The following is a 109,499-nucleotide window of genomic DNA, read 5'->3' as shown; positions in this document are numbered from 1 at the left end:
CCACCCGAGAGCGTGGCCACGCCGGCAACAGCGCTCCCTGCGACCATCTGACCGATGATCAGCACGCGCCGCGTGGTGGCTGCAGTGTTCGCCTTGGAATTGTCCAGGGCGAAGTAGAGACCTGGAACCCGGTTCGTGTCCGAGTAATTCGGTACCGTGATGGATCCGCTCATGCCGCGGGTTCCTTTTCGGGCTCAGGGATTTCAGGAGATGCAGCCGGCTCCGGCGCGGCGGGCGAGGCCTGCTCTTTGACCCCTTCGATATCGCCATGCTTCAGGGCGAGAAGCCAGAAAGGGGTTTCAGGCACGTTCTCACCACCCGACTTGAGCAGCCGCATGGATCCGGGCCAGCGTACCGCTCGCCCGTCAGCAGGTTTTACAAACATGGATTTCCCTATTCGGACGGGAACTTAACCGTCATGCCCGCGAATACGGGCTGGTCTGCCGTCTTGAGAGTTGCGTCAATTTCGGTGAGCGGTACGCCATCAGGCGGGTAGGTCTCGATATACTTGAAGCCCAGAATCATCTTGAACTCGCCAATGTGGCGACTTCCCTCACTGGTCACTTCCGTCACCGTGGAAAATTCTGCCGTCTCACAGAGCGCTGCCTGAAGAGGCACATCCCTCATCAGGGCCAGCTCGATTTCTTCCGCGAACCTGTCGAGCAATGCTTCAACCGCTGTCGGAGTGCCAGCTGCGACATATCCCCTCATCCCCAACGTGGCTACGCGGTTGAATTGGACCTGCGCTGGACCAGGGCTTTCTCCGCGGTCCTCATAGATCTGCAGGTATAGTGCCGGTAGGTTGCTCTCCCCGATCGGCAAAGACCGGCCTACGAAGACATTTTCACCAGCCATTGTGCCAGCACTTTTAAGTGCCGCGACTGCGAGATCACGGATAATCACCCTGTAGAGCATCACTTTCTCCGGTCGCATCATTGAGCTCGAGATGAAGCCCTCCGTGGCTGTCCGTTCTCACTTCCTGAATGCGATAGACCTTCCCACGAACCCTGATTAGATCGCCCTGCTCTGGGGGCGTCGTAAAAGCACCTTCCCGTACACCGAGGATGGGCCGCGTCGTGGTAATATGAACAGGAGACATCCCGTCACCGCCACCAAGGACGTCGATTGGACGATAGGCATCATCGAAGATACCGCTGATGGGCTGCCAGTTTCCCACCCTCCCCGATAGCCATTCAACCGCCTCACCAAAGACGTCCTGGCATGGCCCGAGCACCAGGCCATCCCAGTCGAACGGCCCGGTGCTTCCGCTCACGATGGCTGTGCCGGCGGAGGCACCATTTCAGGTGCAGGCGGCAGCGGAGCAGACTTGGTGGTACCAGCATCTGCCACAAAGGAAGGCTGGGCCTGCTGATCTGCAGGCAGCCGGACAATACCCGCACGGATCCAGAATTTTGCCGTGACAGGACAGCAATTCAGCAAGGTTCCCGGCTCGATCGGGTCCTCGCCAGGCTGGTCATAGATAGGACGGATCGTCACAACCTTGACGGTTTTTTCCTTCGCGGGGGCTGACGAAGCCTTCCCGTTCGAAAACTCGCCTTCAGGCTTCAGATTATCGGCCATCGCTTATACTCCTGTCGGTCCGGGAACACCTGCACCAGGCGCCATGACGGTCGCCGCGAACGATGCGTTCACTCGGGACGGAATCATGATCGGTGCCGACTGCATCAGCATGTTGATGAGGGCGGGATTCTTCTCGGTCCAGATCTTTGGAGCATAGGCAAGCGGGCCATATGCGAAGTCAGGATCCATGATCATGCCGAAGGCGCGGGTTCCCTCGACACCAGCCCCGCCCATAAGGATCGTTCCGTCGATCAGCATCGGATTTTCCTCATCGGTATCCGGATCGACGTACCAGTCATTGTACAGATAAAGGTCAAACTGACCCCAGCGCCCCATATAGACACCGCCCTGTTCGATACGACCGCCCAGCTCGATCGTGGAACCGCCGACCTTTCCGGGCCAGATGATGCTGTTCAGCACCTTCACGTCATTCTTGAACGCGTTCCAGGCAGACGTCGTAAAGGTGATTTCGGTCGGGAAAGAACCGGACTTCTGCAGTACAGTCTGCGCCCACTGGAGGATGTAATCGGACGGATAAATTCCGGCCTGTCCCCACTGCGCCGCGCCCGTGAGCGCAACCGTCAGCGCGGGATCCCGGTTGAAGTCGATCTCGATCGGGTCCGGATATCCGTCGCCCGTGACGGTGATCTTGCCCGTCGACAAGGCCTGAGCCGCCATCCATTCGCAACGGCGATCGATCATGTCGATCTGGTCTTCAATCTCCCACTGGAGATTGGCCTCGAGGCGCTGCATCGGTGTCAGTGCGCCGCCAATCCGCTCGCCAATCTGGCGACGAACCGGCTTCAGCAGGTCAGGATTGCGAAGATCCTTGATGTAGGGCGGCCGGAACAGATTGGTGGTGAACTTACGGCTTGCGACCGGCTTACCTTCAACCAGGGGGCTGCAGAACGGAGCCATACGGCGCTTACCGACGTCAACGTCAATGGCAACTTCCGGAGCGGTGCTTTCGATCATGTTCGGGAAATTATGATCGAGCAGGAATGTACTGGCCGTCTTCAGGTTGCGGACGGAATAGACAAGCTCGGCAATGCTGTAGACGCCGAGCATTTCGGTCAGGGACGCCTGTACGCCGGCCTCGCCCTGGTATGTATCGGACATGGACTATTTCTCCTGCGCGATCAGACGATCGCGTTCGAAAGAGAGGTTTTGATGAAGAGATTGTTCGGCCGGCAGGCAGCAGTCAGCGCATCGAGCGTCCAGGTCGAGTCATAGGTCATGTAGTTCGAGTTGAACTCTCCCATGACGTAGATCGCTCCGGCAGTGGCAGCTGACGTCGCGTCAACGCTATCAACCGTGATGCCAACAGGCGTCTGGCTTCCATCGGTCGCAGCCGGGACGGACTTGATGTACTGCCCGCTTGCCGTGACCCGGCCGACGACGGTTCCACGAACGAGAGCGCCGGCACCGCTGGCAAACGTGACCTGTTCGGTCACGAGCTTCAGGTTGCCAGCGATCAGCTGATCAGGGGTGAAGACAGCCTCCCGGGCACCCGGGAGATACTGATAAGAATTGAGAGACGAAGACATGTTTCGCTTTCCTCAGTTCATGCCGCGATTGCGGCGGCTCGCGGCCACGAGGCGGGCCCCCGGACGGGTTTCACCCGGCTGGCCGTCAGCCCCGATCCGGGGCGGAGGGCTTCCCGCCATGCGTTCGCGCAGGTTGGAACCCGGGCGCGGGCGCCCACCCTTCGAAGTGTCCGGCGTCGCTGCGGCGACGGTGGACAGCATCCGCAAGGCCGCACTGCGCGTCAGGTTGGTGTTGAAGGCAATTTCTGCTGCGGCAGCGGGATTGCGCGCGGCCAAGGGGCTTGAGAAAATTGCTGCACAACGTCCGCGTTCACGTGCGCGGGCAGACGCCTTTTCTTCATCCTTCTCGTCTTCAGCGTCAGTGTCGTCGTCTCCGCAGCAGTCATCATCATCCCCGCCACCGTCGTCAGAGCCACGTTTGCCCTTCTTGCCCTTCTTGGCTGTGTCGTCGTCCCCATCGGGCTCGCCATCCCCACCGTCGCCATCGTCGTTACCTTCGGCAGGCGTGTTATTCTTGTCGTCGTCATCCTCTGCGCGCATGCGGTTCAGATGCGCGAAAGGGCTCGCAGGCGCTGTTGCACGAGCGGTCATAGCGTTCTCCAGTGTCTGAAATATCAGGTCAGGTTTGCGCGGAGATCTTCCAGCGCTGCGTCCGGGCTCATGACGGCATCGGCCAAGCCGAGCTTCACGCCATCCTCACCCAGAAAGGTTTCGGCTTTCATGTCCCGGATTGCGTCCGGGGCAAGGCCACGGTTGCGGGCGACTAGATCGATGAACATTTCCCCAATTCGATCAATGTCGGCCTGCGCGCGTTCTCGAGCCCCGTCAGTGAGGGGCTCAACCGAGTTCAGCTCTGCCTTGTGCTCGCCGTAGCGAAACACCGTGACCGCAATACCTGCGTCACTGAGAGCCTTCGTCAGATCAGTATGCATCATGATCACGCCGATCGATCCAGATCCGCCCGTTCGGGGAACCGTGATCGTCTGCGCCGAAGACGCCAGCGCATATCCCGCCGAATATGCTTCGTCAGCCAGGATCGCTACGATCGGCTTTTTCGAGCGAGACGCGTAGATATGGTCCGCAAGATCGAAGAGCTCTGAAACCATGCCGCCCGGGCTGTTGATTGCAAGAACAATCGCCTGGACCGTGTCATCTGCCAGCGCCTCATCGAAGCTTTCGCGTATGTCGCCATAACACGTCACATACGGGTAAAAGCTTCCCTTCCCCGCCAGCAGCACTCCGCCGATGCCAATGGCCGCGACATTACCGCTGCGCCAGACTGGCGCTCCGGAAAACCAGCCATCGTTGTCATCGAAAAACGCCAGCACACCTGAAGCCTCGATCTCCCGCTTCAGGATTCCGGCTCGCCCCAGCGAAAGCGCGAGCGGGCGGTTCAGTATGGCGTCTGCCTGTACCCGCTTCATGTTTCCTCCGGTTTTCTGACGGTTGCCGATGCCTCCTGCTGACCGGTCCATTCCGGCAGCGCGAGACCACGCTCTGTGAAAGCATCAACTTCGATCTTTCGCTGATCGATGACCTCCTCCCAGTCCGCACCTTCATTCGTGGCGCACTCCTGCTCGAGCGTGGAAAGACCAGCATCCATTCCCAGAATGGCGCCCTGCTTTTCAGCAACTGGATCAATCCATCCCCGACCAGGTCCGAGCCATTTCGCACGAGCATAAGCGGCCCTGGCATCCATAAATTCCGGCGCATTGCGAGGCAGCGGAAGATCATCGATCTCCATTGATTCCTCGACAAAAGCCATGCGAATGGGTTGGCAGAAGCCAATCTCGAAATCCTGCCGACGCCGTGTAAGCGTCTTCCAGGCCTCGAGAAGTGCTGCTCGAGCAGAAGAGTAATTCACGTCCGAGAAGTCATTGCTGACCTGCTGAGGCGAGAGACCAGCACCGGCAGCGACATTATTCAGAACTGCTCTCTGGAAGTCCCGATAGCCGTTCGCCGGACGCGCTGCCGCGACTGTGTTGATCTTCTCACCAGGGAACAGCATGGGAATCCGCGAACCCTGCATGGACAGGTCCCGGTGAGAATTCCATACGAGCTGCTGCTGCCACCTGCCGTCCATTCCAGATCCTCCGGGAGACCCTGATCCCAAGGCCTCAGCAGTCATCTGGTGGTCGTACGGACTTTCGATGAAGGCTGCGAAGATCGCATTCACGATCGACGCATCCAGTTCCGCCGTATCGTACCGGATCAGCATTTTCAGGCGTTGGATCACCGGAGCCAGAATACCCGCGCCACCCCGATGCTGCGTTCCACGGTGATGCTCGAACATGTGCACCACCATAGGCCGGCCAAAATCAGTCTCCCGTGGAATACGCTTCCAGGTAACCGTTTTGCCGCCCTGCCAGTAATCGGCCTGATGCGCCTCCCGAATATGGTAGGCGATCGGGGCTTCATGTTCATCGACCTCGACCCCGTTCCGGATATGGGTCCAGTCCGGCCGTCCCTGTGGGTTCGAAAGGCGGTCAGGATCGATGATCTTGACTGCGGTGGCATACTGCGCCGCGCCGCGGCCCATGCGCTCCTCGATCCAAGGGAGAGTCGCAATGGCATCACCATCCGTCAGCAGTTGCCTGAATGCCAGATGCATCTGCTGCCCGAACGTGAGCATTCGCTCGGCATCATTGAAGCGCCGCGGATCATTGGCCCATTGACGCCAGCGGGAATCCAGCTCAGCCCCATATTCTCTGGCCCACTGGGCATCAAAAGCCTTGTTGCCCGACATGTGCGCAAGGGCACGGTAATCCGGCTTTGAGATCGGGCGGATGTTGACGCCGACCGTATTGTCCAGCGTGCGGGTAACTGCACCAGCTGCCCAGCCATCGTTTCTGACTAGGTCCCTGACGCGGGCCACCAGCGTATCCCGCTGGGGACCGATTTCAGTGTCGCCAGACCACAGAACCGGGTTCCAGTTCTGCATGTGCTGCCCGTAGTAATCTGCTCCGTCATAGGGAACGTTCGAGGGCGAATTCAGCGCATCTGGACGCGGTGGCGCATTCGGAGTGGCGGCAGGTGCAAGCCGGGGCTCTACACGTGCTCGCACGGCTGGCGTGCCACGGATGGCACGCGCCAGCCCGTCTATGATCCCCATCAGAAGACCGGGCGAAGTGCGCCGCGACGCACGCCTGGAATGCCAAGCTGGCGCTGCAGTTGCTGGATCATGACAGTGAGACCAGCCATGTTGGCCTGAGTGTAGGAAACCGACCTCGAACCGTCGCCCTGAGCATACGATACCGACGCTACTTTGGCGCCGCTCTGGAGCTGAATCAGGGCAAGCTGACAGTCTGCAAGCGACTTCTGGAGCTGCTCTTTGGGCATGCCCGCGAGAATGCTGGTGTTCAGGTCATAGATCGGGCGCCCGGGATAGAGCGGTGTCGTCATTTCAGTCCCCTCTTCCGGAAAGCCTTGATGATTTCTTCTTGAACGACGCGCTCCTGCCGTCGCGCGACGTTACTGTTCACAATCTGCTCGACAGGAAGTCGCGTTTCATAATGAGGCGCTGATACAAAACGGAAAATTTCACCAACACGCCCAGGACCAAGAAGCTTGTAGATCCCTTTAGGTCTGCCATTTCCCCTTTCACGAGGAATGAAATATTCGCTGTTCCGCCCTCGAGCAGCTTTCCCTCGCCTCATTAATCGACGCGCAGTCTTGTCCCCCATATTTGCTCGCGCATCCAATGCAGCCCCCAGACGACTTAGGACCTGCATGATTACGCTTCGGGGAATGTTACCGTTACCATCCAAGGGACAATCTCGGCCTGGAACAACATATTGCCCCTCAGAAACTCGCGATAAGGCCTTTTCCAATTTGGTCTTGTCGCGGCTACCTCCGTGGATTTGCGGGCCCAAATAGGCAATTGCTGGCGTACCGCCCGCGCCCTTTATCAGATCCTTTGTGACTACGGCTGCCTCCAGATTACCGGGGGTTGCCTTCTGCACCTTGAAGCCGAACAGGGTGAACCTTGTCGGCCGATCAAAGACTTCTGACATTCTATCTTGGACGTTCCGGAAGGCACCAAACGCCAACCTATTAAGAGCAGAGGCTTCCGCCTGCGGTATCTCCCTTTCGGACAAGGCGCTGAGGTCCATCTTGAGAGCCTTTGCGTCCAGGCCAATCTTGAACTCCAGCGCCATTACTACCCTTCAGTTTGATCCGTATTTTCGGGCCATTTCCGCGATCCAGTCCGTACCAGCTGGAAGATTTCGTACTGGCGGCATGGAAACCGGCGTGCCGTCTTCGTCAGAAACCGCAATCTGCGTCACCATCACGTTCTGATCCCAGTCGAGAGCCCAGTTCGGAGGAGCGTCCCAGTTGATACGCTGGAAGCCGAACAGAACTGCCATGACCTCGCTCATGGCCATCAGATCGAGGGCTTCGTTTCGACCGCCTCCGGCCTTTTTCTTCCAGCGACCATCATCAGACCGCTCCTCCGCGCCGAGCTGGTCGAACCACTGGTGCGGAGGAGCAGGACTTTTCAGTGCTGCTGGAAAATGTACATAAAGCGGCCCGGGATTGGCGACCGCGAGCTCGATTGAGACGTTGTCCTTAAAGCGGTTTGGATTGAATGCCCCAAGGGGCACCTCTCCGTTCGCGCCGGCATTACGATCTTTTCTCTGGCTGTCTGGATACCGGACCGCCAGCATCGCTGCATTCGCTGTGGACATGCCTTTAAGGGGCATGACCGTGTATGCGTGGCGGCCGTCGATTTCTCCGGCGAACTTGATGCGCCTTGCACGCCTTGCCCTCTGCCATGCTCCATATGCCTGGAGAGTGACACCATCTTCACCACCAGAGTCATATCCAGCCGCGAGAACTTTCATCCCTCGCCCAGACCCATCGTCAAGCGGATAGACCGTGTCGGTCAGACCCCGAACCATATTGTCCCAGTCTGTGGGGCTCTGAGCCGTATCGGCCGGGATTTTCTGATAGTCGATTACCCAACTTTCTCCGGCCGCTCCCCAGGCGCGCGTCAGACGTTCAAAGCGGTTGCTCTGGACGTCTACCGACATGGTCAGGAACCGCGCCCCTTTCGGCACAACCCCCATCTTCAGATCCGGTTCCGCACGGTTCGCAAGAACCTCACCATCGATGTTCCGGGCTGAGTTTGGTGACTGGTATGGAAAGCCAAACCGCTTGACCGTCACGGCCTTGAGATCGGAGTCGTCGGCCGTCTCTTTGAAATGCCTTTCTGCCTTAGCGTAATCCCTCGCCATCGCGCCGATGCCGCCGATCAGAAAGGGGCTCATCAGGCCGGTGATCCAGAAGCCTGCTGTTTCACTCTGAATTGCGGTTCCCGTAACGTTTCCTTCAAGATCAATCTGCTGCCCCTGAGCAACCCAGAGACCGTCGATATTCATCGAACGACGCCACTTATCCTCAATCAGTGATCCGCAGGAAGGACAGACCAAGGCAGCTGCCTGGGCAATTTCATCCAGCGGCGCATCCTGAGGCCAGTCCAGGATCATCTGCCTCTCAGCGCCCGGTGTTGGGCTTGAGTAGGCGTTGCAGTGAGGGCATGGCCACCACCAGGTCCGCCTATCGCTGTCGCGGTAGATCTTCATGATGCCGTCCGTCCATTTGGACGGATCGCGACCAGCAGCGCGATCAGGATGGCTTTCGACCAGGACCATGGATTCCTGGCCGAAGGTCTCGCGCCGGATCGTTCCGAGGCTGTAGGTGTCGCCCTGCTCATAAACCGGGCACGCATCGAGCTCGGTAATGATGATCCGCGAGGCGGACTTGCCGATCAGGTTATTATAGGTCGAGGCCAGAAATTCGACCCACATGCCCTCGAATTTCTTGAAGTGAAGGCTCCGGTCCTTTGGTTTTAGCCCGAGTCGATCCCTCAGGATTGGATGGAGATCAATCATCGGCTCGATTTCGCGCTTTACATAGCTCTCGAGCGCATCATCGGTCTGGGCGTAAACCAGAAAGTCGGCCGGATCGACGGCGACCGACTGATAGATCCAGTTCTGTCCTATCGTCGTTTTGCCACATCGTGCCGGACCCACGACACACGTCGTCAGGGCCGTACTGGTGAGCGCCTCCATCGGGCCAACGAGAAACGGGGCTTCGTCATGGTCCCACTTGCCGACGAAACCGCCGCCTCTGTTATTCAGATGCCGGTTCGCCAAGGCAAAGGCCGCGACATCAATCTTTTCCGGCGGCAGGTACGCCTTCAGGGCCTCCGCCAGTATTTCCCGTGGGTTGGCGAACAGAACCTCTTCAGGCCGCTCCAGAAGGTCAGGAGAAAGTGAGAGAGCGTTCCCCATCTTCCGGCTCCGCTTGAAGGATTTGAAGCAGCGCCGCCACCGAGGCGCGTTGCGTGTCTTCGAACTGCTGTTCCGCCTCCCGGATCGTACTGTCAGGCCAGCCGTTTTTCCGGCCCAGCTTGCGGATGAAAAGCCGGGTGTCCTGACTAAGCCGGGAGAATGCGTCCCGGAGCTGCTCCTGCAGTTCGGAAGCAATCACCAGCTGCCCGCACCGCTCGGCTTCCTTACGTTTCAGCTCCCGCAGCTTCCAGACGTCGATTTCCTCTTTCGGCGTCAGGCGCTTGTAGGATTTTTCGACTTCAGGAGGAGGCAGAAGATCATCAAACACCAACTGCAAGTTCTGCAGTTGCTCATCCCGGACTGAATTGGCGTCAGCTTCTTCCCGCCGCTTCAGATCCAGAAACTCAAACACCAAGTCCGGCCGAAATCGGTAGCTGGATCCGTTGGTACCGCGTTGCTCGACCGGAAAATCCGGCCATCGATCCATCCAGGCGGTCATAGTTGGCAGTGAAACGCGCAATTTACGCGCCATTTCACGCTTGTTCAGGGTCACGGGGGCTTCAATCACCGGTGACGATGCCTGCTGTTCTCCAATCGACAACGACAAGAACAGAAACCCCTATTTCAGATTGGTCAAAAACTCTCTCTTACCGGGGTGCGAATTACCCCCGGGCGGCTACCCCTCCAGGAGGGACCCATGAAAACCGTGGCTTTCAGGTCACACGAGACCATCCCGGCCGCCCGATCGGGATGGTCTCGAGTCCCAACGACAAAGGGGACGCAGCCCTCACGAGCATACGTCCCCTCATCATGCCAATTACATATGTTCAAAATGGGCAATGTGGGAAGTGAAAAATGCAGGCTGTCTGATTTTTTGCGCCATCGTCGAGCAGGCCATCGCATGCCAGCCCTTGGCCGTATGGTGGCTGATCCCGAGTTTCCGGCCAATTTTCGTCCATGTCCACCGATGCTGACCCGAAATCGGATGGACGATCAGCCTCATGTTGACCACGGCCTTCTGCCCCCGGTCAGTCACCATCGGCACCCACGAGAGCGCGAGGTCCATGCGGCTCACTTCATCCGATGTCGGCATGGGCGGCCGGATGTCGCTCTCCATTGGCCAGTCGAGATCATCGCGATCGGCGACGATGTCAGGCCAGTAGGATCTCATTCCACCAGGCCAGCATCCGCTTGCCGGCATGGCCGCCAGCGTGAAGGCCGCATCATTCAGCCAGTCCGCCACCTGTTCCGGTACGTCGCGCCCGAGATCGATGCGCTTGATGCCCTTCACGCCGCAGCCTTTGCGAGGAAGTCGGACAGTTCCGGACGACGAAGGTCAGCCTCACCACAGGCCAGACGGCTGGTGTAGTCTTCCATCGCCGCTGCCCAGTCACGCTCGGCCTTGCGCTCATCAGCAGTTTTCGGAGCTTCCGGAACATCTCCTTTCGCAATAGCATCTTCGATCGCCCGGGAGAAATAGCCCAGATGACCAGCCGGACTGCCGCGCTCGATCTGACGTTCCGCGACACTCTCGACCACACCGAGGATCAGCCGCTCCGCCTGGTCTTCAGTCAGTCCCTTCTCCAGGGCCATCGCACACCACTGTCGCGTCAGCCCGTAGTTCTGCAAGCCACGAGCAGGATCGAACTTCGCGGCCTCGAGGGTTTTCGGTCCAATGCGCTTAAACATCGCGTCGAGCTTAAGCTTATCTTCTGAAGAAGATTTAGAGCTAAGCTTAGCTTCCGCGCGCGTACGTGTAGGGCGGGTTTCTGCCGGGTTTTCGCGAGCCACGTCTTTGCCTCCAGAAATGGGTAGAGCGATATTGCCTTGGCGCCGATCCGCCACGACGCCTGTTTTCGGCGTTTTTCGCGGTCTGCCGCCCTTCGCGCCATTCGCTCGCGACGCGATCTGCCGCGCCGTGAGCCCAAGACCAGGCGGCAGGCCGATGGTCTGCGCATCTCGATCCCAGGTTATCAGCTGGGTTTTCGCGTAGGTTTCCAGGTAGGTTTCGATCAGGTTTGCATCGCAGAAAACCTGAGTGCGGGCGAGCGCTGCCAGCGCCCCAGGAAACGAGACGTCCAGAACGCCTTCCGCAGTGTTGAGGATCAGGTATCTGACCAGACGCATCCATGAGAGGACCATGACGGCCTCCATGGCGTTCAGCGCCAGGCTCTCGGCTTCCATCATGAGAACCCGGGCAAGTTGGCTGCGATGTGTTGCACTGACCTTCACGTCAGAAACTCCTGCACCCGCCGACGTGGCGGGATTGAAAACCTAGAAAACCTAATAAGATGCGAGCCGGTATCCGGCGCCGACCACCTCGAGGACGCCGCACTGGACGAGTTCGGGCATGGAACCACACACGGCCTCGACATCAGCGCCGAGGTATCGGGCGATCTCGTCCGGCGTGGCCCCCGAACGACCAGGCGCGCGGATCATTGGCACGACATCGCCGACATCCGTCAGGCCGAGCCAGATGGCGCGTGCCGCGAGCGACAGAGGCTGCCAGCGACGATCGGACATCACCGATCGGGCGTGCTTTCCCGGACGTTCGCGGCGCGCCATCAGACGAACTCCAGACCGGCACCCCATGCGGGGCTGCGGGCGTCCTCGCCGACATCGCGGAACCACGTCGTCTCATTATCGAACAGCATGCGACAGCGACCTTCAGGGCCATGCCGGTTCTTCACCAGGAAGACATCGCCCTTGCCGCGCGCGGCATCGAGCCGCTCCTGAAACTCCTGGCAGCGGGCATCGAACGAATCACGGGTTTCCTTGTCGCGCTTGACCAGGCCACCCGCGGACGCCTCCTTCTGGAGGTAGTAATGCTCGCGATGGATCAGGCCGATAACGTCCGCGTCCTGCTCGAGCGCGCCCGTGTCGCGCAGATCGGACATGGCGGGGCGCTTGTTCTCACGCTTTTCCGACTCACGGTTCAGCTGGGCCAGCACGATGATCGGAACGTCCAGTTCCTTGGCGAGGATCTTCAGTTCATTGCTGATTTCCGTCATTTCCTCATACCGCATGCGGCCACGCACACGCGGGGATCCGCGCATCAGCTGGAAGTAATCCAGAACGATCGCATCGAGCCCGCGCTTGGATCTCTTCATGCGCCGCGCCCGCGAGCGCAGCTGCGCCACGGTCAGGCCGCCACGCGTATCAATCTCGAACGGCAGCTTCTGCGCTTCGTCGCACGCTCCCTGCAGGGCATTCCACTGCCATCCCTCGAGCGGTGGTTGCTGACCGGTCGCAGCTTCCTCCGGCACATCCCAGCGACGGCCTGAAAAGACCGATCGCAGGTTCAGGCCGGACTTGGCCGCACCGCCGCGCGCGCCCACCTGCTCGGCCGTCATTTCACCCGACCAGGCCAGGACACGCTTTCCGGCCGAGGCGATCCGCAGGCCGATGCCAAGGCCGATCGAGGTCTTGCCCATGGCTGGACGAGCGCCAAGCACATACATGTTTCCGCCGACCAGCCCGTTCGTCAGGCGATCAAGCGACCGATATCCCCAGGACAGACCTGCAAGCGCCGAACCGCGCTCGACAGCCTCACGGGCCGACAGAACGGCATTGCACAGCGCTTCGTGGAAGGTGACATTCGGCTGACTGTCTGACATGCCCATGGCAATGTGCATGAGCGCTGATTCGTGGCCCTCAACAATCTCTTCCGCACGCTGGTCCTCCGGACGGCAGCAGAGATCCGAGGTTTGCTGACACAGCGCCATTAGTTCGCGCCGCATCGCGGCATCACGGATCTCGCGCGCATAATCCAGCGCGGTCCGCGTGCTGACATAGGCATTGAGCAGCTTGGCGAAATACTCTTTCGGATCGACCTTGCCCCAGACCAGTTCGTCCGGATGCATGAAGTGGCGCATGATCGTCAGCGGATCGACCTTGCGCCCTTCATTGTAGATCAGGAGCGCCTTCTCATAGATCTGGGCGTTGATCGGGTCAGAGAAATGCTCAGGACGCAGGATCTCTTCCACAGCCTCGAGCGTCGTCTTTGAATCGACCAGAACGGATCCAAGCAGGCACTGCTCACAGCCGAGGTTCTGCGGAACGGAGCGCAAAGCGCCGCCGAAAACACCCGGATCGACGGGTTTATGAATACTCATGCCGCGACGGCCTCCCCGGCCGGTTTCGTGGGGCGACGCCGATAGCAGGTCATCCGCCTGTAACCCATGACGCGGAGCAGATCGTCCGTCGCCCGGGCTTCATCATTGAGGAATTTGGAGACGCTCGAGGCATTGAGGCCGTTGACGCGACAGAAGCCGCGCAACGATCCAACCGTGCGGATGCGTGTTTCCACTTGTGTAAAAAACTGGAAGTTATTGATCAGCGGCGCATCTTTGCCGCCACCGATCGTGCGATATCGCGGAAAGCAATCGAAGCCTGCCGCGTCCAGGAACGCCGCAGATGGCAGGCGCCTGCCGTTCAGGATCTGCGAAACCGTCGTATGCGACACACCGATCTGCTCGCCGTACCGAACCTGATTGCCGGCCGCGCTGATGTCTGTTTCCAATTCCGCACAAAATCCGATGAAATCCAGAATGTCAGCCACGGCCTGAACCCCACTGCGCCGGCAGCTTCATGCGGCCACCCTCGACAAGGGTCATTCCCGACGAGAAGCGGCGGACCTGATTGTGCAGGTCGGGCTTGATGCGCGCGCTTTCGCGGACGACTCTGTCGTTGAACGGCTCCGGAAAACGGAGATATTTACCACTCACGTCAGGCGGTGTTGACCTATGCCGGCCCAAGGAGAACTCAAAGAGGGGATCGAGATTGCCCCGTTTTGCGCTTTCAATGGCTCGCTCATATTCCCCACGCGCCGAAGACGTCATCCAATCTTGCTCAAGCATTGACCCCTCCCAGAACCAGCCCCATCCCAACCGGCATCGGCCGGCGAACCGGACGCCGCCGCGCAACAGCCTGCGCGGCCGGACGTGCAAGCCCCAGACGGCAGATCAGACCGTGAGCGCTGCCAACGGAGATCCCCGCTTGGCGCGCGATCCGCTGCACGCCATGGCCGTCCGCATGCAGGCGGCGCACCATGGGCTCGAGGCGGGTATAATCATGGGAAGGTCGGGCCATCATTTCCTCAGAGGGTCTGGATCCAGCCCTCAAGGAGACGCATCACTTTCCGGATGCGCCTGTCCCGACGCTGGATGGATTGAATCTCCCGCCCGATCCACCACTGCACGACGAAAATGACGACGCCGCGTGCTCTGAAGCGCGCGTAAATCAGCCAGTTTTCGGCAACGGGACCAAACAGGAAAACGAGAACTGTCATGCGGCGCCCCTGTCATGGAGACTGTCCAGTTGCTGCTGGAGCCGGAGCTGCCGCGCTTGCAATGTCTGAATGCGGGCCTCGCGAACGGTTTCCCATTCGCCGGCCGTGACCGAACGGATCTCATGGTGCCAGCAGGCCCGGACACGGCGTTCCGTCAGGCCGAACAGGCGCGCAACCTCACGGAATGCGCCCTTCAGCCCGAGACCACGCCGGTCACGGACCTCCTCATTCACCATGTCCTGGAAGCGTTCGGTCAGCGCATCAGACATGGCACTGAACCGGGCCTTGGGTGAAATACCCGCGCGCTTGGGTGAAATACCCAACATCTTGGGCGTCCTTCCTGTCATTGTTCCGGGTGTTGAGGGCCGGAACAGTTGACAGGCAGAAGGAGACCAAATGACGAAAAGCAGCCTTTACGCGGGATATTGCGAAGCCCGGTTCAGGATTGCGAATTTTCCAGTAATGGCCGGGGATTCGACACCCCGGCCATTTCGGATCACCATGGAAGGGACCAACCAAACCCATGGAGATTCTGATGTCTGCCAAGCCAATTGGAAACGAAGCGCTGCTTGCTGCAACACTTGCAAATCGGGCCCTTCTAACCAGGCTTCTGGCTATTGTTGCACAGAGCGAATATCGGGAGGATGCCCCTGCCTTTATCAGTCGGCTTGCAGAGAACGCGGCATCGGCAATCGAAAAATCTTCAGAACGAGACGGGTCATCGTATGTCACGCCTTCCGTAGCGAAGCAGGCTGCAACCACCGTTCGCGCGATCGCAAGGAATGCGGCCGAGACCCTGAACGCGCACTGATTTTGATGCATTTCTTCAGTTCGAGGCATCGCTACTTTCATCCGAATTATTCAAGAGAATGTCGCCCAAATCCAACTGAAGATTCATCAATTGGTCGTCACGCTCTGCTTGAGAAATACTCGCACCTGAACGAGCGAGTATTTCGGAAAGCTCCCCATGGACGCGCCGAACCCACTGAGGAGTTATTACTGTTGGAGAAAGCCCCCCGGATGTCGTGCTCTCGTGAACATTCTTCCGGATGCCTTTGCGGCGCATGATTTTCCGCACCGCAAGCACCATGACGAGGACCGCGAATGACGCAATACCGAGCGGCCTAAGACCTCCGATAAACTTACGCATCATGCTGCGCGCTCTTTTTGCCAATCGGCCGGAAATACGGCCGGTCAGGCCCGCAAAACCACTCTGTCGTCTCGGCGGCTGGTGTGCTGCGGGCTATGCGGGCGAGATCGCTCATCATGTAGTTGATGAGAGTAACAACCCTCTTGCGATCGAGCGCTTCCGCTCCATGCACGTACGGAGCGCAGGCCCGGATTGCGCGGCTGGCGTATTCGACCGCAGCCTCGAATTGCTCTTGCTCCGCTTTTGCCAGCGCGATGCCGTGCTGGATCGCTTGGGCCTTACGGTCTTCATCACCACCATGAGGCGCGGGAGCAAAACCCGTTCGGCCATCCGCCGCCCGCAGTACGGTTTGCTGCTCCAGTGTGCTCAGGCCAGCATCCAGCCCAACGATTGGACCGCGCTTGCGCTCCAATCCGATGGCCCGAAGAAATTTTCGATAGCTTACCTTCATCACGCTGCCTGCTCCCGGTTCTGTTCGGGACCGAAGACATCAGGGCGGATGACGTGAACGGAGACGCCTGCCATCTGGGCGATGGTGAGCGCATGGCATGGCGGGATCTTCCGCCAGCCGCAGACTGTGGAGTGATGACGAACCCGACGCCGTGCGCGTCCTCGCACGCGGCTAAAGATTGCAAGGATCATTTTCATGCCGCTTTCTTCGGATTTTTTAAGAAAATATCTGGCCTGATCTGCTCCGCACATAGGTCTAGGGCATTGCAGAGAGCGGTTATATTTCGCACTGAAACGCGCCGTCTTCCGGTCCGCCAGAGACGTACCGTCTCAGCAGAAACCCCCACTTTCTCAGCCAAGGCTCGGACAGATATTTTTTTTTGTAAAAGGGCGGTATCAATGCAGTTCATAAGAATATGATCCAACAAAACGTTGGATATGTCCAGTGCATAATGTTCCGTGATTCTGCCAAAGCCACCCGTCAAAATAGAGGTATGGCAAAGCAGGTCACAATCTCCGCATCCGATATCAGATCTGCCTTCTCGGCACGCTTAAGCATGCTCCGAGAAGCATTTGGCCGAGAGCTTGGCCGACCCAGCCTTACCCGAAAAGAGTTCGCAGAATTGCTTGGCTTGGAAGCTGAACGATACTCCACGTATGAACGCGGCACTCGGGAGCCACCATTAAGTGTGCTGGCTAAAATCCACGTGGTTACTGGCGTCAATTTAAATGGATTAATTGCCGGCGATATAGATAAGGCTGCATAATGATGCATAAGACGTCAGAATTTGGTGTAGTGTTTGATACGCAAAAGAAAATGTACGAAGTTGGTATTTGGAATAATATCAAAGGGCTACACGAGTACGCTACTTCATTGCACTTTTTCGTCGCGGATGATGATGGTGAAAATGCCGATGAAAATGCTAGTGCAATAAAAATGTTTTCTATCTTTATCGAACTGGTTGCGTATTACGGATTTGATCCCAAAGGGATGCATAACGAATTCTTGTCTATCCCGGCTTATCGGAAAGCATCACGATTTCCAGAAATTCAAGCTATCGGTTTGTTTAAGGCCGAATGAAGAAGGGCACGCCTTTTTACAGAATATCTTTTTCAGGGTGTCACGGAAGAACAAAACAAGAACTGCATCCAACATTATGTTGTTTACAAACCCAACGTAATGTTGGATAACCTCTTCATCGCCACCCGCGATGGAGAGGTTTCATGTCGTTCCAGTCACCCGGCAGGCATCACCTGCGATCCGCCCTGGACACGGTCCAGTGCTTTTTCCCGAAGATCTTCCATAGCTATCACCGCAGTCGCAGCCTCGCCCGCATAGCGGCGCTGCCGACAGAGGCGTTCCTCGCCCAGGCAGACCGGTATGACGAAGCGGCCCGGTTCTGCGACGTGCAGCCCGCAGGCAATCCCCTCGCCGTCCTGTTCCGCGATCTCGCCAACAGATGGCGCTGCCGCGCCCCCTCCTGCCAGATCGCCCACGATCGAGGTGCGGCATGAGCAAGACAGTGGACCGAGGCATGTCTGTCGCGGAATTTCGATCCCGCGTTGGTCATGCCGTGATAGCGCGCCGGAAGGCATTCAAAACATTGGCCCTTGAGGCGTTAAAGCGGTCCAGTGAGCAGGATTTTCTTATGGATTTCCCTGGTCACTGCCACACAGAAACGGCGCTATTTGACGCCTTTCGAGCCATGCGCGCGGAAATTCGCGCGCATGAGATACTCCGGATGGCCATTGCATTGGAAGAGAGCGGCCTGTCAGACCACGACATCTTCCTCCTGCTTGCTCAGGAGAAATGAACATGCCTTCATTTGCTCTGTCCATTCAGGCGCTCGACTTCATTGACGAACATAACGTCGAGAATATCCTGCTTAAGCCAGTCTTCATGCATGCCAGCATTTATAAATTCTTCTCGGGTTATTCCACCGAAACTTTTGCGCGCTTCCTCAATAACAAAACATTCAAGGGCGCTTTCATATTTGCGCACGGCAAGCGTCGCTGCCGCGGCCAGAATGCCCGGATTGATATCCGAAAAGTCTTTGCTCATTTCAGTTTCCTCATTGGTTGTTTGGACGCTCCAATGATGGAAGGCGCGGGAGGGTCGGGCAACCGTCTTTCCCGCAGCGCTTATGCGGTCGGAGCTTCGGCATGATCCGCAAACCTCACCCAGCCGTCGGCGGCCACACGCAGACCAGCTTTGATCTGTTCCTGAACGGCTATCACCCAGACATCCACGAACAGGCCCGCGATCTGCGGACCCGGATGGAATGGTGCCACATGCTGGCCAACGATTACGGATCCAGCGATCAATCAAACGCGGCCAACAAAGTCATGGCAAAGACCTGGCGTGAATCTGCCGATCACCTGGAAGAGCAGCTCGTACTGCTCCTCTACTCCAATCGTCTGCCAGATCCTGTCCCAGGCATCCCGCCGCGCCCCGCTCGACCGGCTCAGCTCAAAAAGTCTGCCGCGCTGCAGACGCCAGCGGAAAAAGCGCAGCTGCGCAGCTGGTGCGACAAGGCCGTCCAGAACCTTCGGGTGCTGACCTACGCCGCACCACGGGAGGGACTGTGATGGCCGGGAAACGTCGCAGTACCAAACTGTTCTCGATCTGTGACGGTCGAGGGCAGATCGCGGCCCGTTACAGCACGCTCTGGCATGCCCAGACGGCCGCAACGACCTGGTGCATGCAAAAACGCGTCTCCGTTCCAGTCCGCAAAGGCTGCAAGACGGTTGCTGTCGCTCGCCCGATCGAAGGCGGCCGCGTCACACTCGACTGGGGCGACGCCCAGGAGCTGGCGCTGTGAGCCCGCTGCCCAAGATCCTCGAAGGGCTTCGGGACCACACGCCCGTCAGCGTCATCGCGGAACGGAACGCCGTGCCCGAAGAGACAGTGATCCTGATTTGGGATCAGCTTTTCACCGCAGGCATCGCGGCAGCCTGTGCATTCGACCAGGATATCGAAAGCGTGCCGCCAGTCTGCGCGTCAGCTGGAAGACCGTCTCTGGATGACCGGATTTCGGAAGAGCGCAAATCCAACATCCTGCGCCTTTTCAAAATGGGTTTGGGGACCGCCGCAATTTCCCGAACCACCGGGCTGAGCACAGCCACCGTCTCCTATCACCGACGTCGTCTGGAAGACGCAGGCGATCTCCCGTTCTCCAAAAGCCGAAGGTCCTGACATGCCCCCAATTCTGATCGAGACGCGCGCCCTCGCCTTCGCGTCTTTCGCCGTAAATCCGGAATGCCCGCGGTTCCATCTGCGCGGCGTGCGGGTCGAGTATCACGACGGACGTGCAGTCTGCATTGCGACAGACGGCATTGTTCTCCTGTTTGCCCGTTCCGAATATCAGACAGAGCCGTTCGAGCCGTTCACGCTTAATTTCCGCAAGTCCAGTCGCCTGTTTGCTTGCGCCAGGAAGATGGGGCCGATGGTCTCAATCACATTCGGACCCGATGGCGAGGCGGTCTGGGCGCTTGTCCGCATGAATGGAACCGTGATTGAGCGTGGATTTGTCGAGCTTCTCGCCGCGGAAGAGAACTATCCGGAATGGCGCACCCTGCTCCCAGGCAATCCGATACCGAAAACGGCAACGCCTGTGGATATCTGGCCCATGTCGATGCGCTGGATCTGCCGAGCCGTCGAAAATTACAGCGGCGATGTGGATTGCACGCTGCGCCTGGTGTCGCCCGGGCCAAGCCGTCCGACTGTCATCCTCGTTCCCGAATCACCAGCTGTCGGCGGCCTGGTCGTGCCGGTTTCGCATAAGACGGACATCGAGGTCGTTTTCCCGAACTGGGCGATGATTGAACCCCAGGAGCCGCCCTCCGCAGACAATCAGCCGGCGGAGAACGCAGCATGAGCACGTCATCCGATTTCCGGAGCTTGCGTCATCAGGCGTCCGGAATGGGCTGGACGCCGTCCAAGACCAATGGTGGACATATCCGCTGGCGTCATGCGTGCGGTTCGATCGTGTTCGCACCATCGACCCCAGGCGACCGCCGCTCCCTGAAGAACACTCTGGCGCAGTTGAAGCGCATGGCGAAGAGGATGCGGAAATGACGCAAGAGAAAGAAACGCGTTTCGCTAGTTTTGGAGCTAAGTATCTTCGATTTCTTGCGCCTGCCGTCTGCTCGGAATTTTCAGCAAGTAAATGGAATGTGTGCGGAGTAACGGTGCTCCCATGCCCAGATGGCGGCGTGACGCTTTTTGCTACCAATGGCCGTATTACGCTAATGGCACGCGATAAAAACGGATCATGTTCGCCTGATGGAATGCGAATAAGCATTCCTGAGGCAGCATTCAATGCTTGCGTTCCGCCTGCTCCACATAAACTCCAGTGGGAAGGTGTCTTCTGCGATATTGAAGGAAGCATTCCTGATTACGCGGTGCCAGACACGGTTCTCGCGCTTGATGTCTGCCTTATCGTGATGCCCAAGGGGCAGCCAGAAGGGACCGAAGAGAATTACGGTGGCGCCTTGTTTTCCTGTCGTCTGGATCGGGAATATTGCTGGAATGACGATACTTACACCATTGCTGACGCGTATCCATGGCATTCCGCTATCTCACACTGGATGAACGCGACCGAGTCAGTGCTTGGCCTCTCTGAAAGCCAGAAGAATATTGGCGTAGGCCCTGGAACTATTCCTACACTTGGGCAGGCAATGGAGTGCTTTCCTGACAGTGTTTGGAGCGTGCAGAGGCTACCGAGCGATGCGCTCATGCTTCTTCCGAACAATCGCGATGATCTGATGATTTTCGTGGCGATGGCTTCAGTCCCTACAGAATCTCCCATCCCAACTTGGCTTGATGGAGCCGCGAAATGACCCAGACACATCCAGACCACGACGATACGGATGCGATGCTGAACGAAATGATGGCCCGAGGACGTGAAGCACAGAACAGCGCAGTGCGGACGCGGGAAGAACAAATTGAAGCCTTAACCTCTCAATTCGGAGAGGAAGGCACCTTCTCATACGTCGATGATCGGGACGCAGCTACACGCCACATCCTCGAAGCCGAAGCCCGAGGCGCAGCGGAACAGCGACGGAAGGATGCGGAGGAGCAGGAGCCGTTCGCGTACGTCTCGCAGATAGATGCGAACACGCCAAAGAGCCCCCAAGGCTTGGAACAATTCGGGGAATATTGCGACAAAAAATGTGACTACTTCCAAGTTCCTCTCTACACCCACCCCGCCAACGTCGCCGCGCTGGAAGCTAGGGTGAAGGAGTTGGAGGAAGCAAAACTGACCTTCCTCAGGCTTGTTTCCCGCGCTCAGATGTGCGTCCCAGAACTGTATGAGGGATGGCACATAGACGCTCGCGCCGCGCTCAAGCGTGAAGGAGGGGTGTGATGCGGAACTGGTATAGATCAGGTCCATTCTTTGCGGCCTGTATGGTCGTCTTGTTCGCTATCGATGCCTTGATTTGGTTCGCACCAATGCCGCTTTCCTTTGAGCGTCGTCAGTTCATGTCCGGATGTCTGGACGCATCTGGGTATTCAGATGAAGCTCAGCGGCGTTGCTACCAGCATTTCCTTCAATACGAAGCGGTTAAGGCCAGAGACTGGAAGCCCGCTGGAGACCCGGCATGAGCGGGCGGACGGATACGGATCGGCTGGAGTGGTTAGGGCGTCAACTGTCGTCGGTGGCTTCGCGCCCGGGAGAGGACAGCATTTGGAAGCTGTTTTTCGTGTCTCCGGTCGAGCCGGAGGATTTCCAGATCATGACAATCGGCAATTTCCGCGCCGCTATCGACGCAGCCATGGACGCGGAGGAGCGGGGATGACCGGCCTTCCACTGACCCAAGTATTCACGGTCAATGATGTGCTTTGCCACTTAAAGGGCCGCATCGGCCGCAGGAAACTTCTGGACCATCTAAAGACCACGCCATCCTTTCATGGCGGCCCCACCCATCTCCGCTGGCCGAACCGCATTGTGTTTCGCCCCGCCGATTATGAACGCCTACTCTTGAGTCTTGAATGTCTCTCAAAATCGTCAACCGTCACGGCACCGATCGCCTCTACATCCGCGGCACCATCGGCGGACAAAGCATTAGCGAAAGCACAGGAACTACTGACCCCATCCGCGCCGAAGAATACCGCGCCAAGAGGGAAGCGGAGCTCTGGAAGGAATCGGTCTACGGCAAGCGTGCAGTTGTAACTTTTGCGCATGCCGTTGGCGCGTATCTCGAAGATGCGCCACGTTCAGAAACGACCAAGTTTCACCTACGCCGGCTTCTGCAGCACTTCGGAACAACGCGGCTCATGGATATCGCCCAGCCTCAGGTTGATGATGCCTACCGGGCGATCCTGCGCGACGGAGTAAACGCTTCCCCAGCGACCAAGATGCGCGGCGTATTGACCCCGCTCCGCGCGATTCTGGAATTCGCTGCCATCCGGCGCTGGTGCGATCGGCCGGCCTTTGCCACACCAAAGATTCCCAAGCGGAAAACAAACTACCTACGGCCGGACGAGGTAGACCGCCTGATCCAGGCCGCCACCCCTCACCTGCGCCCATTGATCATCTTTCTTGTCGGCACCGGCGCGCGCCTTTCCGAAGCTTTGGAACTCGAGTGGCGGGACGTGGATCTGCGCGGTAAGCGTGCAGTTGTCTGGCAGAAGCAGGGCAATGAGCGCCGCGTCGACTTGCCCCCCTCCGTGATCTGTTCTTTGCTCACCTTGGGACACCGCGATGGGCCCGTGTTCCGCCCCCGAATTCGCCGGCCCGATGCGTCTGGCGTGATCAATGACGGATATGCCAGCAAGGGACGTCTGGCAGGAGGCCAGATCAAGAGTGCCTGGAGTGTTGCTTGTCGTAAGGCCGGCCTACCAGGAAGAACGCGGAAATGGCAGCCTAAAGGCAGCGATGTCATTAAGACTGCCTTCGTCCCCGACATCACTCCACACGATCTGCGCCACACCTGGGCAACCTGGCATTACTGCCTCCATCGCGACATCCTCCGACTGAAGGATGATGGCGGATGGGCGACGCTTTCAATCGTTACCAGGTATGCGAAGAAGATGCCTGACGAGTATAAAAAAGATGTGGAAAACTGGCTCAATCGGGACGACTGAATGCCCCGAACAGAGACAGAACAAACTGTACGGATTTTTGCCAGATCAATGCGAGTCGTACATGCCTCGCACCGGCATCACGATGCGCATCGCAAAGACCAACCGACTCGCAGAAGTAAGAAAATAAATCAGTGTTTTCAAGGATTTAGGATGGTGGGCGCGACAGGGATTGAACCTGTGACCCCTGCCGTGTGAAGGCAGTGCTCTACCGCTGAGCTACGCGCCCATCCGCTGGACCGGCTTCTAGCAAGGGGATGTTGGGCTGACAAGACCTTTTCTTGGGAAGCCGCAGGTCTGTTGCGGCTTCCTTGTCGGGGCATTCAGAAACCGAACATGTGGTCCAGCGAGAAAGCGCCTTTTCCGTTTTCCAGCCCGTGATAGCCGAACAGGCGGCAGGTCAGGTCACGGATGAGAATGTACCCGCCCTCCCCTGCACGATCGATCTGGGCAGCTTCGAACAGTTCGTGTGGGCGTACCATGAAGGAGCCGTTTGGGGCGATCCGGATAGTTGTCTGGGCGAGAAGCGCCCCGTTTGCACCGTGCAACAGAAGGACCGTTTCGGATGCTTCGGTTCCTTCGATGGAGGCCGGGTGAATCAGGCAGCAGAAGCTGCGTAGCGTGTCATGATCCGTCTTCTGGCCCAGTTTCAGGAACAAACGCGTGGTCAGGCCCGGCGGAGGGCCGGAATAGGACTGCGGCTCCGAACGCCAGGTCATGAGTGTATTGAAGATATGGGCGCCGAAGCTGGTTTCAGCGGCGTGGTCACTGTCGCGGTTGCGATAACGCATTAGAGCATGGAGCCAGCCATCGGCTTCACCACCATCGCGGAAATCATAAACCAGGTCAGCATGTCCTGGTCGATCCGTCAGGGTATGCAGGGCGACCGCGGTGTCATGGTTGCGCGGAAGATTGCCCAAGAAGTGCGACCCAACTTTACCGCCCGCCTCATCAAACAGATCCAGCCGTATGGGAAGAGACTGGAGCGCTTCGGACATGGGATTGGGCTGAAGGAATGTCTCGAAACGCCTGGGGTCAAGGATCGGGAATGGCAGCAGGAAGCCACGGCCCAGCGACGGCGGAAACTGACGGATAGCGGGTTCTGGACGCAGATTGTCTCGCTCCACGTTCAGATGGGCGATACGGGTGCGACCACGCTGTGTGATTTCATAGCGTGGGCGGACAAGATGCCGACCAGAGCGCATTTCAAGCTGTGCCGGCCAGTGCAGACCGGGGAAAAGAGCACCGACATCAACGGCGATAGTCTCAAACGGTCCAACCGGCCGGTCGAGCGGATGCGGCGCGTCTTCTCCCATGCGGTTGAAGGTAATGCCCTCAGCCGGGATCGTCGTTGCGTGGCTGTTCTGGACCCAGACGGTCAGTGTCTCGTCCTGTTCGGGGGCCGGAAGTGTTGCGTATCGCACGGAAGGCCAGGCATTGGCGTCATGCGTGACGGACAGGCTCGGATCGCCATTCGTGCCCCAGCTGTCGAGGGCATATTTGACGACGTCATGGCCACGCGCACCCAGAACATGGATGAAAAGCTGTCCGGTGAACTCCGGCAGATTAAACCTGCGCCGCACCTCGGTACTGTCAATCGTGATCCCGGCACCAGCTTCCGTGACAGGCTGTTCCCACTGGGCCAGCACCTTGCCTGCCCTATCGTAGAGCCGCATCCAGTAGCGCAGGTTCTCGGCGGCATAGTTTGACCAGTAATTGGCAGTCACGATCCGGCAGGAAAACTGATTCGTCTCGCGAAAGAAGGCAAAGTTGGTCGCGAAGTTCAGCTTGTCCAGGTAAGGCCGCCCCATGACCAGCATCTCATCCGGCAGACGCGCCGGAGCAAGAGTGTAGAGATCGCGGCCATTCAGCAGGTCTTTCAGACGCGTCCGCATCTTCGCATCTTCGAAGGACAGGGCAAGAATGGCGTCGGCTTCCGTTGCAGGAAGATCGACAAGGGCACGCAGCGTTCCGCCAAAGCCGTCCGGCCTGCCGACCTGCTCGATGTCATGCACATAGACGCAGGCGGGTTTTAGTCCTGGGTACAGTGCCGCCAGCGTACGGGCTGCGTCATCAGGATCATAGACGGCGAGCGTCCGCCCGGCGAATTCGGCTTCCATCCGGACAAGGGCTACCGCAGCCAGCGGGTGTGCCAGCGCCTTGTAGAGAACATTGCCACCCTGCGGACCAAAGGTGCGGATATCGAGCATACAGGGGCCCTTTCAGAGCTTCAGACGTCGGTGCATTTCTCTCGCTACGAGGGGGGTATCGTCAAGCGGTGCGGTCTTCCACGGGGTCAGGGCCGCATCGAACCATTTTACGCGCCCGGCGCTTTCCAGCGTCTTGACGAAACGGGAGATGCGGCTGGAGCGCCCCGGCAACGGAAGGATCATCACGGGTGCGGATGTTGCCGCCGCTTCGGAAATCATCGAGACACTGTCCGTGGTGACAGCAATCATGTCCGCGCAGGCTAACATGCCCATATAGGGATTGTCGTCGCCACTTCCTGTGAGGACAGCGATCCCGTGAGGCTCCAGTCGCTCGCGGAAAATGGCGACAACTTCCGGGTCCGTGCGGCGGGACGGCGTAAGGACCGCCTGCATGGCGTTGCGCATCGTAAAGGCGATAAGTCCTTCTGCAATTTTTTCCGCTTCGGCCGGTCCCAGCGTAAAGCGACCATTCGCTCCACCGATCAGAACAGATAGCAGCAGTCGTTCGTCCTGCTTCAGCCGCCCTTCCCACTTGCTATGAGCCAGATCGAGCTTCTGCGGCGTTACGGGATGAAGTGCATTGCGGGAAATCAAAACATTGTCTCCGCTGATGCCATCATGTGTATTGGCGATCACCAGATCGAATTTTCCGACCGGCATCCGGGGGTTCTGGATCTGCACGACCGGCAGGCCCTCGCGCCGGGCCACCGCTCTGCCAATAACGCCACCTGTGCCGCCGATACAGATGATGAGGTCGGTATCTTCGGGAATCCTGATCGGATCGACGCATCGAAGCGGGGATGGCCAGTACCGTGCGGGGAAACGGGACCAGAACGGTTTGATGCGCACGGGGCGGAAATCCCATTCAAGACCGGCCTTTTCCGCCAGTCCTGCCCCCTGGGCGCGCATACCGGCGAAGTCCTCCGCAATGATGGTGGCTTTCATGAAGGAACTCCGCAAAAAGGAAGGTATTTCCCGAACTGCGAGAAATTTGGCAAGAAGCGCCCATGACAACGCCACAGACGCCGACCGAAACGCCGACCACCTCCGCTCCGGGATTTGAGGAGCTTGGGCTGATTGCCCCTCTTCTGGCAACTCTTGCCCAGGCGGGACACAAACGCCCGAGCCTGATTCAGGCGCAGGCCATTCCTCCACTGCTTGAAGGAAGAGATGTCCTGGTCGGCTCCCAGACGGGCAGCGGCAAGACAGCCGCCTTTGTGCTGCCGATCCTTCAGAAGCTTCATGAAGAAGGTGCAGCCCCCGGCCCGCGTGCGCTCATTCTGGAACCCACCCGCGAGCTCGCCGCCCAGACTGCGTCTGTCTGTCGGCAGCTTGGACGCAGGCTTTCGCTCAAGACACGGGTTATCTGTGGCGGCACGTCGCGCGAGCAGCAGGTCCAGTCCGTCAGCGATGGCGTCGATATCGTGGTTGCGACACATGGACGACTGCTGGATCTGGTCACGCAGGCCGATCTCGTTCTGGAACATCTGACCTATCTGGTGCTCGATGAAGCCGATCGTCTGCTGGATGAGGATTTCTCCGCCAGCATGACCGCGCTTATTCCATATTTTCCGGACCAGCCGCCTCAGACCGTCTTCTGTTCGGCCACGCTGCCCGAACCGGTCATGGATCTCGCCAAGCGTGTGACGCGAGATCCCGTTCGCGTGGAAATCGCGGCCGAGTCCTTCACGCCCAAGAACATCCGCCAGCGGGCCATTTTCGTTGAAAAAGACGACAAGCCTGAGACCGTTGTGCGTCTTCTGAAGCATTTCGAGGGACGGAGCATCGTCTTCGCGCGCACTAAAAACACGGTGGATGCGCTTGCCAAGGTTCTGCGTCGGCAGGGTCTGCGGGTTGAAACGCTGCATGGTGATCGCACGCAGGGTGCACGCAACAAAGCGCTCGACCTGTTCCGTCAGGGGCGCATCCCGGTTCTAGTCACGACGGACATTGCCTCACGTGGGCTCGATATCCCGGATGTGGATCTTGTGATCAACATGGACATGCCTGAGACGCCTGAGGCCTATGTCCACCGGATCGGCCGGACGGCGCGTGCGGGGCGCAAGGGCGTTGCTTTCTCGCTCATCAATATCGATGAACGCACCTTCCTGCGTGATGTCGAAAAGCACATCGGCTACCGCGTCCGGATCGCGACGGAAGATTCGCTCGACCGCTAGGACGCGTTGCAGCTGGCGAGGATGTTTCTCGCCAGATTTTCCCATGCCTGCCCGTTATCAATGTGAGGCCGGATGGGGGGCGGGTCCTGGAGAACATGCTCCAGTGCTTTGGCGACTGCTGCCGGATCGGGCTTGCACAGTACGGCCTGCGTATCCTCGGCAAACTGCTCGATCAGGCCGCCGACCCGGGTTGCGACCACATAGCGTCCGCTGGCAATCGCCATGGCGCCCACGCCACTTTGGGATGCCTCACGATAGGGCAGCACCACGATATCGGCCCACGCCACCAGCCGGGGCAGTTCATCTTCCGGCACCCAGCGGTTCTCGACACTAACGTGCGGCAATGCCGAGAGCGCCCGCAGTTCCGGACTGTCCGGTCCCTGCCCCACGATCCGACATTCGATTGCCTGTCCGACCAGCGGAAGGGCTTCGGCCAGCAGATCCAGTCCTTTGTAAGGCAGCAGACGCCCGAACATCAGGATCCGTGGCGCCCCTTCATGGGCAAACGGTGCCGTGGCTGCTCCGCCAATGAATGGGGGATGTGTGAGGGAGATGACGGGGCAACGGGCCGCATCCGGCCCGGATGTCAGGATATTCGCGACGTGGCGGCTGAATGTGACGATCTGATCGGCATGACGGATCAACTGGTGTTGCAAGGCGGCCTGAAAGGGATATCCATCGCCGGGATGGGGATGCGCGTCATGGATGATCACGACAATCCTGACGCCAGCCCGACGCAGCACATGCATCATCAGCAGGTCGAGCGGACCTGGCATGGCGCAGATTGCAACGCCCGGCCGGAAGTTCCGCACAATGCGCGTAAGCTGTTTCCAGAGCCCTGGCGCGCTCAGCAGACGCCCTACCAGTCCCCGGAGTGAACTGTAGGTTGCGATCTTGACCACGGCGTCCGGAGCATTGCGGCTTCGCAGGATTTCCGCGCGATCCGACAGGCATAGCAGGACGTTTGTCTCCGGCAGCCGTTTCAGGCCGTCAGCCAGATCCACCGCAATCCGCGGCCCAGCTCCTCGCCGCCCCCATTGCCAGACCAGAACACGTTCAATGGCTTTCATCACGTCCTGACCCCGATGGCCCGGACCGCATCCCGCAGCGACGCACCGTTCAGACGACTGGCAATCCGCCGGGTAGCGTTCTCGCCAAGCCGCGCCCGCAGATCTGGATCATCTGCCGCGGTTCGCAAAGCATGTACGGCGGACGCCATGTCCGGGAGCGCCCATTTCGTGGCAGGCATATCCCAGATCCCGCGTGGGTCCTGAGCCGGAACCAGCGTGTAGGCGACCGGCAGGCCGCAGGTTTCGTCCAGGAATTCGGTGGTTGCGGACCAGTCCGTCGCAATGACGCATCGCCCGAGCGCCATGGCTTCCGCTACGACCAGTCCAAACCCCTCGCTGCGATGCAGGGACAGGACAATGTCTGCACAAGCCGTTAGGGCGAGCCTGTCAGGCCCGCTGAGCTGTCCGGTTTCGATGCGGATATTGGGCGTCCCTGCAATGACCGCACGGATTGCTGCCAGATCCTCGGGATAATGCTCGGTATGGCCGATTTTCATGACCAAGAGCCGGTCCGGCCTGTCGCCAAAGGCCTCCCGGAAGGCGCGAATAGTTTCGATCGGGCTTTTGCGGACCATGCTGGAGGCAAGGCTGAACGAAACAAGAACAACAACACAGTCTTCCGGTAGTTCGAACGAGGCACGGTTGCGGTCTGACGGTTTCTGCTCCGCCAGTCCAACCGGATGCTCGACAACTCTGACCGGTCGTCCCAGAGGACGCAGGGCATCCGCCGTAAAGCGCGATGGCGCCCAGATCTCATGCACATGGCGGCGGGCATGACGCCACGTTTCTGGCGCGACCGGCAGTTCCCATGCCCAGTAGCCGATAATCCGTCGTCCGGTACGCAGCGTCCGTGGCATGGAGAGCTGGGCATAAGGCAGCATTGGCGCATTCACATGCATGACCAGCGGAGCGCCCGGCCCGGTCGCGTCACCTTCAAGAACCCGACGGTCAATGTCCCAGGTTGCGCAGGGAATATTCATGTCCCGCAACGCCCGGACCATCAGCCGCGCGCCCTCGCCCAGTCCCGAACTGCGACTGAACTCTCCGGCCACAATAATCCCGTGCACGGGTGCGGCTTTCACGGGTCTGACGGGAGGGACAGCCAGAGCGGTGGCCCAGGCAAAAAAACGTCGCCGGGATTCAGTGGGAAGCCGTTGCCACACTTTGTGAAAAATGGAGAGAGACTGTTTCATCGTCCGTTCAGGTGCCCGTTCCCGCTTCAGGTGTTACTGCTGGCATGCGCCGTAACCTGCGAAAAATCCTGCGGATAACGGAACATGGATGCGCCAAACCAACCTCGGCGAAAAGTGACTCGCGTCAGGCGCGGACAAAGAAAAAGGCGTCATTCCCTCTCTGGCGACCTGTCCTTAACGTGCTTACACTACAACCCATGACCGATCCATGTCCTATCCTCAGCGATGCAGGAATGGCTCCGCCGGGTGACTGGATGGGGAATGAAAGGGCCTGTTCCGTAAGACCCGGGTATTTGTCAGTGGATCGTCAGAGCCCATGAGCTGCAAGGCGGGACAGCGGCACCACCCGCTCCGGATCCGTCAGCCCCGCCTGTCGGAAACACTACCCGGGATCGGTCGCCCGCCTCCCGTCTTCAAGGTTGCCCTTACACCTCCGGATCTGTCGGCCTGGCGCGCGCCGACTTCGGATATCCCCGGTGTCTGGATTTTCGACTCGGGCCGTGCGGGACCGGAGACCGTCATTACAGCTCTGGTGCATGGAAACGAATATGCCGGTGGCTGGGCGCTGGAAAAACTGCGCAGGCAGGCGCCGGTTCCGTCTTCGGGACGTCTGACGCTGATCCTGGCCAATCTGGAGGCTTTCGAGCGTTTTGATGCTGCAAATCCGGTGATGGCCCGTCATGTCGACGAGGATCTGAACCGTCTGTGGCACAACATGCGGCTGAACGGACGGGATCACTCCAGCGAACTTGACCGTGCACGTCAGCTTCAGCCCTTCATCGCACGTGCCGATCTTCTGCTGGACCTGCATTCCACGCTCTGGCCGTCCGAGCCACTGTTCATTGCGCCCCCCCGCCAGCGGTCTGCTGAATTTGCCTGTGCCCTGGCGGCGGGCGAAGGCCTTCCCCGGACCGTTCTGACGGATCTTGGTCATCACGGGGGATCACGCCTGATCGAGCATGCACATTTCATGTCGCCGGGCGGCACGGGACGCAGCTGCCTGCTGGAAGCGGGTCCCCACTGGGAGGCAGCCACCGTTACGGTTATGGAAAGCGCCATTGCGCGCCTTCTGGCACAAGCCGAGACCATCCATCTTTGTGGACAGGCGACACAGGACACCTGCGAGCCTGAAATGGCGGTTGTGACGGATAATATCATCGCCCGGAATGCGGATTTCAGTTTCATCAGGCCATGGGAGGGCGGAGTGACGATTCCGGAAGCCGGAACGCCCCTCGCCCGTGACGGACATGATCTGATCTACACACCCTATGACGAGTGTATGCTGATCATGCCCAATCTTCGCCCCCGCCGGGGGCAGCTTGCGGTCCGACTGGCCAGACGGACCGCAGCACCGCTCAGATCTTAGGCAGACGCGCGGTCATAGATCGGGAAGCGACGGCACAGGGCCTTTACTTCCTCATGCACGCGGGCCGTCACGGCCTCGGCATTATGCTCTTCAAGGGCTGCTGTCAGCACTTCATCGATCATGCGCCCGACTTCGCGGAACTCGGCTTCCCCGAAACCACGCGCCGTCGCCGCCGGGCTGCCCAGACGGATACCGGAGGTCACGAATGGCTTTTCCGGATCGAACGGAATGGCGTTCTTGTTCGCCGTAATGCCGGCGCGTTCAAGGATGGCTTCGGCCAGCTTGCCCGTCACCTTCTTCGGACGCAGATCCACGAGGATCAGATGGCTGTCCGTGCCACCCGTGACGATGTCGAAGCCACGGTTCTGAAGCTCGTCCGCCAGAGCGCGGGCATTGGCCAGAACGCGCTTCTGATAGGCCTTGAACTCATCTGAAAGGGCTTCACCGAAAGCTACGGCCTTGCCTGCGATGACGTGCATGAGCGGACCGCCCTGCAGGCCCGGGAACACGGCGGAGTTAATCTTCTTCGCCAGATCCGGATTGTTCGTCAGGATGACGCCACCACGCGGACCACGCAGCGTCTTATGCGTCGTGGACGTCGTGATGTCGGCAACCGGAACCGGGTTCGGATACAGGCCAGCCGCAACCAGACCGGCGAAGTGCGCCATATCCACCATCAGATACGCACCGACTTCATCGGCAATCTTGCGGAAGCGGGCAAAGTCGATGACGCGCGGATAGGCGGAGCTGCCGGCTACGATAATCTTCGGCTTGTGCTCGCGGGCCAGTGCTTCCATCTGGTCGTAATCGATCAGACCGTCCTCGGCGCGCACGCCATACTGCACGGAGTTGAACCACTTGCCCGAATAGTTCGGAGCCGCGCCATGCGTCAGATGTCCACCCGCAGCAAGGCTCAGGCCCAGAACCGTGTCGCCGGGCTTGGCCAGCGCCATGAAGGCGGCCTGGTTGGCATTGGCGCCGGAATGCGGCTGCACGTTTGCAAACTCGGCACCGAAAATCTTTTTCAGACGATCAATGGCAAGGTTCTCGACGCGGTCCACATCCACGCAACCGCCATAATAGCGCTTGCCCGGAAGGCCTTCCGCATACTTGTTCGTCAGCACTGAACCCTGTGCTTCCATGACGGCAAAGGAGGCCATGTTCTCCGAAGCGATGAGCTCGATGCCATCCTGCTGGCGCGTCAGCTCCTCGTTCAGGATGGTGGCAACTTCGGCATCAACCTCCTTGAGGGGGGCATGAAAGAAACGATTCAGCGTGGACTGGCTGGCGTGTTCCGACATCGTGGTCCATTCTCCAGGGTGAGTTCGGCATGTGACTAGCCCAGATTGCCTGCCTCGGCAAAAACAATCCGCCTATCAAACGAGGATCCTCCATGACCACTCCGCTCTGGCGGACCAAACCCGTATCTTCCGCAGCTGACAGCCAGACTGGCCTCAAGCGTGTCCTCGGCCCGTGGCAGCTCGTTGCCCTGGGCGTCGGTGTGACGATCGGTGCTGGCCTTTTTTCCCTTACGGGCGTCGCCGCCGGCCAGAATGCCGGCCCGGCCGTGACCCTCTCTTTCGTCATCGCAGCGGTGGCCTGCGGCTTTGCGGGCCTGTGTTACGGCGAGCTCGCCAGCATGATCCCTTCGGGCGGTTCAGCCTATTCCTACGCCTATGCCTCGATGGGCGAGCTGATCGCCTGGATCATCGGCTGGGATCTTGTGCTGGAATATACCGTGGGCGCCGCGGCCGTTGCGTCCAGCTGGTCAGGCTATCTTGCGTCGCTGCTTGGGGGCTGGGGCATCCATATCGATCCGCGCCTGCTGGCAACGCCAATGACGCCCGTCACGATGCCGGATGGAAGCATGGCTTTGGCCTGGTTCAACCTTCCGGCCGTCTGCGCCCTGTGGGGCGTCACGGCCCTGCTCATGCGCGGTGTGAGTGAATCCACGACCATCAACACGATCGTCGTCTGCATCAAACTCGCCGTCATCGTCGCCGTAATCGCGGCCTGCGCACCCCATATCAGCTTTGAGCACTACCATCCGTTCATCCCGCAGAATACCGGCACATTCGGACAGTTCGGCATGTCCGGCGTCATGCGGGCCGCCGGCATGGCCTTCTTCGCGTATCTGGGCTTCGACATCGTCTCCACTACGGCACAGGACAGCCGCAACCCGGCGCGCGACATCCCCATTGGCATTCTGGGAAGTCTGCTCGTCTGCTCCGTGGTCTATGCCGTGTTCTCGATGGTTCTGACGGGCGTGGTCGATTACCGCGCCATGGCCAATGATCCGAGCCCGGTTGCCACGGCGATTGATGTCGCAGGCATGCCCTGGCTGGCCAGCCTTGTGAAACTCGGCATCACGGCCGGTTACATATCCGTCCTGTTCGGGCTGCTGATGGGGCAGGCCCGCGTCTTCCTTATCATGTCCCATGATGGTCTGCTGCCGCCCGTCTTCTCGAAGCTCAATGCCAGCACCCATACGCCCTGGACATCACATCTGATGTTTGCGGCGCTGACCAGCGGGCTTGCTGCGGTGCTTCCGATCGGTCAGCTCGGCAACATGACGTCCATCGGCACCCTGCTTGCCTTCATCATCGTCTGCATCGGTGTTCCTGTGCTGCGTGCCAGATATCCTGATGCCCCGCGACAGTTCCGGGTTCCGGGAGGTATCCTTGTTCCATTGCTCGGCATCCTGTCCTGCGGTGCGGTGATGGTATCGCTCGACAGGCTGACCTGGATCCGGCTTGTTGTCTGGCTTGCCATTGGACTTGCCGTTTATTTTGCTTACGGCATCCGCAACAGTCGACTTTGCAGACGCGAAAGTTAGGAGCATGATCGGGGGTATGAGCAATGCAGCATACCCCCTTTCCCGTCCGCGGCGTAATCGCCACGATGCTTTCACCCGCCGTCTGGTGCAGGAACATCGCCTGCATGTCGACAATCTGATCTGGCCGATCTTCGTCTGCGAAGGCGAAAACCAGCGCCAGAAAGTCGACTCCATGCCAGGCGCCGAACGCGTCAGCGTGGATAATGTCGTTGAACACGTCCGGCAGGCCGTGGACCTTGGTGTCCCGGCCGTTGCCATTTTCCCGGTGACGCCCATGAGCGTCCGCGATGCCACAGGCAGCGAAGCCCTCAATCCGGACAACCTGATGTGCCGTGCCTCGCGCACCATCAAGGACGCCTTCCCCGATCTGGGCATCATCGGTGACGTGGCGCTCGACCCCTATACCTCTCACGGACATGACGGCGTGATCGAGAACGGCCGTATCCTCAACGATGCATCCGTCGAGATCCTGCGCCAGCAGGCCCTCAATCAGGCCCGTGCCGGCAACGATATCATTGCCCCGTCCGATATGATGGACGGTCGCGTCAAGGCCATTCGTGAAACGCTCGACGGCAACGGCTATGACACGACGCGCATCATGGCCTACACGGCCAAGTATGCCTCCGCATTTTACGGTCCGTTCCGTGATGCGCTGGGGTCCGGCGATCTCCTTAGCGGAGACAAGAAGACCTACCAGATGGACCCTGCCAATTCCGACGAAGCCATGCGCGAAGTCGAGCAGGACCTGCGCGAAGGTGCGGATATGATCATGGTCAAGCCGGGAATGCCGTATCTCGACATCATTCGCCGCGTGCGCGAGCGCTTCGAAGTTCCGACCTTCGCCTATCAGGTGTCGGGCGAGTACGCGATGCTGATGGGAGCCATCCAGAACGGTTGGCTCGATCGGGACCGCACGATCATGGAGAGCCTGATCGCCTTCAAGCGCGCTGGCTGTAACGGCATCCTCACCTATTTCGCTCTGGATGCAGCCCGTCTCCTGCGGGACGAACGCTGAAAAACCGGCAGATACGTGGCGTTCAGTCCTATTACACGGGACTGAATGCTGAAAACATTGCAGCCGGCCTCCTTGAGGAGCGCGGGCTGACAATTCTTGCACAGAGATTACGGACACCCTACGGCGAACTCGATCTTCTGGCGGCAGATTCGGAATGGCTGATTGCCGTTGAGGTCAAGCAGAGACGCAGCCTGCGGGAAAGTGCCTCATGCCTGACAGTCAGACAGTCTCAAAGGCTGATGGAAGCCTTCAACTATATCCTGCTGACAAAACCGGAGTGGAACAGGTCCAGCACCCGGTTTGATCTGATCCTCGTTGACCCGTCAGGTCAGGCGCGACGCATCCAGGACGCGCTACGCCTGTTCTGAAATATCAGGTCCGGCGAACGCGGGCGTGACGGTGCGCAGAAGCGACCGCAACGCGTGCATGAGCGACGGCATGCGGATGATAGGCGACGTTACGGACAACAGCGTGGGAGTTATTCCAGGCCAGAGCCGTATGATGCGTCGTCGTGCGATGTGCAAGAGCGTGATGGAAGACAACACGGTGATAGACCGGCGTTGCGGTCAGTGCGTCGAAGGTCAGCTTGCTGGCTTCGTAATCGGTAATGGCCGGACGGGCATGAGCCTTGCCAGCTCCCATGCAGATACCGACACCCATGATCCCAAGAGCAATTCTGCCGACCCAGTTACGCGCCATTGACGTTCGTCCCATCCCATTCTGATGAAACCAGCCTATGCGCTGAACTCGGGGTTCGACAACCCCTGTTGGGAAAGTTTCCGAAAAAATCAAGGTCCTGCCACTTTTCGCCGCTTCATGGCTGAAATGTGGCAGGAGCAATGCTTAAAAAACGCTGAATTCAGCGCTTTTCATCATGACCGTGCCCGAATCAGGCGTTGGCCGTCGTGATACCCTTATCGGCCAGCAGAGTCTCAAGCTCGCCGCTCTGATACATGTCGGTCACGATATCGCAGCCGCCAACGAACTCGCCCTTGATGTAGAGCTGCGGCACAGTCGGCCACTGGGAGAAATCCTTGATGCCTTGACGCAACTCGGCGCTCTCAAGGATGTTGCAGGCCTCGAACGGAACGCCGAGATGTGTGAGGATCTGCACTACGCGGGCGGAGAAGCCGCACTGCGGGAAGAGCTTGTCACCCTTCATGAACAGCATGACCGGATTGGCGTCGATCAGGTTCTGGATATGCTGGAACACGGTTTCGGACATTGGATTTTCCTTGTTTCGGCAGGGCGGACGAAAGGCCCGCGCCTGCTGTCTCAGTGCTCGTCTGGAAAAAAAGACGTCAGCCCCGGCTCTTAAGGGGTGAGCGTCTTGAGGGCCATCGCATGCAGTTCAGTGCCCATGCGGGTTCCGAAGGCATCATAGACCAGTTTGTGCTGCCGCACACGCGAAAGACCACGGAAGGCCTCACTCGTGACCGTGCAGGCATAGTGATCCCCGTCCCCGGCGAGATCCTCGATCTCGATCCGGGCATCGGGAATGGCGGCAAGGATCGTGCGTTCGATTTCAGAAGCTGTCATCGGCATGAAAATCAGGCCTCCTCACCCATGAACCGCGGGAAGAATGCGGCATTGATCTCCCGGAGACGTTCGGCACTGACGCGGACAGTGCCCGGAAGCTCCAGATCGGTGCCACCCGAACGCCCCAGGCGCATTGCCGAAACGTTGGCCTTCTCCGCCGCTGCGACAAGGGCTGCACCATCGGAAGTTGCAATAACATAGCAGCCCTGGTCCTCACCGAACCAGAAAGCATGCGCGGCAACATCTGTCGGAGCCGCCTCAAGCGTGCAGCCAACACCGCTCGCCATGACCATTTCCGCCACCGTCACCAGCAATCCGCCATCGGCAATGTCGTGACAGGCTGCAACCGCGCCTGCCGTAATCTGGCTGCGCACGAAGTCACCATTGCGACGCTCGACCGCAAGATCGACCACCGGCGGTGCACCATCTTCACGCTGGCAGATTTCGCGCAGCCAGAGCGACTGCCCAAGTTCGCCGCGAATGCCACCAACCAGCACCAGATCATGGGCATCCGGCATGGAAAGCCCGACGGACTTTGATGCATCCGTCAGAACGCCAAGCGCACCGATTGCTGGTGTCGGCAGGATCGCCTGAGCCTCGCCGGACGGAGAGCGCGTCTCGTTGTAAAGCGAGACGTTGCCGCTCACGACCGGGAAGTCGAGCGCACGGCAGGCATCGCCCATGCCTTTGATGGCATCGGCGAACTGCGCCATAATTTCCGGACGTTCCGGATTGCCGAAGTTGAGGTTGTCCGTCACGGCCAGCGGGATAGCGCCCGTTGCCGTGATGTTACGCCATGCTTCGGCCACAGCCTGTGCACCACCCGTTTTCGGATCAGCCTGACAGTAGCGCGGTGTGCAGTCCGTCGTCAGGGCAAGACCCAGACGCGTGCCTTCAACGCGCACAACAGCCGCATCGGCCGCACCCGGACGACGGGCCGTATTGCCACCAACCGAGCCGTCATACTGGTTCCAGACCCAGGCGCGGGATGCCAGATCCGGGCAACCGATCAGCGTCAGAAGCGCTTTCTCGATCCCTTCCGGGTCGGCCGGCGTCTCGATCCGTGCCGGTGCCGTCAGAGGCACAGTCGGGCGGTTATAGACCGGAGCCTCATCCGCCAGCGGGGCCAGCGGAATGTCAGCCTCGACCTCGCCCTTGTGGCGGATCGTGATGCGGCCCGTATCAGTCAGTTCACCGATGACGGCGAAATCCAGCTCCCACTTCGCGAAGATCGCGCGGGCGACTTCGGTCCGCTCGGGCTTGAGGACCATGAGCATGCGCTCCTGGCTCTCGGACAGCATCATCTCGTAAGCCGACATGTTCGGCTCGCGCTGCGGAACGGCATCGAGATTGAGTTCGATACCCACGCCACCCTTGCCTGCCATTTCAACGGCAGAAGATGTCAGACCCGCGGCACCCATGTCCTGAATGGCGACGATCGCATCCGTTGCCATGAGCTCAAGGCAGGCCTCGATCAGCAGCTTCTCGATGAACGGATCGCCAACCTGAACGGTCGGACGCTTGGACGCGGCTTCCTCGTCGAATTCCGCCGAAGACATGGTCGCACCGTGAATGCCGTCACGTCCCGTTTTGGAGCCGACATACACGACCGGATTGCCCACGCCAGCTGCAGCCGACAGGAAGATCTTGTCCTGCTTGGCCACACCCACCGTCATGGCGTTAACAAGTGGATTGCCGTCGTAGGCCTTGTGGAAGTTGACCTCGCCACCCACGGTCGGAACACCGACGCAGTTGCCATACCCGCCTACGCCACGGACAACGCCATCGACAATGCGACGCGTTCCCGCATGTTTCGGATCACCGAAACGCAGGGCATTGAGGTTTGCAACCGGACGTGCGCCCATCGTGAACACGTCACGAAGGATGCCGCCAACGCCTGTCGCAGCGCCCTGATAAGGCTCGATGAAGGATGGGTGGTTGTGGCTTTCCATCTTGAATACGGCGGCCAGACCCTCGCCGATATCCACGACGCCTGCGTTTTCGCCCGGACCATGGATGACCCATGGTGCCTTGGTCGGCAGCGTTTTGAGATGGATGCGGGACGATTTATAGGAGCAGTGCTCGGACCACATGACGGAGAAAATCCCGAGCTCCGTAAAGCTCGGCGTCCGTCCCATGATCGTGACAAGCTTGTCGTATTCCTCGCCGGTCAGTCCGAAAGACTGGGCAAGCTGGGCATCAATCGTCACACTCATCCGACAAGAGCCTCCACAAGGCCTTTGAAAAGCGGCACGCCGTCGGTTGCGCCAATTTCGGGGTCAGTCAGGTTCTCCGGGTGCGGCATCAGGCCACAGACACGGCCATTCTCGCTCAGGATACCGGCGATGGAGCGCGTGCTCCCGTTGGGGTTGGTCGTCCGGTCATCGTCCGAAACCGTGCCGTCCGCACCGCAATAGCGGAACGCCACGCGGCCCTCGCCTTCAAGGCGCTTCAGCGTCTCGGGCGAGGCTGTGTAGTTGCCGTCACCATGGGCGAGTGGCGCACGGAACACGTCGCCGCGCGTCCAGCCCTGCGTATAGGGCGAAGACGCGTTCTCGACCTTCAGGTGGCAGTCCTGCGACAGGAAGCGCAGACCCGCATTACGCAGAAGCGCACCCGGCAGCAGATGGGATTCCGTCAGGATCTGGAAGCCGTTGCAGACGCCCAGAACATGACCGCCCTTGCCTGCGAACGCCTTGACGTCACGCATGATCGGCGAGTGGGCGGCCATGGCACCACTGCGCAGATAATCCCCGAAGCTGAACCCACCCGGCAGCACCACGAGGTCCAGATCCCCCAGAGAGGCCTCCCCGTGCCAGATCAGACGCGGCGCCTGCCCCGTAACCAGCTTCAGGGCATGGACCATGTCGCGCTCCCGGTTCGTGCCGGGAAATACGACGATACCTGCCTTCATTTCTGGCCCTCCGCGGGAGCGGAAACATGACACGGATAGGTGTCATGCAGGGCGCGATAGACGGCCTTGCCTGCCGGTTCCGTCAGGGCATCGTTATGCGCATGCAGCCAGGCGACAACCAGACCACGCACCTGCGGTGCGGTCTGCTGGGCCGGAACGCAGAATGCCACCGGAGCGGACTCATCATGCGCAAAGCTGTCGTACTTCTTGGCCCAGGCCTCACCGTCCATCAGGCCGGACAGATAGGCGTCGCACATGCCGATGGACGACTTGCTGGAGCACATCTGCCCCAGAGCCTTGCCTGAAACCTTCGAGACACGCTGCGCGTGGGCCGGGGCTATAACGAGAGCCGGCGCAGCGACAAGGCCGGCCAGCAGGAGCATTGCGGAAAGACGGGTCATGCTGCCACCTCGACACTGAAATCCTCAATGACTTCATTGGCCAGCAGGGCGCGCGCCATGGCTTCACCCTGCGCCAGCGCATCGGCGGCATTGTCGGCCGGAACGTCAAGCTCGACGACGCGGTTGATGCGGACTTCGCCCAAGCCCTTGAAGCCGAGGGTTTCGAGAGCATGGCCCACGGCCTTGCCCTGCGGATCGAGAACGCCGTCTTTCAGGGAAACAAAAACACGGATTTTCACTGAACTGCCTCCGGACCCTTGAGGTCACCATTCCCGGACTCGGGCAGGATCCCGAGACGCTTTGCCACTTCCTGATATGCTTCCTCGACGCGACCCATGTCACGGCGGAAGCGATCCTTGTCCATTTTCTCGTTCGTCTTGGAATCCCACAGACGACAGTTATCCGGCGAAATCTCGTCCGCCAGAAGGATGCGCATCTCCTCGCCTTCCCAGATCCGCCCGAATTCCAGCTTGAAATCGACGAGCGTGATACCGACGGCCGTAAACATCCCCATCAGGAAATCGTTCGTCCGGAGCGCCAGCTGGTTCATGTCGTCCATGTCCTGCGGCGCGGCCCAGTTGAAGGCGGCGATGTGCTCTTCGGAAACCATCGGATCGCCAAGCGCATCGTTCTTGTAATAGTATTCAATGATCGTGCGCGGCAGGCGTGTCCCCTCGGGGATGCCGAGCCGCTTGGCCAGAGAGCCCGCCGCCACGTTGCGTACCACGACTTCAAGCGGAATGATCTCCACTTCGCGGATGAGCTGCTCACGCATGTTCAGCCGGCGGATGAAGTGGGTCGGGATGTTGATCTCGTGCAGCTTGAGCATCAGGTATTCGCTGATGCGGTTGTTCAGCACGCCCTTCCCGGTGATGATGCCGCTCTTCGCGCCGTTTCCGGCGGTGGCGTCATCCTTGAAGTACTGAACGAGTGTGCCGGGTTCTGGGCCTTCAAAAAGAACCTTGGCTTTGCCCTCATAGAGCTGGCGGCGGCGAGCCATGAGCAATCCTTAGCGTTGCGCCGTCCTGACAGGAAATGCAGACGGCTGGAGCAGCGACGAATTGTGGTTCCATAGCATTGCGGAACCGGAACTGCGAGTGTGCGGGGTGCAGGAAATCCACGCCCCCCAGACCTCTCAGTCAAAGATGCGGGCGAAGATACGATCCACGGCGCGAAGATGCTGTGCCGGATCGAACGCCTGATCGAGAATCTCCTTGCTGACACGACCGGACACTTCCGGATCGGCCTCGAGGTTTTCACGGAAGGTCTTAAAGCCCGGCTTGCCCAGCTTCGTCCATGTTTCCATGGCGTTACGCTGCACGATGCGATAGGCGTCTTCACGCGAAATACCGGCACGGGCCAGCGTCAGCAGCACTTCGCCGGAATGGACGACGCCACCCAGGCTCTCCATGTTCGCGATCATCTGCTCAGGGTAGACGACCAGTTTTTCCATCATCCCGGCCAGACGGATCAGCGCGAAATCCAGACCGATCGTCGCATCGGGGCAGATGTTGCGCTCGACGGCAGAGTGGCTGATGTCCCGCTCATGCCACAGCGCGACATTTTCCAGCGCCGGGATGACATGCGAGCGGATCAGGCGCGCCAGACCCGTCAGGTTCTCCGACAGGACAGGGTTGCGCTTGTGCGGCATTGCCGAGCTGCCCTTCTGCCCCTTGTGGAAGAACTCTTCCGCTTCCCGGACTTCCGAACGCTGCAGATGACGGACCTCGACAGCCAGCCGCTCGATGCCGCTGGCGATCACGCCGAGCGTGCAGAAGAATGCGGCATGACGGTCACGCGGAATGACCTGCGTGGACACGCTCTCGACAGCCAGACCCAGCTTGTCGGCCACATATTCTTCGATTTCCGGGTCGATATGGGCATAGGTGCCGACAGCGCCGGAGATGGCACAGACTGCAATTTCCTTGCGTGCCTGAATCAGACGGGCGCGGTTGCGGGCGAATTCGGCGTAGTGTCCGGCGATCTTCAGGCCAAAGCTGGTCGGCTCGGCATGGATGGCATGGCTGCGGCCGATCGTGACCGTGTTGCGGTGCTCATAGGCGCGGGCCTTCAGGGCGGCGAGAACGCGGTCCAGATCTTCTAGCAGAAGATCGGCGGCCTGCGTCATCTGAACGGACAGGCAGGTATCCAGCACGTCCGAAGACGTCATGCCCAGATGGACGAAACGGCTGTCGGGGCCGACCTTTTCCGCAAGCCAGGTCAGGAACGCGATGACGTCGTGGCGCGTTTCAGCCTCGATCTCGTCAATGCGGGCCAGATCCGCATCGGAGAACGCAGCCATGGCGGCGTCGCCCTTCTCGCGGATGGTCTTGGCTGATTCGGCGGGAATGTCACCCCGTTTCGCCATGGCTTCGCAGGCAAGGGCTTCGATCTCGAACCAGATGCGAAAACGGTTGGCGGGAGACCAGATGGCAGTCATCTGCGGACGGCTGTAACGGGGTACCATGGGAACTCCGGATGCGGGGTGGGTCTTTACGGAGGCTGCTTAGACCAAATACGAAGATATTGCACGGACCCCTTTTCGGAAGAATGACACCTTGGCCCCTGACTCTCTGCTTCATGCCCTGATCGCCCTCGGCCAGATCACCCTGATCGACATCACCCTCGCCGGCGATAATGCCGTCGTGATCGGGATGGCCGTTCGCAATCTCGAAGGGCGGCAGCGCCGTCTGGCCATCCTGTTCGGAACGGGTTTTGCGGCCATCCTCCGTGTTGGCCTGGCCCTGCTGGCAACAACGCTCCTCTCCGTAGTGGGGCTGACCTTGGCTGGTGGTTTTCTGCTTCTCTGGGTCTGCTGGAAAATGTACCGCGAACTTCGTGTCGGCGAGCATCACGAGGACGTTGAACCCGCTCCGCCGCGTCTTGGCCCCGCCGTGCTCCGGATTGTGGTGGCCGATCTGTCCATGAGCCTTGATAATGTGCTGGCTGTTGCCGGTGCCGCCGTCGGACATCCATGGATTCTTGTTTCGGGGCTTGTGCTGTCGGTCCTGCTGATGGGGCTTGCGGCATCTGTCATCGCCAATCTTCTGGCCCGTTACAGCTGGATCGCATGGATCGGCCTGCTGGTGGTTCTGGGGGTTGCAATCGAACTCATCATCCGCGGTGGCGGAGAGGTCTGGCATCATGTTCTTCCGACATAAGAAAGCTCTCCTGACCGGCCTGACGGCGATCCTTGCGGCGTCCTCGGCCCTCGCCGCTACACCGTCAGACCTGCCTACCCCACCAGTGCGGGAGCGGCTGGCGGAATGGCTGGTTCTTGTCGGGCCGGGCGGTACGGGCCTTCCGGCACAGCGCTATGCGGACTTCCTGCGACAGACGCCTCAATGGCCGCAGAGAGCCCGGATGCTGTGGCGCTACCAGAACGCGCTGTCCCGGACATCCGATCCGCAGATCCTGAATACGCTCTGTCCGTTATACCCCCTCACGCTGCCCACAGCGTTCAATACCTGCATGGACCATCTGCCGGACGCCCCCGCCACTGCGCGCCGTCTCTGGCTGTCGGGCATTGCCCTGACCGCTGCGGAAGAACAGACTCTGCTCCAGCGTTTCGGGCAGGTTTTCACGGATGCCGACCAGTGGACCCGCTATGAAGCGCTGGAACTGAGGGGGCAGTTCTCTGCCGCATCCCGCCAGATTGAGCGTCTGTCTGCGGATCAGCAGCCTCTGGCCCAGGCACGCCTGGGCGAACGTCTGGCTTCACCCGATGCAGACTCCCGCTTTGCGTCCCTGCCCGCGGATCTGCAATCCGACCCGACCCTGATTCGCTACCGCCTGCGTGCCCTTCGCCGTGGAGACAGGCTGGATGAAGCACTTGCCCTGTGGTCTGCACAGGGCGCGTCCCTTCAGCAGGCCAATCCTTCGCATGACTGGTCGTCCGAACGCATCAGTCTTGCCCGGGCCCTGCTGTTGGCCGGGCGTCCGAAAGAAGCTGCGGATCTTGCAGACGACACCACACTGTCCCCTGACACGACGGACCGTCAGGAAGCTGCGCTGCTAAGCGGGATAATCGCCCTGCGGGAACTTCAGGCCCCGGCCCGCGCGCAGAAATTCTTTGAGCCTCTCCAGAACGCGACCTCGCTCCAGATGCAGGCCCGCGGTTATTACTGGACAGGCCGCGCCTTGCAGGCTGCCAGCCGACAGCAACAGGCTGAGGCGGCTTTCCGCAAGGCCGCCGCGTTTCCCACAACGTTCCCCGGACAGCTCGCTCTTGCAGCCATGACCGGGGATAACGGGATTCTGACAAGCGGGCAGTCATCCACGGCCTTTGATAATGCGCTGCTACAGGCCCTTCATTCCCTTCCCGCACCGCAGGCCGGAACACTCAATCGCCCGGACCTGCTTGAAGCGGCCACTGATCTTGTTCAGGCGGGCGATCCCGATCATGCCCGGGATTCCCTTATGATGCTGGAAGTGGTCAATCCGTCGCCCGAGGGTCAGAAAGCCGTCGCCGATGCAGCTGCCGGCCTCGGGGTAGCAGCGCCGGAAGTGTTTGCGTCCTACGCCTTGGCCCGCAAAGGAATTGCCCTGTATCCGCAGGGCTTTCCCGATCCTTACCCTTCTGCCTCGACCGTTCCTGATGGCCTCCTGCCCGCCATCATCCGGCAGGAAAGTGGTTTTGATCCGGATGCTCTCAGCGGGGCACATGCGGTCGGGCTGTTACAGCTTCTCCCGGCTGCAGCAAAGGATGTGGTGCGCAAGGCACATATGGGGCCAATCAATGTCTCCGCAGCGGCTCTGACTGACCCTGAGACGAACCTGAAGGTAGGCAATGCCTATGTCTCACAGCTTCTGCAGCGTTTCGGGAACGTGATCCCCTATGCGCTGGCAGCGTATAATGCCGGTCCGCACAGGGTGGACCTCTGGCTGAAAGCTGACCCGCCGTCAGATCCGCTTTCCGAAGACGGTCTACTCGACTGGATTGAGCGTCTGCCTTATCGCGAGACGCGTCTTTATATCGAAAATATCGAGGCAGGCATGATGATCTACCACGTCAGGAATACCCGTGCCGGATAACGGGATCCGCATACTCGCCGAGCAGGTTCTGGATCATCTGCATCAGTCCGGCCGGAGACTGGTGACCGTGGAAAGCTGCACAGGCGGATTGATCAGCGCTGCCCTGAGCGACATTCCGGGTTCATCCGAGGTGCTGGAAGGTGGTTTCGTAACCTATTCAAACGCGCTGAAAATGAGTGCAGTCGGTGTTCCCGAGGCCATTCTGTCTCAATACGGCGCTGTCAGTGTCCAGACTGCCGAGGCGATGGCAGCAGGCGCGCTTGTGCATGCAATGGATGCGGATCTTGCTGTGTCAGTGACAGGTATAGCGGGCCCGGGTGGCGGGACCGATCTCAAACCAGTTGGAACCGTGTGCTTCGGACTGGCGCTCCGCTCAGGCCCAGTCATAACGGCGCAATGCCATTTCAAGGGCGATCGCAGCAGTATCCGCACCCAGTCCGTCCAGCAGGCTCTCCGGATGGTCCTGAACACCTGACACAAAAAAAAACGGCTTCCGAAGAGACGGAAGCCGTTGTCCTGAAAATCAATGAAGACCTGAAGTCTGCCTGATGCTTCAGTTGCCCTGCGTCGGAGCCGGCATCGTGGATGCAGGAGGGGCCGGCGGAGCAGCCTGGAGGCTCGGTGCGGTCGGAACGGCCGTCGGTGCTGCCGGGGGAACGGCGGCGGTTGGTGCCATCGGGGAAACCGGCGTCTGGGCCTGCTGCAGCGAACGAGCGTTCAGGGCGTCCGTTGCGGACTCGCTGTCGGTCTTGTGCTGCTGACCCATCTTGTCGTGATGCTTGCCGTGGTGGTGATGGTGCTCAGCCGCGATGGCGGGAGAAGCAGCAGCAACCAGAGCAGTCAGGGCGAAAGCGCCGAAAGAAATCTTTTTCATGACGTAATCCTTTTCATATCACCATGACGGTGCTTGAGACCTGAAACGGTTCACGCACCGGATGGTTCTTGAAACACTACGAAATTTTACGTCCTTTGGGAAAGGCCCGGTGTCGAAGGGGAACTCTTCGCACCCTGCGTTCCGTAGATGTCCCGTGCCCGCTTGATGAAAGCGGAGACCATCAGGCGCACGCCTTCATTGAACACGACGCCCATCGCGTTCTGCAGAAGCCGTGAGCGGAATTCGAAATCCACGAAGAAATCGACCAGACATCCTCGCGGATCGGGCGTGAACGTCCAGACATTGTTCAGGTAACGGAAAGGCCCCTTCTCATAGCGCACGCGGATGCGCGATGGCCGCTCCAGCGTCACGCGGCTGGTGAAGGTTTCACGAAACGGACCAAATCCGATCGTCAGATCCGCCACCAGTACCTGCTCCGTCTGGGTGCGGATGTTGGCCTTCACGCACCAGGGCAGGAACTGCGGATACTTCTCCACATCCGCCACGAGATCAAAAAGCTGGTCCGGCGTGTAGGCGATCAACCGTTGCTCGGCATGTGTCGGCATCAGAGACTTTCTTTCAGACGGCTGTTCCGCGCAGCCTGAAGCTTCGCGAAGTCGCTGTCCGCATGGTAGGAGGACCTGGTCAGCGGACTGGCACTGACCTGAAGAAATCCTTTTGAACGGGCAGCAGTAGCATAGCCGTCAAACTCTTCGGGCGTAACAAACTTTTCGACAGCGGCGTGCTTCACGGAAGGCTGGAGATACTGCCCCAGAGTCAGGAAATCGACGTCTGCGATCCTGAAATCATCCATGACCTGAGACACCTCCATCCGCTCCTCGCCAAGGCCAAGCATCAGGCCAGACTTGGTGAAAATGGAAGGATCCAGTTTCTTTACCCCGTCTAGAAGACGGACCGACTGGTAGTAACGCGCACCGGGTCGAATGGTGGGGTAAAGGCGGGGCACGGTCTCGATATTGTGATTGAAAACGTCCGGCCGAGCCGCCACCACGACCTCCAGAGCGCCCTCCTTGCGAAGGAAATCAGGCGTCAGGATCTCGATCGTGGTCTGCGGAGAGGTCTCGCGGATCGCATGGATAACCCGTGCGAAATGCTCTGCACCCCCATCTTCCAGATCATCGCGGTCTACGGAGGTGATGACGACATGCCTGAGACCCAGCTTCGCCACGGCCTCTCCGACACGCCGCGGTTCATCCGCATCGAGATGCTTCGGCAGACCGGTCGTGACATTGCAGAATGCGCAGGCCCGTGTGCAGATCTCGCCCATGATCATCATCGTGGCATGACGCTGCGACCAGCATTCCCCGATATTGGGACATGCCGCTTCCTCGCAGACCGTCACCAGCCCCGCATCCCGCATGAGCGCACGGGTCTCGTGATAGACGGGATGGTTCGGCGCCTTGACCCGGATCCAGGATGGTTTGCGCTGGATCGGGTTGTCAGGCCGGTGCGCCTTCTCCGGATGCCGGACAGGCGCCTCGCGATGATCGATGGTGATGCGCTGGGACATGATGCTCAGATATGGAGCGGGCCGTCGAAGGCCGCCAGGGTTGCCTCGTGCATGGTTTCGGAAATGGTCGGGTGCGGGAAGACCGTTTCGATCAGCTCCGCTTCCGTCAGTTCACCCGTGCGGGTGATGACATAGCCCTGGATCATTTCCGTAACCTCGGCACCGATCATGTGAGCGCCCAGAAGCTCTCCGGTCGTTGCATCAAACACGGTCTTGACCATGCCGTCCGTCTCACCCATCGCGACGGCCTTGCCGTTGGCAATGAACGGGAAACGGCCAACCTTCACCTTGTGACCGGCAGCAATGGCCTTCTCTTCGCTGAGCCCCACAGAGGCGATCTGCGGACGCGAATAGGTGCAACCCGGGATATTCAGCGGATGGAGCGGCTGCGGCGAACGACCCGCAATCTTTTCCACGCACAGGATGCCTTCATGGCTCGCCTTGTGGGCCAGCCACGGAGCCCCCGCGACGTCACCGATCGCATAGATCCCCGGCTCGCCGGTGCGGCAGAAGCCGTCCGTCACGATATGGGTCCGCTCGACCTGGACCTTGGTGCTCTCAAGCCCCAGATCCTCGACATTGCCGACGATACCGACCGCGCAGATCACGCGATCCACCGTCAGATCGACCTTCCCGGTCGGGCTCTCGATCGTCGTGGAGACCTCGTTCTCACCCTTGTTCAGCGGCCCGACCTTCGCGCTGGTGATGATCTTCATCCCCTGCTTCTCGAAAGCCTTGCGGGCAGTGGCACTGATTTCCGGATCTTCGGCGATCAGGATCCGGTCCGCGACTTCGGCAATCGTGACCTCACTGCCCATGTTCCGGTAGAACGACGCGAACTCAATGCCGATAGCGCCCGAACCGATGACGAGAAGCCGCTTGGGCAGTTCCTTCGGCGTCATGGCCTCGCGTGCACCCCAGATCAGGGTACCATCCGTTTCCAGACCCGGAAGCTGACGGCCGCGCGCACCCGTTGCAAGGATGACATGCGGCGCCTTGATGGTGGCAACCGCAGCGCCATCCTTGGTGATGGCGACCTGATGCGCCTCGCCAGAACGACCAGCCAGCTTTGCACGACCGTCAAACGTCGTGACCTTGGCCTTCTTCAGCAGATGCGCAATGCCGCCGCCCATCCGGCGCGCGATGCTGCGCGAACGCCCCACGATTTTGGACAGGTCGAACGAGATATTGTCGGCGGAGAGACCGAACGTTCCCAGTTCGTGAAGCAGGTGGTGAATTTCCGAAGACCGCAGAAGCGCCTTGGTCGGAATGCAGCCCCAGTTGAGGCAGACACCGCCGAAATGCGTGCTTTCCACGATCGCCACGCTCATGCCGAGCTGGCTGGCGCGAAGGGCCGCTACATAGCCGCCGGGGCCGCCACCAACAACAATCAGATCGAATGTATCGGACATGGTTCAGACCACCAGAGTGTAAGGGTTCTGCACGATATCGCGCAACGCATTCAGCCATTCGGCCCCAAGGGCACCATCGACCGCACGATGATCGACCGACAGCGTCGCCGTCATTACGGTCGCAACCGCGATTTCCGAACCACGCACAACGGCCCGCTTTTCGCCGGATGCAATCGCCAGGATGCCAGCCTGCGGCGGATTGATGATCGCCGCGAATTCGCGCACGCCGAACATGCCCATATTGGAAATGGAGAACGTCCCGCCCTGGAACTCTTCGGGCTTGAGCTTTCCGGCCCGTGCACGCTTGGCCAGATCCTTGGCTTCGACGCTGATTTCCCGCAGGGACTTGCGATCGGCGTCGCGGATGATCGGCGTGATTAACCCATCCGGAACCGATACGGCCATCGAAATGTCCACGTTCTCGAAATGCAGCGTCTCGGCATCCGTGAACTGGACGTTCACACCCGGCACCTTCTTCAGTGCGAGCGCCACCGCCTTGATCATCATGTCGTTGACGGAGATCTTGAAGCTGTTTTCCTGTGCCGTGGCGTTCAGCTTCGAGCGAAGTTCCAGCAGCGCATCAAGTTCGATATCGACCGAGACATAGAAATGCGGGACCTGCGTCTTGGACTCCGTCAGACGGCGCGCGATGACCTTGCGCATCGTCGAGTTCGGAACACGGCGGACCGTTTCTTCCGAAGTCGTGACAGGAGCGTCCGCAGGAGCCGCTTTCGGGGCTGCCTTGGGGGCGTTCGGACCCTTTTCAACATCACGCTTGAGGATACGGCCATTCGGGCCGCTCCCCGTCAGCGCGCCCAGGGCAATGCCCCGCTCACGCGCCATACGCTTGGCCAGCGGAGAGACAAAAATCCGCTCGCCCTTGTCTTCGGCCGGAGCCTTCGCCGTCGTGGAAGCAGGTTTCGCCTCTGCAGGCGCCGCCTCGGCCTTTGGAGCCGCGGCACTCTGGGCGGAGGAAGCTTCAGGGACAGCTTCACCCTCTTCCACCAGAACAGCAATCGGCGTGTTGACCGGGATGCCCTCGACGCCTTCCTGAATCAGGATGCGCCCAAGAATGCCCTCGTCCACGGCTTCCACTTCCATGGTCGCCTTGTCGGTCTCGATCTCGGCAATCACGTCGCCGGCGGAGACGGTGTCGCCTTCGGCTTTGAGCCAGCGGGCCAGCTTGCCCTCGGTCATGGTCGGCGACAGCGCCGGCATCAGGATATCGGTAGCCATCGTTGTCAGTCCCGCAGCTGCTTGCGAACGGCATCCACAACCCATTCGGGTTTCGGAAGCGCCAGTTTTTCGAGATTGGCCGCATAGGGCATCGGCAGGTCGAGCCCGCAGACACGCGCCGGCGGAGCATCGAGCCAGTCAAAGGCCTGCTCCACGGCCACGGTGCAGATTTCCGCACCAATACCCGCCACCGGCCAGCCTTCCTCAACGGAGACGATCCGGTTCGTCTTCTTCACACTGCGCACGATTGTTTCGGTGTCCAGCGGACGGATCGAGCGCAGGTTGATGACTTCGGCCGAGATGCCTTCATCCGCCAGGATCGCTGCGGCTTCCAGCGCCACGCCAACCATGATGGAGAACGCTACCAGCGTCACATCCGTTCCTTCCCGCTCGATCTTCGCGCGACCGATCGGCAGGATGAAATCTTCATCTACCGGGCACGGGAATTTCTGACCGTAAAGGATCTCGTTTTCCAACACGATGACCGGGTTCGGATCACGGATGGCCGCGCGCAGCAGCCCCTTCGCATCCGCTGCTGACCAGGGAGCCACGACCTTCAGGCCCGGAATATGCGCGTACCAGCTTGCAAAGCACTGGGAATGCTGAGCACCCACACGGGCCTCAGCACCGTTCGGACCACGGAATACAATGGGGCAGCCCATCTGACCGCCGGACATGTACAGCGTCTTGGCAGCGGAGTTGATGATGTGATCGACAGCCTGAAGCGAGAAGTTCATGGTCATGAACTCGACGATAGGCTTCAGCCCCGTCAGTGCTGCACCAACGGCCATGCCCGTAAAGCCGTGCTCGGTAATGGGCGTATCGATGACGCGCTTGTCGCCAAACTCTTCCAGCAGGCCCTGGCTGATCTTGTAGGCGCCCTGATACTGCGCCACTTCCTCACCAATCAGGAACACGTCCTCGTCACGACGAAGCTCGGCCGCCATGGCATCACGCAGCGCCTGACGGACGGTGATCTCGCTGGTTTCGCCCCAGTCGCGATCATCCTCGGCCTGTGCCACTTCAGGCGCTTCGGTGATTGCCGGATCGGACGGCGTCTCAATGGCGACAGGTGCACCGACGGCCGGGTCGGAAGACCGCACGACATCATCGGCAGCAGAAGCATCCTCGCCTTCTGCCAGAAGCACGGCAATCGGCGTATTAACCGCAATGTTCTGCGTGCCTTCGTCTACCAGCGTCTTGCCGATCACGCCCTCATCCACGGCTTCGACTTCCATCGTCGCCTTGTCGGTCTCGATCTCGGCAATCACGTCACCGGCTGAGACAGCATCACCGGCCTTCTTGACCCAGCGGGCCAGCGTACCTTCGGTCATGGTCGGCGAGAGAGCCGGCATCAGAATCAGAGATGCCATGGATCAGGCCTCCACCAGAATATCGGTCCAGAGTTCGGACACGTCCGGCTCCGGGCTTGTCTGCGCAAATTCGGTCGCGTCCGCCACGATGGCTTTCACGTCCGTCTCGATGTCCTTGAAGACACTCTCTTCGATGCCGCTGCGCAGCATTTCGGCCTTCAGCGTCTCGATCGGATCGCGCGTGCGGCGCATTTCCTCGACTTCCGCGCGCTGACGGTATTTTGCCGGATCGGACATGGAGTGCCCGCGATAGCGATAGGTTTCCATCTCCAGCAGGAACGGACCCTTGCCCGAGCGGCAGTATTCCATGGCTTCCTGCGCAGCTTCATGCACGGCAAAAATATCCATGCCGTCCACCTTGCGGCTGGCAATGCCCCAGGGTTCGCCATTGCGGGACAGATCCTTGGACGCCGAGGCGCGCTCGATGGACGTGCCCATGCCGTAGCGGTTGTTTTCGATCACATAGATGCAGGGCAGCTTGTGCAGGGCAGCGAGATTGAAGCTCTCATAGACCTGCCCCTGTGCCGACGCACCCTCGCCGAAATACACGATCGAGACCTCGTCCGTGCCGCGATACTTGTTGGCAAACGCCAGACCCGTACCGAGGGCCACCTGCGCGCCGACGATGCCATGGCCGCCATAGAACTCCTTTTCACGGGAGAACATGTGCATGGAACCGCCCTTGCCGTGCGAATATCCACCGGAGCGGCCCGTCAGTTCCGCCATGACACCACGCGGCGTCATGCCCGCCACGAGCATCTGCCCATGGTCACGATAGGATGTGATGGACTTGTCGCCCTGCTTCATGTTGAGGCCGATCCCGACCACAACGGCTTCCTGCCCGATATACAGATGGCAGAAGCCGCCGATCAGACCCATGCCGTAAAGCTGTCCGGCCTTTTCCTCAAAGCGCCGGACAAGAAGCATGTCCCTGTAAGCGCGCTTCATGGTCTCCGGCGAAAGGGCCGGACCGTTGCTCCGGCCTGAAGCGGACGGTGTCTCGTCCATGACGGTCTCCTGATGGAAATGCACAAAATCCTGCATGCTCTTAACGGCAGAACCCGCCAAAAGCCAGACCATGTCTCTGCGTTTGCGGAGAGCATCAGCCTGCCGGATGTGCCGTGGAAAAACGGCTCAGACCGCCCCGGAAGGCAGCCTGAAATCAAACGAAACCAAGCAGGCGGCGTGCGGCAACGCCCGGATCAGGCTCGCGCAGCAGGCTCTCGCCCACCAGAACCGCGCTCGCTCCGACTGCCCCGACCTTCATCATGTCGTCCTGCGTCCGGATACCGCTTTCGGAGACGACCAGACGATCAGGCGGCACCAGTGGCGCAAGGTCGATCGTTGTCTGGATGTCGGTTTTCAGTGTGCGCAGGTTGCGGTTGTTGATGCCGATCAGGAACGTATCCAGAGCCAGTGCCCGGTTCAGTTCGGCCTCGTCATGGACTTCCAGCAGGACGTCCATGTCCAGCCCGCGCGCAATCGCGATCAGCTCGGCAGCCTGTGTCTCTGTCAGGACCGCCATGATCAGCAGGATGCAGTCTGCCCCGATCAGACGGCTTTCATGCACCTGCCAGGGGTCCAGAATGAAGTCCTTGCGCAGGATCGGCAGACTGCAGGCTTCGCGCACGGCCCGGATGTCATCCGTGCTGCCATGGAAACAGGAACCCTCTGTCAGGACGGACAGGCAGGTTGCCCCGGCAGCCTGATATTCCTGTGCGATCTCGACCGGATTGTAGTCCGGACGCAGGATGCCGGCAGACGGAGACGCCTTCTTGATCTCGGCAATCAGCCCGACCTGGCGATCGGCCGTAAGATGCTGCAGTGCCTGACCGAAGCCCCGCGTTGGTACCGTGACTTCCCGCGCGCGCGCCGTGATTTCCTTGAGCGACATGATCTGCGAGCGCTGCTCGATGTCCACCCGTGTCCGGGCACAGATCCGCGCGAGAACGTCACTGCGGTCAGCCGCGGTTTCCGCTTCGGGGTCCTTGATGGGAGGAGTCGTCGTTTCCGGAACTTCCGGATCCGGGAACTGTTCCGTTCCCTCAGGCGAATAGGTCATCGCCGGTCGATGGTCCATGAATGTCATGATCGTCCTGCGTCTGTGGAAGCTATGGAGGGAGCTGACATGCGCGCACGTTCGAGCGCGGCACGGGCAAGGCCCCGGTCGATGGAGTCTGCCGCCAGTCCTACATTGCGACGGAAAGCCGGCGCGTCAATCGCACCGCCCTTCACGATATCACCGCGCCCTGCCACATGCAGGGCCGCGGCAGCATTGAGAAGCACCGTATCCCGATAGGCACCGCCTGCACCATCAAGCAGGGAAACCAGTGCTGAAGCATTTGTCCGGGCGTCTCCACCCCGGATGGCTGAGATGGGAGTAGCCTGGAGGCCGGCCATTTCCGGCTCGATCCCGAATGAAAAGAGGGCGTCATTCTGCCAGGCCGAGACCTGCGATGGTCCGGCCAGCGTGAGTTCGTCGCTCCCCCCTTCTTCGGTCGAGCCATGCACCACCCAGACCGAAAGACTGCCCAGTGCGCCGAGCGCCCGGGCCACGGGTTCGCACCACCGACCATCGAACACGCCGATCAGCTGGTGGCGCACCTGAGCCGGATTGCACAGCGGGCCAAGCAGGTTGAACAAAGTGCGGAATCCCAGTGCTTTCCGCACCGGAGCAGCATGCCGCATGGCCGGATGATGCTGGGGGGCGGCCAGAAAGACCAGACTGTCTTCCCGCAGCCGCCTGCCCTGCAACTCCAGATCGTCCGTGGGCGGAATACCCAGAACTTCGAGCACGTCCGTGGCCCCTGTTGCCGAGGACAGGGCGCGGTTGCCGTGCTTGGCTACCGGAACACCAAGCCCTGCCAGCACGAAAGCCACGGCGGTCGAGACATTGAGCGTTTTCAGCCGGTCTCCACCCGTCCCGCATACGTCGATCGCGCCTTCAGGAACATTCGGAAGAGCCGTCATGTGGTGACGGACAGCCTGAACGGCTCCGGTCAGTTCAGCGAAAGTCTCGCCCCGGAGTTTCAGCGCTGTCAGGAAAGCGGAGAGATGAACCGGGTCGACTTCTCCCGCCATGATGGCGTGAAAAGCACTTTCCGCCTCATGACCATCGAGCGGCTGTCCCGAGGCCGCCTTATGCAGAAGGGCCGTGAAATCCACACTCACTGTTATGCAGCCTGTGACGTAAGAACCGGAATTCCTGCGATCTTCAGAAAATTGGCCAAAAGATCCCGGCCCGCAACGGATGCGATACTCTCGGGATGGAACTGGACGCCATGCACGGGATAATCACGGTGGCGCACGCCCATGATGACGCCATCTTCCGTGCGGGCATTGACCACAAGCGTTTCCGGAATGCTGTCCGGTGCCAGCGTCAGGCTGTGATAGCGCACCACATCCACCGGATCCGGCAGTCCGGCAAAGACGCCCGTTCCGTCATGGTGCACCGCGTTGATCTTGCCATGCATCGGTACAGGCGCGCGTACGACATCTGCCCCGAAAACCTGCCCAATCGCCTGATGACCAAGGCACACTCCGAATACCGGCACCTTGCCTGCCGCAGCACGGATCAGATCACAGCAGATTCCGGCTTCGGCTGGGGCGCCAGGGCCTGGAGAGATCACGATTGCGGACGGATTGAGCGCCAGGGCCTCGTCGACGCTCAGCGCGTCATTGCGCCGCACATCACATTCAACTCCAAGCGCACCCAGATGGTGGACGATGTTGAAGGTGAAGCTGTCGTAATTGTCGATGAGAAGGATCATGACAACAGAATGACGCCCGTGTCTGTTTTCGTCAAATACATCGCGCTTCGGGGGCTCCGTCAGGCTTTTGCGGCGGTCGCGACGGCGATTTCCGCCGCCCGGAACAGCGCACGAGCCTTCGCCTGCGTCTCGCGGAACTCGGCGTTCGGATCGCTGTCTGCGACCACGCCACATCCGGCCTGCACATACATATTCCCGCTCTTGAGAACGGCCATGCGCAGCCCGATGCAGGTGTCCATTTCCCCGTCCGCCCCGAAATACCCGACGCAGCCGGAATACGGCCCGCGCCGTGTCGGTTCCAGTTCGTCGATGATTTCCATGGCGCGGATCTTGGGTGCGCCCGTCAATGTCCCGGCAGGGAAAGCTGCCACAAGCGCATCCATCGCCGTTTTGTCGTCCTTGATGCGGCCGGTCACGGTCGAGGAAATATGCATGACGTGGCTGTAGCGCTCGACGACGAATTTCTCCGGAACATCGACGGTCCCGAGCTGGGAGACGCGCCCGACATCGTTGCGCCCGAGATCGATCAGCATCAGATGCTCGGCCAGTTCCTTGCGGTCGGCGAGAAGCTCTTTTTCAAGTGCTAGATCCTCGTCGCGGTCCACTCCGCGCGGACGTGTGCCCGCCAGCGGACGTACCGTGACTTCGCCGTCGCGCAACCGCACGAGGATTTCCGGAGAGGAGCCTACGAGGGCGTAATCCTCAAGCTCCATTACGAACAGGAACGGCGCCGGATTGACGCGGCGCAGGCTGCGATAGAGCGAGAGCGGCGACAGCGGGAATGGCGTCGTGAAGCGCTGGCTCGGCACGATCTGAAAGGCATCACCCGCGGCGATATAGTCCTGCGCCTTGCGGACGTGATCCTCAAACTGCTGCTGCGTCATGTTCGAGACCGGTGGCGCCAGTTCCGTACCGGCCGGCAGCGTTTCGCGCGTATCTCCCAGCGGCGCGGCCAGAGCGGCTCGCGCCTGATCCAGAAGCGCGTCGGCCTCCGCATCCGTCGTCTGACCACGCACGGGCACGGCCAGCGTGAGTTCGTCCCGCACGGAATCGAAGACGGCGAACAGGCGCGGACGGATCATGATGCCTTCCGGCAGTCCCAGATCGTTGACCGGCGCGTTCGGCAGGCGCTCCATCTGGCGCACCATGTCGTAACCCAGCACGCCGAACACGCCGCCGATCATCGGCGGCATTCCGGCTGGAAGCTCCATCTGGCTTTCGTCCACGATGGTCTTCAGCGTCTCGAGTGGCACGCCATCGACGGGCCTGCCGTCCAGCGTGACCTTCCCGTCCCGGCATTTCCAGACCAGATCCGGCAGAAGCGCGATTACGGAATAACGCCCACGGGCCGCACCACCCTCGACGCTCTCGAGCAGCAGACGGTACGGATCGTCAGAGAGTTTCGAAAGCCGGAGAAAGGCCGAGACTGGCGTGAGAAGATCGGCGGCCTCGATGCTGTAGACGATACCCATTACTGCGCCCCGTTTCCTGCTGCCGGCGCGGCCGCAGTCACGACCTGATTATAAAGCGCCATGTTGATGTGCGACGGTGGAACCGCCTTTTCCATGGCAGCATTCAGGGCGACCGGAATGTCGGAGCGCATGGACTGGACATATTCGCCCGAAAGCTGCCCGCCGAGAGTCTTCATGTCCTCAGCCGAGGCTGGCTTGTCGGCTGTCACATTGACCAGCCAGAACGCATCCGGCGTCTCGAACATGCCGCTCGTGCCCGGCTTGAGGCCGAAGACGCCGCGCAGGACATTCTGCGGCAGGCTCTGATCCGGATGAACCCGCGACACGGTGACGTCCTGACGCAGGGCTGACGCTTCAGGCTGTCCGTCGAGAGCCTTGCGCAGCGTGCCAGCCTTGGCGGCGTTGAACAGCGCCGTGGCGCGCAGATCGGCGGCATGGTGCTTCTGCTCTGCCGTCCAGGCCTGCACAACCTGATCGCGCACGCTGTCGAACGGCTTGAGCGTGCCCGGATGGACTTCATCGACAAGCAGCGAGAATGCCGTGCCGTTCGGGCCGTTGACGACGGTCGGCTGGGCACCCTTGGCCTGGGTGAAGATCTGATGGACGATCGCCTGACGCAGCGCGGCATCTCCGGGGATCGGCGCAGGCAGGCCGTCCTGCGTCATGCCGTTGGAATCCAACGTGCCAGCGGCCGGGATGGCGCCGAGATCGCTGGGGATCTGCTCGAGTGTGGAGGAGCCAGCAACCGCATCCTGAAACTGCTTCTGGCGGGCCTGAAGCGCTTCCCCGGCTTCCTGGTTCTGGACCTGCGTCTTCAGGTCATTCTTCGCCTGCTCGAACGTGGTCTTGTGAGGCGCGATGACAGCAGAGATGTTGAAGACGACCCAACCCATGCCGGTTTTTTCCGGACCGGAAATCCGGTCAGCCGGAGCGGCAAACGCGACCTTGGCAAGCTCGGGGTTCGGGATGTCGCTCTGACGGACAGATGGCAGTGAGACCGCTGCGGCCTCGGGGAACTTCTTCTGGATGTCATCCCAGGATATTCCGCCCTTCCAGGCGTTTGCGGCGGCCTCGGCTTTCGTCTGATCCGTGAAGGTCAGGACCTGAAGCGTCCGCGTCTCGGGGACGTCATAGGTCCGTGCCTGGAAATCGTAGAGGCGGTGCAGGACGTCGTCGGGAACCTCGATCGTCTTTGCAACGCTTTCCGGCGTCATGACGACCATTTTTGCATGCCGGTATTCCGTCGTGCGGAACATCTGCGGGTGGTTGTCATAGAAACGGTGAAGCTGGTCATCCGTCGGTGCTGTCGGGACAGTGCCGCTCGCGAACGGGATCTGCACCAGATCGAACACGCGCTGGCTCGCATCGAAAGACAGCATCCGCTCCGTCAGGGACGACGGCGCAACCACCGACTGGCCCATACCCTGTAGAAGCCCGCGGGAAGCGATATCTTCGCGGATGGCCTGAAGCAGCTTGCCTTCGGAGAGCCCGATCCGGGCCAGACGGTCATTGAAGACGCTGCGGTCAAACTTTCCGGCGGCATTGTGGAAAGCAGGAATGGCAAAGATTTCCTGCCGGACCAGTTCGTCAGGCACCACCATGCCAGCACGTGCGGCCGCAAGCTGGGTCTCGTTCTGGATCACGAGATTTTGAAGCGTCTGGCGAGCGACCTGTTCGACCTCGCCTTTCGGCAGCTTGGACGGATCGGCGAGGCCGATCTGTTTGGCGACGACCGGGAGCTGGGCCGAAAGCGCGCGGCTGAAATCATCCGGCGTGATGCTGCGCTCACCCACGCGCACCACTTCATTGGAGCTTGCCGTCCCCATGTTGGAATACACGTCCCCGACGCCCCAGCCGATGAAGGCCAGAAAGATCAGCAGCGCGGCGGCACGGCCGGCCCAGGAGTCAACGAAGAGGTGGCGGAGCGTGGTAATCATAGGGTCAGGGCAGATCCGGATGACGGGATGGTGCGGGCATGGAAGGCCCGCTAGAACTTGCGGCACCATAATGTCGTGAGAACGGCTTGACCAGAAGCAGACCGGAACGAGATCTGTCGTTGAGTGTTCTGTTGGTTCGGAGCCTGCGATACCGCAGCCATTTCGCAGTCCGTCCCCGGGACGATGCAAGGAGGAAAAGTGCCCCCATTACCCAGGCTTGTCGTAGGGAACTGGAAGATGCACGGCCTGCGCGAGCAGTCCACAAGACTGGCCCGTGCCGTCGCTGAAGGCGCGCAGTCCTTGCCCGATGATGTCCGGCTCGTCCTGTGCCCTCCCTTTACGCAGCTCTCCAGCGTTCACGGCATCATCAATGCTGCGGGACCGGAAACGCCTGTCTGTCTCGGGGCGCAGGACTGCCACATGACGTCTTCCGGTGCCCATACCGGAGATATCTCGGCTGAAATGCTGGCTGATCTGGGAGTGCGCTATGTCATTCTCGGCCATTCCGAACGGCGTCAGGCCCATGGCGAGACCGATGCACTGATTCGCCAGAAGGTCGAGGCTGCCGAGGCTGCGGGCCTTGTTCCCATCGTATGCATTGGCGAGACAATGCAGGAGCGGCTTGAAGGCCGGACGACCACTGTTCTGGCCACGCAGGTCGAGGGTTCCCTGACGGATGGCTTCAGCGGTGTGCTGGCTTACGAGCCCGTCTGGGCCATCGGAAGTGGCACTGTTCCGCCGATCGACGAGCTTGAGCGGACCCTCTCTTTGCTGCATGGACTGTTGCAGTCCCGTCTCAAGACGGATGACATTCGCGTCCCGATCCTGTATGGCGGCTCCGTAACACCGGCTCAGGCGCCGACCATCTTTTCCATCGGGTCGCTCGGAGGGGTGCTGGTCGGCAGTGCCAGTCTGGAAGCAGAGCGCTTCCTGCGCATCGCCGAAGCAGCGTCTTTCCGCCTGACGTCCCAACCATTGTCCGGACCCTATCGTTCATGACCACTCTTCTGCTTGCTCTCAACCTGCTGGTCACACTGGCGCTGATCGGGGTGATTCTCATCCAGCGCAGCGAAGGCGGCGGCCTCGGTATTGGCAGCGGCCAGGGCATGGGCTCCTTCATGAGCGGCCGTGGAACGGCAACGCTGCTGACGCGTGCCACGTCCGTCCTCGCCGGCATCTTCATGCTGCTGTGCTTGGTGCTGGCCGTCATGAACCGTGGCGCCTCTTCCGGCGTCGGCTCGCATGACATTTTGGCCGAACCGCCTGCCGCAACCCAGACGACCACCACCACAACTCCGGCTGCACCTGCTGCTCCGGCTCCCGCACCCGCTCACTGACCGGGCCTGAAAATCCCCGTTCAAACTTTTTAACGGGGATCTTTTCAACAGACGCGTCTCTTCGCTTCCCCTGCCCCATGTCGGCAGTGTATGAAGACCGCCCATGACGCGTTTCGTATTCATCACCGGCGGTGTGGTATCTTCTCTCGGCAAGGGCATCGCTTCAGCGGCCCTCGCTGCTCTCCTCCAGGCGCGCGGATACAAGGTCCGCATGCGCAAACTGGACCCCTATCTCAACGTGGATCCGGGCACCATGAGCCCGTACCAGCACGGTGAGGTGTTCATTACCGATGACGGGGCGGAAACCGACCTCGATCTCGGTCACTATGAACGCTTCACGGGCGTACACGCGTCACGTGCGGACAACACCACGACGGGACGGATCTATTCGGATGTGATCGCCCGCGAACGCCGCGGCGACTATCTGGGCGGGACCGTACAGGTCATTCCGCACATCACGGACGCCATCAAGGACGTCGTGGTCACGGGTACCGACGACTATGATTTTGTCCTCGTGGAAATCGGCGGCACGGTCGGCGACATCGAGAGCCTGCCCTTCCTCGAAGCCATCCGTCAGCTGCGCAATGATCTCGGCCATGCCCAGACCATGTGCGTGCACCTGACCCTCCTGCCCTATATTCCGGCAGCTGGCGAGCTTAAGACGAAGCCCACACAGCATTCCGTCAAGGAACTGCAGAATGTCGGCATTCAGCCGCAGATGCTGTTGTGCCGCTCGGACCGTCCTATTCCGGACAACGAGCGTCGGAAGATTGCCAATTTCTGCAACGTCCGTCCGGAAGCCGTCATCGCGGCGCTCGACGTGGACACGATCTATGCCTGCCCCATTTCCTATCACAATGAGGGAATGGATCAGGAAGTCCTGCGCTATTTCGGCCTGCCCTATGACAGCAAGCCGGACCTCTCGCGCTGGGAAAAAATCGTCCATGCGATTCGCGAGCCCGAGGGCGAAGTCCGCGTGGCTATCGTCGGCAAGTACACGGCTCTGCTCGACAGCTATAAATCACTGGCCGAGGCCCTGCTGCATGGTGGCATCGCCAACCATGTGAAGGTGAAGCTCGACTGGATCGAATCGGAAGAGTTCGAGAAGAACGGCAACATTTCCGAGCGCCTGAAGGATGCGGACGCCATCCTCGTCCCGGGTGGCTTCGGTGAGCGCGGTGCGGAAGGCAAGATCCAGGCTGTCCGCTACGCCCGTGAGCACAACATCCCGTTCTTGGGTATCTGCTTCGGCATGCAGATGGCCGTGATCGAATGTGCACGTTCGCTGGCGGGTCTGCCCAAAGCCTCGTCCACCGAGTTCGGTCCCACGGATGAGCCTCTGGTCGGTCTGATGACCGAATGGGCCCGTGGCAGTGAGATGCTCCGTCGTCGCGAAGGCGGCGATCTGGGCGGTACGATGCGTCTGGGTGCCTATCCGGCCAAGCTGGTTCCGGGCTCCCGCGTGGCCGAAATCTACGGCCGCACGGAAATTCGCGAACGCCATCGTCATCGCTGGGAAGTCAACGCGCACTACAAGGACCGCCTTGAAAAGACCGGTCTGCGGTTCTCCGGCCTGTCACCTGACGGTGTGCTGCCAGAAGTGATTGAATATCCGGATCACGCCTGGTTCGTGGCCGTGCAGTATCACCCGGAACTGCTTTCCAAGCCTTTCGACCCGCATCCACTGTTCGCAGGCTTCATCGCCGCGGCCGTCAAGGAGGCTCACAGCAAGTGAGCTTCCGGATTGGAGACCTTACGGTCGGTCAGGATCAGCCTTTCACGCTGATTGCTGGTCCCTGCCAGATCGAATCCCGCGAGCACGCAACGGAGATGGCTGACGCCATCTCCGGCATCTGTCGCGAGCTTGGCATCGGGCTGATTTACAAAAGCAGCTTCGACAAGGCGAACCGCAGTTCGGTCAATGCCGCGCGCGGCGTTGGCATGGATGCTGGTCTGGACATCCTCGCTGGTATCCGCGAGCGCTTTGGCGTTCCTGTCCTGACCGATGTCCATACAGCCGAACAGTGCGCACCTGCGGCTCAGGCCGTGGATGTGCTCCAGATCCCGGCCTTCCTGTGCCGCCAGACGGATCTGCTGCTGGCTGCTGGCGAAACGGGCCGTGCCATCAACATTAAGAAGGGCCAGTTCCTCGCCCCGTGGGACATGGCAAATGTCGCAGCGAAGATCGCGTCCACGGGTAATGAGCGCATCATGCTCTGCGACCGTGGCACGAGTTTCGGTTACAACACGCTTGTGAGCGATATGCGTGGTCTGCCGATCATGGCGCAGACGGGCTATCCGGTCGTGTTCGACGCCACGCACTCGGTCCAGCAGCCGGGCGGTCTTGGTGCGTCAACGGGTGGACAGCGCGAATTCGTCGAGCCTCTGGCCCGTGCTGCCCTTTCGATTGGCGTGGCTGCTGTTTTCATCGAGACGCATCGGGACCCGGACCACGCCCCAAGCGATGGCCCGACCATGGTGCCGCTCAGTGAAATGCATGGTCTCCTGACGCGCCTGAAAGCCTTTGACGCTCTGGCGAAATCCTTCCTGTCCTAAGTGCCAGATGGTGCCAGAGCGGCCAGAAACAGGCTCAGCACCACGACAGTCGTAAGGCCAGTCCGAAGCGGCAGATAACCTGGGGGAAGAGCACCTTTCCTCCAGGCTTCCCGCTCCACGAGGAATGTCCCGACAAAGCCGATGATTTCCAGCCCGAAACCGGCACGGACATGTCCCAGCACACCCACACAGAGCGCAAGCCATGCCCAAAGCGCAGGGCAGACGCCCAGTACAAGACGCTGACGGTCCCGCTGTGACGTCCCGCCTACCGTGATGATGTCCGGCCGCTCCATGGCCAGCCCCCAGTGCACGGCTCCCAGAAACGACAGGATGCAGGCCCCGTACGCCAGCAGAATGATCTTCAGATGCGGCAGAGGCGCAAACAGCCCGGCCAGGAAGATCCAGCCGCCGAGCGTCACGAAGGGGATCAGTCCGGCGATGCCGAGCACGAAAACGGGAAAAGGAAGGCGCATGTCGTCGTTGACCTCACGGCGTGATTTTGAGACTTGAAATAGCTGTTCCATTCTGAACGGTCACGAGCCACCCCGGTTCACGCATATCCAGGAGAGCTTCCATTGAGCGCCATCGTTGATATCACCTCCCGCGAAATCCTGGACAGCCGCGGCAATCCTACCGTCGAGGTCGAGGTCGAGCTGTCCTCGGGTGCCCGCGGCCGCGCTGCTGTCCCGTCCGGTGCCTCTACAGGCGCTCACGAAGCCGTGGAGCTGCGTGATGGTGACAAGTCCCGCTACGGCGGCAAGGGCGTCCTGAAGGCCTGCAGCCACGTTGAAAACGACATCCTCGAAGTTCTTCAGGGTGCCGAATCGGAAGACCAGATCGCCATCGACAATGCGATGATCGATCTGGACGGAACGCCGAACAAATCCCGTCTGGGTGCGAACGCCATCCTCGGTGTTTCCCTCGCCGTTGCCAAGGCCACGGCCGAGGAACTGGAACTGCCGCTGTACCGCTACGTCGGCGGTGCCTACGCCCATCTTCTGCCGGTGCCGATGATGAACATCGTCAATGGCGGTGAGCATGCCGACAACCCGATCGACATCCAGGAATTCATGATCCAGCCGGTTGGCGCGCCGACGGTTGCCGACGCGATCCGCATGGGTTCGGAAATCTTCGCACGTCTGAAGAAGGGTCTGTCCGAAGCCGGGTACAACACCAATGTCGGCGATGAAGGTGGCTTCGCACCGAACCTGAAGTCTGCGGATGAAGCTCTTGGTTTTATTGCTAAATCCGTTGAGGCCGCTGGTTACAAGCTCGGTGAGGACGTGACCTTCGCACTCGATTGCGCTGCTACCGAGTTCTATGCGGATGGTCGCTATAACCTAAAGGGGGAAGGCAAGGAATTCGATGCTTCGGGCATGATCTCTTACCTTGAGGATCTGGCCAACCGTTACCCGATCGTCTCCATTGAGGACGGTCTGGCGGAAGACGACTGGGAAGGGTGGGCAGAGCTTACGACCCGTCTGGGCAAGAAACTTCAGCTTGTTGGCGACGACCTGTTCGTTACCAACCCCGAGCGTCTGCGTCGTGGCATCAAGGCCGGCACGGGGAACGCCCTGCTCGTGAAGGTCAACCAGATCGGCACGCTGACCGAGACGCTTGAAGCTGTGGAAACCGCACACAAGGCCGGTTACGCCTGCGTCATGAGCCATCGCTCGGGTGAAACGGAAGATTCTGTGATCGCCGACCTCGCGGTCGCCACGAACTGCGGTCAGATCAAGACGGGCTCCCTCTCCCGCTCCGATCGTACGGCAAAGTACAACCAGCTGATCCGGATCGAGCAGCAGCTCGGCAGCGCAGCCCGTTACGCTGGCCGCAGCATTCTCAAGAACACCTGAGTTCTGCCAGACGGCCCCGTCTGCCTGGTGAGACTGGGCCGTCTTCTTATCCAGGATATGAAAGATATCCGTATCATTCATTGTTTGGTCACAGATGACTGATATAGACTGACGCAGTCATTCAGAACGGAGTTTGCACGACGTGACACTGGTCCGACTTATCAAGCGTGGTGTCCGCGCCGTGGCTCCTCCGGCTTTCTTCTTGTCCCTGACCGTTTATTTCGGTTGGAATGCGCTTCACGGCGCGCATGGCATTCATGCCTATCAGGAACAGGCGCAGCTTGAAAAAGATGCCGTCCAGGCAAAACAGGACGCCGAAGACGAACAGAATGTCTGGCGTCGTCGTGTCGTTGCTCTCAAGGAAAAGGCGCTGGACGCTGATATGCTGGACGAACGGGCCCGCGCCACGATGAACCTGACGCGGAGTGGTGATCTGGTTGTCCCCTACGGCCCGCATGACAAGCTGTTCTGAGCAGTGGTCAGGAAATCTTTTCCATCAGACACAAAAAAAGCGGCCAAAGGCCGCTTTTTTTATGAAGACTGTCTGAACAGTCTTACTTGATCTTGGCTTCGCGGAACACGACGTGCTTGCGTGCAACCGGGTCGTACTTGCGCACTTCCATCTTTCCCGTAGCGGAACGGGCATTCTTCTTCGTGACGTAGAAGTAGCCGGTTTCGGCTGACGAAACGAGCCGGATCTGAATAACGTTGCTCTTTCCCATGATACCCTCGGGCTTTCGCCATACTGATGCCGCTCGAAGGTGTCGATGCAGCATGTTGATCTCTAGATTGGGCGCACCATGCTGATTTGTGCCTCAAAGGTCAAGAGCTTCCCGCACGATTTCGCAGTTTTGCTCTGTTTTCAAAGGCTTTCGCTGCCAGGAAATCTGATCAGTCATCCGTGTACCCCCTGCTCTTTTGCTTGTGAGGCAACAGAGAGGAACCTATAAGGAACAAATGCAGGATGCGTCTCATTCTGCAGTTTTCTCGACCTGCCTCCGCCGAGGCGCATGGGAGCGCCTGTATGCTGACCCGCAAGCAGCACCAGCTTTTGCTATATATCGATGATCATCTTCGCCGGACGGGATATTCCCCCTCATTCGACGAAATGAAGGACGCCCTTGAACTGCGTTCGAAGTCCGGCATTCATCGCCTGATTTCTGCGCTGGAAGAGCGTGGCTTCCTGCGCCGGCACCATCATCGCGCCCGTGCCCTTGAAGTGCTGCGTCTGCCTCACATGGGAACCGAAGCGCCTGTCGCCTCGTCTGCTGGAGCGGGATTTGTCCCGGCTGTCATCAGTCAGCACCAGACGGAACTTGAAGGGGCTTTCTCCGAGGCCAGTGTGGCCAATGACCGTCAGACCGTCACCATTCCTCTTTATGGTCGCATTGCAGCCGGTCTTCCGATTGAGGCCATGCAGGATGACAGTGACTGGATCGAAGTTCCGATTTCCCTGCTCGGGACCGGCGAGCATTATGCCCTGACGGTTGCGGGCGATTCCATGATCGAGGCAGGTATTCTGGATGGGGATATCGCCATCATCCGGCGTCGGGAAACGGCCGAAAACGGACAGATCATCGTTGCCCTGATCGACGGACAGGAAGTGACGCTCAAGAAACTGCGGCGCCGTGGTTCGATGATTGCGCTGGAAGCCGCCAACCGGGATTACGAAACCCGCATTTTCCCGGCGGAACGTGTCCATATCCAGGGACGTCTGGTCGCACTTTTTCGGCAGTATTAAGCGCGGCTCATACAATAATGGCGGCTATGAAAGCCGCCAGTCACCGGTTTATTTCGGAACCGCGGGTACGCCGCGGACGACCTTCACGCTTCCATCCGGAGCGATCAGCGTACTCGTGCCGTCTCCGTTCGGAATGACGATGGTCTTGCTCGGATTCTTGTTCAGGAAATGCCCGGCGCTGTCGGGAACGGAAGATGGAAGCGTTGGAATGACGTGGCTGCGGTCGCTGCTCACGCCCTGGTGCATATCGACACTTTCGCCGACCGACATGCTCTGTCCCTGCTTCAACTGGGGACCGGATGCCCCCAGGGCGCCCTTGCTGCCGATGCCACCCATGAAGTTTTCGTCAAGCGCCGCACCACCGAAATAGGTCGCCGGATCGCCCAGGGCGTGACTGAACGTACTGTTGGGGTTCTCGACGTCCTTGAGGGTCGGAAGTGGCTGTGGAGGGCCTGGCCAGATGTTGCCGCTCTCGGGGAAAATCGGTGTTTCGGCGAACTTCTCACCACGTGCACGGTGAATGTTCTCACTGTCACCATGGGGTCCATTTGGATTATCGAGCGCGGTCCATAACATTGTGTCCTGGATATACTTGCCCATGCCTGAACAGCCGCTCAGAGCGAGAGGTAGTGCCAGCAGAGCGGCCTTCCGCATTTCTTACTCCCACAAGGTCAATAAATGACCTTTAGCGGTCCTTGTAACGGAGCGCCAGATGAAGACAGTCAAACACAGCAACAATTCTTCCTTCGGAAGACATCAGAAGCTGATTTTGGATGATTTACGGGTTTGTCCCGCCATGATGCGGGTCAGCCCCGCAGTCAGATAACCCCAGCCGCTGATGACGGTCGGAATGACCGAGAACCAGAGCAGGATCCCGCCGATCAGGCTGGCGGGCAGGAAGGAGAGACCCAGCATTCCGGCCGCGCCATCTCCACCGATCAGGAATCCGATGGCGACCATCTGGATGCCGGTCTTCCATTTCGCAAGCCGCGTCGATGGCAGCGTTTCCCGCTGGGACGCCATGTATTCCCGCAGACCGCTGACCAGGATTTCCCGGACCATGATGATGATGCCCGCATAAAGCGAGAAGACCGGAAGCTGTGTGAGGCCGGCCAGAGCTAGCAGGAGCGAGCCGACCAGAAGCTTGTCGGCGATGGGGTCCATCATCCGGCCAAGTTCGGAAAGCTGATGCCAGCGACGTGCCAGGGCCCCGTCAAGATAGTCCGTGATGCACGCGGCCGTGTAGACCACGCAGGCAATCACGTTCGCAGTCGGCGAATGCACGGAGAGCAGCACGACCAGTACGGGAATGGACGCGATACGCAGCAGTGTCAGAATGTTTGGCAGATCTGTCAGCATCGTGGCCAGTCTAGAACAGTTTCCGTCTCTCCGGTATGCGCCAATGTGTCCGCCAAAGATGTATTTTTCGTGTAAATCCTGACAGACGTTCTAATGGCTGCGATCGTCAACCGAAGCTTTCTGGACCCATTCCGGGTGAAAATGCCCGTAGATCGCGGTCGCCGTGCCGGAACTGATGCCCGGCGCATTTTCCAGTTCCTCCAGACTGGCCTGCCTGACCGATTTCGCCGAGCCGAAATGATTGAGCAGTGCTTTTTTCCGTGCAGCTCCGATTCCCGGGACGTCGTCCAGCTCCGAGCTTCGTAACCCCTTGGATCGCCCTGCTCTGTGCGTCGTGATTGCGAATCTGTGGGCCTCGTCACGCAGACGCTGCAGATAGTAAAGCACGGGATCACGCGGCGGCAGCTGGAACGGCGGCTTTGTCTCCGTGAAGAACCACTCCCGTCCCGCGTCCCGGTCCGGCCCCTTGGCGATGGCGACAATCGGAATGCCGGTCACGCCCATATCGGCGAGAACGGCCCGCACCGCGTTGAACTGCCCGAGACCACCGTCAATGAGGAGCAGATCCGGCCAGTCCTCGGGGCGCTCTCCGTTTTCGGGGCGTCGTCCGAACCGGCGCTCCATCACTTCCCGCATCATGCCGAAATCGTCTCCAGGCGTGACCGGGCCCTTGATGCTGTATTTGCGATAGGCGCGTTTGTTGAATCCTTCCGGCCCACCCACAACCATGACACCGTAAGGCGCCTGTCCCATGATATGGGAGTTATCGTAGGTCTCGATCCGCTGGGGCGTTTCCGGCAGCCCAAAGACCTCGGCCACACCTTCGAGCAGTTTGCGCTGCCCGGTATTCTCCGCCAGTTTCCGCTCCAGCGCTTCGCGGGCGTTGAGCGCTGCATGCTCGACGACATCTTTCTTCTCGCCGCGCTGGGGTCTCAGGATTTCGACCTTCTGTCCTCGCCGGATGCTGAGCGCCTCTTCGACAAGTTTCAGTTCAGGAATTTCGCAATTTACGAGGACTGTCGGCGGCGGCGGCTTGTTGTCATAGAACTGGATCATGAAGGCTGACAGCACGTCTGCCGCGCTCTCTTCCTCCAGATGTGCCGGATAAAACGCCCGATTGCCGTTATTCCGGCCGCCACGGATGAAGAAGACCTGAATGCAGCTCTGGCCGGCTTCCTGCCAGATCGTCATGATGTCGGCATCATTGATCGTGGACGGATTGATTGTGCTGGAGCCCTGAATGCTGGCAAATCCGCGGATCCTGTCACGGATCGCAGCGGCGCGCTCGTAGTTCATGTCCTGCGAGGCCTGCTCCATTTCTGCCGCCAGACGCTGCTGCAACTCGGTGCTATGGCCCGACAGGAACTGCCGCGCCTCGCTGACCAGTTCGGCATAATCCGTCTTGGAAATCCGATCCACACAGGGCGCGGAGCAGCGCTTGATCTGGTACAGCAGGCATGGCCGCGTCCTGCTGTTCAGGACGGCATCCGAGCAGGATCGCAGCAGAAAGCTGCGCTGCACCAGATTTAGCGTCTGATTGACGGCCCAGGCATTCGCAAACGGTCCCCAGTATGTCGCGCCCTTGACCGGCTTGCCGCGCTGCTTGGTGATCTGCGGAAACTCATGGTTCTCCGTCAGCATCAGCCATGGATAGCTCTTGTCATCGCGCAGCAGGATGTTGAAGCGCGGCTTCATCCGCTTGATGTAATTGGCTTCCAGAAGCAGGGCGTCCGCTTCCGTCCGCGTGATGACGATCTCCATCGAGACGGTCATCGACACCATGCGCCGCAGTCGCTCCGGCAGCTGGTTGAGGCGGGTATAGGACGACACGCGCTTCTTCAGGCTCAGCGCCTTGCCAACATAGAGAACCTCACCCTTGGCACTCAGCATGCGATACACGCCAGGGCTGTAGGGAATGGTCTTCAGCGCTTCCCGGATAGCTTCCACGCCCTGCTTTTTTTGTGCAGGAACAACGGGTTCGGCATGATCGCTCGCAGGGTCGATGTCGTGTGGAGGAAGGTCGGTCATTCGGCTTCTTCAGTCATCCACTGAACCTGTGGAAAAGTCTGTGGGCTGCTCCGTGACAGAATCATGAAACCCCCGGTTTGCCAGACCTGCCATCAGATTGCCCAATTTTTAATCATGTTTTGCAAGTCATTGAAAACGCTTGCATCTTGCTTTCGTTCCCGGAGTGTCAGCTTCACTCTGGAGACAAAGAGCGACCGTAAGGCAGTCCCAGAACATGTCAGCGGATCATGGTGGACGAACCGGCTCCTCTTTCCTCCACCATGATCATGTTCTATTCTTTCGAAAGGCAGAAGGAATACTCCATCCCGCCCTGATCAGGCCTGTGTCGCTGCCTTCTCGGCAGTCTCCAGCAGGCGCAGCATGTTACCACCCCAGATGGCAGCAATGTCCTTGTCACTGAAGCCGGCGGACTGAAGAGCGTGCGTGACATTTGCTGTTTCAGTCGCGTCTCTCCAACCCGGGATCCCGCCGCCGCCGTCGAAATCGGAGGAGATGCCGACATGCTCCACGCCGATCCGGTCTGCAATGTACGAGACATGGCGGACCAGATCTTCGACGGTTCCGCCCCCGCCTTTTTTCAGGAATGAGCCCATGGCCGTCACCTGAATCAGGCCGCCTGTTTCTTTCAGTCGATCAAGCTGTTCGTCATCCAGATTGCGCGGATGATCGCACAGGGCGCGTGCGCAGGAATGACTGGCGAAAACTGGCGTGGTCGAGACTTCGGTGGCCTGCATCATGGTTGACTTGGCCGCGTGGGACACATCAACCAGAACGCCAGAACGGTTCATTTCGGCGATAGCCTCACGCCCCAGCTCCGACAGTCCCTCATGAAGGGTTTCGCTATCGTTCAGATCCTTGCGGGGGATGGCGGCGTCGGCCAGCGCGTTATGCCCGTTATGGGTGAGCGTCATGTACCGCACACCATATTTGCGGGCGAGTTCAGCAATCCGCTTGGGCTGGCCACCAAGAGCATGTCCGTTCTCGATCGCAGGAATGACAGCCAAATCATCTGCCTCATAAGCGGCCCGCACGTCTGCAGCAGTCCGGCACACACGAACGCCCTGCCCGCCTTCGAGACCGGAGATCACGTCCAGCATGGCCTGAACCCGTGACCAGCCCTCATCATGCCCGGCGTCGTCGCGCGAACCCTGCGGGATATAGGCAGCGAGGCAGACTGCCCGCAGACCGCCCTTGCGCGTCTTGGGGACATTTACCTGCCGGGAGGTTTCCTCCGCCCAGGCATCCTGCCGGTCTGGCCAGGGAATATCGATATGCGAATCAAGCGTCAGGAGCGTGTCGTGAAGATCAGTCATGGTTTGTTCTAGATCGGACGGGAACGCCTCATGCGCAAGAGGGCGCTTGTCAAAACGACCGATCCGGTCGATCCCTTTTGTCCATGCGTCTTATTACATGGAACATCAATTCCCTCCGACTCAGGCTGCCTCTGCTGAAGCAGATCGTCGAACAGGAAAACCCGGACATCGTCTGTCTGCAGGAAACGAAAGTCCCGGACCCCCTCTTTCCAGCCCAGACCCTGACGGAAATGGGTCTGCCTCATCAGGTCTATAAAGGCATGAAGGGTTATAATGGCGTGGCGATCCTGTCGCGGCACCCGCTACAGAGTGTCGCCGACATGCCGGACTGGTGCAGCCGTTCCGACTGTCGCCATGTAGCGGCCCGCATCTCCACGCCGGCTGGTCCGATCCTGCTGCATGATTTCTATGTGCCGGCAGGTGGGGATGTTCCCGATCCCGAAGAAAACGAAAAATTTGCCCACAAGCTCGCCTTCGTGGACGAGGCCACCGGCTGGTTCACCGGCACCCCGCCTGCCCGCAGCATTCTGGTTGGCGACCTCAATATCGCGCCACTGGAGCATGATGTGTGGAGTCACAAACAGCTTCTGAAAATCATTAGCCACACGCCACCCGAGATCGAACGTCTCAAGGCCTGGATGGCAACGGGATTTCAGGATGCCATGCGGACAATCACGCCAGAGCCCGAAAAGCTCTATACGTGGTGGTCATACCGCAACAGGGACTGGAAGAAGTCCAACCGCGGACGGCGGCTGGATCATGTCTGGATGACGCCCGACCTTATGCCGGGTCTGCGTAATGTCCGGATCCTGCGGGACGTGCGCGACTGGGAAAGCCCGTCCGATCACGTCCCGGTCGTGCTGGATTTTGATCCAGCCTGAACTGGAACCTGTCCTGTCAGCTTTCAGGCTGACAGGCTGTCGGAGCCGATGACACCACGTCCTTCCGGATCGAGACGATAACCGCCCCCTTCCGTAATCAGCAGTGACGTGCGGGCCGGATCGGGCTCGATCTTCTGGCGCAGACGGTAGATATGCGTCTCAAGTGTGTGGGTGGTCACTGCGGCGTTGTAGCCCCAGACCTCGTTCAGGAGAACCTGACGTGCCACCGGCCGCTGACCTGCACGGTAAAGATACTTCAGGATCGCCGCTTCCTTCTCCGTCAGACGGATCCGGCGGTTACGGGCGGTTTCGACCAGAAGCTTGGCAGAAGGGCGGAATGCATACGGACCGATTTCGAACACGGCGTCTTCGCTGTTTTCGAAAATCCGGAGCTGGGCGCGAAGACGGGCCAGAAGTTCTCCGATCCGGAACGGCTTGGCGACATAGTCATTCGCGCCGGCGTCCAGACCGCGTACGACATCATGCTCGTCATCAGAGCCGGTCAGGATGATGATCGGCATGCGGACGCCTTCACGTCGCAATTCGGCACAGAAGTCGCGGCCGTCACCGTCCGGAAGGGTGATGTCCAGCAGCATGGCGTCATATCGGGCGCCGGGCTTGGCAAGAAGCTCACGGGCCGTAGCGACGGAGGTTGCCTCGACAGCCTCCAACTCGCCACCGTGCTGAAGCTGCTCGGCCAGCAGACGACGCAGTGTATCATCATCGTCTACAATCAGGATGGGGCGGGGACCTGCCATAGTAACCTGTCTCGTTCTATCACGACGGAAAAGAAGTCACATCCGCAAAGATCGGCGTTCGTAACTCGAACATCCAGACTTCCCTCTCCTGCGAGTAAGGAAAGTACAGAATGTCTGTGGGCAGACTATGGCAAGGACAGCGGCAAAAGGAAACAGGATTATGGCTAAAGCTATTTTGAAAACCGCTGGAGACCGCGCTTTTCTTCACTTCCAGGGGGAAATCGTTCCGGCTTTGATTGGTCGGTACGGTCTGTCTCTTGACAAGACTGAGGGAGATCTCCGCACTCCCGTCGGGGAACTGCCGCTCAGGCGTATTCTCTATCGTGCTGATCGCACATTACGCCCGGTTTCCGGCGCCGGATTGCCTGTTAAGCCTATCACTCCCAATGACGGCTGGTGCGACGATCCGACCCATCCTGACTACAACCGGGCCGTTACTCTCCCTCACCCCGCTTCCTGCGAAAATCTGTGGCGGGACGACCATGCTTATGATCTCTGCATTGTGATGGGATGGAACGATGCCCCGGCCGAGTCGGGACGGGGTTCCGCGATCTTTCTCCATCTGCCACCTGCCAGCGGCAATACCGAGGGCTGTATTGCTCTGGATGAGAAAGATCTGCGGGCATTTCTGAAAGCCGGTCTCTCGCATATTACGGTGGAGACACCGGCCTAGTTCCTGTTAGGCCAGTTCGGTTGACGGGGGCACCATGGAGACCATGTAGTCCCCCGGCTGGGGCACGGCCTTGTCGTTGTCCTCGGCCGAGCGGATCAGGATGCCGCCATCACGCCGGACCACGAGAATATCGAGCCTGTTTTCATCCGTACCGAATGACGGAGCAGTCTCTTCCGTGGCTTCCACTGCCACGAACCGCCAGCCCTGCTCGAACAGGGTGTCGAACAGGGTGTAATTCCAGGCAGGCTCGCCGAGGACCTTGCCGCGCGCATCGCGTGACAGGCCATGATAGAAGTCCAGCCGTGCCACGCCGGGGCTGATCTGGTAGACCCGCTGACGCCCCATGGTTGGCGCCAGATGTCCACACACCATTCCGTTATAGATGCCGTCACCTGTTGTCGCGATCAGGTAATCAGCGGGACGCTCCTCGAATGATTCCTGACCATGCTGGGACAGAAGCTCTGCCCGCAGGACGGGAATATCCTGACGCGTGGCGGGGATAAGTGCGCTGGAGCGGTTGTCCACCAGCAGAACCGGCACACCAGCCTGCCGCAGGCATCGGGCAAAATTGATGGACCATGCGCTGGCGCCAAGGATGGCGATCGCCGGCTCATTGGACAGCGTCAGTTTCAGCAGTCTTGCGATAGGTCCGAGTGAAAACCCATGCAGGATCATTGTAACCGCAATGACCGCAAACACGGCCGGCATGATAAGATCGGCAGACTGGTATCCCGCTTCCTTGAGGCTGATCCCGGCTTCACCGGCGACGGCTGCTGCGACGATACCGCGGGGTGCAATCCAGCCGACAAACAGCTTTTCCTTCCATGGCATGCTGGTGCCCAGCGTGGAGAGGAAAATACCTACTGGCCGTACGACAAACAGCACGACGACTGTTAATGCGAAAATCGGAATGGAAAGCTGCGCCAGAACATCCCGATGTAGGTCCGCCGTCAGCATGATGAACAGAACCGAGACGACCAGAACTACCAGTGATTCCTTCATGCGTCGCAGTTCCGCAACGCCCGGGATCTGAAGGTTTGCCAGGACCATGCCGAAGATCGTCACCGCCATCAGCCCCGCACCGCCCATTTCGAGATTGCACAGGGAGAAGATCACCAGCGCCATCGAAATCAGCACCGGTGTCTTGAGAATTTCCGGCATCAGATCGCGGGTGAACAGGTAGCGGATCAAATAGGCCGGCAGGATCCCTGCGGACAGCGAGACCGCAATCGCGCCCAGAAGATCGGGCAGCGTATGTGTGAAGAATACGTCCGCATGAACGTCCACATGCAGCATCATCAGCTGAAGCACGACGGCCGCCAGAATGGCACCGAGCGGATCGTTGACGATGGCTTCCCAGCGCAGGAATGCCGCCACGCGCGGCTGAAGCTTGGCACTGCGTAGCAGCGGCAGAACGACGGTCGGTCCTGTAACGACGACGATCGCGCCAAACAGCATGGACGTGCCCCATTCCAGATGCGCGACATAATGTGCTGCCAGCGAGCCAAGCACCCAGTTGATTGGCAGTGCGAGCATTGTCAGGCGGGCGACACCCTCACCGGCTTCGCGCAACTGGCGGAAATCCAGCGCCATACCCCCTTCGAACACCACCAGCGCCACGAGCAGTGATACCAGCGGCCGGAACATCCATCCCATCGTTTCCGATGGATGAAGGATGCCAAGCCCGGGTCCGAAAATCAGACCGAGCGAAAACAGGAGAACGATAGCTGGAAGCCGGAAGCGCCAGGCGACCCACTGGGCCAGCATCCCCGCTCCGAAAGTCGAGGCAATGCCGATGAGAATGTCATATTGCATGGATGTTCGGGACGGGCTCCGCGTTATGGATATGAAGCGGTATCATATCGCACATCACGCGACGCGCCTAAAATGCGGAAGAATGCTCCATCATGACGACCCCGCTCCACCACTCTGAAACGGATCTGCTGATCCGTCCTGCCCAGTCCCTGGACCGCGAGGGCATCTGGCGGCTTCTGTCCCCCGTTCTTCGTAAAGCCGAGACATATGCCCTGCCCCGCCACTGGGGCAGGCGGCAGGCGCTGGCCTACTGGATGGATGTCGAGCACCGCGTTTATGTCGTGCAGACCCGCGATTATGAGATCGTCGGGACATTCTATCTTCAGGCCAATCAGAAAGGCGGTGGCGCGCATATCGCCAATGCCGGTTTCATCGCCCGGTCCGGATTTGGCGCGGGTCGCCTCATGGCCGAACATGCTCTGGCGGAAGCCACGAAACTCGGTTTCCGCGCCATGCAGTTCAATTTCGTCGTCAGCACAAACCTGCGGGCCATAGCCTTGTGGAAGTCACTAGGCTTCCGGGTGATCGGCACGCTTCCTGGAGCCTTCGATCACCCGTCCGAAGGCTATGTGGACGCACTGGTTATGTGGAAGGACCTTCTGCCTGTGGTGTCGTAGCCGCGGCTTCAACTGTCTCTTCAGGCTTCGTATCCGTCACGACCCGCTCCAGCACGCAGGCAAAAAACCCGTCCGTTCCATCCCGCAGTGGCGTCAGCGAAAACTGAGCCTTGTTCCGCAGTTCGGCGGGAAGAAGTTCAGACATCTGCTCTTTCGGCAGACGCACGAAATCCGTTCGACGCTTGAGGAAGGTATCGATCTGCTGTCCGTTCTCGCAGGCCAGAAGCGAACAGGTTGCATAGATCATGCGTCCACCCGGCTTCACCAAAGATGCTGCACGATCAAGGATCTGCGCCTGTTTGATGACAAGTTCCTGAATGTCTTCTGGCGTCAGGCGCAGTCGCGCATCCGGGTTCCGGCGCCAGGTTCCGGTTCCCGAGCACGGCGCATCGACCAGCACCCGGTCGAAGCTGCCGGCCCGACGCTTGGCCCATTTGTCTCCCGACACCAGAAGATGCCGTTCGACGTTATGAACGCCTGCCCGACGCAGTCGCTTGACCGCTCCGTCCAGACGTTTCTCATGCACGTCACAGGCTACGATATGCCCGCGGTTCTCCATGGTCATCGCCAGTGCCAGCGTCTTGCCGCCCGCACCTGCACAGTAATCCAGAACCCGATGCTCGCCCCGCGCATCCACGGCCGCTACTACGAGCTGGCTGCCCTCGTCCTGGATTTCGACCAGACCATCCTTGAACGCCTGCGTCGCCGTGACCGGCTGGCGCCCATCAAGCCGCAGCCCCCAGGGCGAAAGCTTCGTCGGCTCTGCCTGAAGCGATTCGCGTCGTAGCTCGCGGATGGCCGCCTCGCGACTTCCCTTCAGCAGATTAACGCGTAAATCGAGCGTTGGCGTTCCCAGCATGGCTTCCATTTCGTCGGGAAGCCGGTTTCCAAACGTTTCGCGCAGCGCACTGTCCAGCCAGTCCGGATATTCAAGCCGTACGGCGATAGGCTGCTTCTGGGTGGAAAGTTCTTTTCCTTCCAGACCTTTAAGCGCCATATCTTCACGTGACGTCAGAGGCTTCTGCGCATAACGCTCGCCACTGAACAGCTTGCGGACGTTCTCCATCGTTTCCCCACCAAGGAGAAGCGATGCCGAGCACAGCAGGCGTGGTGAGATATCGCCGGAAATATCCTTAAGATGCCATTGCAGCCGTCTCCAGCCACGCAGGACGTCCCAGACGATTGAGGAAATGGCGCGCCGGTCGCCACCACCAATATAGCGTCGTTCGCGAAAGAAAGCGTTGGCTGTGGCGTCGGCGGGACGGCGGGGCGCATTCTGGATCGCACAGAGCAGATCGATGGCGCCTGAAAGACGGGCTGCGGGGGTCATAGCGCCCCCGTAGCCCGTTTGGCCTCTCAATGCGAGAGGCTTTGATGCGGGAAGGTTCAGTCCCGGCGGTAGTTCGGGGCTTCCCGGGTAATCGTCACGTCATGGACGTGGCTTTCCCGCAGGCCTGCATTCGTGATGCGGCGGAACATGGTGCGGACCTGAAGATCTGCCACCGTTGCCGAGCCCGTGTAGCCCATCCCAGCCTTTAGACCGCCGACGAGCTGATGGATAACCGGGGCCATGCTGCCCTTGTAGGGAACCTGACCTTCGATGCCTTCCGGAACCAGCTTGAGCGTGTCGCGGACTTCCGCCTGGAAATAACGGTCCGCAGAACCACGGGCCATTGCTCCCAGCGAGCCCATGCCGCGATAAGCCTTGTAGGACCGGCCCTGATACAGGAACGTTTCACCCGGGCTTTCATCCGTACCGGCGAGCAGCGAGCCTACCATGACGACATCCGCGCCTGCACCAATGGCCTTGACGATATCGCCGGACGTCCGGATACCGCCATCCGCGATCGCGGGGATATCCAGTTCATGACACGCAGCTGCCGTTTCCATGACTGCCGAGAACTGCGGCACGCCCACCCCGGCCACGACGCGCGTTGTGCAGATGGACCCCGGACCGATGCCGATCTTCACGCAGTCGGCGCCAGCCGCGATCAGGGCGCGTGCGGCCTGTGGCGTTGCAACATTGCCGGCGATGATCTGAAGTCCACCATGGCGGCTCTTGAGCGTTTCCACAGCCGTCAGAACGCCCTGGGAGTGACCATGGGCCGTATCAACGACGATGACGTCCACGCCGGCCTCGGCAAGGGCTGCTGCACGCTTGAGGCCGTCTTCGCCGACACCCACTGCTGCGGCACAGCGCAGGCGTCCCTGGGAGTCCTTGATAGCCAGCGGGTGCGCGATGGCCTTGTCCATATCCTTGACGGTGATCAGGCCGATGCAGCGCTGGTTTTCGTCAACGACCAGAAGCTTCTCGATCCGATGGCGATGCAGAAGCGTGCGTGCTTCGTCCGGCGCTGCACCGTTGAGAACCGTCACGAGGTTCTCATGTGTCATCAGGTCGCGGACGCGGGTGTTCGGGTCGGTCGTAAAGCGCATGTCGCGGTTGGTCAGGATACCGACCAGCACGCCACTGCCGTTTTCAACGACCGGAAGGCCAGACACTCCGTGGCGCGCCATGATGGCCTGAACCTCGGCCAGCGTCTGGTCCGGGCCAACCGTGACGGGATTGACGACCATACCTGATTCGAAGCGCTTGACGCGACGGACCTGCTCGGCCTGCTCCTCAATGGAAAGGTTCTTGTGAATGACGCCCATGCCGCCCTGCTGCGCCATTGCAATGGCCATGCCGTCTTCGGTCACGGTATCCATGGCAGACGACATCAGGGGGATGTTCAGTTCGATGGAGCGTGTCAGGCGGGTCCGGGTCGAGGTCTGCGCCGGCAGGACCGACGATTCAGCCGGTTCGACGAGAACATCGTCGAATGCCAGCGCCTCGCGGATGCGCTCATTAAGATGTGTTGTGCCGGAAGATGATGTCATGCCCGCTTGCCCCCGTTACGTCATGCGTCGTGACGACGCGATGTATGTGAGCCGGAGACCAAGAGGCCGTCCGGCCGTTGGCGGGTCCTCATAGAGCACTTTACCCCCTGAGGGGAAGTCTCTTTTTTGCGGTATTTTCTGAGGATTTCTTGGCTGGGAGACCTGGATTCGAACCAGGGCTGACCGGGTCAGAGCCGGTAGTTCTACCGCTAAACTATCTCCCAAGCGGTGAGAGGGTGTTTATCAATCGCCCCCATGTGGCGCAAGAGGGATAAGGACATTTTTTTTGAAAAAACGGATATTTTTCTTGCGGGTAGGGTCCCGGGGGCCGCATGCTGCTTTTCCAAGGTCCCAGATCACGGGCAAGCGGGAGCCGAAACACATGATGAGGTATGGAACGGATCACAACCTGTCAGGCCCGGTGCCTGTTCATGCGTCCGCGCGACGTACGGGTCCGTTCTTTGGTGCCATTGATCTTGGCACCAATAATTGCCGCCTCATGATTGCTGCGGGAACGCCCAATGGTTTCCGTGTTGTAGATAGCTTCAATCGTTCGGTCCGTCTGGGGGAAGGTCTGCGGGCCAGCGGACGTCTTGCCGAAGAGTCCATGAAGCGCGCACTGGATGCCCTGCGCATCTGCGCGGAGCGTATGAAGCAGTGGCCTCTTGTCCATATGCGTGCGGTTGCGACAGAAGCCTGCCGTCAGGCAGCCAATGGTCGCGAATTTCTGGCACGTGTCCAGCATGAGACGGGTCTTACGATCGACATCATCACGGCACGGGAGGAAGCGGAGCTTGCGCTGGAAAGCTGCTCTCCCCTCTTCCGTCAGCCAGAACACAAGCCCGTTCGTGCCGATCGTGGTGTGCTTTTTGATATTGGGGGCGGGTCTACCGAAGTGGCGTGGGTCCGGATTGATCCGGAACGCCAGACCCAGACCCTGATCGGCACCACCAGTGTTCCCGTTGGCGTGATCACCCTTCAGGAAATGTTCGGTGAAGGTCATGGTGCATCTTATGAAACCATGGTGCAGCACGTTCAGGATTATCTGAAGGGTTTCGAGAACGTTCACCGCATCCGGCGGGAAGTGACGCATGGCAAGACGCGCCTGATCGGGACGTCCGGCACTGTGACCACGCTTGCGGGAGTTGCGCTGTCCCTGCCCCGCTACAACCGTACGGCTATTGACGGCCTGACATTGCCCGGTCTCAGCATGATGGATGCCATTGGCAGTCTGCGCAGTCTGGATCGTGATGAACTCGCGAACCATCCGTGCGTGGGAGCAGAGCGTATGAAACTCGTCCTGCCGGGCTGCGCGATCTTTGAAGCAATTCACCGCCTGTGGCCTGTTGAAGACGTAACGATTGCGGACCGGGGGTTGCGCGATGGGATGTTGCTGCGTATGGCCCGCGATCATGGTCAGCGTTCCGGCAAGGGACGTCACACGACCAGTCGCCATGCCACGCCCCGGTCACGGGGCCCATTCGGGACATATGCCACAATATGAAGCCGCCAAGATCCCGCTCCGGTTCCAGTAAGGACACGGGACCGAAGCGTATTCCGGGCAAGGCCCTGAAAAGCGCCTCCAACCCCGGTGAAAACGACGCAACGCTCGATTCTGCGACGTCACGCACAGCAAGAAACAAGACGGTTTCGCTCAAAACAGCCCGCGGACGGACGACCGCCCAGCAGCGCTGGCTCAATCGCCAACTGAATGATCCGTACGTCGCGGCCGCCCGCAAGCAGGGCTGGCGTTCACGCGCCGCCTTCAAGCTGATCGAGATCGACGACCGCTTCAAACTGATTGAAGAAGGCACGCGGATCATTGATCTGGGTGCGGCTCCGGGCGGCTGGACGCAGGTTGCCGTCAAGCGCGGTGCCAAAAATGTTGTAGGGCTTGACCTGCTTCCGGTTGATCCCGTCGCCGGTGCGGAAATCATCGAGGGGGATTTCACCGATCCCGAGATGCCAGACCGGCTGAAAGACATGCTCGGCGGACCTGCCGATCTGGTCATGTCCGACATGGCGCCGAACACGACCGGGCATGCGGCGACAGATCACATGCGGATCATGGGGCTCGCTGAAGGCGCGCTGGATTTCGCGTTTCAGGTTCTGGCCGAGGGGGGCAGCTTTATCGCCAAGGTCTTCCAGGGAGGGTCGGAAAAAGACATGCTCGCCCTGATGAAGACGGCTTTTGCCAGCGTCAAACACGTCAAGCCGCCTGCTTCGCGCAAGGAGTCCAGCGAGCTTTATGTGGTCGCGACCGGCTTCCGCCCGGAGCGTCTGGCTGAAAACAGCAAGGCAGTCTGATCGTCCGGCGAACCGTTACTGGCGGCTGCATGATGACAGCGCCAGTAACGGTTCCCTTTCAGGCCTTGGGCGGATTGGCCTGCAGGAATGACTCCATGGCGCGCTGTGCGACGGCCGCTTCCCGGCCCAGCCGAATCAGTCCGCCAATCTGCAGGGGATGTCGCAGCAGAGATCCCATCAGTCCCGGCACATAGACCGCGCCATTTTTCATGCTGGTCTTGACCGCAGGCGGAAGATCCCGCGTTGCATCGTCGCATACGACACGCAGAACGGCGAAGGGCACGCCTGCATCGGCCACAACGCCGCTTTCCATATCCACGGCCAGGCATTTCGTCTGGGAAAAATACCAGGCCTTTTCCAAGCCCAGTTCGACCAGCACATCGCTGTGCAGAATGCCGCCACGTCGGGCATAGGCCGAACCAAACATCTGGCTCAGATTCGGATCGCAGGAAATGTCCCTGTCTTCATAGTGGACATGGTCCGCTACGATGACGGTTCCGGGCGCAACGTCTGGTGAGAGGCTTCCCGCACATCCGAAGGACAGGAGTTCGGTCGCGCCTGCCTTGAGCAGACGTTCTACGCCTCTGCGCGCACCTTCAGGCGTGGCGTTGCTCAATGCCACGGGAGCATTCGGCAGGAAGCGTCGGATCAGACGGGCTTCCTGTTTCAGACCTGCGAGAACACCCAGCATCAGAATCCGTACTCCACCTTGCCGCTGTTGCTCACACCAAGATTGCGGTAGCGGGCCAGAGCAGTCAGCGGGAAGAACTGCTTGTAGCCGTGATAGCGCAGGTAGAAGACCTTCGGAAAACCGACAGCGTTATAGGCCTCTTCCTGCCACTCGCCCTTTTCGTTCTGCTGCGAGACAAGATAGGCGACGCCGCGTTTGACAGCCTCGCTCTCGCGGCGACCGACGGCCATGAGAGCCAGAACAGCCCAGGCCGTCTGGGATGGCAGGCTCTTCTTATACATCCCTGCGGTGCCGCCTTCGTAGGTGGCGCAGTCTTCACCCCAGCCGCCATCAGGACGCTGGACGCTCTCGAGCCAGTTCACGGCGCGCAGGACCATCGGATCATCATGCGGGACACCGGCGATGTTCAGCGCGCACAGAACAGACCAGGTGCCATAGATGTAGTTCGTGCCCCATCGGCCAAACCAGCAGCCTTCCGGCTCCTGCTCGGAGCGCAGATAATCGAGTGCCTTGAGAATGACCGGCCGGTCGTCGGGGTCACCCAGCTGCGCCAGGAAGGAAATGCAGCGTGCAGAGACGTCAGCCGTTGGCGGGTCCAGAAGCGCGCCGTGATCTGAAAAGGGAATATGGTTGAGCAGCTCGTGATCATTGTCGATGTCGAAGGCGCCCCAGCCACCATTCGTGCTCTGCATCCCGATGATCCATTCCCGCGCACGGGCGATGGCGTCACGGTTGCCTTCGGGATCGACACGATGCAGCAGCATGCCGACAACGGCGGTGTCGTCCACATCCGGATAGTAATCGTTCTCGTACTGGAACGCCCAGCCGCCCGGACGAAGGTCTGGCGCGTTGATCGCCCAGTCACCCTTGACGTCAAGGATCTGGTGATCCCGCAACCATTCGGCGCTTTTCTTCAGGGAAGCAATGGTTTCTTCATGCCTGGTCCCAGCCGGTCCGGATGCGGCTTCCATCATTGCCAGACCGGACAGGCCTGTATCCCAGACCGGTGAGACGCAGGGCTGGCAATAGATTTCGTCGCCATGATCGACCAGAAGATCCTGGATTGCATCCCAGGCGGTCTTCGCACGTGGATCAGTGTCCGGAACACCCTGCGCGCGATACATCATCACGACATTGGCCATGGCCGGATAAATGGCGCCCAGCCCTCCCCGGCTCAGGCGCGGCTCGATGAAATCGCTGGCGGCTTTGAGGGCCTTTTTATGAACGCTGCGCGGGATCAGCGGCAGAACCGGACGCAAGGCAGAGTCCAGATGCTTGAAGAAGCGGCCCCACACCGAACGGTACGGTCCGCGGATCCAGTCTGTGACTTCAGAGGGCGGCTTGACGAACAGTTCCTGCACATGAATGCCGCGCGGATTGATGGCCTTGGGCCGAAGCGCGTTGAGCACCAGCAGCGGCGCGATAACGGCGCGCGACCAGTAGGACATATTCCAAACCGAGAAGAACGCCTTGCGTGGCAGGAGCATGAGCTCGACCGGCATTACAGGCGTTGCGTCCCATGGGACTTCCCCAAACAGTGCGAGCTGGATCCGCGTGAACACGTTCGTCCGCGCTGCGCCGCCATGATCGAGAATGGCCTCGCGTGCGATGCGCATATGGGGAGCGTCAATATCGTCCCCGATGGCCTTCAGCGCGAAATAGGCCTTTACGGTCGCGGAGAGGTCGAACCCGCCGTCATGGTAAAGAGGCCAGCCCCCGTGGTCGCCCTGAATACGGCGCAGATAGACGCCGATCTTGGCCTGCTTCTCCGGGTCGATCCGGTCAAGATAGTGCTCGAGCAGAACATACTCGGCCGGAATCGTGGCATCCGCTTCGAGCTCATAGACCCAGTGTCCGTCCGACTTCTGCTTCCCACCCAGCGCAGCCTGTGCGCCTTCGATGGCAAGATTGATCTCATCGGGTTCGACGGATTGGCGGGACAAGGTCTCGCTCACGCGGTCCTCCTTTTCCAGAATATCAGAATAGATCAGCATTGCTCGGTTCTCCCGACACAGGCAGTCCTGCAAGGCGGGAGCTGTGTTACAATCATGACAGTGTGAGCGCTCATCACGATCCCGTGTGCTCAATGGCGGACCGGAACCCCAGCGCAGAAACGGCCTGAAGGCCGGACTGGATGGAACCCTCGATCGTGGACGGCAAACCGGTGTCGGTCCAGTCCCCGGCCAGAGCCAGATTGACGAGGTCCGTTCTGGCTCCGGGGCGCAGGCGGTTCTGCTCGGGCGTTGCGGCAAATGTGGCACGCTTCTCCCAGATCAGACGGGCTGGCGGCATGGCGACAGGAAGCGGCTGCGAGAGCACGGGATCAAGAGCGCGCCTGATCTCGGACCAGATTGTTGCCAGAAGCTCGCTGTTCTTGCGATCGGCATAACGGTTGGCCGCACTGACGGTGACGGACAGAACATCGCCCTTCAGGAAAACCCATTCCGAAATGCCGCCGACCAGCCCAACAAAACCAGCCTGCGCCACGACGCCACGTGACTGCACCGCTTGAGGCAGGCGGAAATGCGCGTTGGCGATGCTCTCGAATGCGTCCGGAGCTGGCAAGGCTGGCATGAGCGACTGCGCCACTGGGCCCGGTACAGCCATGATGACCTGATCTTCCGGACCCAGTTCAATGATACCGTCCGATGTTTCCAGTGCTGTGGCGCGGCCATTCTCTTGCGTGATGGCGCTGACGCGAACACCTGTGTGCACGTCACCATGGAAACGCCTGAGATATGCCACGGCGGGATCGATCAGCGTTTCGGACAGTCCGACTGACGGGAACCACGGACAGCAGGCCATGCCTCCCTTGGCCAAAGACTTGCGGATCACATTGCCAAGCAGCTTGGCGCTGCCAGTGTGGATATCCGTATTGAGGACGGAAATCGCGAATGGGATCAGCAGCCTGCGGCTCAACTGACCCGAACTGAGGCAGGTCTCCACCGTCGTGTCCTCGCCAGCACGCAGGAAACGCCCCAGTGAAGCCAGCTCGGACAGTTTCATACCCGGGACGCGCCGTCCTCCCGGAAGCGCCCAGAAGGGAAGCTTTCCTTTCGACAGGCGCAGCGTCCAGGCGAGGCTGTCCTCAAGATCGTAATACGGAAAGATCGGCAGGCCCGGACCCGTCAGGGTGTGACGGGCACCGATAATGTCCAGATAGCGGAATGTCAGATCATTCGCGGACAGGATAAGATGATTGCCGTTGTCGATCCGTGTATCGAGAGACCGGTCATGAAAGGAACGGGCCCGGCCGCCACAGGCTGGTCCCGCCTCGAACACCGTGACGCGCGCCTGTGCTGCCAGTTCGACTGCGGCGGAGAGGCCTGCCAGGCCGCCGCCGATGATGTGGACATGGCTCATGGGGCTTACTTCACATATGCCGCAAGTGTACGGAGCTTTCTCCAGGGCTTGGAGACCTTTGGAGCAATATCAGGCGTTTTCCAGCCGCGTTTTTCCAGTGCGGACAGGATGGGCGAATAAGAGGCAGCCATCATGCGCGCCGGACGCATCGCCCTGCTGTCACACATCTGCATGGCCGCTTTCGCCGCCCGGAAATGGTCCTTTGCCCGCTCGGCCAGGATACGGGCGACATGATCCAGACCATGAGCATAAAGCGCTTCGTGTGGGTCTTTTGGGACGTCAAACCGGGTCAGAAGCTCGGATGGCAGATAGAGTCTGCCACGGTCTGCATCCTCTGCGATGTCGCGCAGGATATTCGTAAGCTGAAGCGCCCGCCCGAGATGATAGGCCACGCGCCGGGCGTTGTCGGACGAGTCACCAAACACGCAGACCGAAAGCCGCCCGACCGCGGAAGCGACCCTGTCACAATACAGATCAAGCGTCGCCTCATCCGGTGCTACGATCGGTGCGCCGCAATCCATGGCCATGCCGTCGATGACGTCGTGAAAATCCTTGGCCTGAAGCTGGTAGCGGTGAATGGCGACGATCAGGATGCGGTCGAGCGCATCCGTGGCCACACCTTCATAAAGCCGGTCGATCCGCTGATGCCAGTCCTTCAGGGCCGCCATCGGGTCTGCGACGCCGGCGTCACCATCCGCGATGTCGTCCACCTGACGGCAGAAGGCATAGACCGCAAACATTGCCTGACGCCGGTCTGCCGGAAGGATACGCATCCCGCGGGCGAAGGATGTCCCGGATGCCGTGACGATCCTCTCGACATGGTCCAGATCGGCCTGCGCGCAGGGAAGACCGGAAGAAGCGCGCACCCTGCTGAAAACCATGTCTGACCCCTGTCTCGTTTCAGAAGATCAGGGTTCTAGCCCCAAATCCCCCCGAGACAAAGACGACCTGAACGGAAAGCATGGCCATGCGTTATGGTGATGCCAAAAGGCAACACCTGAAAAGGAGTCTTTCGCCATGCGTTTCCCCGCCCTCGCGACCCCCGTCCTTCTCGCAGGCGCAATACTGGGAGGAACCCTCTCAGCGTCATCTGCCATCGCTCAGACCTCCTCGCCCGCAACCGCCAGCGGTCATGCCGATCATCTTCTGGCCGATGATCATTCCTGGAATGGCACGCCTTACGACCATTATCCCACGACACGTCCGATGCTCAGCATGATCCGGCTGACAATCCCGGCGCATTCCGCCCTGCCCTGGCATGTTCATCCCTATCCCAATGCCGGATACGTGCTGGAAGGAACCCTGACGATCGAGGATCGGGAAAGCGGCAAGAAGCGGACCTTCCATCAGGGTGAGGCCTTTGCGGAGTCGGTCAATGACGTCCATCGTGGCGTAACCGGAGACAGTCAGACGGTTCTTATGCTGACCTATGCCGGATCGCCGGGAAAACCGACATCCATTCCCCTGCCGGGCCAGCAGAAAGAATACTGAAAATATCTTCCGGGCCTGCTTTGACAGGGAAAACGTTTCGGAATTAACATGTTCCGGCCCTAGTCTGGAGTATGGCCCACAATGACCAGTCCCCTCTCTCCCGCCGCCCGTAGCGACCTTCTTGCCCGGGGATATTCCCGGCGCAGCTTCGGCCGAATTGCCACGCTTCTGGCAGCAGGTGCGACCGCACATGCCCTGACGAATTCTGCGAAGGCCGCCATCCTTCCGTCGGGTATCGATTTTGAAGGCATGACGCGCCTTGGCAGCAATGAATGCTGGACAGGGCCCTTCCCTGAAGCCGCGCAGGCTGGTGCCTCCTCCGTATTCCAGAGCAACCGCTATGACCCGACTGGTCACATGCGCGACGATCTTATTAAGGCCGCGTCGGACGTCGAGGGGATCCCGCAGACTCATGTCATGACATGGTGTGGCTCATCCGACCCCCTCGCCCGTGCCATTGTCACGTTCTGCTCGCCTACCCGTGGTCTTGTAACGGCAGATCCCAGCTATGAAGCGGGGTGGGTCGCCTCGGAATGGCTGAAGATCCCCTTGGCCCGTGTTCCGCTATCCGCAAAGAACGGATACCGCACGGATGTGCGCGCCATGCTGGCCGCCGATCCTAATGCTGGTGTGTATTATATCTGCTCTCCGAACAATCCGACCGGCACGCTGACGCCGCTGCGCGACATTGCCTGGCTGGTTGAGCACAAGCCGAAGGGTTCGGTCGTTCTGGTGGATGAAGCGTATATCCACTTCTCCCATGCCCCGAGTGCTGTCGAACTCGTCAGCAAGAACAAGGACGTGGTTGTCCTGAGAACATTCTCCAAGATGTTTGCCATGGCGGGTATGCGGCTTGGTCTGACATTCGCCAGACCTGACCTGCATGAGAGCATGATGCGCTATGATGGCAAGAGCGCAACCGCAATGCTCCCAGTGCCGGCCATGGCCTGTGGCACAATGAGCCTGACCATGAAATCCGCTATTGATGCGCGTCGTCAGGAAATGATTGCAGCCCGGAACATGACGTTCCAGCACCTGCGCAAGCGCGGCATCCATTTCATTCCATCAGAGGCAAATATGTTTGTCATCGACTGGAAGAAACCGGCAGAGCCCATCAAGGACGCCTTCCTGCAGCAGAAAGTCGTGATCGGGCGCTCGTGGCCGATCTGGCCGAACGCCTCACGGATTACCGTAGGTTCGATGGATGAAATGAAGACCTTCTGTACGGCTCTGGACCAGATCATCGCCTGATCCGGTCCAACCCTGCCGTATGGGTCAGCCTGCGGCAGGGAAATAACGCAGGGCCCGGAACAGGGCCTTCGCCCCGTCCGTTTTCGTCAGGGCCACGCGCTCCAGCAGTGGGTCCTGACGACGCAGACGCGCTGCCAGAATGTGGCACAGTTCAACGATAACGGCCGCTTCCAGTCGCATCCGGCGGTCACGGATGAGATGCGGCAGAGCCCTCGCCTGCCTGTTGAGGCTGTCAACACCATCAAGCATCCGGTTGAAGACGCGCCGGACACCCGGCTTACTCCGGACCAGACGCAGATCGTCCACGCAGACACCTTCTTCTTCCAGCCAAGGCCGCGGCACGTAGCATCGGTCCAGGTCCTTCAGGTCACCGGCAACATCCTGAAGATGGTTGACGATCTGAAGCGCGGAGCACAATGCATCGGATGGAGCCAGTGTTTCCTCGGCTTCCCCATGCAGCAGGAGCAGGAAGCGGCCGACGGGGTTTGCTGAATATTTGCAGTAATGCAGCAGCTCGTCCCAGCTATCGTAGCGGTTTTTTTCCGCATCCATGCAGAACGCTTCAAGAAGATCCGTTGCCGTGTCCAGCGGAACGCCTGTCTTGAGCAGCACGTCGCGCAGCTTGACTGCGGTTTGCGCATCGGCACGCTGCGGGGCCGTGATTTCTCCGCGGATGACACCGGCCATTCCCTTGAGCCGGGCGATCTTCTGATCCGGCGTCAGTTCGGTCGTATCCACCATATCATCCGCGACACGCGCGAAATTATAATAGGTATGGACGTAAGGCCGGAGCCGCGGCGCAATCAGGAACGAACCAACGGGAAAATTCTCGTCGGATTTACCTTTGGCAGAGGTGACGTCTTTCGTCCCCCAGATGCTGTCTGTCACGATGTTTCATCCGTGTAGAAACGATTTTTCCAGCGCACGCCCACCCCGCGATGGTGGTCAATGGCCGAGCCGATGGTTGCCGCCATGTAAAAAGCCGCAACGAATGGCAGGGGAATGGCACGCCACAGCGGCAGGCCAAAGCGGCGGAGTGTCGGCACGAATGTCAGGCACGAGACCAGATAGGTCAGAAGCCCGACCCGCCGTTCCCGTCCCTTGCCGAACAGGGCCAGATAGGCTGGCAGGAGCCAGATCATGGCCATGCCGATGATCGTTGCGATCAGCAGGACCGGCGAATACCGCAGTTGCACATAGGCAGTCCTGGCAATCATCTGCCAGACATCCTTCATGCCGCGATATGGCCGCACCGACCATGCCAGCGCACTGTGACCCAGATAGAGCCGCCCGCCCGAACGCTTCACATGCGCGGCCAGCGTGCAGTCATCGATCAGGGCGCCGCGCAGGGCGGCGATCCCGCCAATGCACTCCAAAGCCCGCCGCCGCAGGAGAATGGTGCCGCCCGCCGCACCTGCGATCCGGGAATGCTCGCTGGCAATCCGCGAAAACGGATAGAGCATTGCAAAGAAATAGACGAAAGCCGGGACCAGAAAACGCTCTGCGCTGCTCTCGCAGTTCAGCGCCACCATTTCTGAAACAAGATCCAGATCATCTTCCCGGGCCTTGGCGACCAGAGACGCCAGATGACCCGGAGCATGCATGATGTCCGCGTCTGTCAGAAGGATGTAGCCATAGGGGCCGATCCGCGTCAGGGCTTCCTGTTCGCCCTGCTGGACGGCCCAGAGCTTGCCGCTCCATCCCGCAGGGCGCTTTTTGCCCGGAATGACAGTCAGGCGCTGGTGTGGATCGGGCAGCGCGCGTGCAATGTCCCCCGTTCCGTCCGTGCTTTCATCATCAACAAGAATGACGGAGAGATGACCGTCATAATCCTGTTCCAGAAGCGAAGTCAGGCAGGCCTGAATGGACTCTGCCTCGTCACGCGCCGGCACCACGACTGCGACATCGGGTGCGGATGCGGGAGTGGGTTTCGGGGGAAGAATGGGACCTTTCTGCCAGAACTTCCCGTGAAACAGCGAAAGATAGATCCAGGCTCCCAGACTGGTCAGTGCAGTTCCGAACAGCATTATTTCATCCGTCCGTGCTGACGGAACCAGGCAATGGCATCTGTCACGGCATCGCGGGCCGGGCGCGGGGAATATCCAAGTTCTTTCTTCGCCTTGTCGGACGAGAAGAACATGAGCTTCTTGGACATGGCCAGTGTTTCGCGTGTGACCCGGGGCTCAATGCCGAACCCGCGTGCAAGCCATTCGGAAACAAGGGCCACAGGGTAAAGCCAGGACTGTTTGAGCTTTATGCTTGGCGGCTTCACACCGGCGATCTGGCTGACCATGCGGAACAGGTCACCCAGCATGATGTTTTCACCGCCGAGAATGTATTTCTCGCCGATCTTTCCCCGCTCAAGCGCCAGGGCATGCCCTTCCGCAACGTCATCGACATGCACGATGTTCAGCCCGGTTTCGACATAGGCCGGCATGTTCCCGCTGGCGCAGTCGAGGATCATCTGTCCCGTCGGCGTTGGCTTGATGTCTCTCGGGCCAACCGGTGTCGAGGGGTTTACGATGATGGCCGGAAGGTTCTTTTCGCGGACCAGGCGGAGGACTTCCTGTTCGGCGCGGTATTTCGAAAGCTTGTAGATCCCAATGACCTGGCTTTCGGAAACCGGCGTGGTCTCGTCCGCCGGCACCCCGTCGCTGCGCAGGCCGAGAGCCGCAACCGATGAACAGTAAATGATCTTTTCGACCCCGGCTTCCATGGCGGACAGCATCAGGTTGCGCGTGCCCTCCACATTGGCCTTCATCATGGTTTCCGGATCCGGAACCCAGAGTCGGTAGTCGGCCGCAACATGAAAGAGCGTTTTGACGTTCTTCAGCGCCGGGATCAGCGTATCCGGGTCGGAGAGGTCGCCTACGGCAATCTCTGCGTTGAGTTCAGCAATATTTGAACGGTCGGATGTCGGGCGGACGAGAAGCCTCAGGCGGTGTCCACGTTCTTCCAGGACGCGGGCGACGGCGGAGCCGACAAACCCGGTAGCCCCCGTAACGAGTGTGACATCGTTCATGGTGGCAGTGTCTCCTTGGGTCATCAGCAGATGGTTGCAATTTATGACAGCATAATCCCCCCGGCTTTTCGGGGAAAGCGTCTGCAAGGGTGGAATATTCACCCTGTGTGCGATAGAGCGTGTGCAAACGGCATGTGACGAAGACGTTGAAAAAAACTCTCCCAGTTCTCCTTTCCCTTCTTGGGGTGGCCCTGTTCACCTTCATCGCGGCCAAGGCGGGTATCCATCCCGTCGTGGAAGCCCTCTCGAAAGTCGGGGTCGGCGGCTTCCTGCTTCTCGCGGCCTGCCAGCTCCTGATCGATGTGGGCCTCGGAATTGCATGGCATGCAGCGGTGCCGATGCTGGGCGTACGACGCCTGATCGGAGCACGTCTGGTTCGTGACAGCGCCGGGGCATGCCTCCCCTTCTCCCAGCTTGGCGGAATGGTCATTGGTGTCCGCGCCACACTCGCCGGTGTTGATCCGCGCACCAGCGAAGGGGAAGAGCTGCACTGGCCGGAAGGCGTAGCAGCCAATCTGGTGGACATCACGACAGAAGTGCTGGGACAGATCGCCTTCGTCCTGATCGCCCTTCTCTGCCTGATCGGTCATCATGGTGCCGGGAAATTCGTCTGGCCGTTGATTGGCGGCATGGTGCTGCTAAGCTTGGGTATTGCGGGCTTTATCTGGACCCAGCATCGGGGCGGCGCCATGATCCGCAGAGCCGCGGCTTTTCTTGGGCGCCATATCGCATCGGAATGGCGCGCTGCCCTGATCGGCAATACCGAAACCTTCCAGGCACGACTCGAAGACCTCTGGAGCCGTCCGGACAGGATTTCCCTCGGTGCATTCTGCCATTTGCTATGCTGGATGGGCAGTGCAGCCATGACGTGGCTGGCCCTCCAGCTTCTCGGGGCCCATGTCGGATTTTTCTCCTCCGTCGCCATCGAAGGTGTGGTCTGTGGCATCATGTCGGCCGGGTTCCTCGTGCCGGGCGCTCTCGGCGTACAGGAAGCCGCCTATGTCGCGCTGGGCATGATATTCGGGATTGATGCCCAGATTTCCCTCAGTCTTTCGCTTCTGCGCCGTGGACGCGACATCCTGATCGGCATTCCGGTCCTGCTTGTCTGGCAGATCATCGAAATGCGTCGTCTGCGTCACGAGCGCAACGGCTCTGCAAAGAAGAGCGAACCCGCGCCTGCGCCCGCCCGGAAGAAGGTTATCGCTCCGGCTGTGACGGCGCTTGCTGGCAACATCAAGAAAGAGGCGACATCCCGGGACGGCAAGAAGCCTGACGACAATTCCTTTGCCACGGCTCCAAGAGTCCTATGACACCCTTTTTCAGGTCTCTTGCGGTTATTGGTCCGGGCCTTATCGGATCATCCGTCCTTCGCCGCGCCCGGGAAACGGGCACCATTGCTGAAACCCTGATTGCAGCGGATACAAGTTCCCGCGTCCTTGAGCGGGTTCGCGAGCTTGATATCGCTGATGTCACAACAGCTGATCTGGCTAAAGCCGCACAGGCGGATTGCGTCATGATCTGCGTGCCTGTCGGTGCGGTGGAACAGGTTGCTGGGCAGCTTCTTCCACATATGAAGCCAGGCAGCATTCTGACGGATGTGGCGTCCGTCCGCGGTCAGCTTGGGCCGAAGATCACGGCGATACTGCCCGAAAACGTGGCTTATGTCCCGGGGCACCCGATGGCGGGTACGGAGCATTCGGGCCCGGATGCGGGCTTTTCAACGCTGTTCGAAGACCGGTGGGCCCTCCTGGTCCCGCCCGAGGGCGCAGATCAGAACGCCATTACGACGATCGAGAAGCTCTGGACGCTGTGCGGTGCCCGCACGAAGATCCTGACTGATGACGAGCATGACCGGATCTGCGCCATGGTCAGCCATCTGCCGCATCTTCTGGCTTTCACGATCTGCGATACGGCCGACAATCTTTCTGACGAACTTCGTGCCGCCGTGCTGGATTATGCGGCCTCGGGTTTTCGCGATTTTACACGGATTGCCGCCTCAGACCCCGTCATGTGGCGGGATATTTTTCTCGCCAACCGCGAAGCGCTGCTTGGCACGCTCGACAGGTTCGTGGCTGATACGCAGGCGATGGCGGATGCGATCCGCAAAGGCGATGAAGCCGGTATCATAAGCCGGATCGAGCGTGGACGCGCGATCCGGCGCACCCTGATCGAAAACCGTCAGGCCTGATACAGGATGTCATTGCTACGGGAGTATGCCCCCGTAGCAAAAGAGCCTCAGGCTGTAACGACCCGCAGTGTGTTCGTGCTGCCGGAATGACCGTATGGCAGACCTGCCAGAACCAGAACATGGTCGCCCGTCTTGCAGAACTTCATGCTGCGCGCGAGATCGGCGGCCGGGCCGGCAAGATCCTCAATGCCGTGAGCCGTCTGCTCGCGGTCCACGACATGCGGGAATGTTCCCCATACGACGCACAGGCGCCGTGCGACGTCCAGTTCGGGCGTCAGGGCGATGATCGGGCAATGGGGCCGCTCGCGGGCCATCCGCATGGCACCGCCGCCGCCGCGCGTATGCGACGCAATGGCGCCTGCATGCAGCGTCCGGCTGACCTGCCAGGCGGCCTGAACGATCGCGCACTGAACACTCTCGTCTGGTACGGGACGCAGACGGTCCATCCGAATGCGCCATTCGTGATCCTGTTCGACCCGTGACGCAATCCTGGCCATCATCGAGACGGCTTCGAGCGGATATTTACCAGCCGCACTCTCTGCTGAAAGCATGACTGCGTCAGCGCCATCATAAACGGCGTTCGACACGTCAGAGACCTCGGCCCGGGTCGGGGTCGGGCTTTCGATCATACTTTCCAGCATCTGTGTTGCCACGATGACCGGACGGCACTGCTTGCGGGCTTCGGCAATGGCACGCTTCTGTGCAACGGGCACTTCCTCCGGGGGGAGTTCCACGCCCAGATCGCCACGGGCCACCATAATGGCGTCTGACAGATGCACGATGGCCGCCAGATCGTCCATGGCCTGCGGTTTCTCGAGCTTCGTCACGATCGCTGCGCGACCTGCTGCGATCTCGCGGGCCTCCTGAACGTCTTCCGGGCGCTGCACGAAGGAAAGCGCTACGAAATCCACGCCAAGCGACAGCGCGAAATTGAAGTCACGGCGATCCTTCTCGGTCAGGGCCGGAATGGGCAGGGTGACGTCCGGAACATTGACGCCCTTGCGCTCGGAAAGCTTGCCACCAATTACGACAACCGTTTCGAGAAAACCTTCCCCGACATTCGTGACGCGCAGCTTGAGCTTGCCATCATCCAGCAGGAGATGGCTTCCCTGCTTTGCGGCGGAAATAATTTCAGGATGTGGCAGACAGACACGCTCGGTCGTGCCCGGTGTGCGGTCCAGATCCAGACGGAAAGGCTTGCCTTCCTCAAGAATGACCGGACCGTTTTCGAACACGCCGACGCGCAGTTTCGGTCCCTGCAGATCTGCCAGAATGGCCAGTGGATGACCGACCTTCTCTTCCGCAGCCCGGATGGCAGCGTGACGCTCACCATGGTCCTCGTGCGCGCCGTGGGAAAAATTGAGGCGGAAAACGTTTACGCCTGCCTGCGCAAGGGAAAGAATCATCTCGGGCGAGGATGAGGCCGGACCCAGAGTAGCGACGATCCGCGTACGGCGGTGATGGGAACTGGATGTCATATACGGCGTCCTCGATCGAAAAATTAGTTTGGTTGAATCGTCTCGCCGGGGAGCAGTCCCCAGAAAAGACGGCGTGGCAGCCAGCCTTCGTAGCCTTTCACGCTGACGCGGCACCATTGAGAGTTCTGCGGGCACAGCTTGATATTGCCGACCGTTCCCTGCTCCAGCACCGCGATGACGCTGCTATCTTCTTCCGGATGGCTCATGAGGAGCACATCATTTTTATGTGCCCGTGCCTCCTCCTGGGTGGCGACACGGGCGAGAATACGGGCATCGGCCTTGCCGATATGGTCGCCTGCCTGTGCACTGGCCTCTCCCGCCTGTGCTTTCACACCTTCGGGAGGAAGGCCGGGGATGACGAAGGTCCGGCTGCCATAGAGCGTCGCCTGATGAACCCAGCCCTTCTGACCGTCAGAATCTTCCACAAGCCGCCAGACATCGAACTCACGTTCGATTTCCACAGGCAATCCGCGGCGATGATAGACCCAGTCGATCGGATACCGGTCTCCAGGACCACGGCGCATATAGACCTTGTCGGCTCTCAGTGCGGCATAGCGGGGCAATGGCAGGCCCGTATTGCTGCCCTTATCCGTATTTTCGGGCGCAAGCGGAGCTGCCGGTGCCGCAGGCTGGCCCGCTGCCCCTGTTGCTGCACCAGCCGTTCCGGCGGCAGCGCCGGCCGCGACTGCCGGAGCGGCATGCTTCAGGGCTGCGTGATGTGCTGCCTTATGCTTTGCGCCTGATGTCGCGGGTTTCGCTGCTTCTGCCTTGTGATGTTTCTTGGCAGGCGCGTGCTTGTCGGCGGTTTTTTCAGCCGTTTCCCCATGCTTCTTGTGGTGATGGGCAGCCCAGGCGCCCGGAGCGGCGAACAGGACCGTGCCGGCCAGAAGCGCGCGAAGAAGAGCGGAATGGCCTTTGGCAGGACGCAGAGGGGAGACAGACATTCTCATGAGCGCATCCCTGCCAAGGGCCGAGAGTTTCGGCAAGTCATCAAAACGGGAAAGACATCTTAAAATTGTATGTTTGGGGGCAACTTACAGCGCAAGGATGGAATTGTCTCCCGCCAGTTCGAGAAAGCTGACAATTCCCGCAACTGAAACTCCGTCCATCAGGTCCGCTGGAGACAGCGAGGCCAGTTTCAGGCCGGTCTCACAGGTCATCACGTCTGCACCGAGTTCCATGACGGCTTCCCGAAGCTCACTGAAGCCCGCTACGCCCTGGGCGGCGAGTTCGGAGTCAGAACGCACGTCCTGAAGCGCGGACCAGTCCTTTGCAAAAGCCAGCACACTGCGTCCTCCGGCAAAGATCGTGACCTTCCGTCCGAGCGACAGACCGCCCGCCGCAACGATGAGTGCATAATGGACCCGCTGCCATGAATCGTCGGCTAGGGTCAGGAACATGGGAGTACTCATGCCGACAGACTCTTTTCATGGTGGGCCGGACAGGCGGGGTCCCGGTGCAGCACGAAGCTCTGTAACGTGCCTGACAGGGCGTCCCACATGGACACGCGTGTCTCGTCCCGCCCCTCCAGTCCGATAATCTCCCGCATGACTTCAACGGCCATCAGGCTACCCATGACACCGGTTGCCGCACCCAGAACGCCTGCCTCTCCACAATTCGGAGCAGACGTTCGCTCGGCGTCGGGAAACAGGCAGCGATAGCAGGGACCGCCTTTCTGGGGACGGAAAACTGCAAGCTGTCCGGAAAATCCCTGCACCGCGCCTGAGACCAGAGTACGTCCATGACGGACGCAGGCATCGGAGACTGCCAGCCGTGTGGCAAAATTATCCGTGCCGTCACAGATCAGGTCATAGTGCGGGATGAGTTCGTCCAGTGTCGTTTCCGTCGCCCGCATTGGATAAGGGTGGAGTTCCACCAGCGGATTGAGCGCTGCAAGCCGGGCTGCGGCCGCTTCAACCTTGAAGCGGCCAATATCGTCTGTGCCGTAAAGAATCTGACGCTGGAGATTGCTGAGATCCACCTGGTCATGATCAATGATCCCGATATGCCCGACTCCTGACGCGGCAAGCTGCTGAAGCAGCGGGGCGCCCAGACCACCGGCTCCGACCACAAGAACGGCGGCTTTTCGCAGTCGCGCCTGCCCTGTCGCTCCGACCTGAGGCAGAAGAATGTGGCGGGAATACCGCTCCAGTTCCTGATCGGAAAAATTCATGTCCATGACATGATGATAATTGCTGACTTTCACGGGTGAAAGACGTTAGCGTCACTATCATCCATCACTGTCCTGGTGTCTCACAGGACCCGAACAGAGAAGTCATCATGAAAAACGGTTTTCGCAGGGTCATGCCACGCGCATGGCAGGGACTTGGGGTCAGTGCCGGTGCTGTTCTGGCAGCGTATGCGGTGTCGCCATATCTGGCTCTGTGGGATATCGACCGGGCGATGAGCGGCAACAATCCCTCACGCCTTGCCCCGCATGTTGACTGGGCCTCGCTGAGCCATTGCCTGAAGGAGCAGTTCACGCCCGCAGCGCCGGCTGATGACGATCTTCCAGGCTTTGGAAGCTCATTTGCGGGTCAGGTCGTTTCAAATGCGATCGACACGCACCTCACGCCAGCCACGCTGATGACGACGGCCCATCAGGTGATGCCCCATAGTGCACCAACCGCGAGCTGGCTTGGAATGTGGCATTCCATGCACGCCCATTTCGTCAGCGCCGGTAAATTCGAGGCGAGCCTGGACCAGCCGGGACAGACACCGTTCGTCCTGCACATGAAGTTCGAGCACTGGGGCTGGAAAATCACGCGATTCGAGATGCCTGCCCCGGCTCACGCCGCCTGAAAATTCAGGCGGCCGGAAGGTCTTCTTCCAGAACCGTGATGTGGATGGCGTAGGACACTTCGCCTTCGTCCTCGTCACGGTGTACCGTGCCGATCACTTCCCCTGCCACGGCCAGTTCAACGCTCATGCCCTTGCGGCTGGGCTTGTTGACGGTCAGTTTCGGAGAGCCCAGCAGGCGCTGGAGCGTGGTCTGGAGGCGTGTTACCTCGGATGGGGTCATGTCGGCCATTGATGGCATTCCTGTGCTGCAAGGGAACTGCCCTGTAACCCATCATCCGGCACAAAGGAACCCGCCTCCTCTATCCCCATCCGGGATGGTGTTGTAGAAACAGGACACTTCACATCTGATTGTGACCTGTTCGTCATGAATCGTTCCGGGTCTGCAGTCTGCTCCCCATGATGCGCAAAGGAGACATGATGCGCCCGGTTTTCACACGGATGGTCGTTGCCCTGACGGCGACCGCGGCCCTCTCGGGATGTGGCTATTTCGATTCCCGCAGTGCTCACAAGGCACAGTACGAAATGGTTGGCATGACGAGCTATGATCTTCAGGCCTGCGCCGGTATTCCGGCTTCCACGAAGAAGCTGAACGATACAACCGAGATCTGGCAGTATGACGGAAGCAAGGCGCTTCCGACGATGCCATCGGATTCCGGTTTCATTCCTGTCCAGTCGGCCATCAGTATCTATCAGTCCGCATTTGGCGGCGGTGGGACGGCATGCCGCATGCTGGTCCGCATGGATCATGACCGGGTCTCCGAAGTGCATTACACCGGCAATGACGATGAATATATCGGAACAGACGGCATCTGCTCCATCATCACCCGCGGCTGTGCCCGTCAGCGTGAGTCCACGATGCGTCGCGTGAATGGTGGCCCCTTCGGTCCCGTTTCCGGTTTCCACCCGCCGCGTACGCCGGCACAGAGTGGAACAGCAACCTATTCCGACCAGTCCGGGAAATACGTTCCCAAGTTCACGAACGACGACACCCAGCCGGTTATCCAGCCGGTCAAGTAAGCCCCATAAAAAGGCCGGGATGGTTTCCATCCCGGCTTTTTTGTCAGCTGTTGATCAGGTTTTTCATTTTCCGGACTGCGGGTCCGAGACCATCGAAAATCGCCTGTCCGATCAGGAAATGTCCGATATTGAGTTCGGCAAGGCCGGGCAGCGCGGCAACAGGCCCGACATTGGCATAGGTCAGTCCATGTCCGGCATGGAGTTCCAGACCGCATGCCGCAACGGTGTCAGCCGCTGTCTGCAGGCGCTCCAGTTCATGTGCGCCTCCATGCGCATAGGCCCCGGTATGAAGCTCCACCACAGGTGCACCCAGAGCCGCCGCAGTCTCGATCTGACGGGCATCAGGGTTAATGAACAGAGAGACCCGGATACCGGCGTCTTTCAGCCGGGCGATCCGGGGCGCGAGAGCCTCCCGCTGCCCCGTGACATCCAAACCGCCTTCTGTCGTGACTTCCTGACGTTTTTCCGGGACCAGACAGCAGGCATGCGGACGCAGCTCGCAGGCGATCCTCACCATCTCATCGGTCGCGGCCATTTCGAAATTTAGCGGGGCAGACAGGGCCTTGAGGCGGGGCATGTCGGCATCTCGGATATGCCGGCGGTCTTCGCGCAGATGCGCTGTGATCCCGTCAGCGCCTGATGCAATGGCGAGTTCGGCGGCCTTTACGAGATCAGGAAATGTGCCGCCCCGGGCGTTTCGCAGCGTGGCGACGTGATCAATATTTACTCCAAGACGGATCATCACCCTCTCCTTTCCCGATATAGACTCATTTCGCCAGCCAGACGGATGGCGGCCAGAAGGCTGGACACATCGGCCCGGCAAAAGCCTGTCACAGGCCCTGCAATATCGAAAGCGGTTCCATGATCCGGGGATGTGCGGATGATCGGCAGGCCGAGGGTCACGTTCACGCCTTCTGCCATATCGAGCGTCTTGAGCGGAATGAGCGCCTGGTCATGATACATGCAGATCGCGGTATCGTAATTTGGCCGGGCATTGGCACTGAACATCGTGTCCGGCGGCAGAGGGCCCTGACAGTTGATGCCCTGAGCCCGAAGCCTGTCGATGGCAGGCTGGATGATTATTGTTTCCTCATCGCCCATCATGCCGTGTTCGCCGGCGTGAGGATTTAGTCCTGCAATCGCCAGCCGTGGTGCAGCAATGCCGAAATCCCGCTTTAGTGCTGTGTTCGCAGCCTTTGCCACACTCACGATGCGATCGGTCGTCAGCGTGTTCAGGGCCCGCTGCAGCGAAACATGAACCGTCACGGGCACGACCTTGAGCTGTGGCGACGCCAGCATCATGATTTCTTCGCCGGGACAGTCGCAAAGGGCTGCCAGAAATTCCGTATGCCCCGGATAGGGAAAGCCGGTAGCGGCCAGAACATGCTTGGCGATCGGGTTTGTCACAACACCGCCGGCCCGCCCTGCGAGCGCATATTCAACCGCCAGACGGATGCTGCTGATCGTCGCTCCGGCGTTGCGGGAGTCTGGCTGCCCCGGGACGACATCTGCTTCACAGAATACCGGCAGGACAGGCAGGCTGTCACTGAAAACAGCGCCTGCTTCCTCTGGGCTATCGATGCAGGTGACCGGAACCGCGCTTTCCACCAACCGCGGATCACCCAGCCAGAAAAATGTTCCCTCCCCCGAAAGCCGCAGCCTTCGCCATGCCTCGACCGCGAGTTGGGGGCCGATCCCGGCCGGGTCTCCCAGTGTCAGGGCAAGCGGTTTCGGGGTTTTCATCGTCAGCCTGCGTCTGCCAGTGCCGCAAGCACCCGTACCCATGAGCGGATGCCCTTATGGAAGGAATCCAGTCCGTACTGTTCGTTCGGAGAATGGATCCGGTCGTCATTCTGGGCAAAGCCGATCATCAGAGCATCCAGTCCCAGCGCATCCCGGACTTCGCCCGCGACCGGGATGGAGCCACCGGAACCCACTGTCGCGGCGGGGACGCCCCATTCGTCCGTCAGGGCTTTCAGTGCAGGCGCCAGAAAGCGGCTGTCACGGGAGACTTCAAAGCCCGGCGAACCGCCATGGCCTGTGAAGGTCACGTGAGCATCGGAAGGCAGGGCTGCACGGATATGGGCGCGGAAGGTTTCACGAATGCGGTCAGGGTCCTGCCCTGGCACGAGGCGGAAGGACACCTTCGCCATGGCCTTTGCCGGAAGAACCGTCTTGAACCCCTCGCCTTCATAGCCGCCGGAAATTCCGTTGATTTCGCAGCTTGGGCGGCACCATGTCTGTTCGATGGCACTATAGCCCTTTTCGCCAGCTGCGACCGACAGTCCTGCTTCTTCCAGAAGGGAACGGTCATCGGGAAACAGCTTGCTCCACTGTGCCCGCGTCTCAGGCGCCGGATCCTGGATGCCATCATAGAAGCCGGGCAGTGTCACGCCCCCTTCCGCGTTTCTCAGCGTTGCCAGGGCCTGACAGAGAACGGCAATCGGGTTCGCTGCAGCATTGCCATACAGACCGGAATGCAGGTCATGGCTGGCGCACTGGATAACCACTTCCTCGGCCATCATGCCCCGCAGGGAGGTCGTGATGCCGGGCGTTTTACGGTCCGCCATGCCTGTATCACAGACAAGCGCCACATCCGCTTTCAGTTCAGCCGCGTTTTCCTTGAGGAACGGAAACAGGTTTGCGCCACCACATTCCTCTTCGCCTTCCAGAAGAACACTGACCCTGACCGGCAGCGAGCCCGTCACCTGTTTCCAGGCGCGGCAGGCCTCCAGAAAGGTCATGACCTGACCCTTGTCGTCGCTTGCCCCTCGCGCGACGATGACCTTGCGACCTGTGGTATCTTCGACCAGTCGCGGCTCGAAGGGAGGCGCGTTCCACAGCGCTTCGGGGTCCGTCGGCTGGACGTCATAATGGCCGTAGAACAAGACGTGCGGTCGATGATCCTTATCTCCGTCAGCCCCTTCATGACCAACAACCATGGGATGTCCCGGTGCAGCCCAGTGGACATCCCGGATATCAGCCGTCATTCCGAGTTCTTTGAGTTCCCGCTGCATCCATTCTGCCGCTTTACGGCAATCTGCTGCGTGTGCAGGCTGGGTGGAAATGCTCGGAATGCGGAGAATTTCGAAGAGACGTGAGACCGAAGCGTCGAGATGAGCGTCGACATTCTGGAGAACGGTATCAAGTTTCTCGGAAGTGGCAGTCATCTTGTTTTCCATATTCAGTTGTCTGAGGCCGAAAGGCAGCGCGAAAAATCCGACAGATCGGCTGTCATCCCCGCTCGCTGCCTCATGGCCATTGTTTTTTTCTCAATCACTGCCGGCAGTCATCCGACGGGGCTGAAGCCGGATCGGAGCTGGAGCAAACCTGGCGTCGGCCTCGGATATCTTGTGATGACGCAGCGGTACCGTCGAAGCTGCAAGAGGCGTGGTTCCGGCTGCAACGGAGAGAACCTCTTTCAGTCCGTCATAAAAACCGGAATGGGCGGCTTCGTTGCGCATCCGCTCCTGCACGTCATGGCTGATTCTATTCCACAGATCCATGTCCGTATACAGACGGATTATGGCTTGAGCGAACCTGTTTGGATCACAAAACCCGCCTGACAGACACGTCTTCCCGTCTTCCAGACCCAGCGTCTGACAGACAGTTTCCGAGACCACAGCGGGTAACCCGGCTGCAGCCGCATCCAGCACCTCACGTGGCGCCGATGCCAGCACGCGCGACGGCTCGACAAGAATGCGGCGCGATCTGTAGAGCGCCTGCAGGTCTGTCTCGTCCGGAAAAGCTTCCAGTCGCCGATATCTCGTGAATGCAGAAAGATCGACCTTCTCGGCCCGATAGCCTGCCAGAAGGACGGTTGCTTCGGGCGGCAGGCTGCGATCCAGTTTTGACAGGACCTCATGGACAAACCAGTGCAGGCCATCATGCACTGCATCGCCACTGGCATGGACAGGCAGAACAAGCAGGATGCCAGTACGTTCACTGAACGAGGGAGACAGGACTGCCGGAATGGGAGGTGCGCCCAGCACACAGACATTGGTTAGACCGAGCGCTTCCAAATTGGCTTTTTCGTCTGCTGTACCGGCGACCAAGGACTGCGTCAGCCAAGCCTGATCGATATCAAGTTCCAGATCATCCAGGAGCAGTTCGCGATTGTTCACGGTTCCCACAAGTCGGCGGTAATGGGATTCCGTAGAATGACTTCCGTGGACGTCCACGACCATTCCCAGTCTGGGCAGGCACTTCGCGTGGTTCTGCAGGATCGGGCCGGTACGCTGAAGTGTTTTCGTACTGCCGATCCAGACGTAATCGAAGCATCCTGCGCGTTCCTGCAGGAAATCCGGCAGCTCGGACAGGTCACAATCGTCCATCAGTTCGATGCCCGGCGGAAAATCCAGCGCTGTAGCGACACAGTCATGGAGGCTTCCATCCAGCGGGAAGACGGTCACCTGATATCCGAGCTGGCTGAGACCGATCATCATGTCACGCTGCCGGAGATAAGGTGTACCCAGAACGGTATGGGGCAGTCGTTCGCACAGGAACAGGATCCCCGGCGAACCACATGCAGACCGGGCGCGCATGATATTGGTGCTCGGTAGCGGCTGTCTCGACAGCAGTCCCGCAAACCGGCGTTTCAGCCAGGCTTCATTGCGGACGCGCAGTTCCGGGGCGATTTCCGGCTCTGCAGCCGATCGGTCGAGTACATCCGGATCATACAGGATTTTACCACCGGCCTGACGCAATGAGCAGCAGATTGCGAGCATCTCGGCTTCCGGGCCGATACAGACAGGATTCAGTTTGCTGTGTTCATGCAAGGGGGGGCGCCGGCAGAACAGAAGTCCACCGGTAAAGGCGTTCACCCATCGCCGGAACGCAATTTCAGGTTCGTTAGCCCGCAGGCCTTTTCCGAAAGGTGTGAAAGTCGCGTTTCTCCACAAAACACTGCCGGCTTCCCGAACCTTGCCGTCCAGTCCCAGAGACTGGCCGCCCACTGCCCAGATTTCGGGGTCTGCGAATGCTTCAAGAGCGGTTTTCAGACTTCCAGGGAACGGCTGGACCCCGGCTGGAAGCAGCAGAACAATGTCTGCACGTGCAAGTTCAAGCCCCAGCCCGATCTGTTCAGCATGGGTCGTACGATAAGGCGGCCGTATAATGTGTATCCCGCGGACAAACCGCTCGATCTGGGCCGTTTCATCCGTGGACCCTGCGTCGATCAGAACGATCTGCAGGCTTCGGTCGCTGTTCGCATAGAGAGCAGCCAAGGTGGAGAGTGTTTCCTGAAACTGGTTTGAGACCGGCATGATAACGGTCACGTCCGGCAGGGTCACAGGGCGGAAATCTAGGGGTTCGCGCACGAGTGAAGGAATAAGCGTCTGTGCTCTCTGCAAATCCAGCAACTGGCACTGCTTTTCCGGGATGTCCGCTACGGTCTCTTCCAGCGGATTTCCCTGGGACTGGACCCAGAGCGTAAAGATATCGGGAATATCCGGGCGACGAAGCTGGCGCTGAATACCGCTCTGCCTCAGGAAACTGGCCAGATCGACGTCGGCCTGAGGCTGACGCTGTTCGGCGATACCAAAACGGACGAAATGTTCATATCCGTTCCGGAAGCCGCCCTGAGCAACGATATTGCCTACATCCGGATATTTTTCGGCATAAAAGGCTTCGCTGAACCACGGATTGGGATCGTAAGCTGTCGGATTGCCATTGGTCAGGTAATGGTGAAGCGGGCTCTGATATCTGTTGTTTTCTAAGGCCTCCGCAACATCCGGGTAGCGTTCGAGGTACCATTTCGGATCGAAATACCAGGAACTGCGCCGCCTCCCGGCTGCCGAAAACCGGATGAACTGAACAAAATCGCCGATCCCGAAATCATAATGCTGTCTTTCGGCCATGCTGGCGGATCGAAAGACCTCAGGATCGAAGAAAGCGTGGGACTTGCGGTGTTCCTGATCGCCTATTGCAAGATAATGGTCATAGCCATTGCAGAACCCCTGCGATGCAAGGACATGCGGGCTCAGGTCAGGATTGCAGCTGAAATAGTTTTCTTCGGAAAACAGCCAGTGCGGCGAGCGACTTCGGAAACCGCTTTCGCAGTAATGCAGGAAGCCACTGTCGAAAATCCCCAGACTGATGCCCTCGCGGACATCCGGGTTCTGGCGGAGATACCATTCTTCGTCGAAAAACCGGTTGGGAGACAGCCCGGCTCTGGCTCCCTTCTTTTTCCAGTGATGTTCCAGTCCTTCATCGCTCAGATCGAGTTCCGAGGCTTCTCCGCTCTCCTTGGCTTCCTCACGCAGGCGTAGCCCATAGCGGGTGCGGTACCATTCTGCATCAAACGCTGCCCATAGAGGCGGCCGATCACCCGCAAAAGCCGGGGATGCAAGGATATGATCTTTCATTGATGCTGGGTCCCTCTGGAGCTGCCTGCAGAACGGATATGCTCTTTACCGCTGCTGTGCCCGTCGGCTCTGCCAGAGCGCATGAAAGTCTATGGGCTGGATGTTGGGAGACGGAAAACCGGCCTCACGGACGGTATTCAGCATGGCGCTGCGTGCGGGGGGGAACAGGAAGCGCGGAGCTTCAACCAGCAACAGGGGTTCGACCGCTTCCTGCGGAATACGTCCTGTCAGACCGAACAGCCCTGCATAGGCCAGGCTGATTTCATAAAGGACCTTCGGATTGGGAGCTTCCTGTGTCGGGGCGCTCTCCAGACCCTGTGCCCGGATGACAAGGCTGACTTCGAATGTGGGCTGATCTCCGAGCTGGCGTCCCGTAACATCAACCGTCATCCCGATATGAGGCTGTGTGGGAAGATCCCTGTAGACGTCCGGAGTGTTCTGCACATCAATGGACATGGCCCGGAGATACTGCGAACCAACGATGAGAGATGAGGAAGAAGGCTGGGAATCCGAAACGTCCAGGCCTTCGGAACCGCCTGTCACGGTGTCGGTATATGTTTGATCCATTGGCTTGCATCCTCATGCGGTCATCAAATCATTCATTTCGTATTGCACTGAAATGCAAGGAAATGTGGCATCCGGCAGTCTGTCACGATGTTTGTGTTTTGACCAGCGGGGCGATTTTCAGATGAGCCTGCCGCGCAGCATTCCAAGTGCCGGAAGTGGTCTCCAGTTTCGTGGAAGATCCGCGCGCTTTATCTTCTCGATCCGGTACACGGGGACGTCCTGTTTTTCGGTCCGCAGAAACACGCTGTAGGCACTGACCTGTCCGACACGCCACTGCCGGTCCGCCTCGGCCTCCTTCTGTGTCATGTAGATGTTCGCGATGACCGTGCGCTTCCCCTGGGATGCGAGAACGGCCCAGAACGTATCACTTTTCGGAAGAGCCGGACGTAATGGAATGATTTCAGACACCGCGATCCCTTTCGGTGATACGTTGGGAATGATATCGCCATCCTGCGCAATGTCAGCACCGGCGCATGATGCCGCCTGCACAGGACATCATGATTGCTGACAGGGAATCAATCTTCCTGCCCGCACGTCTTGTTGCGCTGCAGGTAGCACGATAGGACCATGTTTATGCTCAGACTGCTCATCCTCGTCGTTCTTCTCGCGGTCCTGATCGTTTTTGCCTTGAGCAATACGGATCTGGAACCCATCTGGCTGGTGTCTTTTGGCTGGCATCTGTCCATCGGCACGCTCGTGCTGGGTGTAGGGGTTGTCGCCCTTCTGTTCGGCTTTCTGATCGGCCTGATCGGTGACATGCAGCAGCGTTCACGCGCCCGCCGTGCTGAACAGCATGTTCGCACGCTGGAAAGCCAGCTTGTCGAACTTCATCAGCGTCTGGATCGCCTTCAGAACCCGGTTGGCACCCCCCTCCCCGGCACGGTCCCGGTTCAGCCAGAGCAGAAGGTCTGAGCGCCAGCATGTTGCGTCGTACAAAACTGATCGCTGCCCTCGATACAGCATCCCGCTCCCAGGCACTGCATTGGGCAGAAAAACTCAAAGATGATGTCGACGCCATTAAACTGGGGCTCGAATTTACCTATGCCTGCGGGCTGGATGCGGTGAAGACGGTTTCTGAAGGGCACAAGCTTTTTCTTGATCTGAAACTGCACGACATTCCCCATACTGTCGCATCGGGCCTTTCTGCCCTTGCTCCGCTCCGGCCGGCCCTCACAACGATCCATGCCAGTGGTGGTACGGAAATGATTGCCCGTTCACGAGAGGCTCTTGAAAGAGCATTTCCGGACGGAATGGAGCGTCCGAGACTTCTGGCCGTTACGGTTCTAACCAGCATGAACGCTGCCGGTCTTCAGGAAATTGGCGTTGATGCCACCCCTCAGGAGCAGGTCGTCAGGCTCGGAAAGCTGGCCATTAGGGCCGGCGCGGACGGACTAGTCTGCTCGGCCCATGAAATCGCGCCTTTGAGGGACGCGCTGGGTGATGCTCCCGTGCTGGTTGTCCCGGGCATCCGGCCTGCTGGCACTGCCAGTGATGATCAGAAACGCATCATGACACCTGCGCAGGCCGCCCGGGCAGGAGCGGACTGGATCGTGGTAGGCAGGCCCATTACAAAGGCGGCTGATCCGGTGCAGGCCGCCAGAGCGATCATGGATGAACTGGCTGGCGCATGATAACGGGGGTCAAGATCTGCGGCATCCGTGATACCCGGACGATGGAGCTTTGCGCGCGCCTGAAGGTTGACTGGGTGGGCTTTGTTTTCTGTGAGGCCTCCCCTAGATTTGTAACTGCTGACGAGGCTTTGGCTCTCCACGACAGCGTGCCAGTCTCGACTGAAGGTGGTCCTTCCCGCGTTGGTCTGTTTGTAAAGCCGGATAACAGGCTGATCGAACAGACTTTGGAAAAAGTGCCTCTGGATGTTCTCCAGATTTACGACACACCAGTGCGCAGCCTGGAAATTCAGTCGCAGTTCGGGCGCCCTGTCTGGCGAGCCTGTGGCATTGCCAGCCAATCCGACCTCCCGACTGATCCCCGACTGGCAGGTTACGTTATTGAAGCACCGCGACAGGAACAGGACTGCCGCCCTGGAGGGCTTGGTCGTACGTTCGACTGGTCCCTGACCCGGAATTGGGCGCCTCCGTCCTTCTGGATGCTTGCCGGGGGACTGAATCCGTTAAACGTTCAGCGCGCCATACAGGAAAGCCAGGCGCCGGCAGTCGACGTTTCCTCGGGCGTTGAGTCGTCACCAGGCCATAAATCTTCCGAACTTATTGAAAAATTTGTCCAGAATGCCCGAAAGGGACTTGATCTGACGCGGAAGCTCTCGTAAACACCGCCTCGCTCGACAGGAGAGATGGCCGAGCGGCTTAAGGCGCACGCTTGGAAAGCGTGTGTACGTTAATAGCGTACCGTGGGTTCGAATCCCACTCTCTCCGCCAGAACCCCTTCTCAATCAGTCTCATGTTGTCTCAAAGCCTTGGTATATCCAGCGTTTTGCGTCATTCTCTTGTCTCATTCGTTCTCGTTTTGTCTCATCCTGTCTCGTTCTGAACCGGGTAGACGGCGGGTATAATTTCGGAAGAGACGGGGTAGAGCCAAATGCTGACAGACTCGCAGGTCCGTGCGGCCAAGCCAAAAGACAAAGCCTTCAAGCTCACGGACGGCGGAGGCCTGTATCTCCAAGTGACACCTTCGGGCGGCAAGCACTGGCGCTGGCGCTATGAGATTGAGGGTAAGGAAAAGACCTACACGATGGGATCATACCCGGACGTTCGCCTTCCTGATGCCCGGTCGGAGCGGGATAAGGCCCGCAAGGTTCTGCAGGCCGGACGAGACCCGGCAAAAGAAAAGAAGCTCCTCAAGGCGATCGGCAAGGTCGATCCTACCCAGACCTTCATTGCGACTGCCCGAGACTGGTTTGCTCAGAGAAAGGATCTCTGGACGGAGCGGCATGCTGCGGACGTGTGGCGTAGCCTGGAGCGTGATGTGCTGCCTTCCGTGGGCCACATGCCGGTCAATGATCTTACGCCCCCGATCGTCCTTGCTGTCCTGCGAGAGATCGAAACGCGCGGCGCGGTAGAGTCTGCTCATCGCACTCGCCAGCGTATGTCAGACATTTTCGTCCACGCCATTGCCTGCGGATACGGAACAGCGGACCCGGCCGCCATTGTCGCCCCTGCCCTCGGGCCTGTGGTCCGCGGCAGGCAACCGGCCATCACGGATCTGGATGAGGCCCGCGCCATGATCCGCAAGACTGAAGGCAAAGACGCGCACCCGGTCACGCTCCTCGCGTTGCGGCTGCTGTACCTGACTGCCGTCAGGCCGGGCGAACTACGCTATGCGATGTGGGACGAGTTCGAGGACCTGGGCGGCCCCGAGCCGCTGTGGCGTATCCCGGCAGTTCGAATGAAGAAGAAACGGGAGCATTTGGTAGCACTATCACGCCAGGCCGTTGAACTGCTCGAAGCATTGCGTCCACTGTCTGGACGCTGGCCGCACCTGTTTCCGAATGCGCGCCGTCCGAAGCAGGTCATGAGCGAGAATGCGATCGGGTATCTGCTGAACAGGGCCGGATACCATCAGCGGCACGTCCCGCATGGTTTTCGGGCGACCTTCTCAAGCTCGATGAATGAGCGGTTCCCGGAAGATCGGCAGGCCATCGATCTGATGCTTGCCCATGTTATGAAAGACAAAGTGGAGGCGCCTATAACCGCGCCCTGTTTCTTGCGCGCCGTCGAGAACTGGCGCAGATCTGGGCCGACCTGATCTTGGAGAAGCAGGCCAGCCTCAAGGATCTTGTGAGCACGAGCCGCAAAGCCCGCTCCTTATAGGGCGGGCTCGCTCTGCTCCTTCCAGGCATCCGTCCCGATGCGGATCAGTTCCTCAATATCGCGCTGATCCCATCGGACCGAACCGGACGAGAGGCGGCGGGGCTTCGGAAGCTGTCCTGCGCTCATGTGCCGGTAAATCGTCGCCCTGCTCCATCCAAGACGTGACTGCACTTCCTTTACGATCAGAAGCTGTGAAGCATCACTCATCTCCGTTCCTCCGCGTCCATGGCTGCGTCGATGGCGTCTCGATAGGTCGCATGCCCCGTCGAAAGCGAACGATCTTCCGGCTCTGACCAGCAGCCATATGTTGTCGGCCCGTTGTTGTGGCTTGACCCAGCCGTCGTGACGATCTTGCGAACCATCTATTCCAGCCGCTCCGTATCTGTCCGCCCGCTCATGCCGGGTCTTCTGAATACTGCTCATTGATTGCAGTATTTGCGCCATCCATGAACTGATCGAAGTCGCGCCCAGATTGACCGAAGCCTAGGTGTTTAGTCCCGGGATTTGATGGGTTGGATTGATGATGAATCTTTCTGGCTCTGAAGTCCAGATTTTGCAGACGTATTCGTAAGGGGTAAGGCCACTGAGGGTCTT

128 protein-coding genes, 3 tRNA genes and 1 pseudogene (1 of these 132 running past the window's edge) are annotated in these 109,499 nt (G+C 59.8%); 45 read left to right on the top strand and 87 right to left on the bottom strand.

Annotation, left to right across the window (positions count from 1 at the left end; genetic code table 11):
- From HKD24_RS09345 to HKD24_RS09235, 23 genes are all read right to left on the bottom strand, one after another.
- Positions 1–173 carry the beginning of a phage tail sheath subtilisin-like domain-containing protein gene (locus HKD24_RS09345; protein ID WP_194260047.1) on the bottom strand. 1,306 nt of this gene lie to the left of the window's left edge, so 173 of the gene's 1,479 nt are visible here — the first part of the coding sequence; its start codon is at positions 171–173; its stop codon lies off the left edge, out of view.
- Entirely contained in the window at positions 170–385 is a 216-nt protein-coding gene (locus HKD24_RS09340; RefSeq protein WP_194260046.1) for a DUF2635 domain-containing protein, read from the bottom strand. The genes HKD24_RS09345 and HKD24_RS09340 overlap by 4 nt, the downstream gene beginning before the upstream one ends.
- A gap of 8 nt (positions 386–393) precedes the next feature.
- Positions 394–915, bottom strand: coding sequence for a hypothetical protein (locus tag HKD24_RS09335; protein ID WP_194260045.1), 522 nt, complete (start codon positions 913–915; stop codon positions 394–396).
- Complete coding sequence (locus tag HKD24_RS09330; RefSeq protein ID WP_194260044.1) at positions 890–1,273, bottom strand: head-tail joining protein; 384 nt, start codon at positions 1,271–1,273, stop codon at positions 890–892. Before HKD24_RS09330 ends, HKD24_RS09335 begins: the two co-directional genes overlap by 26 nt.
- Positions 1,270–1,581: a hypothetical protein gene (locus tag HKD24_RS09325; protein WP_194260043.1), complete on the bottom strand. Its 312-nt coding sequence runs from the start codon at positions 1,579–1,581 to the stop codon at positions 1,270–1,272. The genes HKD24_RS09330 and HKD24_RS09325 overlap by 4 nt, the downstream gene beginning before the upstream one ends.
- Before the next feature lie 3 nt (positions 1,582–1,584).
- Positions 1,585–2,700, bottom strand: a complete 1,116-nt coding sequence (locus tag HKD24_RS09320) for a major capsid protein (RefSeq protein WP_228124291.1) — start codon at positions 2,698–2,700, stop codon at positions 1,585–1,587.
- Between the two features lie 20 nt (positions 2,701–2,720).
- Entirely contained in the window at positions 2,721–3,128 is a 408-nt protein-coding gene (locus HKD24_RS09315) for a head decoration protein (RefSeq protein ID WP_194260042.1), read from the bottom strand.
- Positions 3,129–3,140: 12 nt separating this feature from the next.
- Positions 3,141–3,719, bottom strand: coding sequence for a hypothetical protein (locus HKD24_RS09310; protein ID WP_194260041.1), 579 nt, complete (start codon positions 3,717–3,719; stop codon positions 3,141–3,143).
- Positions 3,720–3,742: 23 nt separating this feature from the next.
- The gene (locus HKD24_RS09305) at positions 3,743–4,552 is read right to left on the bottom strand and encodes a S49 family peptidase (RefSeq protein ID WP_194260040.1); all 810 of its coding nucleotides are present in this window, start codon (positions 4,550–4,552) and stop codon (positions 3,743–3,745) included.
- A complete protein-coding gene (locus HKD24_RS09300; RefSeq protein WP_194260039.1) occupies positions 4,549–6,240 on the bottom strand; it encodes a phage portal protein in 1,692 nt (563 codons plus the stop codon). The genes HKD24_RS09305 and HKD24_RS09300 overlap by 4 nt, the downstream gene beginning before the upstream one ends.
- The gene (gene gpW, locus HKD24_RS09295) at positions 6,240–6,530 is read right to left on the bottom strand and encodes a gpW family head-tail joining protein (RefSeq protein ID WP_194260038.1); all 291 of its coding nucleotides are present in this window, start codon (positions 6,528–6,530) and stop codon (positions 6,240–6,242) included. The genes HKD24_RS09300 and gpW overlap by 1 nt, the downstream gene beginning before the upstream one ends.
- Complete coding sequence (locus tag HKD24_RS09290) at positions 6,527–7,285, bottom strand: hypothetical protein (RefSeq protein WP_194260037.1); 759 nt, start codon at positions 7,283–7,285, stop codon at positions 6,527–6,529. The genes gpW and HKD24_RS09290 overlap by 4 nt, the downstream gene beginning before the upstream one ends.
- A gap of 9 nt (positions 7,286–7,294) precedes the next feature.
- Positions 7,295–9,424, bottom strand: a complete 2,130-nt coding sequence (locus HKD24_RS09285; protein WP_194260036.1) for a terminase gpA endonuclease subunit — start codon at positions 9,422–9,424, stop codon at positions 7,295–7,297.
- Positions 9,396–10,031, bottom strand: a complete 636-nt coding sequence (locus tag HKD24_RS09280) for a DNA packaging protein (RefSeq protein WP_194260035.1) — start codon at positions 10,029–10,031, stop codon at positions 9,396–9,398. Before HKD24_RS09280 ends, HKD24_RS09285 begins: the two co-directional genes overlap by 29 nt.
- A gap of 210 nt (positions 10,032–10,241) precedes the next feature.
- Positions 10,242–10,715: a DUF6362 family protein gene (locus HKD24_RS09275; protein ID WP_194260034.1), complete on the bottom strand. Its 474-nt coding sequence runs from the start codon at positions 10,713–10,715 to the stop codon at positions 10,242–10,244.
- Positions 10,712–11,656, bottom strand: coding sequence for a hypothetical protein (locus HKD24_RS09270; RefSeq protein WP_194260033.1), 945 nt, complete (start codon positions 11,654–11,656; stop codon positions 10,712–10,714). Before HKD24_RS09270 ends, HKD24_RS09275 begins: the two co-directional genes overlap by 4 nt.
- Positions 11,657–11,707: 51 nt before the next feature.
- Positions 11,708–11,947 carry a hypothetical protein gene (locus HKD24_RS09265; RefSeq protein ID WP_194260032.1) on the bottom strand — a complete coding sequence of 80 codons (240 nt, stop codon included), beginning with the start codon at positions 11,945–11,947 and terminating at the stop codon, positions 11,708–11,710.
- 41 nt (positions 11,948–11,988) lie between these two features.
- Positions 11,989–13,539 carry a DnaB-like helicase C-terminal domain-containing protein gene (locus HKD24_RS09260; RefSeq protein WP_194260031.1) on the bottom strand — a complete coding sequence of 517 codons (1,551 nt, stop codon included), beginning with the start codon at positions 13,537–13,539 and terminating at the stop codon, positions 11,989–11,991.
- Positions 13,536–13,985, bottom strand: a complete 450-nt coding sequence (locus tag HKD24_RS09255; protein WP_194260030.1) for a helix-turn-helix domain-containing protein — start codon at positions 13,983–13,985, stop codon at positions 13,536–13,538. The genes HKD24_RS09260 and HKD24_RS09255 overlap by 4 nt, the downstream gene beginning before the upstream one ends.
- Positions 13,978–14,283 carry a hypothetical protein gene (locus tag HKD24_RS09250; RefSeq protein ID WP_194260029.1) on the bottom strand — a complete coding sequence of 102 codons (306 nt, stop codon included), beginning with the start codon at positions 14,281–14,283 and terminating at the stop codon, positions 13,978–13,980. The genes HKD24_RS09255 and HKD24_RS09250 overlap by 8 nt, the downstream gene beginning before the upstream one ends.
- Positions 14,276–14,518 (bottom strand): hypothetical protein, encoded by a 243-nt coding sequence (locus HKD24_RS09245; protein WP_194260028.1) that lies wholly within the window; start codon positions 14,516–14,518, stop codon positions 14,276–14,278. Before HKD24_RS09245 ends, HKD24_RS09250 begins: the two co-directional genes overlap by 8 nt.
- A gap of 4 nt (positions 14,519–14,522) precedes the next feature.
- Positions 14,523–14,714: a hypothetical protein gene (locus HKD24_RS09240; protein ID WP_194260027.1), complete on the bottom strand. Its 192-nt coding sequence runs from the start codon at positions 14,712–14,714 to the stop codon at positions 14,523–14,525.
- Positions 14,711–15,040, bottom strand: coding sequence for a hypothetical protein (locus tag HKD24_RS09235; RefSeq protein ID WP_194260026.1), 330 nt, complete (start codon positions 15,038–15,040; stop codon positions 14,711–14,713). Before HKD24_RS09235 ends, HKD24_RS09240 begins: the two co-directional genes overlap by 4 nt.
- A 197-nt stretch (positions 15,041–15,237) precedes the next feature.
- On the opposite strand from HKD24_RS09235, the gene HKD24_RS09230 reads away from it, so the two are divergent.
- Positions 15,238–15,525 carry a hypothetical protein gene (locus HKD24_RS09230; protein ID WP_194260025.1) on the top strand — a complete coding sequence of 96 codons (288 nt, stop codon included), beginning with the start codon at positions 15,238–15,240 and terminating at the stop codon, positions 15,523–15,525.
- A 15-nt stretch (positions 15,526–15,540) separates the two neighbouring features.
- On the opposite strand, the gene HKD24_RS09225 is transcribed toward HKD24_RS09230, so the two are convergent.
- Genes HKD24_RS09225 through HKD24_RS15590 form a run of 4 tightly spaced genes read right to left on the bottom strand, consistent with a single transcriptional unit; the run spans position 15,541 to position 16,724 of the window.
- Complete coding sequence (locus tag HKD24_RS09225; RefSeq protein ID WP_194260024.1) at positions 15,541–15,867, bottom strand: hypothetical protein; 327 nt, start codon at positions 15,865–15,867, stop codon at positions 15,541–15,543.
- Complete coding sequence (locus HKD24_RS09220; protein WP_194260023.1) at positions 15,857–16,318, bottom strand: hypothetical protein; 462 nt, start codon at positions 16,316–16,318, stop codon at positions 15,857–15,859. Before HKD24_RS09220 ends, HKD24_RS09225 begins: the two co-directional genes overlap by 11 nt.
- Entirely contained in the window at positions 16,315–16,512 is a 198-nt protein-coding gene (locus HKD24_RS09215; RefSeq protein ID WP_194260022.1) for a hypothetical protein, read from the bottom strand. Before HKD24_RS09215 ends, HKD24_RS09220 begins: the two co-directional genes overlap by 4 nt.
- The gene (locus HKD24_RS15590) at positions 16,509–16,724 is read right to left on the bottom strand and encodes a helix-turn-helix domain-containing protein (protein ID WP_194260021.1); all 216 of its coding nucleotides are present in this window, start codon (positions 16,722–16,724) and stop codon (positions 16,509–16,511) included. The genes HKD24_RS09215 and HKD24_RS15590 overlap by 4 nt, the downstream gene beginning before the upstream one ends.
- Before the next feature lie 6 nt (positions 16,725–16,730).
- On the opposite strand from HKD24_RS15590, the gene HKD24_RS15585 reads away from it, so the two are divergent.
- From HKD24_RS15585 to HKD24_RS09190, 4 genes are all read left to right on the top strand, one after another.
- On the top strand, positions 16,731–17,081 hold the full coding sequence (locus HKD24_RS15585; protein WP_407646363.1) for a helix-turn-helix domain-containing protein: 351 nt from the start codon (positions 16,731–16,733) through the stop codon (positions 17,079–17,081).
- Positions 17,081–17,395: a hypothetical protein gene (locus tag HKD24_RS09200; protein WP_194260019.1), complete on the top strand. Its 315-nt coding sequence runs from the start codon at positions 17,081–17,083 to the stop codon at positions 17,393–17,395. The genes HKD24_RS15585 and HKD24_RS09200 overlap by 1 nt, the downstream gene beginning before the upstream one ends.
- 143 nt (positions 17,396–17,538) lie before the next feature.
- Positions 17,539–17,829, top strand: coding sequence for a hypothetical protein (locus HKD24_RS09195; RefSeq protein ID WP_194260018.1), 291 nt, complete (start codon positions 17,539–17,541; stop codon positions 17,827–17,829).
- Positions 17,826–18,128: a hypothetical protein gene (locus HKD24_RS09190; protein WP_194260017.1), complete on the top strand. Its 303-nt coding sequence runs from the start codon at positions 17,826–17,828 to the stop codon at positions 18,126–18,128. Before HKD24_RS09195 ends, HKD24_RS09190 begins: the two co-directional genes overlap by 4 nt.
- Before the next feature lie 8 nt (positions 18,129–18,136).
- Here HKD24_RS09190 and HKD24_RS09185 read toward each other — a convergent pair whose 3' ends face one another.
- The gene (locus HKD24_RS09185; RefSeq protein WP_194260016.1) at positions 18,137–18,376 is read right to left on the bottom strand and encodes a hypothetical protein; all 240 of its coding nucleotides are present in this window, start codon (positions 18,374–18,376) and stop codon (positions 18,137–18,139) included.
- A 101-nt stretch (positions 18,377–18,477) separates the two neighbouring features.
- Between HKD24_RS09185 and HKD24_RS09180 the strand changes: the two genes are divergently transcribed.
- The 9 genes from HKD24_RS09180 (at position 18,478) to HKD24_RS09140 (ending at position 23,404) form a co-directional block, all read left to right on the top strand.
- Positions 18,478–18,903, top strand: a complete 426-nt coding sequence (locus tag HKD24_RS09180) for a hypothetical protein (RefSeq protein ID WP_194260015.1) — start codon at positions 18,478–18,480, stop codon at positions 18,901–18,903.
- Positions 18,903–19,136 carry a hypothetical protein gene (locus tag HKD24_RS09175; protein ID WP_194260014.1) on the top strand — a complete coding sequence of 78 codons (234 nt, stop codon included), beginning with the start codon at positions 18,903–18,905 and terminating at the stop codon, positions 19,134–19,136. Before HKD24_RS09180 ends, HKD24_RS09175 begins: the two co-directional genes overlap by 1 nt.
- Positions 19,133–19,510 carry a helix-turn-helix domain-containing protein gene (locus HKD24_RS09170; RefSeq protein ID WP_194260013.1) on the top strand — a complete coding sequence of 126 codons (378 nt, stop codon included), beginning with the start codon at positions 19,133–19,135 and terminating at the stop codon, positions 19,508–19,510. The genes HKD24_RS09175 and HKD24_RS09170 overlap by 4 nt, the downstream gene beginning before the upstream one ends.
- Before the next feature lies 1 nt (position 19,511).
- Positions 19,512–20,192, top strand: coding sequence for a beta clamp domain-containing protein (locus HKD24_RS09165; protein WP_194260012.1), 681 nt, complete (start codon positions 19,512–19,514; stop codon positions 20,190–20,192).
- Positions 20,189–20,392, top strand: a complete 204-nt coding sequence (locus tag HKD24_RS09160; RefSeq protein WP_194260011.1) for a hypothetical protein — start codon at positions 20,189–20,191, stop codon at positions 20,390–20,392. Before HKD24_RS09165 ends, HKD24_RS09160 begins: the two co-directional genes overlap by 4 nt.
- Positions 20,389–21,156 carry a hypothetical protein gene (locus HKD24_RS09155; RefSeq protein ID WP_194260010.1) on the top strand — a complete coding sequence of 256 codons (768 nt, stop codon included), beginning with the start codon at positions 20,389–20,391 and terminating at the stop codon, positions 21,154–21,156. The genes HKD24_RS09160 and HKD24_RS09155 overlap by 4 nt, the downstream gene beginning before the upstream one ends.
- Positions 21,153–21,683 carry a hypothetical protein gene (locus HKD24_RS09150; RefSeq protein ID WP_194260009.1) on the top strand — a complete coding sequence of 177 codons (531 nt, stop codon included), beginning with the start codon at positions 21,153–21,155 and terminating at the stop codon, positions 21,681–21,683. Before HKD24_RS09155 ends, HKD24_RS09150 begins: the two co-directional genes overlap by 4 nt.
- Before the next feature lie 235 nt (positions 21,684–21,918).
- Positions 21,919–22,116 carry a hypothetical protein gene (locus HKD24_RS09145; RefSeq protein ID WP_194260008.1) on the top strand — a complete coding sequence of 66 codons (198 nt, stop codon included), beginning with the start codon at positions 21,919–21,921 and terminating at the stop codon, positions 22,114–22,116.
- Between the two features lie 193 nt (positions 22,117–22,309).
- The gene (locus tag HKD24_RS09140; RefSeq protein WP_194260007.1) at positions 22,310–23,404 is read left to right on the top strand and encodes a tyrosine-type recombinase/integrase; all 1,095 of its coding nucleotides are present in this window, start codon (positions 22,310–22,312) and stop codon (positions 23,402–23,404) included.
- A 151-nt stretch (positions 23,405–23,555) separates the two neighbouring features.
- Here HKD24_RS09140 and HKD24_RS09135 read toward each other — a convergent pair.
- The 3 genes from HKD24_RS09135 to HKD24_RS09125 all read right to left on the bottom strand — a co-directional run bounded on the left by HKD24_RS09135 (position 23,556) and on the right by HKD24_RS09125 (position 26,556).
- Positions 23,556–23,630: transfer RNA gene (locus tag HKD24_RS09135), tRNA-Val, on the bottom strand.
- A gap of 94 nt (positions 23,631–23,724) precedes the next feature.
- Entirely contained in the window at positions 23,725–25,611 is a 1,887-nt protein-coding gene (locus HKD24_RS09130) for a hypothetical protein (protein WP_194260006.1), read from the bottom strand.
- Between the two features lie 12 nt (positions 25,612–25,623).
- Positions 25,624–26,556 carry a mitochondrial fission ELM1 family protein gene (locus HKD24_RS09125; RefSeq protein ID WP_194260005.1) on the bottom strand — a complete coding sequence of 311 codons (933 nt, stop codon included), beginning with the start codon at positions 26,554–26,556 and terminating at the stop codon, positions 25,624–25,626.
- Positions 26,557–26,618: 62 nt separating this feature from the next.
- Here HKD24_RS09125 and HKD24_RS09120 point away from each other — a divergent pair, with 62 nt between their 5' ends.
- Positions 26,619–27,788: a DEAD/DEAH box helicase gene (locus HKD24_RS09120; protein WP_194260004.1), complete on the top strand. Its 1,170-nt coding sequence runs from the start codon at positions 26,619–26,621 to the stop codon at positions 27,786–27,788.
- Here the strand turns inward: HKD24_RS09120 and HKD24_RS09115 are convergent.
- On the bottom strand, positions 27,785–28,858 hold the full coding sequence (locus tag HKD24_RS09115; RefSeq protein WP_194260003.1) for a glycosyltransferase family 4 protein: 1,074 nt from the start codon (positions 28,856–28,858) through the stop codon (positions 27,785–27,787). The genes HKD24_RS09120 and HKD24_RS09115 overlap by 4 nt on opposite strands.
- Positions 28,858–30,051 (bottom strand): glycosyltransferase family 4 protein, encoded by a 1,194-nt coding sequence (locus HKD24_RS09110; RefSeq protein ID WP_194260002.1) that lies wholly within the window; start codon positions 30,049–30,051, stop codon positions 28,858–28,860. Before HKD24_RS09110 ends, HKD24_RS09115 begins: the two co-directional genes overlap by 1 nt.
- A gap of 316 nt (positions 30,052–30,367) precedes the next feature.
- Between HKD24_RS09110 and HKD24_RS09105 the strand changes: the two genes are divergently transcribed.
- Positions 30,368–31,417 (top strand): M14 family metallopeptidase, encoded by a 1,050-nt coding sequence (locus HKD24_RS09105; protein ID WP_194260001.1) that lies wholly within the window; start codon positions 30,368–30,370, stop codon positions 31,415–31,417.
- Here HKD24_RS09105 and glyA read toward each other — a convergent pair.
- Positions 31,414–32,718 carry a serine hydroxymethyltransferase gene (gene glyA, locus HKD24_RS09100; protein WP_194260000.1) on the bottom strand — a complete coding sequence of 435 codons (1,305 nt, stop codon included), beginning with the start codon at positions 32,716–32,718 and terminating at the stop codon, positions 31,414–31,416. The genes HKD24_RS09105 and glyA overlap by 4 nt on opposite strands.
- Positions 32,719–32,810: 92 nt before the next feature.
- Between glyA and HKD24_RS09095 the strand changes: the two genes are divergently transcribed.
- The 3 genes from HKD24_RS09095 to HKD24_RS09085 are packed head-to-tail and all read left to right on the top strand — an operon-like array spanning position 32,811 to position 35,636.
- Positions 32,811–34,253 carry an APC family permease gene (locus HKD24_RS09095; RefSeq protein ID WP_194259999.1) on the top strand — a complete coding sequence of 481 codons (1,443 nt, stop codon included), beginning with the start codon at positions 32,811–32,813 and terminating at the stop codon, positions 34,251–34,253.
- 16 nt (positions 34,254–34,269) lie between these two features.
- Positions 34,270–35,268, top strand: a complete 999-nt coding sequence (gene hemB, locus HKD24_RS09090; protein ID WP_228124290.1) for a porphobilinogen synthase — start codon at positions 34,270–34,272, stop codon at positions 35,266–35,268.
- Positions 35,265–35,636, top strand: coding sequence for a YraN family protein (locus tag HKD24_RS09085; protein WP_322783302.1), 372 nt, complete (start codon positions 35,265–35,267; stop codon positions 35,634–35,636). The genes hemB and HKD24_RS09085 overlap by 4 nt, the downstream gene beginning before the upstream one ends.
- 4 nt (positions 35,637–35,640) lie before the next feature.
- Here HKD24_RS09085 and HKD24_RS09080 read toward each other — a convergent pair whose 3' ends face one another.
- The 9 genes from HKD24_RS09080 to purB all read right to left on the bottom strand — a co-directional run bounded on the left by HKD24_RS09080 (position 35,641) and on the right by purB (position 42,589).
- Positions 35,641–35,982 carry a hypothetical protein gene (locus tag HKD24_RS09080; protein ID WP_228124289.1) on the bottom strand — a complete coding sequence of 114 codons (342 nt, stop codon included), beginning with the start codon at positions 35,980–35,982 and terminating at the stop codon, positions 35,641–35,643.
- Positions 35,983–36,157: 175 nt separating this feature from the next.
- Positions 36,158–36,493, bottom strand: a complete 336-nt coding sequence (gene grxD / locus HKD24_RS09075) for a Grx4 family monothiol glutaredoxin (RefSeq protein WP_194259997.1) — start codon at positions 36,491–36,493, stop codon at positions 36,158–36,160.
- Positions 36,494–36,582: 89 nt separating this feature from the next.
- Entirely contained in the window at positions 36,583–36,813 is a 231-nt protein-coding gene (locus HKD24_RS09070) for a BolA family protein (RefSeq protein ID WP_194259996.1), read from the bottom strand.
- Positions 36,814–36,818: 5 nt separating this feature from the next.
- A complete protein-coding gene (gene purL, locus HKD24_RS09065; protein WP_194259995.1) occupies positions 36,819–39,023 on the bottom strand; it encodes a phosphoribosylformylglycinamidine synthase subunit PurL in 2,205 nt (734 codons plus the stop codon).
- Positions 39,020–39,721, bottom strand: coding sequence for a phosphoribosylformylglycinamidine synthase subunit PurQ (gene purQ, locus HKD24_RS09060; RefSeq protein WP_062510433.1), 702 nt, complete (start codon positions 39,719–39,721; stop codon positions 39,020–39,022). Before purQ ends, purL begins: the two co-directional genes overlap by 4 nt.
- On the bottom strand, positions 39,718–40,122 hold the full coding sequence (locus HKD24_RS09055; RefSeq protein ID WP_194259994.1) for a Rap1a/Tai family immunity protein: 405 nt from the start codon (positions 40,120–40,122) through the stop codon (positions 39,718–39,720). Before HKD24_RS09055 ends, purQ begins: the two co-directional genes overlap by 4 nt.
- Positions 40,119–40,361 carry a phosphoribosylformylglycinamidine synthase subunit PurS gene (gene purS / locus HKD24_RS09050; RefSeq protein ID WP_194259993.1) on the bottom strand — a complete coding sequence of 81 codons (243 nt, stop codon included), beginning with the start codon at positions 40,359–40,361 and terminating at the stop codon, positions 40,119–40,121. Before purS ends, HKD24_RS09055 begins: the two co-directional genes overlap by 4 nt.
- The gene (purC, locus tag HKD24_RS09045; protein ID WP_062497937.1) at positions 40,358–41,122 is read right to left on the bottom strand and encodes a phosphoribosylaminoimidazolesuccinocarboxamide synthase; all 765 of its coding nucleotides are present in this window, start codon (positions 41,120–41,122) and stop codon (positions 40,358–40,360) included. Before purC ends, purS begins: the two co-directional genes overlap by 4 nt.
- A gap of 135 nt (positions 41,123–41,257) precedes the next feature.
- The gene (purB, locus tag HKD24_RS09040) at positions 41,258–42,589 is read right to left on the bottom strand and encodes an adenylosuccinate lyase (protein ID WP_194259992.1); all 1,332 of its coding nucleotides are present in this window, start codon (positions 42,587–42,589) and stop codon (positions 41,258–41,260) included.
- Between the two features lie 91 nt (positions 42,590–42,680).
- Here purB and HKD24_RS09035 point away from each other — a divergent pair, with 91 nt between their 5' ends.
- Genes HKD24_RS09035 through HKD24_RS09025 form a run of 3 tightly spaced genes read left to right on the top strand, consistent with a single transcriptional unit; the run spans position 42,681 to position 45,631 of the window.
- The gene (locus HKD24_RS09035; protein WP_062510436.1) at positions 42,681–43,283 is read left to right on the top strand and encodes a YjbE family putative metal transport protein; all 603 of its coding nucleotides are present in this window, start codon (positions 42,681–42,683) and stop codon (positions 43,281–43,283) included.
- Positions 43,267–45,156 (top strand): lytic transglycosylase domain-containing protein, encoded by a 1,890-nt coding sequence (locus tag HKD24_RS09030; protein WP_194259991.1) that lies wholly within the window; start codon positions 43,267–43,269, stop codon positions 45,154–45,156. The genes HKD24_RS09035 and HKD24_RS09030 overlap by 17 nt, the downstream gene beginning before the upstream one ends.
- A complete protein-coding gene (locus HKD24_RS09025) occupies positions 45,146–45,631 on the top strand; it encodes a CinA family protein (protein ID WP_194259990.1) in 486 nt (161 codons plus the stop codon). Before HKD24_RS09030 ends, HKD24_RS09025 begins: the two co-directional genes overlap by 11 nt.
- A 78-nt stretch (positions 45,632–45,709) precedes the next feature.
- Here the strand turns inward: HKD24_RS09025 and HKD24_RS09020 are convergent, their stop codons facing one another.
- The 12 genes from HKD24_RS09020 to HKD24_RS08965 form a co-directional block, all read right to left on the bottom strand.
- Positions 45,710–46,030, bottom strand: a complete 321-nt coding sequence (locus tag HKD24_RS09020) for a hypothetical protein (RefSeq protein ID WP_194259989.1) — start codon at positions 46,028–46,030, stop codon at positions 45,710–45,712.
- Positions 46,031–46,116: 86 nt separating this feature from the next.
- Positions 46,117–46,596, bottom strand: a complete 480-nt coding sequence (locus tag HKD24_RS09015; protein ID WP_194259988.1) for a type II toxin-antitoxin system RatA family toxin — start codon at positions 46,594–46,596, stop codon at positions 46,117–46,119.
- The gene (lipA, locus tag HKD24_RS09010; RefSeq protein ID WP_194259987.1) at positions 46,596–47,561 is read right to left on the bottom strand and encodes a lipoyl synthase; all 966 of its coding nucleotides are present in this window, start codon (positions 47,559–47,561) and stop codon (positions 46,596–46,598) included. Before lipA ends, HKD24_RS09015 begins: the two co-directional genes overlap by 1 nt.
- A gap of 5 nt (positions 47,562–47,566) precedes the next feature.
- Positions 47,567–48,973 carry a dihydrolipoyl dehydrogenase gene (gene lpdA, locus HKD24_RS09005; RefSeq protein WP_194259986.1) on the bottom strand — a complete coding sequence of 469 codons (1,407 nt, stop codon included), beginning with the start codon at positions 48,971–48,973 and terminating at the stop codon, positions 47,567–47,569.
- 3 nt (positions 48,974–48,976) lie between these two features.
- A complete protein-coding gene (locus HKD24_RS09000) occupies positions 48,977–50,209 on the bottom strand; it encodes a pyruvate dehydrogenase complex dihydrolipoamide acetyltransferase (RefSeq protein WP_194259985.1) in 1,233 nt (410 codons plus the stop codon).
- Positions 50,210–50,214: 5 nt separating this feature from the next.
- Entirely contained in the window at positions 50,215–51,582 is a 1,368-nt protein-coding gene (locus HKD24_RS08995) for a pyruvate dehydrogenase complex E1 component subunit beta (RefSeq protein WP_194259984.1), read from the bottom strand.
- 3 nt (positions 51,583–51,585) lie between these two features.
- Positions 51,586–52,590 carry a pyruvate dehydrogenase (acetyl-transferring) E1 component subunit alpha gene (pdhA, locus tag HKD24_RS08990; RefSeq protein WP_011253792.1) on the bottom strand — a complete coding sequence of 335 codons (1,005 nt, stop codon included), beginning with the start codon at positions 52,588–52,590 and terminating at the stop codon, positions 51,586–51,588.
- Positions 52,591–52,744: 154 nt separating this feature from the next.
- Positions 52,745–53,671: an indole-3-glycerol phosphate synthase TrpC gene (gene trpC, locus HKD24_RS08985; RefSeq protein ID WP_194259983.1), complete on the bottom strand. Its 927-nt coding sequence runs from the start codon at positions 53,669–53,671 to the stop codon at positions 52,745–52,747.
- Positions 53,668–54,759: an anthranilate phosphoribosyltransferase gene (gene trpD / locus HKD24_RS08980; protein WP_194260062.1), complete on the bottom strand. Its 1,092-nt coding sequence runs from the start codon at positions 54,757–54,759 to the stop codon at positions 53,668–53,670. Before trpD ends, trpC begins: the two co-directional genes overlap by 4 nt.
- The gene (locus HKD24_RS08975) at positions 54,756–55,352 is read right to left on the bottom strand and encodes an anthranilate synthase component II (RefSeq protein ID WP_194259982.1); all 597 of its coding nucleotides are present in this window, start codon (positions 55,350–55,352) and stop codon (positions 54,756–54,758) included. Before HKD24_RS08975 ends, trpD begins: the two co-directional genes overlap by 4 nt.
- Before the next feature lie 59 nt (positions 55,353–55,411).
- Positions 55,412–56,824, bottom strand: coding sequence for an anthranilate synthase component I (gene trpE / locus HKD24_RS08970; protein ID WP_194259981.1), 1,413 nt, complete (start codon positions 56,822–56,824; stop codon positions 55,412–55,414).
- Positions 56,824–58,761: a peptidylprolyl isomerase gene (locus HKD24_RS08965; RefSeq protein WP_194259980.1), complete on the bottom strand. Its 1,938-nt coding sequence runs from the start codon at positions 58,759–58,761 to the stop codon at positions 56,824–56,826. The genes trpE and HKD24_RS08965 overlap by 1 nt, the downstream gene beginning before the upstream one ends.
- A gap of 183 nt (positions 58,762–58,944) precedes the next feature.
- Here HKD24_RS08965 and tpiA point away from each other — a divergent pair, with 183 nt between their 5' ends.
- The 4 genes from tpiA (at position 58,945) to kdsA (ending at position 62,654) form a co-directional block, all read left to right on the top strand.
- Positions 58,945–59,760: a triose-phosphate isomerase gene (gene tpiA / locus HKD24_RS08960; RefSeq protein WP_194259979.1), complete on the top strand. Its 816-nt coding sequence runs from the start codon at positions 58,945–58,947 to the stop codon at positions 59,758–59,760.
- Positions 59,757–60,098: a preprotein translocase subunit SecG gene (secG, locus tag HKD24_RS08955; protein ID WP_011253786.1), complete on the top strand. Its 342-nt coding sequence runs from the start codon at positions 59,757–59,759 to the stop codon at positions 60,096–60,098. The genes tpiA and secG overlap by 4 nt, the downstream gene beginning before the upstream one ends.
- Before the next feature lie 103 nt (positions 60,099–60,201).
- Positions 60,202–61,833 (top strand): CTP synthase, encoded by a 1,632-nt coding sequence (locus HKD24_RS08950; RefSeq protein ID WP_194259978.1) that lies wholly within the window; start codon positions 60,202–60,204, stop codon positions 61,831–61,833.
- A complete protein-coding gene (gene kdsA / locus HKD24_RS08945) occupies positions 61,830–62,654 on the top strand; it encodes a 3-deoxy-8-phosphooctulonate synthase (protein ID WP_194259977.1) in 825 nt (274 codons plus the stop codon). Before HKD24_RS08950 ends, kdsA begins: the two co-directional genes overlap by 4 nt.
- Here kdsA and HKD24_RS08940 read toward each other — a convergent pair.
- Complete coding sequence (locus HKD24_RS08940) at positions 62,651–63,127, bottom strand: DUF3429 domain-containing protein (protein ID WP_228124288.1); 477 nt, start codon at positions 63,125–63,127, stop codon at positions 62,651–62,653. The genes kdsA and HKD24_RS08940 overlap by 4 nt on opposite strands.
- A 102-nt stretch (positions 63,128–63,229) precedes the next feature.
- On the opposite strand from HKD24_RS08940, the gene eno reads away from it, so the two are divergent.
- Positions 63,230–64,510 carry a phosphopyruvate hydratase gene (gene eno, locus HKD24_RS08935; RefSeq protein WP_194259975.1) on the top strand — a complete coding sequence of 427 codons (1,281 nt, stop codon included), beginning with the start codon at positions 63,230–63,232 and terminating at the stop codon, positions 64,508–64,510.
- 142 nt (positions 64,511–64,652) lie between these two features.
- The gene (locus HKD24_RS08930) at positions 64,653–64,982 is read left to right on the top strand and encodes a septum formation initiator family protein (protein WP_194259974.1); all 330 of its coding nucleotides are present in this window, start codon (positions 64,653–64,655) and stop codon (positions 64,980–64,982) included.
- A gap of 82 nt (positions 64,983–65,064) precedes the next feature.
- Here the strand turns inward: HKD24_RS08930 and rpmG are convergent, their stop codons facing one another.
- Positions 65,065–65,232 carry a 50S ribosomal protein L33 gene (rpmG, locus tag HKD24_RS08925; RefSeq protein WP_011253780.1) on the bottom strand — a complete coding sequence of 56 codons (168 nt, stop codon included), beginning with the start codon at positions 65,230–65,232 and terminating at the stop codon, positions 65,065–65,067.
- A 302-nt stretch (positions 65,233–65,534) separates the two neighbouring features.
- On the opposite strand from rpmG, the gene lexA reads away from it, so the two are divergent.
- On the top strand, positions 65,535–66,251 hold the full coding sequence (lexA, locus tag HKD24_RS08920) for a transcriptional repressor LexA (protein WP_194259973.1): 717 nt from the start codon (positions 65,535–65,537) through the stop codon (positions 66,249–66,251).
- 48 nt (positions 66,252–66,299) lie between these two features.
- Here the strand turns inward: lexA and HKD24_RS08915 are convergent, their stop codons facing one another.
- From HKD24_RS08915 to HKD24_RS08900, 4 genes are all read right to left on the bottom strand, one after another.
- Positions 66,300–66,905 carry a hypothetical protein gene (locus HKD24_RS08915; protein WP_194259972.1) on the bottom strand — a complete coding sequence of 202 codons (606 nt, stop codon included), beginning with the start codon at positions 66,903–66,905 and terminating at the stop codon, positions 66,300–66,302.
- Positions 66,906–67,007: 102 nt separating this feature from the next.
- Entirely contained in the window at positions 67,008–67,610 is a 603-nt protein-coding gene (gene pgsA / locus HKD24_RS08910) for a CDP-diacylglycerol--glycerol-3-phosphate 3-phosphatidyltransferase (protein ID WP_194259971.1), read from the bottom strand.
- A 90-nt stretch (positions 67,611–67,700) separates the two neighbouring features.
- Positions 67,701–69,638: an excinuclease ABC subunit UvrC gene (gene uvrC / locus HKD24_RS08905; RefSeq protein ID WP_228124287.1), complete on the bottom strand. Its 1,938-nt coding sequence runs from the start codon at positions 69,636–69,638 to the stop codon at positions 67,701–67,703.
- Between the two features lie 314 nt (positions 69,639–69,952).
- Complete coding sequence (locus HKD24_RS08900) at positions 69,953–70,951, bottom strand: dipeptidase (RefSeq protein WP_194259970.1); 999 nt, start codon at positions 70,949–70,951, stop codon at positions 69,953–69,955.
- A gap of 83 nt (positions 70,952–71,034) precedes the next feature.
- Here HKD24_RS08900 and HKD24_RS08895 point away from each other — a divergent pair, with 83 nt between their 5' ends.
- A complete protein-coding gene (locus tag HKD24_RS08895) occupies positions 71,035–71,832 on the top strand; it encodes an exodeoxyribonuclease III (RefSeq protein ID WP_194259969.1) in 798 nt (265 codons plus the stop codon).
- Between the two features lie 23 nt (positions 71,833–71,855).
- Here the strand turns inward: HKD24_RS08895 and HKD24_RS08890 are convergent, their stop codons facing one another.
- A complete protein-coding gene (locus HKD24_RS08890; RefSeq protein ID WP_062510479.1) occupies positions 71,856–72,590 on the bottom strand; it encodes a response regulator transcription factor in 735 nt (244 codons plus the stop codon).
- Positions 72,591–72,750: 160 nt separating this feature from the next.
- Between HKD24_RS08890 and HKD24_RS08885 the strand changes: the two genes are divergently transcribed.
- Positions 72,751–73,263, top strand: coding sequence for a L,D-transpeptidase family protein (locus tag HKD24_RS08885; RefSeq protein WP_194259968.1), 513 nt, complete (start codon positions 72,751–72,753; stop codon positions 73,261–73,263).
- Positions 73,264–73,269: 6 nt separating this feature from the next.
- Here the strand turns inward: HKD24_RS08885 and HKD24_RS08880 are convergent, their stop codons facing one another.
- Positions 73,270–75,078 carry a cation:proton antiporter gene (locus tag HKD24_RS08880; RefSeq protein ID WP_194259967.1) on the bottom strand — a complete coding sequence of 603 codons (1,809 nt, stop codon included), beginning with the start codon at positions 75,076–75,078 and terminating at the stop codon, positions 73,270–73,272.
- 92 nt (positions 75,079–75,170) lie between these two features.
- On the opposite strand from HKD24_RS08880, the gene HKD24_RS08875 reads away from it, so the two are divergent.
- Positions 75,171–75,695: a GNAT family N-acetyltransferase gene (locus HKD24_RS08875; RefSeq protein ID WP_228124286.1), complete on the top strand. Its 525-nt coding sequence runs from the start codon at positions 75,171–75,173 to the stop codon at positions 75,693–75,695.
- Here HKD24_RS08875 and HKD24_RS08870 read toward each other — a convergent pair.
- The 3 genes from HKD24_RS08870 to HKD24_RS08860 all read right to left on the bottom strand — a co-directional run bounded on the left by HKD24_RS08870 (position 75,661) and on the right by HKD24_RS08860 (position 78,799).
- Positions 75,661–77,025 (bottom strand): RsmB/NOP family class I SAM-dependent RNA methyltransferase, encoded by a 1,365-nt coding sequence (locus tag HKD24_RS08870; protein ID WP_194259966.1) that lies wholly within the window; start codon positions 77,023–77,025, stop codon positions 75,661–75,663. The genes HKD24_RS08875 and HKD24_RS08870 overlap by 35 nt on opposite strands.
- A 56-nt stretch (positions 77,026–77,081) precedes the next feature.
- Positions 77,082–78,575 (bottom strand): IMP dehydrogenase, encoded by a 1,494-nt coding sequence (guaB, locus tag HKD24_RS08865; protein WP_194259965.1) that lies wholly within the window; start codon positions 78,573–78,575, stop codon positions 77,082–77,084.
- Between the two features lie 150 nt (positions 78,576–78,725).
- A tRNA-Gln gene (locus HKD24_RS08860) sits at positions 78,726–78,799 on the bottom strand.
- Between the two features lie 158 nt (positions 78,800–78,957).
- Between HKD24_RS08860 and HKD24_RS08855 the strand changes: the two genes are divergently transcribed.
- Positions 78,958–80,079 (top strand): Ppx/GppA phosphatase family protein, encoded by a 1,122-nt coding sequence (locus HKD24_RS08855; RefSeq protein WP_194259964.1) that lies wholly within the window; start codon positions 78,958–78,960, stop codon positions 80,077–80,079.
- Positions 80,076–80,882 carry an RlmE family RNA methyltransferase gene (locus tag HKD24_RS08850; protein ID WP_194259963.1) on the top strand — a complete coding sequence of 269 codons (807 nt, stop codon included), beginning with the start codon at positions 80,076–80,078 and terminating at the stop codon, positions 80,880–80,882. Before HKD24_RS08855 ends, HKD24_RS08850 begins: the two co-directional genes overlap by 4 nt.
- A gap of 58 nt (positions 80,883–80,940) precedes the next feature.
- Here the strand turns inward: HKD24_RS08850 and HKD24_RS08845 are convergent, their stop codons facing one another.
- The 4 genes from HKD24_RS08845 to hpnD form a co-directional block, all read right to left on the bottom strand.
- A complete protein-coding gene (locus HKD24_RS08845) occupies positions 80,941–81,573 on the bottom strand; it encodes a phosphorylase family protein (protein ID WP_194259962.1) in 633 nt (210 codons plus the stop codon).
- Positions 81,573–83,567 carry a squalene--hopene cyclase gene (gene shc / locus HKD24_RS08840; protein WP_194259961.1) on the bottom strand — a complete coding sequence of 665 codons (1,995 nt, stop codon included), beginning with the start codon at positions 83,565–83,567 and terminating at the stop codon, positions 81,573–81,575. Before shc ends, HKD24_RS08845 begins: the two co-directional genes overlap by 1 nt.
- A gap of 73 nt (positions 83,568–83,640) precedes the next feature.
- On the bottom strand, positions 83,641–84,936 hold the full coding sequence (hpnE, locus tag HKD24_RS08835) for a hydroxysqualene dehydroxylase HpnE (RefSeq protein WP_194259960.1): 1,296 nt from the start codon (positions 84,934–84,936) through the stop codon (positions 83,641–83,643).
- 5 nt (positions 84,937–84,941) lie between these two features.
- Entirely contained in the window at positions 84,942–85,817 is an 876-nt protein-coding gene (gene hpnD, locus HKD24_RS08830; protein ID WP_194259959.1) for a presqualene diphosphate synthase HpnD, read from the bottom strand.
- A gap of 136 nt (positions 85,818–85,953) precedes the next feature.
- Here hpnD and HKD24_RS08825 point away from each other — a divergent pair, with 136 nt between their 5' ends.
- Positions 85,954–86,427, top strand: a complete 474-nt coding sequence (locus HKD24_RS08825) for a cupin domain-containing protein (RefSeq protein WP_194259958.1) — start codon at positions 85,954–85,956, stop codon at positions 86,425–86,427.
- Positions 86,428–86,508: 81 nt separating this feature from the next.
- Positions 86,509–87,678 (top strand): pyridoxal phosphate-dependent aminotransferase, encoded by a 1,170-nt coding sequence (locus tag HKD24_RS08820; RefSeq protein ID WP_194259957.1) that lies wholly within the window; start codon positions 86,509–86,511, stop codon positions 87,676–87,678.
- Positions 87,679–87,702: 24 nt separating this feature from the next.
- On the opposite strand, the gene hpnC is transcribed toward HKD24_RS08820, so the two are convergent.
- The 3 genes from hpnC to hpnA are packed head-to-tail and all read right to left on the bottom strand — an operon-like array spanning position 87,703 to position 90,700.
- On the bottom strand, positions 87,703–88,566 hold the full coding sequence (gene hpnC, locus HKD24_RS08815; protein WP_194259956.1) for a squalene synthase HpnC: 864 nt from the start codon (positions 88,564–88,566) through the stop codon (positions 87,703–87,705).
- On the bottom strand, positions 88,563–89,705 hold the full coding sequence (locus tag HKD24_RS08810) for a glycosyltransferase (RefSeq protein WP_194259955.1): 1,143 nt from the start codon (positions 89,703–89,705) through the stop codon (positions 88,563–88,565). Before HKD24_RS08810 ends, hpnC begins: the two co-directional genes overlap by 4 nt.
- Positions 89,705–90,700: a hopanoid-associated sugar epimerase gene (gene hpnA, locus HKD24_RS08805; protein ID WP_194259954.1), complete on the bottom strand. Its 996-nt coding sequence runs from the start codon at positions 90,698–90,700 to the stop codon at positions 89,705–89,707. The genes HKD24_RS08810 and hpnA overlap by 1 nt, the downstream gene beginning before the upstream one ends.
- A gap of 134 nt (positions 90,701–90,834) precedes the next feature.
- Between hpnA and HKD24_RS08800 the strand changes: the two genes are divergently transcribed.
- Both HKD24_RS08800 and HKD24_RS08795 read left to right on the top strand, forming a co-directional pair.
- Complete coding sequence (locus HKD24_RS08800) at positions 90,835–92,010, top strand: HpnL family protein (protein ID WP_194259953.1); 1,176 nt, start codon at positions 90,835–90,837, stop codon at positions 92,008–92,010.
- Positions 92,007–92,888, top strand: a complete 882-nt coding sequence (locus HKD24_RS08795) for a prephenate dehydrogenase/arogenate dehydrogenase family protein (protein ID WP_194259952.1) — start codon at positions 92,007–92,009, stop codon at positions 92,886–92,888. Before HKD24_RS08800 ends, HKD24_RS08795 begins: the two co-directional genes overlap by 4 nt.
- Before the next feature lie 47 nt (positions 92,889–92,935).
- Here the strand turns inward: HKD24_RS08795 and pyk are convergent, their stop codons facing one another.
- The 4 genes from pyk to HKD24_RS08775 form a co-directional block, all read right to left on the bottom strand.
- Positions 92,936–94,366, bottom strand: a complete 1,431-nt coding sequence (pyk, locus tag HKD24_RS08790) for a pyruvate kinase (RefSeq protein WP_194259951.1) — start codon at positions 94,364–94,366, stop codon at positions 92,936–92,938.
- Positions 94,367–94,389: 23 nt separating this feature from the next.
- Positions 94,390–95,316: an SH3 domain-containing protein gene (locus tag HKD24_RS08785; RefSeq protein ID WP_194259950.1), complete on the bottom strand. Its 927-nt coding sequence runs from the start codon at positions 95,314–95,316 to the stop codon at positions 94,390–94,392.
- A gap of 84 nt (positions 95,317–95,400) precedes the next feature.
- The gene (locus HKD24_RS08780; RefSeq protein ID WP_194259949.1) at positions 95,401–95,778 is read right to left on the bottom strand and encodes a DsrE family protein; all 378 of its coding nucleotides are present in this window, start codon (positions 95,776–95,778) and stop codon (positions 95,401–95,403) included.
- Positions 95,775–96,545 carry a HesA/MoeB/ThiF family protein gene (locus tag HKD24_RS08775; RefSeq protein ID WP_194259948.1) on the bottom strand — a complete coding sequence of 257 codons (771 nt, stop codon included), beginning with the start codon at positions 96,543–96,545 and terminating at the stop codon, positions 95,775–95,777. Before HKD24_RS08775 ends, HKD24_RS08780 begins: the two co-directional genes overlap by 4 nt.
- A gap of 101 nt (positions 96,546–96,646) precedes the next feature.
- Here HKD24_RS08775 and HKD24_RS08770 point away from each other — a divergent pair, with 101 nt between their 5' ends.
- Complete coding sequence (locus HKD24_RS08770; RefSeq protein ID WP_062510520.1) at positions 96,647–97,168, top strand: DUF2939 domain-containing protein; 522 nt, start codon at positions 96,647–96,649, stop codon at positions 97,166–97,168.
- A 4-nt stretch (positions 97,169–97,172) separates the two neighbouring features.
- Here the strand turns inward: HKD24_RS08770 and HKD24_RS08765 are convergent, their stop codons facing one another.
- Positions 97,173–97,397, bottom strand: coding sequence for a DUF3126 family protein (locus HKD24_RS08765; protein ID WP_011253749.1), 225 nt, complete (start codon positions 97,395–97,397; stop codon positions 97,173–97,175).
- A 188-nt stretch (positions 97,398–97,585) separates the two neighbouring features.
- Here HKD24_RS08765 and HKD24_RS08760 point away from each other — a divergent pair, with 188 nt between their 5' ends.
- A complete protein-coding gene (locus HKD24_RS08760) occupies positions 97,586–98,185 on the top strand; it encodes a hypothetical protein (RefSeq protein ID WP_062510642.1) in 600 nt (199 codons plus the stop codon).
- A gap of 43 nt (positions 98,186–98,228) precedes the next feature.
- Here the strand turns inward: HKD24_RS08760 and HKD24_RS08755 are convergent, their stop codons facing one another.
- From HKD24_RS08755 to HKD24_RS08730, 6 genes are all read right to left on the bottom strand, one after another.
- Positions 98,229–98,927, bottom strand: coding sequence for a pyridoxine 5'-phosphate synthase (locus tag HKD24_RS08755; RefSeq protein ID WP_194259947.1), 699 nt, complete (start codon positions 98,925–98,927; stop codon positions 98,229–98,231).
- Entirely contained in the window at positions 98,927–99,928 is a 1,002-nt protein-coding gene (gene pdxA / locus HKD24_RS08750; protein WP_194259946.1) for a 4-hydroxythreonine-4-phosphate dehydrogenase PdxA, read from the bottom strand. Before pdxA ends, HKD24_RS08755 begins: the two co-directional genes overlap by 1 nt.
- Positions 99,929–99,930: 2 nt before the next feature.
- On the bottom strand, positions 99,931–101,355 hold the full coding sequence (locus HKD24_RS08745; protein ID WP_194259945.1) for a M20/M25/M40 family metallo-hydrolase: 1,425 nt from the start codon (positions 101,353–101,355) through the stop codon (positions 99,931–99,933).
- Between the two features lie 102 nt (positions 101,356–101,457).
- Positions 101,458–104,550, bottom strand: a complete 3,093-nt coding sequence (locus tag HKD24_RS08740; RefSeq protein WP_194259944.1) for a glycosyltransferase — start codon at positions 104,548–104,550, stop codon at positions 101,458–101,460.
- Positions 104,551–104,595: 45 nt separating this feature from the next.
- Positions 104,596–105,117, bottom strand: a complete 522-nt coding sequence (locus tag HKD24_RS08735) for a protein-export chaperone SecB (RefSeq protein ID WP_194259943.1) — start codon at positions 105,115–105,117, stop codon at positions 104,596–104,598.
- A 117-nt stretch (positions 105,118–105,234) separates the two neighbouring features.
- A complete protein-coding gene (locus tag HKD24_RS08730) occupies positions 105,235–105,525 on the bottom strand; it encodes a hypothetical protein (RefSeq protein ID WP_194259942.1) in 291 nt (96 codons plus the stop codon).
- A gap of 165 nt (positions 105,526–105,690) precedes the next feature.
- Here HKD24_RS08730 and HKD24_RS08725 point away from each other — a divergent pair, with 165 nt between their 5' ends.
- From HKD24_RS08725 to HKD24_RS08705, 5 genes are all read left to right on the top strand, one after another.
- Positions 105,691–106,029 carry a LapA family protein gene (locus HKD24_RS08725; protein ID WP_194259941.1) on the top strand — a complete coding sequence of 113 codons (339 nt, stop codon included), beginning with the start codon at positions 105,691–105,693 and terminating at the stop codon, positions 106,027–106,029.
- Positions 106,030–106,037: 8 nt separating this feature from the next.
- Complete coding sequence (gene pyrF, locus HKD24_RS08720; protein ID WP_194259940.1) at positions 106,038–106,748, top strand: orotidine-5'-phosphate decarboxylase; 711 nt, start codon at positions 106,038–106,040, stop codon at positions 106,746–106,748.
- Positions 106,748–107,404 (top strand): phosphoribosylanthranilate isomerase, encoded by a 657-nt coding sequence (locus tag HKD24_RS08715; RefSeq protein ID WP_194260059.1) that lies wholly within the window; start codon positions 106,748–106,750, stop codon positions 107,402–107,404. The genes pyrF and HKD24_RS08715 overlap by 1 nt, the downstream gene beginning before the upstream one ends.
- Before the next feature lie 18 nt (positions 107,405–107,422).
- Positions 107,423–107,513: transfer RNA gene (locus tag HKD24_RS08710), tRNA-Ser, on the top strand.
- Between the two features lie 160 nt (positions 107,514–107,673).
- The gene (locus HKD24_RS08705) at positions 107,674–108,840 is read left to right on the top strand and encodes a tyrosine-type recombinase/integrase (protein ID WP_228124282.1); all 1,167 of its coding nucleotides are present in this window, start codon (positions 107,674–107,676) and stop codon (positions 108,838–108,840) included.
- A 59-nt stretch (positions 108,841–108,899) separates the two neighbouring features.
- On the opposite strand, the gene HKD24_RS08700 is transcribed toward HKD24_RS08705, so the two are convergent.
- The 3 genes and pseudogenes from HKD24_RS08700 to HKD24_RS08690 all read right to left on the bottom strand — a co-directional run.
- The gene (locus HKD24_RS08700) at positions 108,900–109,112 is read right to left on the bottom strand and encodes a helix-turn-helix transcriptional regulator (RefSeq protein WP_194259939.1); all 213 of its coding nucleotides are present in this window, start codon (positions 109,110–109,112) and stop codon (positions 108,900–108,902) included.
- On the bottom strand, positions 109,109–109,267 hold the full coding sequence (locus tag HKD24_RS08695) for a hypothetical protein (protein ID WP_194259938.1): 159 nt from the start codon (positions 109,265–109,267) through the stop codon (positions 109,109–109,111). Before HKD24_RS08695 ends, HKD24_RS08700 begins: the two co-directional genes overlap by 4 nt.
- A gap of 121 nt (positions 109,268–109,388) precedes the next feature.
- Positions 109,389–109,499, bottom strand: a pseudogene (locus HKD24_RS08690) (IS481 family transposase); the annotation flags it as partial.

This window comes from Gluconobacter vitians, from assembly GCF_015244565.1.
Taxonomy (GTDB): Bacteria; Pseudomonadota; Alphaproteobacteria; order Acetobacterales; family Acetobacteraceae; genus Gluconobacter; species Gluconobacter vitians.
The sequence above is the reverse complement of the archived record's forward strand: the minus strand, read 5'-3'. Positions and strand labels throughout refer to the sequence as shown.

Coding starts and splice junctions, on each gene's coding strand:
- HKD24_RS09340 (WP_194260046.1), bottom strand. CDS start 385: ATGTTTGTAAAACCTGCTGACGGGCGAGCGGTACGCTGGCCCGGATCC.
- HKD24_RS09335 (WP_194260045.1), bottom strand. CDS start 915: ATGCTCTACAGGGTGATTATCCGTGATCTCGCAGTCGCGGCACTTAAA.
- HKD24_RS09325 (WP_194260043.1), bottom strand. CDS start 1,581: ATGGCCGATAATCTGAAGCCTGAAGGCGAGTTTTCGAACGGGAAGGCT.
- HKD24_RS09320 (WP_228124291.1), bottom strand. CDS start 2,700: ATGTCCGATACATACCAGGGCGAGGCCGGCGTACAGGCGTCCCTGACC.
- HKD24_RS09315 (WP_194260042.1), bottom strand. CDS start 3,128: ATGTCTTCGTCTCTCAATTCTTATCAGTATCTCCCGGGTGCCCGGGAG.
- HKD24_RS09310 (WP_194260041.1), bottom strand. CDS start 3,719: ATGACCGCTCGTGCAACAGCGCCTGCGAGCCCTTTCGCGCATCTGAAC.
- HKD24_RS09305 (WP_194260040.1), bottom strand. CDS start 4,552: ATGAAGCGGGTACAGGCAGACGCCATACTGAACCGCCCGCTCGCGCTT.
- HKD24_RS09300 (WP_194260039.1), bottom strand. CDS start 6,240: ATGGGGATCATAGACGGGCTGGCGCGTGCCATCCGTGGCACGCCAGCC.
- gpW (WP_194260038.1), bottom strand. CDS start 6,530: ATGACGACACCGCTCTATCCCGGGCGCCCGATCTATGACCTGAACACC.
- HKD24_RS09290 (WP_194260037.1), bottom strand. CDS start 7,285: ATGGCGCTGGAGTTCAAGATTGGCCTGGACGCAAAGGCTCTCAAGATG.
- HKD24_RS09285 (WP_194260036.1), bottom strand. CDS start 9,424: ATGGGGAACGCTCTCTCACTTTCTCCTGACCTTCTGGAGCGGCCTGAA.
- HKD24_RS09265 (WP_194260032.1), bottom strand. CDS start 11,947: ATGTCCGATCGTCGCTGGCAGCCTCTGTCGCTCGCGGCACGCGCCATC.
- HKD24_RS09260 (WP_194260031.1), bottom strand. CDS start 13,539: ATGAGTATTCATAAACCCGTCGATCCGGGTGTTTTCGGCGGCGCTTTG.
- HKD24_RS09250 (WP_194260029.1), bottom strand. CDS start 14,283: ATGCTTGAGCAAGATTGGATGACGTCTTCGGCGCGTGGGGAATATGAG.
- HKD24_RS09245 (WP_194260028.1), bottom strand. CDS start 14,518: ATGATGGCCCGACCTTCCCATGATTATACCCGCCTCGAGCCCATGGTG.
- HKD24_RS09240 (WP_194260027.1), bottom strand. CDS start 14,714: ATGACAGTTCTCGTTTTCCTGTTTGGTCCCGTTGCCGAAAACTGGCTG.
- HKD24_RS09235 (WP_194260026.1), bottom strand. CDS start 15,040: ATGTTGGGTATTTCACCCAAGCGCGCGGGTATTTCACCCAAGGCCCGG.
- HKD24_RS09230 (WP_194260025.1), top strand. CDS start 15,238: ATGGAGATTCTGATGTCTGCCAAGCCAATTGGAAACGAAGCGCTGCTT.
- HKD24_RS09225 (WP_194260024.1), bottom strand. CDS start 15,867: ATGATGCGTAAGTTTATCGGAGGTCTTAGGCCGCTCGGTATTGCGTCA.
- HKD24_RS09215 (WP_194260022.1), bottom strand. CDS start 16,512: ATGAAAATGATCCTTGCAATCTTTAGCCGCGTGCGAGGACGCGCACGG.
- HKD24_RS15590 (WP_194260021.1), bottom strand. CDS start 16,724: ATGAACTGCATTGATACCGCCCTTTTACAAAAAAAAATATCTGTCCGA.
- HKD24_RS15585 (WP_407646363.1), top strand. CDS start 16,731: ATGATCCAACAAAACGTTGGATATGTCCAGTGCATAATGTTCCGTGAT.
- HKD24_RS09200 (WP_194260019.1), top strand. CDS start 17,081: ATGATGCATAAGACGTCAGAATTTGGTGTAGTGTTTGATACGCAAAAG.
- HKD24_RS09195 (WP_194260018.1), top strand. CDS start 17,539: ATGTCGTTCCAGTCACCCGGCAGGCATCACCTGCGATCCGCCCTGGAC.
- HKD24_RS09190 (WP_194260017.1), top strand. CDS start 17,826: ATGAGCAAGACAGTGGACCGAGGCATGTCTGTCGCGGAATTTCGATCC.
- HKD24_RS09185 (WP_194260016.1), bottom strand. CDS start 18,376: ATGAGCAAAGACTTTTCGGATATCAATCCGGGCATTCTGGCCGCGGCA.
- HKD24_RS09180 (WP_194260015.1), top strand. CDS start 18,478: ATGATCCGCAAACCTCACCCAGCCGTCGGCGGCCACACGCAGACCAGC.
- HKD24_RS09175 (WP_194260014.1), top strand. CDS start 18,903: ATGGCCGGGAAACGTCGCAGTACCAAACTGTTCTCGATCTGTGACGGT.
- HKD24_RS09165 (WP_194260012.1), top strand. CDS start 19,512: ATGCCCCCAATTCTGATCGAGACGCGCGCCCTCGCCTTCGCGTCTTTC.
- HKD24_RS09160 (WP_194260011.1), top strand. CDS start 20,189: ATGAGCACGTCATCCGATTTCCGGAGCTTGCGTCATCAGGCGTCCGGA.
- HKD24_RS09155 (WP_194260010.1), top strand. CDS start 20,389: ATGACGCAAGAGAAAGAAACGCGTTTCGCTAGTTTTGGAGCTAAGTAT.
- HKD24_RS09150 (WP_194260009.1), top strand. CDS start 21,153: ATGACCCAGACACATCCAGACCACGACGATACGGATGCGATGCTGAAC.
- HKD24_RS09145 (WP_194260008.1), top strand. CDS start 21,919: ATGAGCGGGCGGACGGATACGGATCGGCTGGAGTGGTTAGGGCGTCAA.
- HKD24_RS09140 (WP_194260007.1), top strand. CDS start 22,310: ATGTCTCTCAAAATCGTCAACCGTCACGGCACCGATCGCCTCTACATC.
- HKD24_RS09130 (WP_194260006.1), bottom strand. CDS start 25,611: ATGCTCGATATCCGCACCTTTGGTCCGCAGGGTGGCAATGTTCTCTAC.
- HKD24_RS09125 (WP_194260005.1), bottom strand. CDS start 26,556: ATGAAAGCCACCATCATTGCGGAGGACTTCGCCGGTATGCGCGCCCAG.
- HKD24_RS09120 (WP_194260004.1), top strand. CDS start 26,619: ATGACAACGCCACAGACGCCGACCGAAACGCCGACCACCTCCGCTCCG.
- HKD24_RS09115 (WP_194260003.1), bottom strand. CDS start 28,858: ATGAAAGCCATTGAACGTGTTCTGGTCTGGCAATGGGGGCGGCGAGGA.
- HKD24_RS09110 (WP_194260002.1), bottom strand. CDS start 30,051: ATGAAACAGTCTCTCTCCATTTTTCACAAAGTGTGGCAACGGCTTCCC.
- HKD24_RS09105 (WP_194260001.1), top strand. CDS start 30,368: ATGAGCTGCAAGGCGGGACAGCGGCACCACCCGCTCCGGATCCGTCAG.
- glyA (WP_194260000.1), bottom strand. CDS start 32,718: ATGTCGGAACACGCCAGCCAGTCCACGCTGAATCGTTTCTTTCATGCC.
- HKD24_RS09095 (WP_194259999.1), top strand. CDS start 32,811: ATGACCACTCCGCTCTGGCGGACCAAACCCGTATCTTCCGCAGCTGAC.
- hemB (WP_228124290.1), top strand. CDS start 34,270: ATGAGCAATGCAGCATACCCCCTTTCCCGTCCGCGGCGTAATCGCCAC.
- HKD24_RS09080 (WP_228124289.1), bottom strand. CDS start 35,982: ATGGGACGAACGTCAATGGCGCGTAACTGGGTCGGCAGAATTGCTCTT.
- grxD (WP_194259997.1), bottom strand. CDS start 36,493: ATGTCCGAAACCGTGTTCCAGCATATCCAGAACCTGATCGACGCCAAT.
- HKD24_RS09070 (WP_194259996.1), bottom strand. CDS start 36,813: ATGCCGATGACAGCTTCTGAAATCGAACGCACGATCCTTGCCGCCATT.
- purL (WP_194259995.1), bottom strand. CDS start 39,023: ATGAGTGTGACGATTGATGCCCAGCTTGCCCAGTCTTTCGGACTGACC.
- purQ (WP_062510433.1), bottom strand. CDS start 39,721: ATGAAGGCAGGTATCGTCGTATTTCCCGGCACGAACCGGGAGCGCGAC.
- HKD24_RS09055 (WP_194259994.1), bottom strand. CDS start 40,122: ATGACCCGTCTTTCCGCAATGCTCCTGCTGGCCGGCCTTGTCGCTGCG.
- purC (WP_062497937.1), bottom strand. CDS start 41,122: ATGGCTCGCCGCCGCCAGCTCTATGAGGGCAAAGCCAAGGTTCTTTTT.
- purB (WP_194259992.1), bottom strand. CDS start 42,589: ATGGTACCCCGTTACAGCCGTCCGCAGATGACTGCCATCTGGTCTCCC.
- HKD24_RS09030 (WP_194259991.1), top strand. CDS start 43,267: ATGTTCTTCCGACATAAGAAAGCTCTCCTGACCGGCCTGACGGCGATC.
- HKD24_RS09020 (WP_194259989.1), bottom strand. CDS start 46,030: ATGAAAAAGATTTCTTTCGGCGCTTTCGCCCTGACTGCTCTGGTTGCT.
- HKD24_RS09015 (WP_194259988.1), bottom strand. CDS start 46,596: ATGCCGACACATGCCGAGCAACGGTTGATCGCCTACACGCCGGACCAG.
- lipA (WP_194259987.1), bottom strand. CDS start 47,561: ATGTCCCAGCGCATCACCATCGATCATCGCGAGGCGCCTGTCCGGCAT.
- lpdA (WP_194259986.1), bottom strand. CDS start 48,973: ATGTCCGATACATTCGATCTGATTGTTGTTGGTGGCGGCCCCGGCGGC.
- HKD24_RS09000 (WP_194259985.1), bottom strand. CDS start 50,209: ATGGCTACCGATATCCTGATGCCGGCGCTGTCGCCGACCATGACCGAG.
- HKD24_RS08995 (WP_194259984.1), bottom strand. CDS start 51,582: ATGGCATCTCTGATTCTGATGCCGGCTCTCTCGCCGACCATGACCGAA.
- pdhA (WP_011253792.1), bottom strand. CDS start 52,590: ATGGACGAGACACCGTCCGCTTCAGGCCGGAGCAACGGTCCGGCCCTT.
- trpC (WP_194259983.1), bottom strand. CDS start 53,671: ATGACATTCATGGACCATCGACCGGCGATGACCTATTCGCCTGAGGGA.
- HKD24_RS08975 (WP_194259982.1), bottom strand. CDS start 55,352: ATGATCCTTCTCATCGACAATTACGACAGCTTCACCTTCAACATCGTC.
- trpE (WP_194259981.1), bottom strand. CDS start 56,824: ATGGGTATCGTCTACAGCATCGAGGCCGCCGATCTTCTCACGCCAGTC.
- HKD24_RS08965 (WP_194259980.1), bottom strand. CDS start 58,761: ATGATTACCACGCTCCGCCACCTCTTCGTTGACTCCTGGGCCGGCCGT.
- tpiA (WP_194259979.1), top strand. CDS start 58,945: ATGCAAGGAGGAAAAGTGCCCCCATTACCCAGGCTTGTCGTAGGGAAC.
- secG (WP_011253786.1), top strand. CDS start 59,757: ATGACCACTCTTCTGCTTGCTCTCAACCTGCTGGTCACACTGGCGCTG.
- HKD24_RS08950 (WP_194259978.1), top strand. CDS start 60,202: ATGACGCGTTTCGTATTCATCACCGGCGGTGTGGTATCTTCTCTCGGC.
- HKD24_RS08940 (WP_228124288.1), bottom strand. CDS start 63,127: ATGCGCCTTCCTTTTCCCGTTTTCGTGCTCGGCATCGCCGGACTGATC.
- rpmG (WP_011253780.1), bottom strand. CDS start 65,232: ATGGGAAAGAGCAACGTTATTCAGATCCGGCTCGTTTCGTCAGCCGAA.
- lexA (WP_194259973.1), top strand. CDS start 65,535: ATGCTGACCCGCAAGCAGCACCAGCTTTTGCTATATATCGATGATCAT.
- HKD24_RS08915 (WP_194259972.1), bottom strand. CDS start 66,905: ATGCGGAAGGCCGCTCTGCTGGCACTACCTCTCGCTCTGAGCGGCTGT.
- pgsA (WP_194259971.1), bottom strand. CDS start 67,610: ATGCTGACAGATCTGCCAAACATTCTGACACTGCTGCGTATCGCGTCC.
- uvrC (WP_228124287.1), bottom strand. CDS start 69,638: ATGACCGACCTTCCTCCACACGACATCGACCCTGCGAGCGATCATGCC.
- HKD24_RS08900 (WP_194259970.1), bottom strand. CDS start 70,951: ATGACTGATCTTCACGACACGCTCCTGACGCTTGATTCGCATATCGAT.
- HKD24_RS08895 (WP_194259969.1), top strand. CDS start 71,035: ATGCGTCTTATTACATGGAACATCAATTCCCTCCGACTCAGGCTGCCT.
- HKD24_RS08890 (WP_062510479.1), bottom strand. CDS start 72,590: ATGGCAGGTCCCCGCCCCATCCTGATTGTAGACGATGATGATACACTG.
- HKD24_RS08885 (WP_194259968.1), top strand. CDS start 72,751: ATGGCTAAAGCTATTTTGAAAACCGCTGGAGACCGCGCTTTTCTTCAC.
- HKD24_RS08880 (WP_194259967.1), bottom strand. CDS start 75,078: ATGCAATATGACATTCTCATCGGCATTGCCTCGACTTTCGGAGCGGGG.
- HKD24_RS08875 (WP_228124286.1), top strand. CDS start 75,171: ATGACGACCCCGCTCCACCACTCTGAAACGGATCTGCTGATCCGTCCT.
- HKD24_RS08870 (WP_194259966.1), bottom strand. CDS start 77,025: ATGACCCCCGCAGCCCGTCTTTCAGGCGCCATCGATCTGCTCTGTGCG.
- guaB (WP_194259965.1), bottom strand. CDS start 78,575: ATGACATCATCTTCCGGCACAACACATCTTAATGAGCGCATCCGCGAG.
- HKD24_RS08855 (WP_194259964.1), top strand. CDS start 78,958: ATGATGAGGTATGGAACGGATCACAACCTGTCAGGCCCGGTGCCTGTT.
- HKD24_RS08850 (WP_194259963.1), top strand. CDS start 80,076: ATGAAGCCGCCAAGATCCCGCTCCGGTTCCAGTAAGGACACGGGACCG.
- HKD24_RS08845 (WP_194259962.1), bottom strand. CDS start 81,573: ATGCTGGGTGTTCTCGCAGGTCTGAAACAGGAAGCCCGTCTGATCCGA.
- shc (WP_194259961.1), bottom strand. CDS start 83,567: ATGCTGATCTATTCTGATATTCTGGAAAAGGAGGACCGCGTGAGCGAG.
- hpnE (WP_194259960.1), bottom strand. CDS start 84,936: ATGAGCCATGTCCACATCATCGGCGGCGGCCTGGCAGGCCTCTCCGCC.
- hpnD (WP_194259959.1), bottom strand. CDS start 85,817: ATGGTTTTCAGCAGGGTGCGCGCTTCTTCCGGTCTTCCCTGCGCGCAG.
- HKD24_RS08825 (WP_194259958.1), top strand. CDS start 85,954: ATGCGTTTCCCCGCCCTCGCGACCCCCGTCCTTCTCGCAGGCGCAATA.
- HKD24_RS08820 (WP_194259957.1), top strand. CDS start 86,509: ATGACCAGTCCCCTCTCTCCCGCCGCCCGTAGCGACCTTCTTGCCCGG.
- HKD24_RS08810 (WP_194259955.1), bottom strand. CDS start 89,705: ATGCTGTTCGGAACTGCACTGACCAGTCTGGGAGCCTGGATCTATCTT.
- hpnA (WP_194259954.1), bottom strand. CDS start 90,700: ATGAACGATGTCACACTCGTTACGGGGGCTACCGGGTTTGTCGGCTCC.
- HKD24_RS08795 (WP_194259952.1), top strand. CDS start 92,007: ATGACACCCTTTTTCAGGTCTCTTGCGGTTATTGGTCCGGGCCTTATC.
- pyk (WP_194259951.1), bottom strand. CDS start 94,366: ATGACATCCAGTTCCCATCACCGCCGTACGCGGATCGTCGCTACTCTG.
- HKD24_RS08785 (WP_194259950.1), bottom strand. CDS start 95,316: ATGAGAATGTCTGTCTCCCCTCTGCGTCCTGCCAAAGGCCATTCCGCT.
- HKD24_RS08780 (WP_194259949.1), bottom strand. CDS start 95,778: ATGAGTACTCCCATGTTCCTGACCCTAGCCGACGATTCATGGCAGCGG.
- HKD24_RS08775 (WP_194259948.1), bottom strand. CDS start 96,545: ATGGACATGAATTTTTCCGATCAGGAACTGGAGCGGTATTCCCGCCAC.
- HKD24_RS08770 (WP_062510520.1), top strand. CDS start 96,647: ATGAAAAACGGTTTTCGCAGGGTCATGCCACGCGCATGGCAGGGACTT.
- HKD24_RS08765 (WP_011253749.1), bottom strand. CDS start 97,397: ATGGCCGACATGACCCCATCCGAGGTAACACGCCTCCAGACCACGCTC.
- HKD24_RS08760 (WP_062510642.1), top strand. CDS start 97,586: ATGCGCCCGGTTTTCACACGGATGGTCGTTGCCCTGACGGCGACCGCG.
- HKD24_RS08755 (WP_194259947.1), bottom strand. CDS start 98,927: ATGATCCGTCTTGGAGTAAATATTGATCACGTCGCCACGCTGCGAAAC.
- pdxA (WP_194259946.1), bottom strand. CDS start 99,928: ATGAAAACCCCGAAACCGCTTGCCCTGACACTGGGAGACCCGGCCGGG.
- HKD24_RS08745 (WP_194259945.1), bottom strand. CDS start 101,355: ATGACTGCCACTTCCGAGAAACTTGATACCGTTCTCCAGAATGTCGAC.
- HKD24_RS08740 (WP_194259944.1), bottom strand. CDS start 104,550: ATGAAAGATCATATCCTTGCATCCCCGGCTTTTGCGGGTGATCGGCCG.
- HKD24_RS08735 (WP_194259943.1), bottom strand. CDS start 105,117: ATGGATCAAACATATACCGACACCGTGACAGGCGGTTCCGAAGGCCTG.
- HKD24_RS08725 (WP_194259941.1), top strand. CDS start 105,691: ATGCTCAGACTGCTCATCCTCGTCGTTCTTCTCGCGGTCCTGATCGTT.
- pyrF (WP_194259940.1), top strand. CDS start 106,038: ATGTTGCGTCGTACAAAACTGATCGCTGCCCTCGATACAGCATCCCGC.
- HKD24_RS08705 (WP_228124282.1), top strand. CDS start 107,674: ATGCTGACAGACTCGCAGGTCCGTGCGGCCAAGCCAAAAGACAAAGCC.
- HKD24_RS08700 (WP_194259939.1), bottom strand. CDS start 109,112: ATGAGTGATGCTTCACAGCTTCTGATCGTAAAGGAAGTGCAGTCACGT.
- HKD24_RS08695 (WP_194259938.1), bottom strand. CDS start 109,267: ATGGTTCGCAAGATCGTCACGACGGCTGGGTCAAGCCACAACAACGGG.